This window comes from Arthrobacter sp. NPDC097144, from assembly GCF_044762205.1.
GTDB lineage: Bacteria > Actinomycetota > Actinomycetes > Actinomycetales > Micrococcaceae > Arthrobacter_B.
The window spans coordinates 56486-169598 of record NZ_JBIWDW010000007.1 but is presented as its reverse complement, the minus strand read 5'-3'; the positions used below and the strand labels follow the sequence as shown (position 1 = coordinate 169598).

The 113113-nt window shown below is 66.0% G+C and carries 107 protein-coding genes, 1 pseudogene and 1 riboswitch (2 of these 109 cut by a window edge); of the genes and pseudogenes, 41 read left to right on the top strand and 67 right to left on the bottom strand.

Features of this window, described 5'->3' with window-relative positions:
• The 5 genes from ACIQXM_RS16120 to pdhA form a co-directional block, all read right to left on the bottom strand.
• Nucleotides 1–102, bottom strand: the start of a protein-coding gene (locus tag ACIQXM_RS16120) for an MFS transporter (RefSeq protein ID WP_400933274.1). The gene continues 1209 nt to the left of window position 1, outside the view; only the first 102 of its 1311 coding nucleotides appear in the window; it begins with the start codon at nt 100–102; the stop codon falls past the left edge of the window.
• A gap of 17 nt (nt 103–119) precedes the next feature.
• Entirely contained in the window at nt 120–971 is an 852-nt protein-coding gene (locus ACIQXM_RS16115; RefSeq protein WP_400933272.1) for an MBL fold metallo-hydrolase, read from the bottom strand.
• A gap of 160 nt (nt 972–1131) precedes the next feature.
• Complete coding sequence (locus ACIQXM_RS16110) at nt 1132–2589, bottom strand: dihydrolipoamide acetyltransferase family protein (RefSeq protein WP_400933270.1); 1458 nt, start codon at nt 2587–2589, stop codon at nt 1132–1134.
• Nucleotides 2586–3671 carry an alpha-ketoacid dehydrogenase subunit beta gene (locus tag ACIQXM_RS16105; protein ID WP_400933268.1) on the bottom strand — a complete coding sequence of 362 codons (1086 nt, stop codon included), beginning with the start codon at nt 3669–3671 and terminating at the stop codon, nt 2586–2588. Before ACIQXM_RS16105 ends, ACIQXM_RS16110 begins: the two co-directional genes overlap by 4 nt.
• Nucleotides 3672–3684: 13 nt before the next feature.
• On the bottom strand, nt 3685–4848 hold the full coding sequence (pdhA, locus tag ACIQXM_RS16100) for a pyruvate dehydrogenase (acetyl-transferring) E1 component subunit alpha (protein WP_400933267.1): 1164 nt from the start codon (nt 4846–4848) through the stop codon (nt 3685–3687).
• A 183-nt stretch (nt 4849–5031) separates the two neighbouring features.
• Between pdhA and ACIQXM_RS16095 the strand changes: the two genes are divergently transcribed.
• The gene (locus ACIQXM_RS16095) at nt 5032–5496 is read left to right on the top strand and encodes an Lrp/AsnC family transcriptional regulator (protein ID WP_400933265.1); all 465 of its coding nucleotides are present in this window, start codon (nt 5032–5034) and stop codon (nt 5494–5496) included.
• 98 nt (nt 5497–5594) lie between these two features.
• Here ACIQXM_RS16095 and ACIQXM_RS16090 read toward each other — a convergent pair whose 3' ends face one another.
• The 11 genes from ACIQXM_RS16090 to paaA form a co-directional block, all read right to left on the bottom strand.
• Complete coding sequence (locus tag ACIQXM_RS16090; protein ID WP_400933263.1) at nt 5595–5846, bottom strand: DUF6480 family protein; 252 nt, start codon at nt 5844–5846, stop codon at nt 5595–5597.
• A 129-nt stretch (nt 5847–5975) separates the two neighbouring features.
• Nucleotides 5976–7301 (bottom strand): Dyp-type peroxidase, encoded by a 1326-nt coding sequence (locus ACIQXM_RS16085; protein ID WP_400933261.1) that lies wholly within the window; start codon nt 7299–7301, stop codon nt 5976–5978.
• The gene (locus tag ACIQXM_RS16080; protein ID WP_400933259.1) at nt 7298–7897 is read right to left on the bottom strand and encodes a copper chaperone PCu(A)C; all 600 of its coding nucleotides are present in this window, start codon (nt 7895–7897) and stop codon (nt 7298–7300) included. The genes ACIQXM_RS16085 and ACIQXM_RS16080 overlap by 4 nt, the downstream gene beginning before the upstream one ends.
• A 118-nt stretch (nt 7898–8015) precedes the next feature.
• Nucleotides 8016–8690, bottom strand: coding sequence for a copper resistance protein CopC (locus tag ACIQXM_RS16075; RefSeq protein WP_400933257.1), 675 nt, complete (start codon nt 8688–8690; stop codon nt 8016–8018).
• 70 nt (nt 8691–8760) lie between these two features.
• Entirely contained in the window at nt 8761–9426 is a 666-nt protein-coding gene (locus ACIQXM_RS16070) for a hypothetical protein (protein WP_400933255.1), read from the bottom strand.
• Nucleotides 9427–9750: 324 nt separating this feature from the next.
• On the bottom strand, nt 9751–10518 hold the full coding sequence (locus ACIQXM_RS16065; protein ID WP_400933253.1) for an enoyl-CoA hydratase/isomerase family protein: 768 nt from the start codon (nt 10516–10518) through the stop codon (nt 9751–9753).
• A gap of 22 nt (nt 10519–10540) precedes the next feature.
• The gene (gene paaE, locus ACIQXM_RS16060) at nt 10541–11740 is read right to left on the bottom strand and encodes a 1,2-phenylacetyl-CoA epoxidase subunit PaaE (protein WP_400933251.1); all 1200 of its coding nucleotides are present in this window, start codon (nt 11738–11740) and stop codon (nt 10541–10543) included.
• A 3-nt stretch (nt 11741–11743) separates the two neighbouring features.
• Nucleotides 11744–12280, bottom strand: a complete 537-nt coding sequence (gene paaD / locus ACIQXM_RS16055; RefSeq protein ID WP_400933249.1) for a 1,2-phenylacetyl-CoA epoxidase subunit PaaD — start codon at nt 12278–12280, stop codon at nt 11744–11746.
• Nucleotides 12281–12286: 6 nt separating this feature from the next.
• Entirely contained in the window at nt 12287–13111 is an 825-nt protein-coding gene (gene paaC, locus ACIQXM_RS16050; protein ID WP_400933247.1) for a 1,2-phenylacetyl-CoA epoxidase subunit PaaC, read from the bottom strand.
• The gene (paaB, locus tag ACIQXM_RS16045) at nt 13108–13485 is read right to left on the bottom strand and encodes a 1,2-phenylacetyl-CoA epoxidase subunit PaaB (protein WP_400933245.1); all 378 of its coding nucleotides are present in this window, start codon (nt 13483–13485) and stop codon (nt 13108–13110) included. Before paaB ends, paaC begins: the two co-directional genes overlap by 4 nt.
• 3 nt (nt 13486–13488) lie before the next feature.
• On the bottom strand, nt 13489–14478 hold the full coding sequence (gene paaA / locus ACIQXM_RS16040) for a 1,2-phenylacetyl-CoA epoxidase subunit PaaA (RefSeq protein WP_400933243.1): 990 nt from the start codon (nt 14476–14478) through the stop codon (nt 13489–13491).
• A 154-nt stretch (nt 14479–14632) separates the two neighbouring features.
• Here paaA and ACIQXM_RS16035 point away from each other — a divergent pair, with 154 nt between their 5' ends.
• The 3 genes from ACIQXM_RS16035 (at nt 14633) to ACIQXM_RS16025 (ending at nt 17912) form a co-directional block, all read left to right on the top strand.
• A complete protein-coding gene (locus tag ACIQXM_RS16035; protein ID WP_400933241.1) occupies nt 14633–15010 on the top strand; it encodes a PadR family transcriptional regulator in 378 nt (125 codons plus the stop codon).
• Nucleotides 14970–15587: a hypothetical protein gene (locus ACIQXM_RS16030; protein ID WP_400933239.1), complete on the top strand. Its 618-nt coding sequence runs from the start codon at nt 14970–14972 to the stop codon at nt 15585–15587. Before ACIQXM_RS16035 ends, ACIQXM_RS16030 begins: the two co-directional genes overlap by 41 nt.
• A gap of 150 nt (nt 15588–15737) precedes the next feature.
• The gene (locus ACIQXM_RS16025) at nt 15738–17912 is read left to right on the top strand and encodes a S9 family peptidase (RefSeq protein ID WP_400933237.1); all 2175 of its coding nucleotides are present in this window, start codon (nt 15738–15740) and stop codon (nt 17910–17912) included.
• Here ACIQXM_RS16025 and ACIQXM_RS16020 read toward each other — a convergent pair.
• Nucleotides 17909–18838, bottom strand: coding sequence for a DedA family protein (locus tag ACIQXM_RS16020; RefSeq protein WP_400933235.1), 930 nt, complete (start codon nt 18836–18838; stop codon nt 17909–17911). The genes ACIQXM_RS16025 and ACIQXM_RS16020 overlap by 4 nt on opposite strands.
• Before the next feature lie 211 nt (nt 18839–19049).
• Between ACIQXM_RS16020 and ACIQXM_RS16015 the strand changes: the two genes are divergently transcribed.
• The 3 genes from ACIQXM_RS16015 to ACIQXM_RS16005 are packed head-to-tail and all read left to right on the top strand — an operon-like array spanning nt 19050 to nt 21611.
• Nucleotides 19050–19529: a hotdog fold thioesterase gene (locus tag ACIQXM_RS16015; RefSeq protein ID WP_400933233.1), complete on the top strand. Its 480-nt coding sequence runs from the start codon at nt 19050–19052 to the stop codon at nt 19527–19529.
• A gap of 41 nt (nt 19530–19570) precedes the next feature.
• A complete protein-coding gene (gene paaK / locus ACIQXM_RS16010; RefSeq protein WP_400933231.1) occupies nt 19571–20923 on the top strand; it encodes a phenylacetate--CoA ligase PaaK in 1353 nt (450 codons plus the stop codon).
• A 58-nt stretch (nt 20924–20981) separates the two neighbouring features.
• A complete protein-coding gene (locus ACIQXM_RS16005) occupies nt 20982–21611 on the top strand; it encodes a TetR/AcrR family transcriptional regulator (RefSeq protein ID WP_400933229.1) in 630 nt (209 codons plus the stop codon).
• A 26-nt stretch (nt 21612–21637) separates the two neighbouring features.
• Here the strand turns inward: ACIQXM_RS16005 and ACIQXM_RS16000 are convergent, their stop codons facing one another.
• The 3 genes from ACIQXM_RS16000 to paaZ form a co-directional block, all read right to left on the bottom strand.
• Complete coding sequence (locus ACIQXM_RS16000) at nt 21638–22207, bottom strand: TetR/AcrR family transcriptional regulator (RefSeq protein WP_400933227.1); 570 nt, start codon at nt 22205–22207, stop codon at nt 21638–21640.
• Nucleotides 22194–23720, bottom strand: coding sequence for an MFS transporter (locus tag ACIQXM_RS15995; protein WP_400933225.1), 1527 nt, complete (start codon nt 23718–23720; stop codon nt 22194–22196). The genes ACIQXM_RS16000 and ACIQXM_RS15995 overlap by 14 nt, the downstream gene beginning before the upstream one ends.
• A gap of 120 nt (nt 23721–23840) precedes the next feature.
• Nucleotides 23841–25925 (bottom strand): phenylacetic acid degradation bifunctional protein PaaZ, encoded by a 2085-nt coding sequence (paaZ, locus tag ACIQXM_RS15990; RefSeq protein ID WP_400933223.1) that lies wholly within the window; start codon nt 25923–25925, stop codon nt 23841–23843.
• A gap of 289 nt (nt 25926–26214) precedes the next feature.
• Here paaZ and ACIQXM_RS15985 point away from each other — a divergent pair, with 289 nt between their 5' ends.
• Nucleotides 26215–27297: an SGNH/GDSL hydrolase family protein gene (locus ACIQXM_RS15985; RefSeq protein WP_400933221.1), complete on the top strand. Its 1083-nt coding sequence runs from the start codon at nt 26215–26217 to the stop codon at nt 27295–27297.
• A gap of 38 nt (nt 27298–27335) precedes the next feature.
• Here the strand turns inward: ACIQXM_RS15985 and ACIQXM_RS15980 are convergent, their stop codons facing one another.
• Nucleotides 27336–28415, bottom strand: coding sequence for an ATP-dependent DNA ligase (locus tag ACIQXM_RS15980; RefSeq protein WP_400933219.1), 1080 nt, complete (start codon nt 28413–28415; stop codon nt 27336–27338).
• Between the two features lie 21 nt (nt 28416–28436).
• Entirely contained in the window at nt 28437–28988 is a 552-nt protein-coding gene (locus tag ACIQXM_RS15975; protein WP_400933217.1) for an RBBP9/YdeN family alpha/beta hydrolase, read from the bottom strand.
• A 78-nt stretch (nt 28989–29066) separates the two neighbouring features.
• Here ACIQXM_RS15975 and ACIQXM_RS15970 point away from each other — a divergent pair, with 78 nt between their 5' ends.
• Together ACIQXM_RS15970 and ACIQXM_RS15965 are read left to right on the top strand one after the other, a co-directional pair.
• Entirely contained in the window at nt 29067–30086 is a 1020-nt protein-coding gene (locus tag ACIQXM_RS15970) for an LLM class flavin-dependent oxidoreductase (protein WP_400933215.1), read from the top strand.
• A 57-nt stretch (nt 30087–30143) separates the two neighbouring features.
• Nucleotides 30144–30283: riboswitch (SAM riboswitch) on the top strand.
• Between the two features lie 15 nt (nt 30284–30298).
• Nucleotides 30299–30685: a hypothetical protein gene (locus ACIQXM_RS15965; protein WP_400933213.1), complete on the top strand. Its 387-nt coding sequence runs from the start codon at nt 30299–30301 to the stop codon at nt 30683–30685.
• On the opposite strand, the gene ACIQXM_RS15960 is transcribed toward ACIQXM_RS15965, so the two are convergent.
• Genes ACIQXM_RS15960 through ACIQXM_RS15945 form a run of 4 tightly spaced genes read right to left on the bottom strand, consistent with a single transcriptional unit; the run spans nt 30639 to nt 34189 of the window.
• Nucleotides 30639–31364, bottom strand: coding sequence for a tyrosine-protein phosphatase (locus tag ACIQXM_RS15960; protein ID WP_400933211.1), 726 nt, complete (start codon nt 31362–31364; stop codon nt 30639–30641). The two genes, ACIQXM_RS15965 and ACIQXM_RS15960, sit on opposite strands and share 47 nt — an antisense overlap.
• A 9-nt stretch (nt 31365–31373) precedes the next feature.
• The gene (locus ACIQXM_RS15955) at nt 31374–32222 is read right to left on the bottom strand and encodes a 3-hydroxyacyl-CoA dehydrogenase family protein (protein ID WP_400933209.1); all 849 of its coding nucleotides are present in this window, start codon (nt 32220–32222) and stop codon (nt 31374–31376) included.
• Entirely contained in the window at nt 32222–32977 is a 756-nt protein-coding gene (locus tag ACIQXM_RS15950) for an enoyl-CoA hydratase/isomerase family protein (RefSeq protein ID WP_400933207.1), read from the bottom strand. Before ACIQXM_RS15950 ends, ACIQXM_RS15955 begins: the two co-directional genes overlap by 1 nt.
• Entirely contained in the window at nt 32978–34189 is a 1212-nt protein-coding gene (locus tag ACIQXM_RS15945; RefSeq protein WP_400933205.1) for a thiolase family protein, read from the bottom strand.
• A 192-nt stretch (nt 34190–34381) separates the two neighbouring features.
• Between ACIQXM_RS15945 and ACIQXM_RS15940 the strand changes: the two genes are divergently transcribed.
• Complete coding sequence (locus ACIQXM_RS15940) at nt 34382–34819, top strand: VOC family protein (RefSeq protein ID WP_400933203.1); 438 nt, start codon at nt 34382–34384, stop codon at nt 34817–34819.
• 28 nt (nt 34820–34847) lie between these two features.
• Here the strand turns inward: ACIQXM_RS15940 and ACIQXM_RS15935 are convergent, their stop codons facing one another.
• The 5 genes from ACIQXM_RS15935 to ACIQXM_RS15915 are packed head-to-tail and all read right to left on the bottom strand — an operon-like array spanning nt 34848 to nt 38598.
• Nucleotides 34848–35561, bottom strand: a complete 714-nt coding sequence (locus ACIQXM_RS15935; protein WP_400933201.1) for a lysostaphin resistance A-like protein — start codon at nt 35559–35561, stop codon at nt 34848–34850.
• A 17-nt stretch (nt 35562–35578) separates the two neighbouring features.
• On the bottom strand, nt 35579–36454 hold the full coding sequence (locus ACIQXM_RS15930; protein ID WP_400933199.1) for an NAD(P)H-hydrate dehydratase: 876 nt from the start codon (nt 36452–36454) through the stop codon (nt 35579–35581).
• Nucleotides 36438–37166 (bottom strand): histidine phosphatase family protein, encoded by a 729-nt coding sequence (locus ACIQXM_RS15925; RefSeq protein ID WP_400933197.1) that lies wholly within the window; start codon nt 37164–37166, stop codon nt 36438–36440. The genes ACIQXM_RS15930 and ACIQXM_RS15925 overlap by 17 nt, the downstream gene beginning before the upstream one ends.
• Nucleotides 37167–37207: 41 nt before the next feature.
• Nucleotides 37208–37984 carry a hypothetical protein gene (locus tag ACIQXM_RS15920; protein WP_400933196.1) on the bottom strand — a complete coding sequence of 259 codons (777 nt, stop codon included), beginning with the start codon at nt 37982–37984 and terminating at the stop codon, nt 37208–37210.
• Complete coding sequence (locus ACIQXM_RS15915; protein ID WP_400933195.1) at nt 37981–38598, bottom strand: hypothetical protein; 618 nt, start codon at nt 38596–38598, stop codon at nt 37981–37983. Before ACIQXM_RS15915 ends, ACIQXM_RS15920 begins: the two co-directional genes overlap by 4 nt.
• A gap of 833 nt (nt 38599–39431) precedes the next feature.
• Here ACIQXM_RS15915 and ACIQXM_RS15910 point away from each other — a divergent pair.
• Nucleotides 39432–40004, top strand: a complete 573-nt coding sequence (locus tag ACIQXM_RS15910) for a hypothetical protein (protein ID WP_400933194.1) — start codon at nt 39432–39434, stop codon at nt 40002–40004.
• A 19-nt stretch (nt 40005–40023) separates the two neighbouring features.
• Here the strand turns inward: ACIQXM_RS15910 and ACIQXM_RS15905 are convergent, their stop codons facing one another.
• From ACIQXM_RS15905 to ACIQXM_RS15885, 5 genes are read right to left on the bottom strand one after another with little or no spacing between them, the layout of a single operon-like run.
• Nucleotides 40024–41256 (bottom strand): MFS transporter, encoded by a 1233-nt coding sequence (locus tag ACIQXM_RS15905; RefSeq protein ID WP_400933193.1) that lies wholly within the window; start codon nt 41254–41256, stop codon nt 40024–40026.
• Nucleotides 41257–41292: 36 nt separating this feature from the next.
• Nucleotides 41293–42102: a respiratory nitrate reductase subunit gamma gene (gene narI, locus ACIQXM_RS15900; protein WP_400933192.1), complete on the bottom strand. Its 810-nt coding sequence runs from the start codon at nt 42100–42102 to the stop codon at nt 41293–41295.
• Nucleotides 42099–42797, bottom strand: a complete 699-nt coding sequence (gene narJ, locus ACIQXM_RS15895) for a nitrate reductase molybdenum cofactor assembly chaperone (RefSeq protein WP_400933191.1) — start codon at nt 42795–42797, stop codon at nt 42099–42101. Before narJ ends, narI begins: the two co-directional genes overlap by 4 nt.
• A complete protein-coding gene (gene narH, locus ACIQXM_RS15890) occupies nt 42794–44569 on the bottom strand; it encodes a nitrate reductase subunit beta (RefSeq protein WP_400933190.1) in 1776 nt (591 codons plus the stop codon). The genes narJ and narH overlap by 4 nt, the downstream gene beginning before the upstream one ends.
• Nucleotides 44569–48288, bottom strand: coding sequence for a nitrate reductase subunit alpha (locus ACIQXM_RS15885; RefSeq protein WP_400933189.1), 3720 nt, complete (start codon nt 48286–48288; stop codon nt 44569–44571). The genes narH and ACIQXM_RS15885 overlap by 1 nt, the downstream gene beginning before the upstream one ends.
• A 163-nt stretch (nt 48289–48451) precedes the next feature.
• On the opposite strand from ACIQXM_RS15885, the gene ACIQXM_RS15880 reads away from it, so the two are divergent.
• From ACIQXM_RS15880 to ACIQXM_RS15870, 3 genes are all read left to right on the top strand, one after another.
• Nucleotides 48452–49405 carry a 1,4-dihydroxy-2-naphthoyl-CoA synthase gene (locus tag ACIQXM_RS15880; protein WP_400933188.1) on the top strand — a complete coding sequence of 318 codons (954 nt, stop codon included), beginning with the start codon at nt 48452–48454 and terminating at the stop codon, nt 49403–49405.
• Between the two features lie 10 nt (nt 49406–49415).
• Nucleotides 49416–50558 carry an AMP-binding protein gene (locus ACIQXM_RS15875; protein ID WP_400933186.1) on the top strand — a complete coding sequence of 381 codons (1143 nt, stop codon included), beginning with the start codon at nt 49416–49418 and terminating at the stop codon, nt 50556–50558.
• A gap of 72 nt (nt 50559–50630) precedes the next feature.
• Nucleotides 50631–51515: a 1,4-dihydroxy-2-naphthoate polyprenyltransferase gene (locus ACIQXM_RS15870; RefSeq protein ID WP_400933184.1), complete on the top strand. Its 885-nt coding sequence runs from the start codon at nt 50631–50633 to the stop codon at nt 51513–51515.
• Here the strand turns inward: ACIQXM_RS15870 and ACIQXM_RS15865 are convergent.
• Entirely contained in the window at nt 51512–51829 is a 318-nt protein-coding gene (locus ACIQXM_RS15865; RefSeq protein ID WP_400933182.1) for a DUF4229 domain-containing protein, read from the bottom strand. The genes ACIQXM_RS15870 and ACIQXM_RS15865 overlap by 4 nt on opposite strands.
• Nucleotides 51830–51962: 133 nt before the next feature.
• Here ACIQXM_RS15865 and ACIQXM_RS15860 point away from each other — a divergent pair, with 133 nt between their 5' ends.
• Nucleotides 51963–52331, top strand: coding sequence for a PLD nuclease N-terminal domain-containing protein (locus ACIQXM_RS15860; protein ID WP_400933180.1), 369 nt, complete (start codon nt 51963–51965; stop codon nt 52329–52331).
• A 500-nt stretch (nt 52332–52831) separates the two neighbouring features.
• Here ACIQXM_RS15860 and ccsB read toward each other — a convergent pair whose 3' ends face one another.
• The 5 genes from ccsB to ACIQXM_RS15835 all read right to left on the bottom strand — a co-directional run bounded on the left by ccsB (nt 52832) and on the right by ACIQXM_RS15835 (nt 57965).
• Nucleotides 52832–53917, bottom strand: a complete 1086-nt coding sequence (gene ccsB / locus ACIQXM_RS15855; protein WP_400933179.1) for a c-type cytochrome biogenesis protein CcsB — start codon at nt 53915–53917, stop codon at nt 52832–52834.
• Nucleotides 53917–55614 (bottom strand): cytochrome c biogenesis protein ResB, encoded by a 1698-nt coding sequence (locus ACIQXM_RS15850; protein WP_400933314.1) that lies wholly within the window; start codon nt 55612–55614, stop codon nt 53917–53919. Before ACIQXM_RS15850 ends, ccsB begins: the two co-directional genes overlap by 1 nt.
• Nucleotides 55615–55804: 190 nt before the next feature.
• The gene (locus ACIQXM_RS15845) at nt 55805–56605 is read right to left on the bottom strand and encodes a cytochrome c biogenesis CcdA family protein (protein WP_400933177.1); all 801 of its coding nucleotides are present in this window, start codon (nt 56603–56605) and stop codon (nt 55805–55807) included.
• A gap of 5 nt (nt 56606–56610) precedes the next feature.
• Nucleotides 56611–57246 (bottom strand): redoxin domain-containing protein, encoded by a 636-nt coding sequence (locus tag ACIQXM_RS15840; protein ID WP_400933175.1) that lies wholly within the window; start codon nt 57244–57246, stop codon nt 56611–56613.
• Nucleotides 57247–57302: 56 nt separating this feature from the next.
• The gene (locus ACIQXM_RS15835) at nt 57303–57965 is read right to left on the bottom strand and encodes a histidine phosphatase family protein (protein WP_400933173.1); all 663 of its coding nucleotides are present in this window, start codon (nt 57963–57965) and stop codon (nt 57303–57305) included.
• A gap of 144 nt (nt 57966–58109) precedes the next feature.
• On the opposite strand from ACIQXM_RS15835, the gene ACIQXM_RS15830 reads away from it, so the two are divergent.
• From ACIQXM_RS15830 to ACIQXM_RS15820, 3 genes are all read left to right on the top strand, one after another.
• A complete protein-coding gene (locus tag ACIQXM_RS15830; RefSeq protein ID WP_400933312.1) occupies nt 58110–58652 on the top strand; it encodes a YceI family protein in 543 nt (180 codons plus the stop codon).
• Between the two features lie 160 nt (nt 58653–58812).
• On the top strand, nt 58813–59568 hold the full coding sequence (locus tag ACIQXM_RS15825; protein WP_400933171.1) for a hypothetical protein: 756 nt from the start codon (nt 58813–58815) through the stop codon (nt 59566–59568).
• A gap of 207 nt (nt 59569–59775) precedes the next feature.
• Entirely contained in the window at nt 59776–60546 is a 771-nt protein-coding gene (locus ACIQXM_RS15820) for a hypothetical protein (RefSeq protein WP_400933169.1), read from the top strand.
• 41 nt (nt 60547–60587) lie between these two features.
• Here the strand turns inward: ACIQXM_RS15820 and ACIQXM_RS15815 are convergent, their stop codons facing one another.
• Both ACIQXM_RS15815 and ACIQXM_RS15810 read right to left on the bottom strand, forming a co-directional pair.
• Entirely contained in the window at nt 60588–61298 is a 711-nt protein-coding gene (locus tag ACIQXM_RS15815) for a redox-sensing transcriptional repressor Rex (RefSeq protein ID WP_400933167.1), read from the bottom strand.
• Between the two features lie 102 nt (nt 61299–61400).
• Nucleotides 61401–61655: a glutaredoxin family protein gene (locus ACIQXM_RS15810; RefSeq protein WP_400933166.1), complete on the bottom strand. Its 255-nt coding sequence runs from the start codon at nt 61653–61655 to the stop codon at nt 61401–61403.
• Nucleotides 61656–61742: 87 nt separating this feature from the next.
• On the opposite strand from ACIQXM_RS15810, the gene ACIQXM_RS15805 reads away from it, so the two are divergent.
• A complete protein-coding gene (locus ACIQXM_RS15805) occupies nt 61743–62555 on the top strand; it encodes an HAD family hydrolase (RefSeq protein ID WP_400933164.1) in 813 nt (270 codons plus the stop codon).
• 82 nt (nt 62556–62637) lie between these two features.
• On the opposite strand, the gene ACIQXM_RS15800 is transcribed toward ACIQXM_RS15805, so the two are convergent.
• The 5 genes from ACIQXM_RS15800 to ACIQXM_RS15780 all read right to left on the bottom strand — a co-directional run bounded on the left by ACIQXM_RS15800 (nt 62638) and on the right by ACIQXM_RS15780 (nt 66517).
• Nucleotides 62638–62736: a 30S ribosomal protein bS22 gene (locus ACIQXM_RS15800; protein ID WP_003792170.1), complete on the bottom strand. Its 99-nt coding sequence runs from the start codon at nt 62734–62736 to the stop codon at nt 62638–62640.
• A gap of 147 nt (nt 62737–62883) precedes the next feature.
• The gene (locus tag ACIQXM_RS15795) at nt 62884–63096 is read right to left on the bottom strand and encodes a helix-turn-helix domain-containing protein (RefSeq protein ID WP_400933161.1); all 213 of its coding nucleotides are present in this window, start codon (nt 63094–63096) and stop codon (nt 62884–62886) included.
• A 173-nt stretch (nt 63097–63269) separates the two neighbouring features.
• Nucleotides 63270–64610 (bottom strand): NADP-specific glutamate dehydrogenase, encoded by a 1341-nt coding sequence (gene gdhA, locus ACIQXM_RS15790; protein ID WP_400933159.1) that lies wholly within the window; start codon nt 64608–64610, stop codon nt 63270–63272.
• An 84-nt stretch (nt 64611–64694) separates the two neighbouring features.
• Nucleotides 64695–65279, bottom strand: coding sequence for an ArsR/SmtB family transcription factor (locus tag ACIQXM_RS15785; protein ID WP_400933157.1), 585 nt, complete (start codon nt 65277–65279; stop codon nt 64695–64697).
• Between the two features lie 89 nt (nt 65280–65368).
• Entirely contained in the window at nt 65369–66517 is a 1149-nt protein-coding gene (locus tag ACIQXM_RS15780) for an acetoin utilization protein AcuC (RefSeq protein ID WP_400933310.1), read from the bottom strand.
• A gap of 228 nt (nt 66518–66745) precedes the next feature.
• Between ACIQXM_RS15780 and ACIQXM_RS15775 the strand changes: the two genes are divergently transcribed.
• The 3 genes and pseudogenes from ACIQXM_RS15775 to ACIQXM_RS15765 form a co-directional block, all read left to right on the top strand.
• Entirely contained in the window at nt 66746–68155 is a 1410-nt protein-coding gene (locus ACIQXM_RS15775) for a TrkH family potassium uptake protein (RefSeq protein ID WP_400933155.1), read from the top strand.
• Nucleotides 68148–68816 carry a potassium channel family protein gene (locus tag ACIQXM_RS15770; protein ID WP_400933154.1) on the top strand — a complete coding sequence of 223 codons (669 nt, stop codon included), beginning with the start codon at nt 68148–68150 and terminating at the stop codon, nt 68814–68816. The genes ACIQXM_RS15775 and ACIQXM_RS15770 overlap by 8 nt, the downstream gene beginning before the upstream one ends.
• Nucleotides 68817–69123: 307 nt before the next feature.
• A pseudogene (locus tag ACIQXM_RS15765) lies at nt 69124–69192 on the top strand (TrkA family potassium uptake protein); the annotation flags it as partial.
• A gap of 341 nt (nt 69193–69533) precedes the next feature.
• Here the strand turns inward: ACIQXM_RS15765 and proC are convergent.
• The 6 genes from proC to ACIQXM_RS15735 all read right to left on the bottom strand — a co-directional run bounded on the left by proC (nt 69534) and on the right by ACIQXM_RS15735 (nt 78937).
• Entirely contained in the window at nt 69534–70382 is an 849-nt protein-coding gene (gene proC, locus ACIQXM_RS15760) for a pyrroline-5-carboxylate reductase (protein WP_400933152.1), read from the bottom strand.
• Between the two features lie 35 nt (nt 70383–70417).
• The gene (locus ACIQXM_RS15755; protein WP_400933150.1) at nt 70418–71248 is read right to left on the bottom strand and encodes a sugar phosphate isomerase/epimerase family protein; all 831 of its coding nucleotides are present in this window, start codon (nt 71246–71248) and stop codon (nt 70418–70420) included.
• Nucleotides 71249–71251: 3 nt separating this feature from the next.
• Nucleotides 71252–72352, bottom strand: a complete 1101-nt coding sequence (locus ACIQXM_RS15750; RefSeq protein ID WP_400933148.1) for a Ppx/GppA family phosphatase — start codon at nt 72350–72352, stop codon at nt 71252–71254.
• A gap of 89 nt (nt 72353–72441) precedes the next feature.
• Complete coding sequence (gene topA, locus ACIQXM_RS15745) at nt 72442–75177, bottom strand: type I DNA topoisomerase (RefSeq protein ID WP_400933147.1); 2736 nt, start codon at nt 75175–75177, stop codon at nt 72442–72444.
• Between the two features lie 174 nt (nt 75178–75351).
• Nucleotides 75352–77109: a methyltransferase gene (locus ACIQXM_RS15740; protein ID WP_400933145.1), complete on the bottom strand. Its 1758-nt coding sequence runs from the start codon at nt 77107–77109 to the stop codon at nt 75352–75354.
• A 37-nt stretch (nt 77110–77146) separates the two neighbouring features.
• Nucleotides 77147–78937 (bottom strand): FAD-binding protein, encoded by a 1791-nt coding sequence (locus ACIQXM_RS15735; RefSeq protein ID WP_400933143.1) that lies wholly within the window; start codon nt 78935–78937, stop codon nt 77147–77149.
• Nucleotides 78938–79178: 241 nt separating this feature from the next.
• Here ACIQXM_RS15735 and ACIQXM_RS15730 point away from each other — a divergent pair, with 241 nt between their 5' ends.
• From ACIQXM_RS15730 to ACIQXM_RS15685, 10 genes are all read left to right on the top strand, one after another.
• A complete protein-coding gene (locus ACIQXM_RS15730; protein WP_400933141.1) occupies nt 79179–81383 on the top strand; it encodes an acyl-CoA dehydrogenase in 2205 nt (734 codons plus the stop codon).
• 78 nt (nt 81384–81461) lie between these two features.
• Nucleotides 81462–83615: an acetate--CoA ligase family protein gene (locus ACIQXM_RS15725; protein WP_400933139.1), complete on the top strand. Its 2154-nt coding sequence runs from the start codon at nt 81462–81464 to the stop codon at nt 83613–83615.
• Between the two features lie 80 nt (nt 83616–83695).
• The gene (locus ACIQXM_RS15720; protein ID WP_400933137.1) at nt 83696–84307 is read left to right on the top strand and encodes a TetR/AcrR family transcriptional regulator; all 612 of its coding nucleotides are present in this window, start codon (nt 83696–83698) and stop codon (nt 84305–84307) included.
• A gap of 25 nt (nt 84308–84332) precedes the next feature.
• Nucleotides 84333–85154: a VOC family protein gene (locus ACIQXM_RS15715; protein WP_400933135.1), complete on the top strand. Its 822-nt coding sequence runs from the start codon at nt 84333–84335 to the stop codon at nt 85152–85154.
• An 81-nt stretch (nt 85155–85235) separates the two neighbouring features.
• On the top strand, nt 85236–86441 hold the full coding sequence (locus ACIQXM_RS15710) for a thiolase family protein (RefSeq protein ID WP_400933134.1): 1206 nt from the start codon (nt 85236–85238) through the stop codon (nt 86439–86441).
• Nucleotides 86442–86451: 10 nt separating this feature from the next.
• Complete coding sequence (locus ACIQXM_RS15705; RefSeq protein ID WP_400933132.1) at nt 86452–86883, top strand: Zn-ribbon domain-containing OB-fold protein; 432 nt, start codon at nt 86452–86454, stop codon at nt 86881–86883.
• A 1-nt stretch (nt 86884) separates the two neighbouring features.
• Complete coding sequence (locus ACIQXM_RS15700) at nt 86885–88351, top strand: aldehyde dehydrogenase family protein (protein ID WP_400933130.1); 1467 nt, start codon at nt 86885–86887, stop codon at nt 88349–88351.
• Between the two features lie 141 nt (nt 88352–88492).
• The gene (locus ACIQXM_RS15695; protein WP_400933129.1) at nt 88493–89977 is read left to right on the top strand and encodes an MFS transporter; all 1485 of its coding nucleotides are present in this window, start codon (nt 88493–88495) and stop codon (nt 89975–89977) included.
• 96 nt (nt 89978–90073) lie between these two features.
• On the top strand, nt 90074–91558 hold the full coding sequence (locus ACIQXM_RS15690; RefSeq protein WP_400933127.1) for an MFS transporter: 1485 nt from the start codon (nt 90074–90076) through the stop codon (nt 91556–91558).
• A gap of 64 nt (nt 91559–91622) precedes the next feature.
• A complete protein-coding gene (locus ACIQXM_RS15685) occupies nt 91623–92540 on the top strand; it encodes a MaoC/PaaZ C-terminal domain-containing protein (RefSeq protein WP_400933125.1) in 918 nt (305 codons plus the stop codon).
• A gap of 75 nt (nt 92541–92615) precedes the next feature.
• Here ACIQXM_RS15685 and ACIQXM_RS15680 read toward each other — a convergent pair whose 3' ends face one another.
• Entirely contained in the window at nt 92616–93509 is an 894-nt protein-coding gene (locus tag ACIQXM_RS15680; protein WP_400933123.1) for a rhodanese-related sulfurtransferase, read from the bottom strand.
• 82 nt (nt 93510–93591) lie between these two features.
• On the opposite strand from ACIQXM_RS15680, the gene ACIQXM_RS15675 reads away from it, so the two are divergent.
• Nucleotides 93592–94242, top strand: coding sequence for a GNAT family N-acetyltransferase (locus tag ACIQXM_RS15675; protein WP_400933121.1), 651 nt, complete (start codon nt 93592–93594; stop codon nt 94240–94242).
• 106 nt (nt 94243–94348) lie between these two features.
• Nucleotides 94349–96733: a DEAD/DEAH box helicase gene (locus tag ACIQXM_RS15670; RefSeq protein WP_400933119.1), complete on the top strand. Its 2385-nt coding sequence runs from the start codon at nt 94349–94351 to the stop codon at nt 96731–96733.
• Nucleotides 96734–96776: 43 nt separating this feature from the next.
• Here the strand turns inward: ACIQXM_RS15670 and ACIQXM_RS15665 are convergent, their stop codons facing one another.
• From ACIQXM_RS15665 to ssd, 7 genes are all read right to left on the bottom strand, one after another.
• On the bottom strand, nt 96777–97160 hold the full coding sequence (locus ACIQXM_RS15665) for an Rv3654c family TadE-like protein (RefSeq protein WP_400933117.1): 384 nt from the start codon (nt 97158–97160) through the stop codon (nt 96777–96779).
• A 36-nt stretch (nt 97161–97196) separates the two neighbouring features.
• Nucleotides 97197–97526: a TadE family type IV pilus minor pilin gene (locus ACIQXM_RS15660; protein WP_400933115.1), complete on the bottom strand. Its 330-nt coding sequence runs from the start codon at nt 97524–97526 to the stop codon at nt 97197–97199.
• Between the two features lie 41 nt (nt 97527–97567).
• Nucleotides 97568–97900 carry a DUF4244 domain-containing protein gene (locus tag ACIQXM_RS15655; protein WP_400933113.1) on the bottom strand — a complete coding sequence of 111 codons (333 nt, stop codon included), beginning with the start codon at nt 97898–97900 and terminating at the stop codon, nt 97568–97570.
• A 147-nt stretch (nt 97901–98047) separates the two neighbouring features.
• A complete protein-coding gene (locus tag ACIQXM_RS15650) occupies nt 98048–98677 on the bottom strand; it encodes a type II secretion system F family protein (RefSeq protein ID WP_400933111.1) in 630 nt (209 codons plus the stop codon).
• Entirely contained in the window at nt 98677–99477 is an 801-nt protein-coding gene (locus tag ACIQXM_RS15645) for a type II secretion system F family protein (protein ID WP_400933109.1), read from the bottom strand. Before ACIQXM_RS15645 ends, ACIQXM_RS15650 begins: the two co-directional genes overlap by 1 nt.
• A complete protein-coding gene (locus tag ACIQXM_RS15640) occupies nt 99474–100694 on the bottom strand; it encodes a TadA family conjugal transfer-associated ATPase (RefSeq protein ID WP_400933308.1) in 1221 nt (406 codons plus the stop codon). Before ACIQXM_RS15640 ends, ACIQXM_RS15645 begins: the two co-directional genes overlap by 4 nt.
• A 74-nt stretch (nt 100695–100768) precedes the next feature.
• Nucleotides 100769–101875 (bottom strand): septum site-determining protein Ssd, encoded by a 1107-nt coding sequence (gene ssd / locus ACIQXM_RS15635; protein WP_400933107.1) that lies wholly within the window; start codon nt 101873–101875, stop codon nt 100769–100771.
• A gap of 331 nt (nt 101876–102206) precedes the next feature.
• Here ssd and ACIQXM_RS15630 point away from each other — a divergent pair, with 331 nt between their 5' ends.
• Nucleotides 102207–103922, top strand: a complete 1716-nt coding sequence (locus ACIQXM_RS15630) for a bifunctional 3'-5' exonuclease/DNA polymerase (protein ID WP_400933106.1) — start codon at nt 102207–102209, stop codon at nt 103920–103922.
• Here the strand turns inward: ACIQXM_RS15630 and ACIQXM_RS15625 are convergent.
• Entirely contained in the window at nt 103904–104839 is a 936-nt protein-coding gene (locus tag ACIQXM_RS15625; protein ID WP_400933104.1) for a lysostaphin resistance A-like protein, read from the bottom strand. The genes ACIQXM_RS15630 and ACIQXM_RS15625 overlap by 19 nt on opposite strands.
• 130 nt (nt 104840–104969) lie before the next feature.
• Between ACIQXM_RS15625 and ACIQXM_RS15620 the strand changes: the two genes are divergently transcribed.
• The 4 genes from ACIQXM_RS15620 to ACIQXM_RS15605 all read left to right on the top strand — a co-directional run bounded on the left by ACIQXM_RS15620 (nt 104970) and on the right by ACIQXM_RS15605 (nt 108027).
• The gene (locus tag ACIQXM_RS15620; protein ID WP_400933102.1) at nt 104970–106136 is read left to right on the top strand and encodes a sensor histidine kinase; all 1167 of its coding nucleotides are present in this window, start codon (nt 104970–104972) and stop codon (nt 106134–106136) included.
• Between the two features lie 41 nt (nt 106137–106177).
• Nucleotides 106178–106849, top strand: coding sequence for a response regulator (locus ACIQXM_RS15615; RefSeq protein ID WP_400933100.1), 672 nt, complete (start codon nt 106178–106180; stop codon nt 106847–106849).
• Nucleotides 106842–107396, top strand: coding sequence for an AAA family ATPase (locus ACIQXM_RS15610; protein ID WP_400933099.1), 555 nt, complete (start codon nt 106842–106844; stop codon nt 107394–107396). Before ACIQXM_RS15615 ends, ACIQXM_RS15610 begins: the two co-directional genes overlap by 8 nt.
• Nucleotides 107397–107502: 106 nt before the next feature.
• Nucleotides 107503–108027, top strand: a complete 525-nt coding sequence (locus tag ACIQXM_RS15605) for a hypothetical protein (protein ID WP_400933097.1) — start codon at nt 107503–107505, stop codon at nt 108025–108027.
• Nucleotides 108028–108059: 32 nt separating this feature from the next.
• Here ACIQXM_RS15605 and ACIQXM_RS15600 read toward each other — a convergent pair whose 3' ends face one another.
• The 3 genes from ACIQXM_RS15600 to ACIQXM_RS15590 all read right to left on the bottom strand — a co-directional run bounded on the left by ACIQXM_RS15600 (nt 108060) and on the right by ACIQXM_RS15590 (nt 111029).
• Nucleotides 108060–108743, bottom strand: a complete 684-nt coding sequence (locus ACIQXM_RS15600) for an NUDIX hydrolase (RefSeq protein WP_400933095.1) — start codon at nt 108741–108743, stop codon at nt 108060–108062.
• Entirely contained in the window at nt 108740–109537 is a 798-nt protein-coding gene (gene nth, locus ACIQXM_RS15595) for an endonuclease III (RefSeq protein ID WP_400933093.1), read from the bottom strand. The genes ACIQXM_RS15600 and nth overlap by 4 nt, the downstream gene beginning before the upstream one ends.
• A 61-nt stretch (nt 109538–109598) precedes the next feature.
• Entirely contained in the window at nt 109599–111029 is a 1431-nt protein-coding gene (locus tag ACIQXM_RS15590) for a hypothetical protein (RefSeq protein WP_400933092.1), read from the bottom strand.
• Nucleotides 111030–111345: 316 nt separating this feature from the next.
• Here ACIQXM_RS15590 and acs point away from each other — a divergent pair, with 316 nt between their 5' ends.
• On the top strand, nt 111346–113113 hold the 5' portion of the coding sequence (gene acs / locus ACIQXM_RS15585; RefSeq protein ID WP_400933091.1) for an acetate--CoA ligase. 221 nt of this gene lie beyond the right edge of the window; 1768 of the gene's 1989 nt are visible here — the first part of the coding sequence; the start codon lies at nt 111346–111348; the stop codon falls past the right edge of the window.

Sequence of the window (113113 nt, the reverse complement as noted above, 5' to 3'; positions counted from 1 at the left end):
GGCAATCACCGGCAGGATGGCGCCGGTGGCCAGGCCGTACAGGAGTGTGGGCCCGAATGCCGGCAGTGCTATGGATTTGAGGCTGAAGGAATCGGCAGGCACCGGTTCAGGCTACCGCTTTACTGCTTGAGCCATTTCCAGCGGGCGAGCGTCCGCAGCCGCATCAACAGCGCGCGGGACTGCTCCGGGCCGTACGGCAGGATGGGAATGGCCTTGGTCATGTCCACGGAAGCCTGGTCCATGGCGCTGCGGGTGACGGCGACGGCGGTGCGCATCTTGTTCATCTGCGTGGTCACAAAATCAACGGTCACGGGTTCACCGTGCCCGGGCACGAACACGGTGTACAGGTCCTCCAAGGCAGTCATTTTCCCCAGCGTGCGGATCCAGTCCTTGGGGAAGGAATCCTCAAAGGACGGATCAGCTCCCTGTTCCACGAGGTCTCCGGTGAACAGCACGTCCCCGGCACCAACGAGCAGGTCATGGTCCGTGTGGCCGCGGCCCAGGTGGAAAAGCGTCACGGAGATGCCGCCGAGATCCAGGTCCACCGGAGCGCCTTCCACCAGGCGGGTGGGGGCCAGAATGTGAGTGTGCGTTCCCTCACCGGCGGCCATCTCCGCTTCCACGCCGGCGACGGCGGGGCGCTGGGATTCGCCGTGCTCCCGGATCGCCTCGGCGCAGCGGCTCGTGGCCCAGATGTCCTGCACACCGTTGGCGGCCAGCACGGCGTTGCCGAAGAAATGATCAAAGTGCGCATGGGTGTTCACGGCGATCAGCGGCAGGTCCGTGCGTTCCCGCACCGCAGCGAGGATGGCGCCGCCCTGCCGGGGACCGGCACCGGTGTCAATGATCAGCGCCTGCTCGTCACCGATGACGAGGCCGGTGTTCATGCCAAAGCCGGGATTGGCCAGCACCAGCACCCGCGGAGCCACCTCCTGCCACTGCGCGGTTGCCTGCCGGGATACGTCCGTCATTGGTCCGTCCTTTGTGGGTCCGTGAACTGGCCGGAGCGTTGGGTGCACCGGTGGGAGCCGCTGGCTCCACTTGCTGGTTCCACGGTATCGCGGCCGCGGCGGCCGGACCACGACGGCCCGCAATTGTTGCGGGACGCCGTGCTCCGGCCGGGCTGCGCCGTCAGAGGTCAGCGAGGACGCTGCCCGGGTTCTCGATGGCATCGGCCACGTAGCGCAGGAACCCGCCGGCTGTCCCGCCGTCGCAGATCCGGTGGTCGAAGACCAGGGTCAGTTCGGTCATTTTCCGCACCATAAGGGCGCCGTCCACCACCCAGGGCTTGTCGATGATCCGGCCGATCCCGAGGATGGCGGATTCCGGATAGTTGATGATGGCGGCGCTGCCGTCCACTCCGAACACCCCGTAGTTGTTCAGGGTGAAGGTACCCGAGGTCAGCTCCGCCGGGGTGGCTTTGCCGTCCCGGGCGGACGCGGTGAGCCGGCGGATCTCCGTGTCCAGCTGGCGCGCGTTCATGGTGTCCGCCCTGCGGACGGAGGGAACCACCAGCCCGCGGTCGGTCTGGGCCGCGAAGCCCAGGTTGACTCCCTCATACGCGGTGATGCTTGCACCGCCGGCCGTGTTTCCGGCGGCGGGATCGAAGCGGGCATTGAGCTCGGGGAACTTCGCCAGCCCGGCCAGCACAAAACGGGCCAGGAAGGCCATCAGGCCCGGCGTGCTCTCCGGGTGCCGGCGTTTGAGGTCTGCGCGCAGCTCCAGCAAAGAGGTGGCATCCACATCCACCCACACCGTGGCCTCGGGGATGTTGGCGCGGCTGGCGGCAAGGTTCGCGGCGACGGTTTTGCGCAGTCCCTTCACCGGTGTCCGGGAAGCGACCATCAAGCCGGTGCGCGGATCCTCGGCAACGGCGCTGTCGGCCGTGACGGTTGGACTGCCGGGACCGTTACCGGCCAGGGCACCTTCCACGTCGCTGCGCAGGATCAGGCCGTTGGCACCGGAGCCCTGCAGGTCGGCCAGCCGGATCCCGCTCTCGCGGGCTAACTTGCGGACCAGCGGCGAGATGCACCGCGGCGCCTCGGCCGGGAGGTCCGGCACTATTGCGAGAGCCGGTGCCGGGGAGGCAGCTGAAACCGAACCCGGAGCAGCAACCGCCACCGGAGCCGCGGCTGTTCCAGCCGCTGCATTGCGCGGGCGGCGGCTCCGGCGGGCCACTGCATGGCCTCCGGGGGTGCCGTAACCGATCAGCACATTGCCGGAACCGGCCTTCTCTTCCTGCCGGTATGCTTCCCCGTCGGGGTCACTGGCACCAGGTGCAGCAGGTGCAGCCGGACCTTCATCCGGAACTTCGGGAGCAACCGGCGGCGGCGCCTGGTCAGCGGCGCCGGAGGGCGAGACGCTGATCAGGGGACGGCCGACGTCGAGCGTCTGCCCCGCCTCTCCGTGCAGCTGCGCCACGGTGCCGGCAAAAGGTGAGGGAACTTCCACCAGCGACTTGGCAGTTTCCACCTCGGCCACCGGCTGGTCCACGCGGATCTCATCGCCCACGGCCACGAGCCATGTAACCAGCTCGGCTTCGGTCAGGCCTTCGCCGAGATCCGGCAGCAGGAAGGTGCGCAGGCTCATCGGTCCTCCCACTGCAGTTCGTCAACGGTGTCCAGGATCCGGTCCACACTGGGCAGGAACCAGTGCTCCAGCTTGGGGGCCGGGTACGGAATATCAAATCCGGTCACGCGCAGCACCGGCGCCGCCAGGGAATGGAAGCAGCGTTCCTGCACGCGGGCCACGATTTCCGAGGCCACGGAAGCGAATCCGGGGGCTTCGGAGATGACCACGGCGCGCCCGGTGCGGCGGACCGATGCGGTGACGGTTTCATCGTCGAACGGCACGATGGAGCGCAGGTCGATCACTTCCAGCGACCGGCCCTCCGCCGCGGCGGCTTCCGCGGCTGCCAGGGCGGTGGACACCGAGGGCCCGTAGGCAATCAGCGTGACGTCAGTGCCGGAGCGGGCCACAGCGGCGGTGCCGATGCCGCCGGGACGCTGCCCGCCGTCGTCGTGCGCCGCAACGTCCCCCGCGTCGAACCGGCTGCGCAGCGCGGCCAGGTCCACGTCCTCCTTGGTCCAGTACAGCTTTTTGGGTTCCAGGAACACCACCGGATCGTTTAGCCGGATGGCTTCGCGCAGCAGCGTGTAGGCATCGGAAACGGTGGCAGGAGCCACTACGGTCAGGCCCGGGGTGTGGGCGTAGTAGGACTCGGAGGAGTCGCAGTGGTGCTCCACTCCCCCAATACCGCCGGCGTAGGGAATGCGGATCACCATCGGCAGGCGGACCCGGCCGCGGGTGCGGTTGGCCGTTTTGGCCACGTGGCTGACCACCTGCTCAAAAGCCGGAAAGGCAAAGGCGTCGAACTGCATTTCCACCACGGGCCGCAGCCCGTTCATGGCCATGCCTACGGCCATGCCCATGATGCCGGATTCGGCCAGCGGGGTGTCGAAGCAGCGGTCCGCACCGAAGCGGGCGGTCAGCCCGTCCGTGATGCGGAAAACGCCGCCGAGCGGGCCCACGTCCTCGCCGAACATGACGACGGCGGAGTCGGCAGCCATTTCATCGGCCAGTGCCGTGTTCAGGGCTTTGGCGAACGTGAGCGATTCCGGCGCAGCAGCCTGTGGCGCGGCCGGTGCTTCAAGAGTTTCAGTGACGGTCATGAATGGCTGCCTTTCAGGCCTGGCGCGAGAGTTCGTCGCGCAGCAGGTTTGCCTGCTCCGTGAGCTGCGGGGTGCGGCGGGTGTAGACGTGGGCGAACAGTTCCTGCGAATCCGGTTCCACCTCGGCGTTCAGTCCGTCGCGGATGGCGGAGGCAACAGCCTCGGCGTCGGCTGCGAAGCCGGCTTCGGCGTCGTCGTCGAGCAGGTTCAGGCCGCGCAGATAGGTGCTCAGGCGGGTGATCGGATCCCGCGGCACCCACGCCTGAACGGCTTCCTGCGTGCGGTAGCGGGTGGCGTCGTCGGCGTTGGTATGCGCCTGCATGCGGTAGGTGTGTGCCTCGACCAGGGACGGTCCGGACCCCTCGCGCGCCCGGTCCACGGCAGCGCCGAGGACGGAGAGCAGGGCGGCCAGGTCATTGCCGTCCACCCGCTCGCCGGGCATGCCGTAACCGATGGCCTTATGCGCGAGCGACGGTGCGACGGACTGGTTCTTCAGCGGCACGGAGATGGCGTACTCGTTGTTCTGCACAAAGAAGACCACCGGAACGTGGAACACGGCGGCAAAGTTCAACGCTTCGTGGAAGTCCCCTTCACTGGTGGCTCCGTCGCCGCACATGGCCAGGACAACGGTGTCCTCGCCCTTGAGCTTGGCGGCATGGGCCACGCCGACGGCGTGCAGCAGCTGCGTTGCCAGAGGCGTGGCCTGCGGGGCGGTGTTGTGTTCATAGGGGTCATAGCCGGAATGCCAGTCGCCGCGCAGCAGCGTCAGGACCTGCAGCGGCTCCACGCCGCGGGCGATCACGGACACTGTGTCCCGGTAGGTGGGGAAGAGCCAGTCCTGCGCCCCGAGGACGACGGCGGCTGCCACCTGGCAGGCCTCCTGGCCGTGAGAGGACGGATAAACGGCCAGCCGGCCCTGCCGGACGAGGGCATTAGCCTGGTCATTGATGCGGCGGCCGAGCATCAGCTGGGCGTAGGCACTGAGCAGGGATTCGCCGTCGGGCAGCGGATAGCGGTCATCGTGGCGGTGGACGCCGTCCGGGTCCACCAGCTGCACGGGAGATTCCGAGGGCAGCAGGTCCGAATGGGTCCCGGTGCCGGCACTGCCGGTGCGCGGTGCGTTCCGGCGGCGGTCTTCCATGGCGCCGGGGGGCGGATTGCCCGTGGAAATAGTCATTTTGCCTCCGTCAGCCGCACTTCCACCAGCGTCTTCGCCGTGGATGTTCTGTTATCCCAGTATGCTGATGGCCCTTATTCGTATCCACATGAGACCAAAAACGTGGATGATTGCTGCCCTAGGGGCTAGGCTTATGGACGAAATGTAGCGTGTGAGCTGGATTACCCGAAGGACGTAGACACTATGGCACGGGACACAACGGAACAGGCTGCTCCGCGGCTGGATGATATTGACCGCGCCATCCTGGCCGAGCTCACCGCAAACGGAAGGGCCTCGGTGACAGCCGTGGCGGAGGCCGTCCACATCTCCCGCGCCCACGCCTACTCCCGCATCGCGAAGCTGACGGAAACCGGCGTGCTGAGCCGGTTCACCGCCGTCGTCGATCCGGTGAAGGCGGGCCTGCGCTCCTCCGCCTACGTGACGCTGAAGGTGCGCCAGCATTCCTGGCGGGAGCTGCGCGAACAGCTCCGAGCCATACCCGAAATCCACCACATTGCCCTGGTGGGAGGCTCCTTCGACGTCATTCTTTTGGTGCGGGCGGAGGACAACGTCCATCTGCGCCAGGTCATCTTCGACCAGCTGCAGTCCATGCCCGGGATCCTGGACACCCAGACGTTCCTGGTGTTCGAGGATTTGGACGCGACATAGGCCCCCGGTCTGATTGCCTGCGGGTTCAGCCCACCTGAGACACAGCAGCGGCCCGCCGCCGGAAAGTCCGGTGACGGGCCGCAGGTATGCGCAGGGGATTATTCGTCGTGCCCCTGATCAGTGCTCATCTGATCTTCGGCGGGAGGGGTTTCCCCCGGGGGAACACCGCCGCCGGGCTCCAGCCCGGTGACGTTCCCGGCGGCCGGGTCCGGGTTGGCGTGCACGGCCTTGGCCGTGCTCGGCTCATGGTTTCCGGTGCCTTCCTGCGTGCCGTCCTGCAGCTTCCTGCCGGCATCCTTGGGCTTGTCGGGGTTGGCCGGATCATTGTTCGGATCGTAGCTGTCCGTCATCTGTGCCTCCATCTCTCCGTCATTGCCTGTGCCTCCGAAGTGTTCCGGAAAACATCAGCATGCTGATCATCAAGTTCCAACTTAGCCTCCTCCGCGTCCATGAGACAACCTGTCCGGACCGGCCGATCCTCAGCCGAAGAGCACCTCCCCCACAAATCCGCCCTCCTCAGCACCCGGTGGCACGGCAAACACGGCGGAGCCCACCGGCGTAGTCCATTCGTTCAGGATGTCCAGCTGGTCCAGGCGCTGTTGGATCGGCACAAACTGCCGGTCGACGTCGGCCTGGTAGGACACGAAGATCTGTCCGGAGTTGGACACCCCGCCGGAAGAGCTTCCCGCGGCGGGCGGATCGTCGTAGTTGTACGGACGGCGGAAAATCCGCTGCCGCTCATCATCGGGCCGGGCACGGCGGAGGTGGGAAGACTGGGCAATCACCGGGAATCCGAGGCTGGTGCGGGCTGCAAAGTCGGGCTCATCGTGCTCCGCGGTTCCGGTCAGCGGAGCACCGGTAGCCAGTGTGCGCCCCACCGATTCCTCACGGCCCCGGCGGTCCAGCTCATCCCAGGTGTCAAGATCCATGGCGATGCGCCGTACGACCATGGACGTCCCGTTCTCCAGCCACGGCGCAATCTCCGGGCTGCCCCAGACCACCCGTTCAAGCTCCCCGGCCTTCCGGGGGTTGCCGGTGCCGGGGTTGCCGGTGCCGTCCAGCTGCCCAAACAGGTTGCGCGGCGTGGCGCCGGCCTCCTTTGTGCCTGCGGCGTGCAGGAAACCGGACTGGACCCAGCGCACCGCAGCGAAGGCACGGGCATCCTTGAGCAGCATCCGCCGCGCGTGCGCCAGCGTCAGCGGGTCATCCGCGCACAGCTGCAGCAGCAGATCCCCGCCGGAAAAAGCCGGCTGCAGGCGGTCGATCCCAAAGTCGGGCAGCGGACGCAGCCAGGCCGGCGCCGCATCAGGGTTGGCCAGCGCCACCAGCGCCGGGCCGAAGCCGAACGTCACGGTCAGCCGGGCAGGGTTCACTGCCAGTTCAGGTTCGGTGTCCGCCAGTGCCGCACGCCCGGAAGCGAGGGCCGCGGCGTCGTCGGACAGCAGGCGCAGCAGCGCCGCCAAGCGCTGCCGGGTCAGGTTCGGCACCAGGTCCAGGGCCAGGAAAACTGCGTGGGCCTGTGCCGGAGTCTCGATGCCCGCCTGCCGCGCTCCGTAAAAGGGCACGACGGCGCTTCCGAGTCCGACTGCCGCAGCTTCCGCCTGATCCGCAGATGCCTCCGTACCGGAACCGGAACCGCCCGCAGCGCCAAGGCCGGCGGCGGCCAGCGCGCCGAGTCCCGCCGCAGCTCCGCCGAACAACAGGTGGCGGCGGTTTACCCCGCGGCGGGCATCGGCGGTTCCAGCGCTGTACGGGCTCATGTCCCGGCTGCGGTCCCCGGCGTCCGGGGCCCGGTCCTCACTCATTTTCCGTGGTAGCTCTCGTTGGCGCCGGAGAAGTCTTTGGCAGTGGCAGTGAAGTCAACGGTAGTTCCGTCGGCAAGTTCCAGGGTGAAGGAAACCTCGTCACCGGGCAGGACCGGGCCGGTGAGCCCCATCAGCATCAGGTGGTTTGCGCCCGGCTCCAGCAGGAATTCGCCGCCGGCCGGCACAGTGAACCCGTCAGTGGTTTCAGCCATGGCAAACTGCCCGTCGGCGCCCGCTGCTGTTTCGTGCAGTTCAACGGACGCTGCTGCCGGCGAAGAAGCACCGATGACCTGGATGTCCTCCGCGCCGTTGTTGGCGAGGACGCCAAAGGCGCCGGTCATCCCGGTCTCAGCAGCTTTGATCCAGGGCTCCTTGATGGTCAGCGGGGATTCCGCTGCCGGAGCATCCTGGGCGGCGGTTCCGCCTGCTGGGGCCGACGGAGGCTGCGTCGACTCTGCAGATGACCCGCCGGAGCAGCCGCCGAGCAGCAGCGCCCCGACGGCGGCAACACAGAGGAGGCCCAAGGCTTTGGGGCGCTTGGAAGCGGTGATGGATTCCGTGGCTGCGGAAGAGGCAGGGGAGTTGAAGAAGGGCATGGTGAAGCTCCTGAAGGGCATGGGCGCGCGCCGGCTCGCTCCGGAGCCGGGCAGGGTGATGCGCCGTGAAGTGTGGGGTGAAAGAAGCCGGACCGTTAGCCCGGACCGGTGCGTCCGGTTATTCGGTGCGGCTGCGCTTGCGGCGTGAGAGAACCGCGTACACCGCGTAGACGGCCAGACCCGCTGCACCGGCGATGACGATGGTAAACCACGGAGCGTTCCCGCCGTCGTCGGACGTCTCGCTGCTCTTGGGGTTCTCTGCGCTGTCCGTGCTTTCCACAGGTGAGTCCTCGGCGTCGTTCTCAGCCGGAGCGGCAGTGGAAGCCGAGCCGGCTACGGCGTTGGCACCCACCAGGTATTCGAACTGGCCCGTGATCGGGTGTCCGTCGGAAGAGACGGCACGCCAGCGTACCGAGTACTCACCCTCAGGCATGTCGGCAGGCAGCGGCTGCACCAGGTTGGTCCGGGTCAGCACCGGGGCGGCTTCCGCCCAGTTACGGCCGTCGGCGTCGAGCACAATGATCTGGTTGCCCAGGTCCATCAGGGCGCTGCTGAAGACCAGTTCCAGCTCGGAAGGTGAGGTTTCAAAACGTTCACCGGCGGCCGGGGTGCTGCTCACCAGTTCGTCATGGGCCAGGGCTGCCGGCGCGGTGGAAAGTGCTGCCGCGAGCCCGGCAAGCATCAAGGCGCCGAGAAGAAGGATCCGGACGGCCAGCGGCTGCCGGGCAGGGGTGCGGGAGGGGTGGCCGGAGGGAATCCGGCGGGAAAGGATGGAGAAGGAGAGCTGAGGCATGGCTGCTTTCTGCGCCGGCTCGTTACCGGCGGCTGCTGGAAGAAAAAGGCTCCGCCCGGAAGGGGAGGGCCTAGAAGGACACAGCAGCAGCCGGCGGGCCCCGGTGTCTCATCACCAGCAGCGGAACACCGAGGTTCGGCAGCGGTTCAGCAGGAATCAGAGTGGAAAGCTTGGGGATCCGCGGGCCCAGCGGCAGCGGAAGGATGAGCGGAAGGATGGCGGTGATGGTCAGCCGCATGGCGGCCAGGATCCGCAGCAGGGCGGCCTCTCCGTTGCGCAGAAGCACCACGGTTACCGCGGCAGCCAGCAGGTGTCCGAGCCACATCGCCGCCGAGGCGTGCCCGGCCGTCCCCATGGTGAGGGCCGTCCCGGCGCCGGTGTCAGCGAACTGCGCGGCCAGCGCCGCCGGATCCGCATGGCCTGCATGGCCTGCGTGTGCCGCACCGGCCAAGCCTGCGGAAGTCCCGGCAGTTCCGGAGACCGTTCCCGCCCCGCCGGCGGTAAAGAGCAGGTGGAAAATCCCCTGGCTGGCCAGCACTGCTCCGGCAATCCTTGGCACAGACAGGGATTTGCCGGCCAGGGCACAGGAGACCATGGCGGACAGCGCGAGGCAGAACAGCACAATGGAAGGATGGGGAATGGCACCGCCGGCGAGAACGTGGGAGGCTGCGGCAACGGCCGTGGCCGACAAAGCTGCGGCCCAGCCGCGCACCATGCGTGCGGCGCGCGTGCTCATGTTCCCTCCCGGAGACGGTTCGGACCGGGTGGGCGGGTGCACCGTCCGGCTGCTGATATTGTCCCCGGATTTCTACAGGTTGTCGAATACGCTGCGGTGCGTTCTGGCGGATTCTCCGCGCAGATGACGGGCCCAAAACCCGCTTCCCAAAATCCTTCGGGCAGGTCACGGGCCCAAAACCCGCATTTGAGCTCTTTTAGGGCCGTCTTCTGCACGAGAGATAATCCGCAGTCCCGTTATCTGCACGAAGGACCGCAGCGGGGTGAAGAGGCTTGCGGCCCGAGGGGGCCAGCTGAGACCACCGGGCCATTGCCCCGGCAGCCGCTACCCCTGAAAGACCGGCTTGCGCTTGTCGATGAACGCCGAGAATCCTTCGGCGTAGTCCTTGGTCCGGCAGAGGTCGCCCTGAGCGGTGTTCTCAGCCTCCATCGCGGTCCACAGCCCCACCCGGGAATCCCGGATCTGCGCCACCAGGGACTTCGACGCCCGGAATGCTCCGGTTGCGCCGCTGGCCACCCGTTCCACGATCTCGCGGGTGCGCTCCTGCAGTTCATCGGCCGGGAACGAACGGCTGAACAAGCCGGCCGCCACGGCTTCGGCACCACTCATCAGATCCGCCGTATAGATAAGGTCCAGCGTCCGGTGGGCGCCAAGGCGTTCGGTGAACAGCCAGTGTCCGCCGGAATCCAGGGTTGCGCCCAGGTTCGCGAACGGTGAGCCGATTTTGGCGTTGTCTGCCACGTACACGACGTCGGTCGCCACGAGCAGTCCGAGTCCAACGCCGAGGCATGCGCCCTGCGCCGCGGCGAAGGTCGGAGCGGGAAACGCCGCCATCTTCTTCAGCAGCGGAGTCACCAGGTCGCCCAGGTAGGCGTAGGCGTCGTCGTTGGCGGGGTCGACGGCGGAGATGTCCCGTCCGGCGCAGAACGCACGGCCTTCACCTTTCAGCAGCAGGGCCCGCACCCCGGCGGCGGCGGCGTCGTCGTACGCCTGTGAAAGCTCCGCCAGCGCCTCCTCGTCCAGGGCGTTGAGCTTCTTTGGCGCATTCAGCACAATTTCGGCGATGCCGTTGTCGACGCTCAGTTCAATCAAGGGGTGCTCCGTTCCTTCAGGACTAGGCGTCGTAGTCGACGGTGACGCCGGCACTGGTGGGCCGGGACTGGCAGGTGAGGATGTAACCCTTTTCCAGCTCGTCCGGTTCCAGGGCGTAGTTCTCTTCCATCTCCACCGTGCCGGTAACCAGCTTGGCCCGGCAGGTGCCGCAGACGCCGCCGGCGCAGGCGAACGGAACATCCGGACGGACGCGCAGCGCGGCGTTGAGGATGGTTTCACGGGCGTGGGTGGGGCTGGCCACCTTGCCCTGCAGCCCGTCCAGCCGGAACGTGATGTCGTAGGTCTCACCCCCGGTGTCCGCGGCCACCGGGCGGCCTGCCTGCCCCTCGGGACGGTTGGGCTGGCCGGTGGTGAAGAGCTCGAAGCGGATCTTTTCGGCCTCGACCCCGCGGTCCGCGAGCGTGTCCCGGCACATCTGCACCAGTTCGAAGGGGCCGCAGAGGAACCATTCGTCCACGTTGCGGGTGGGCAGCACGGAGTCGATCAGGGCAGACAGCTTCTCGGCGTCAATCCGGCCGGTCAGCAAAGGCGAGATCCGCTGTTCGCGGGACAGTACGTGGTGCAGGGCGAACCGGGCCGGATACCGGTCCTTCAGGTCCGCCAGCTCTTCCAGGAACATGACGTCCATGGCGGCCTTGTTCGCGTAGACCAGGTCAAACCGCACGGTCTCCGAGGCAGCCAGCACCGTCCGGGCGATGGAAATTACCGGAGTAATCCCGGAGCCTGCGGCCACGGCCACGAAAACGTCCTCGCTGCCCAGATCGATGTCCTCGGGGTGGTTCAGCCCGTTCATCGGATGCTTGGAGATGAAGCCGCCGGAAGGGCTCATCACGTCCAGCACGTCGCCGGCCTTCAGGAACTCGTTGGCCCAACTCGAGAACAGCCCGCCCAGGTCACGCTTGATCGCCACCCGGATCTCACCGGGCCGCGGCTCGGCACAGATGGAGTAGCTGCGGCGGACCTCGGAGCCCTCCAGCGTGGTGCGCAGGGCAACGTACTGGCCGGGCAGGTAGTCAAAGGAGCCTTCGAGCAACTCCGGCACCGCGAAGGTGACCTCAATGGCGTCTTCGGTCAGGCGCCGGACTTCCGCGACGGTCAGGGGATGGAACGCGGTGCGGCGGTTCGGCGCGGCCGACGGCGACGCGGCGGCAGGCGCTGCGCCCGGCTCAACGGCCGTTTCAGCGGGAACGGATGTAGTCATGGGTTAGAGCACCTTGAAGTAGTCGAAGGGTTCGCTGCAGTCCTGGCAGACATAGAGCGCCTTGCAGGAGGTGGAGCCAAAACGGGTCAGTTCGCGGGTGTTGAGGGAGGCACACTGCGGGCACTTCACGCTCAGGCCGAGCCGGACGGGGCCGGCGGTTGCCTTGCCGGTGGGCGGGGCGATGCCGTAGCTGTTGAGCTTGGCCTTCCCTGCCTCGCTCATCCAATCCGTGGTCCAGGCCGGGGCGAGCACCAGGTCCACGCGGACACGGTCATAGCCGGCAGCGTTTAGCGCCGCAGTCACGTCCTGGCGGATGGCGTCCATGGCCGGGCAGCCGGAGTAGGTGGGCGTGATGGTGACGGTAACGGCGCCGGGGGCGGTGGGCTCAACCGCGCGCAGCACCCCCAGATCCTCGATCGTCAGCACCGGAATCTCCGGGTCACAGACCGTGGCGGCAATGTCCCAGGCACGGGCCGCCACCGGCTCGGAGGGACGGAGCGTTTCGGTGCCGGCTGTTACGGCGTCCTCAGTCTCAGTCATGACCGCTTACCAGCTGGCGCCGGGATGCTCCCGGGCCAGGACCTGCATCTCGGCCAGCAGATAGCCCAGATGTTCACTGTGCTTTCCGCGGCGTCCACCGCCGGGAGCGGCCGGAACCTGCGGAACCTCGAGCTCGGCTTCGCTGAGAACGGCACCGACACCGGCGTCGAAGCCGGCACGGAGCGAAGACGGCAGCACTGCCGCTCCGGTTCCGGCCAGGGAAACAACCAGATCGTCGTCCTCGAACAGTTCGCCGACGTACGGCCACGTCAGTTCCAGCGCGCGCGTGATGCGGCGCCGGGATTCCTCGGTGCCGCCGGCCAGGCGCAGGATCCACTGGGCGCTGTGGTCGCGGTGGTAGTCGACCTCCTTGACGGCCTTGGCGGCAACCGCTGCCAGGGTCGGATCGTTGGAGGACATCAGCGCGGAGTAAAGCTCATAGAGGTAGAAGGACGCCGCCAGCTGGCGGGCAATGGTCCGGCCGAAGTCTCCGTTGGGCTGTTCAAACAGGTGTGCGGAGCGGAATTCGCCCTCGCGGCGCCAGTAGGCCAGGTCATCTTCGGTGCGATCGGAAGCGGACCCCGCGTAGGTCAGGAAGGACCGGGCGTGTCCAAGCAGGTCCAGCCCGATGTTGCCCAGGGCCACGTCCTCTTCCAGTTCGGGGGCGCGGGAAATCCACCAGCCCAGCCGCTGGGCCAGGATCAGGGAATCATCGCCAAGGCGCAGGGCGTATTCGGCGACGTCGGCGGGCGCCTTGACGCCTGATGCGGAGATATCCTCCGGGCGCAGGGCGTTGCCGGGGGTGATGCGGGTGGCGCTGTCCGAGCTCACAGGTGCTTCACTCCTTCGGACTTGGTGTAGTAGGTGGCGTGCCGGTAGTCCTTGCCCTGCGGGGATTCAAAGAACTGCCCCTTGGAATCGGGGTCGGAGGCGATAATGGCCGACGCCGGCACCACCCAGAGCGAGACACCCTCGTTGCGGCGGGTGTAGAGGTCGCGGGCGTTGCGGACGGCCATGTCCGCGTCCGGCGCGTGCAGCGAACCGGCATGGACGTGGGACAAGCCGCGGGAGGAGCGGACAAACACCTCCCACAGCGGCCAGGCCGTGCTCAGCGCGGCAGCCTCAGCAGCTGTCCCCGGCTCAGCGGAAGTCTTTGTACCCACCGGCTTGGCGCCGTCGTCGCCCGTTGTGGAACCGGAAACCATAACTCAAGCCACCTTCATCTTTTGTGCCTGTTTTGCCGCGTATGCGGCTGCTGCCTCGCGCACCCAGGCGCCGTCTTCATGTGCCTCGCGGCGGCGGGCCAGCCGCTGCGCGTTGCAGGGCCCCCTGCCGGCGAGGACTTCCTTGAACTCGTTCCAGTCCAGCGGCGCGTGCTCCCACTGCAAGGTGTCCTCGTTGTAGCGGATGGAGTCATCCGGCAGGGTCAGGCCCAGCACCTTGACCTGTTCCACGATCATGCCCACGAACCGCGAGCGCAGTTCATCGTTGGAGAAGCGCTTGATGTTCCAGGCCATGGACTGCTTGGAATTGGGCGAATCATCATCAGGCGGGCCGAACATCATCAGCGACGGGGCGTACCAGCGGTTGATGGCGTCCTGCGCCATGTCCCGCTGCGCCTGCGTGCCGTTGGCCAGTTCCAGGAGGATCTCGAATCCCTGCCGCTGGTGGAAGGACTCTTCCTTGCACACGCGCACCATCGCCCGGCCGTAGGGACCGTAGGACGCACGGCAGAGGGGCACCTGGTTGCAGATCGCGGCGCCGTCCACCAGCCAGCCGATCGCCCCCATGTCTGCCCAGCTCAGAGTGGGGTAGTTGAAAATGCTCGAGTACCGGGCCTTGCCGGCAATCAGGTCCTCCGTCATCTTTTCGCGCGGAGTTCCCAGCGTTTCCGCTGCGGAGTACAGATAGAGGCCGTGCCCCGCCTCATCCTGCACCTTGGCCATGAGGATGGCCTTGCGCTTGAGCGAGGGCGCGCGGGTAATCCAGTTGGCCTCGGGCTGCATGCCGATGATCTCGGAATGCGCGTGCTGGGAGATCTGCCGGACCAGGGTCTTGCGGTAGGCCTCGGGCATCCAGTCCCGCGGTTCAATCCTCGAATCCTCAGCCAGCAGCTGCTCAAAGTATGCCTCTGGTCCGGAGTCCTGGACGGTTCCCCCGGCCTGCGTGCCGGGGAAAGCATCGGTATGCAACGACATTTTTGCCACCTCACTGTGCGGAAGGAGTCGGCTGCCTGGGGTGCAGGAATAATTACCGACCGTTCGGTCAGAATATAGGCGTGACGGAGGGCACGTCAAGACGGCACTCGGCCGCTACATAGACAGGCTTACTAGTTCGTGAAAATATCTCAGCGTGCAGAATTTTTCCTGGCCCAGCGACTGGATGCGGGCGGCACTCAGCCTGTGTGTGCTGAAAGCGCTCGACGGCGGCGCCACCTATGGTTACGCGATCGCCTCCCGGCTCGAGCAGCAGGGCTTTGGTGAAGTTCGGGGCGGAACCCTGTATCCGCTGCTGACCCGCCTCGAGTCCGCCGGTTGGGTCACCGTCTCCTGGCAGGCCGGCGACGGCGGTCCCGGGCGGAAGTATTTCTCCCTCACCACGGCAGGGCGGCGGGAACTGGCCGGGCAAAGCGACCTGTGGACACGGTTCGCCGGCACGGTGGGGAGCTTCCTGGACAATGAAGGACACCATGAACACATCTCCAGGAGAAGCCTCCATGACAGCCCGTGACGCCCGGGATACTGCCGCTGAGGTCCCCGGCGCTCCGCCCGGCTCCGCTCCGAAGTCCGACCCGTCCCGCCGCAGGGTCTCCAGGGCGGCGCTGGCCGCGCTGCTGGTTCCCACCTGCCTGGGCCTCCTCGGGTTCTTCGCGGTGGCCGCGGCCGTCAGCTCCACTGAATCCCGGGTTCAGGTGACCCTGCCGGGCTTTTTGCTGGTTGCTGCCGGGCTTGCCCTTGCTGCCTGCGCTCCCCTGCTGCGGCGCCTGGCGACCCGGACAACGCTCCGGCAGTGCATCCTCGGAGCCGGAGCAGTGCTTCTGGCCCTCGCGGGGTCAGCGGTACTGGCCGGAGACCTGGTGCTTTTCAGCCTCCCGGCAGTGCCGACCGCCCTGATCGGCGGGCTGGTCCTGCTGTCCACCTCGCTCTGGGGACAGTTCCGCAAGGGCGCTGCCGCAGATCCCATCCTGGATCCGCCCGCCCGGCGGGCGGAGCAGCCCTTCGGGACCACCCTGCTCACGGTGCTTGGCAACTGGCTGCTGTTTTTGGCCGCTGCCGCGCTGACAGCGGGGCTGCTGCTGCAGGTCTGATCACACGCGCCCGGTCCCGCCGCGCGCCCCGACGGAGCGCCGGCCGCAGACGCCAGGGCAGCAGCACGCGCGGTGCAGGTCCAGGTAAGCCCCGAGCATAAACACTGTGGGGTTCTTCGCCCGTCCGGACGGTGTCGATATATTCGGGATATGACTACTTCTGCCACCCCTCCCGTTGCCAAAAAGGTTCCCATCGAACGCGTCCACCACGGAGATACCTTCGTTGACGACTATGAATGGCTGCGGGAGAAGGAAAACCCCGACGTCGTGGCCCACCTCAAGGCGGAAAACGCCTACATGGAAGAGGTCACCGCCCACCAGGAAAAGCTGCGGCAGGAAATCTTCGACGAGATCAAGAACCGCACCGAGGAAACCGATCTGTCGGTCCCCGCCCGCAAGAAGGGCTGGTGGTACTACTCCCGCACCGAAGAGGGCCAGCAGTATGCCATCCACTGCCGCACCGCGGCACAGGACACCGGGGACCTGGACGCTGACTGGACTCCGCCCGTCGTGACACCCGGCGTTCCGGTTCCGGGCGAGCAGATCCTGATTGACGGCAACGCCGAAGCCGAAGGCAAGCCGTTCTTTTCCCTGGGCGGCCTGGCAGTGACTGAGGACGGCAACCTGCTGGCCTACTCCGAGGACAACGCGGGCGACGAGCGCTTCACGCTGCGGATCAAGGACCTGCGCACCGGTGAGCTGCTGCCGGACACCGTGGAGAATGTTTTCTACTCCCTGGCCTTCTCCCCCGACGGCACCCGCGTCTTCTACACCGTCGTGGACGACTCCTGGCGCCCCTACCAGATCAAGGCACACACCCTCGGGACACCGGTGGAGGACGACGCCGTCATTTACCAGGAGGACGACGTTGCCATGTGGACCGGCTTTGACCTCTCCGCGGACCGCAGGCAGCTGCTGATCGGCATCAGCAACTCTGAATATTCCGAGTACCGGGTGCTGGACTTCGAGGATCCCGCCGGTGAGGTGCGCACGCTGATTCCGCGCAGCGAGCGCATCCTCTACGAGGCCGAGCCCGTCACCATCGCCGGCGAGCGCCACTACCTGATCACGCACAATAAGGACGCGCTGAACTCCATGCTCTCGCTCGTGGCGGAGACGGAGTTTGCGCTGCCGCTAGCCGAGCAGCACTGGAACACCGTGGTGGCGCACGACGACGCCGTCCGCGTCAACGGTGCGGCTGTCACCAAAACGCACATCATCGTGTCGGTCCGCAAGGACACCACCGAGCGCGTGCAGGTCCTGCCCCTGGAGGGCCTGGGCACGGAAGTGCAGGGCGATCCCGGGGAACCGGCCTTCGACGAGGAGCTGTACACGGCCAACCTCGCCAACGCCGAATATGATTCCCCGATCATCCGGCTCAGCTACACCTCCTATCTGACGCCCCCGCGCGTCTATGACTATGTGCTGGCCACCGGTGAACTGGAGCTGCGCAAAGAAACCCCGGTCAAGGGCGGCTACAACCCGGCCGAGTACGTGGCGGAGCGGGCGTGGGCTCCGGCAGCCGACGGTGCGCGGATTCCGCTGTCCGTGCTGCGCCGGGCGGAGGTCAAGCAGGACGGCACCAATCCGGCCCTGGTCTACGCGTACGGCAGCTATGAAATCAGCATGGACCCGGCCTTCAGCGTGGCCCGGCTGTCCCTGCTGGACCGCGGCGTCATCTTCGTCGTCGCGCACATCCGCGGCGGCGGCGAAATGGGACGCACCTGGTATGACCAGGGCAAGAAACTGAACAAGAAGAACACCTTCACCGACTTCGTGGCTGCCACGGACTACATGGCGTCCTCCGGCTGGGTGGATCCGTCCCGGATTGCGGCCATGGGCGGTTCTGCCGGCGGACTGCTGATGGGTGCCGTGGCCAACCTGGCTCCGGAGAAGTACAAGGCGATCGTGGCGCAGGTGCCGTTCGTGGACGCTCTAACCAGCATCCTGGATCCGGAACTGCCGCTTTCGGCGCTGGAGTGGGAGGAATGGGGCAACCCCATCACCGATCCCGAGGTGTACCGGTACATGAAGGAATACTCCCCGTACGAAAACATCCGGGCCGTGGACTATCCGCGCATTGCCGCCGTCACGTCCTTCAATGACACCCGGGTGCTGTATGTGGAGCCGGCCAAATGGGTGGCAAAACTGCGCGAAGTCACCACCGGATCCGAGCCGATCGTGATGAAGATCGAGATGGACGGCGGCCACGGCGGCGCTTCCGGCCGGTACGAGGCATGGAAGGACCGGGCCTGGGACTACGCCTTTGTGCTGGATGCGCTGGGCGCCGAAGAGCCGATCGCCCCGGAGACCGGAAGCAACTAGCGGCCGGCCTGCTCGGCAGCCGTACGGCCGCTTCCCCGCTTCGGGGGAGCGGCCCGGCGGGCAAACGCGCCCCGGGCCGCAGGAGGATCAGTTTCTTCTCCTGCGGCGGCGGTTGGCGGCTTCTCCGCAGCAGTGGGTTCATCCACCGGATTCGGAGGCACTGTGCCGGCCTCCGCGGCCTGCCCCGCAGTACCGGAGCTCCCCCGGCTCCCGGCTCCGCCGTCGCCGTTGTTCGCGAGGTTGCTCCCGGCGCCGGCAGCCGCCGCGGGGCCTGCAGTCCGCGGTCCGCCCTTGGCCGCCGCGCCGGCCCTGCGCCGCTGGCGCAGCAGACCCAGCCCAACGGGCACCACGGTCAGCAGGACCACCCCCAGGACCAGCAGATCCAGATGGTCGCGGATGAACGGGAAGCGGTTGCCCAGCACATAGCCGAGCACGGTGATCCCCACCCCCCACAGCAAAGCGCCGAAGGCGTCAAACGCTATGTAGACGCGGTAGGGCATCCGTCCTATGCCGGCCACCACCGGAGTGAAGGTGCGCACCACCCCCACAAACCTGGCCAGCGTCACTGCCTTGCCGCCGTGCCGGGCAAAGAACTGCTCGGCACGGATGACGTTCTCCTGCCGGAACACCCGTGAATTGGGGCGGGAGAAAACCGCCGGACCGGCTTTGCGCCCAATCCAGTAACCCAGCTGGTCGCCCATAAAGGCAGCCAGGGAAATCAACAGCCCGAGCACCCAGATGTTCACATGGACGGTGCCGGTAGCCACCAGCAGCCCGGCAGTGAACAGCAGGGAATCACCGGGAAGGAAAAACCCCACCAGCAAGCCGGTCTCGGCAAAAACAATGGCGCACACCACCAGCACCACCCAGGGCCCCAATGCCGGATCCGCCAGGAAAACCTGCGGATCCAGCCAGTCAGGAAGCACTGGGATCCCGGAGTACCAGAGCCGTTGTCCAGAAATCGGCCGCAGCCTCACACTCATCCACCTCCTCAAAGTACGCCACTGCGGGGCGCGGTGTCCTCCCGCCGGATAAACCGGCCCGGGCGGATGTGACACACAACTCCTCCCTGCTTGACAGCGCCGCCCCTCGCAGGATTACCTAATGAACATTCGGTAACTAAAACGAGAGGGCCCCATGGCTGACACCGGTGTCACCGCCCCAACGCAGGAAAACGGCGTGATCCATCCGATTCTGAAAGATGATTCCGTTGCCCAATGGCTCGGAATCGCGGTGGAGCATCTCGCTCCCGGGGAAGCCCGCTGCAGCATGGTGCTGCGCCCCGACATGCTCAACGGCTTCAGCATGGCCCACGGCGGCATGGTCTTCGCGTTTGCGGACACAGCCTTCGCCCTGGCCTGCAACCCCTCCACGGCAGAGCTCGCAGAGGCGGAGCTGATCACCGTTGCATCCGGCGCGGACATCACCTTCATCTCCTCCGCGCTGCCCGGCGAAACACTGCGGGCCGTGGCCGCGTACCGTGCCTCCTCCGGCCGAAGCGGCGTATACGACGTCGAAGTCACCGCCTGCGCCCCCGGCGGCGGCAGCCGGGTAGTGGCTGAGTTCCGCGGCCGTTCACGTTCCATTCCCAATCCCGCCCGCCGTCCCCGCAGCTGATCCGCTTCACCACTGAGACGCTCCAACGCAAAGGCCCCCCCATGATTTCCTCCCCGTCACTCCTGAAGTCCACAGCAGCAGATCCCGCCAGCCTTGATCCCGAAGAGCGGATGAGCCGCGACCAGATCGAGGCCCTGCAGCTGACCAGGCTGCAGCACACGGTCAAGTACGCGTACGAGCGCGTCCCGCTGTACACGCAGAAGTTCGACGACGCCGGGGTCCACCCCGAGGACCTCCGGGAACTGGCGGACCTCGCCAAGTTCCCGTACACCACCAAGGAAGACCTGCGCCAAACCTATCCGTTCGGTATGTTTGCCGTCCCGCAGGAGCAGGTGGCACGGATCCATGCCTCCTCCGGAACCACCGGCCGGCCCACCGTCGTCGGCTACACCGCAGGCGACCTGGACCGCTGGAGCACGCTGGTGGCACGGTCACTGCGTGCCTCCGGAGTCAAGCCGGGCTACAAGGTCCACAATGCCTACGGCTACGGCCTGTTCACCGGAGGCCTGGGCGCCCACGCCGGCGCCGAGAAACTCGGCTGCACCGTCATTCCGATGTCCGGGGGACAGACCGAACGGCAGATCCAGCTGATCACCGACTTCCAGCCGGACACCATCCTGTGCACCCCCACCTATCTGCTCACCATTGCCGATGCCATGCGCGCTGCCGGCATCGATCCGCGCTCCACTTCGCTGAAGAATGCCGTCCTGGGAGCCGAGCCGTGGACCGAGGAAATGCGTCACGAGCTGGAGCTGTCCATGGGCCTGGACGCCTGCGACATCTACGGCCTCTCCGAAGTGATGGGGCCGGGCGTGGCCGGGGAATGTGTGGAGTCCAAGGACGGCACGCACATCTGGGAGGACCACTTCCGCCCGGAAATCATCGACCCCTTCGATGACGCCAAAGTGCTCGGCGACGGCGAACACGGCGAGCTTGTCTTCACCTCGCTGACCAAGGAGGCCCTGCCGATCATCCGGTACCGGACCCACGACCTCACCCGGCTGCTGCCCGGCACCGCACGCCCGGGCATGCGGCGGATGGGCCGGATCACCGGACGCAGCGATGACATGATCATCCTGCGCGGCGTGAACCTGTTCCCCAGCCAGATCGAGGAAATTGCCCTGCGCATCCCCGCCCTGAGCCCGCACTTCCAGCTGGAAATCACCCGGCCGGACCGGATGGACGAGCTCACAGTCAAGATCGAGCGCCGGGAAGACTCCTCCGCTGACGACTGCCGATCGGCCGCCGCGGAACTGAAGGCACAGATCAAGATCCATGTGGGCTCTTCCTGCATTGTCCAGGTGGCCGAGCCGGGTACGCTGGCCCGTTCCAGCGGAAAGCTCCGCCGCATTTATGACCTGCGGTCAAAAGAGTCCGGCCTGCTGCCCGGCTAATCCCGGCCGGCCCGCGGCGGAGACAAACCTGCCGAACGTTCATGAGAAAATGGGGCCCATGCCTTCCACATCATCCGCCGCCGCCGGGGCGGCATCCGCTGCCGTCCGGCGGGGCCGCCCCGGGTATGACCAGCAGTCAGTCCTCGCCATTGCCGTGGACGTGTTCAACAAGCACGGCTACGAAGCCACCTCGATGGGCATCCTGGCCGAGAACCTGGGCATCACCAAGTCCGCGATCTACCATCACGTTCCCTCCAAGGGGGACCTGCTGCGGCTGGCACTGGACAACGCACTTGACGGCCTGGAGGCGGTGCTCGACGACGCCCGCGCCTCCAGCGGCGCCGCTGACGCCAAGCTGGAGTTCGTGCTGCGCGGAACCATCCAGGTCCTGACCGAGCGCCTGCCATTCGTGACGCTGCTGCTGAGGCTGCGGGGCAACACGGAGATTGAGCGGGACGCCCTGGCCCGGCGACGGGAGTTCGACCACCGGGTGGCCACTCTGGTGGATGCTGCCCGCAGCGAAGGAACCCTCCGCAGCGACATTGATCCGCGCACCACCACGCGCCTGCTCTTCGGCACGATCAACTCCATTGTGGAGTGGTACAAGCCCGGCGGTCCCATTTCCCCGGAGCAGCTGGCCGATGATGTCATTTCCATCATGTTCGACGGGCTGCACGCGCGGTCCTGAGGCCGTCTACAGCCCGTCGGCCCGCGTCATGCGGGCTCAGCCAGCTCCAGCAGCCTCGCCCGCGACGTCCGAAGTTCCGACGCGGTGAGGTAGGGGGTCCCGACGGACCCGGCGAGCCCCTCGGCGGCGAAGCGGACCGCCAGGGAGGTGGCCGGATCCAGCCCATCGGCGGCGAATGCCTCCCGCCACCTCTGTGCGTCCGCGCGAAGGACGCCCTGGATAGCCGGTTCGGCGCTGCCGATGATCAGCAGCAGGGATGTGGGGGCAAAGAGCCGGCGCACCGTGGGATTCTCCGCATCGGTCAGCGCCCGGACATAGCCGCGCAGCAGTTTCCCGGGCCGGTTCTCGCTCAGGTCAACATGGGAATGCACAGCGTCCCAAAGCTTTTCAGACGCATCCGCCAGAATTGCTTCCTCCAATGCGTTCCGGCTGGCGAAGTGATGAGTCAGCGCGCCTTTGGATACCCCTGCTGCCGCTGCAATATCTGCCAAGCTGACACCTCCGCCCTGTACATAAAGGGTCTGGGACGCCGCCTCAATGATCGCTTTGCGGGTTCTCTCCTTGTCCCGTCCGGCGACTGCCTCAGTGGATGGCATGGTCATCTTCTTTCGTGGTCTCTGATGGAATGAGCCGAGCAGCAAGGATCGCGGCAACAACCAGGAGCACGGCAGCAATAAATGAGGTTACCTGCATGCCGTAGGTGAAGGCATGCTGCGCTGTGGTCAGCAACTCCTCGCTGCGGCCGCCCAGATGGCCTGCAGCGCTGGCGAGGGAGTCCTGCACAGCTGCCGCAGTTTGCGGCGGGGTGCCGGCCGGAATCTCCAGCTGCGACCGGTACAGTGCCGTCTGCAGGGACCCAAGGACGGCGATGCCCAGCGCAATGCCGAGCTCATAGGCGGTCTCAGAGATTGATGCCGCAGCCCCGGCCCGCTCGGGCGGCGCCGCAGCCACCACGGCATCGGTGGACAGGGTCATGGCGAGCCCCGTGCCCAGGCCAATCACCGCAAGTGAAAGACCGATGCCAAGGTAACCGGGCAGGCCCTCCGTCACGCCAAGCGCGGCCAGCCCCAGGGCTCCGACCAACAGTCCGGAGGCGATGGCACGTCCGCGCCCCAGCTTCGAGAGCGCCAAACCAACAACGGCGACGACGGCGATGGAAGCAACGGTCGCCGGCATCTCCGCCATGCCTGCCCAGAAGGGCGAGTATCCACGGACCAGCTGCAGATACTGGGAGAAGAAGAACAGCACGCCCAGAAACGCGAAAATGGACAGTGTGTTGGCCGCGACCGCACCGCTGAACGCCGGGATGCGGAACAGGCTGATATCCACCATCGGGGTACGGAGACCGCGCTGCCGCCGCACGAACAACCAGCCGGCGGCCAGGCCGATCAGCACGCCAGCGAGGACAGGCCAGCCCGCTCCGGAGCTGACAGCCTGCTTGATCGCGTAGACCAGCGGAACGATCGCCAGCACCGACAGCACGGCGGACCAAAGATCGATCTTTCCGGCGTCCGGATTCCGCGACTCGGGCAGGAGCCAGAAACCAAGCACTGCGATCAGCGCAATCACGGGAACGTTGATGAGGAAAACTGAACCCCACCAGAAAAACTCCAGGAGGGCACCGCCCACCAGCGGTCCGACGGCGCCGCCGGCCATCGCCCCGGCTGACCAGATGGCAACCGCCCGCGTGCGCTGGACCGGGTCGTGAAACAGGTTGCGGATGATGGAAAGCGTTGACGGCATTACCGTTGCACCGGCGATGCCCAGCAGGGCACGGCTGGCAATGAGAACCTCCGCGGACGGGGCGAAGGCAGCCATGACGGAGGCAACTCCAAAGGCAAGGCTGCCGATGATGAGCAGCCTTTTTCGCCCGATGCGGTCGGCAAGGTTGCCCATCGTTACCAGCAGCCCGGCCAGCACAAACGAATAGATGTCGCCAATCCAGAGAATTTGCGTTGCGCTTGGTGCCAGATCCGCCGTCAGTGCTGGGACCGCCATGTACAGAACGGTCCCGTCGATGGCAAGCAGGGTGACGGCAAGGATAGGGACAATGAGGGCAACCCATTCCCTGCGCCCAGCCCGCGGCGGTACCGTCGGCATCGTGTTCATGCACCAAGGCTAACAAACCAAATGGTTTGCTAACAAGTACGTTTGGTTTGCAAAGAGCCGGCGGGTGTTGCTGGACGGCAACACCCGCCCCGGCGGGCCGGGTTCAGCCGGCTTGGCGGACTACTTCTCCACGAGGGTCAGGACATCATAGGTGGCCACGACGTCGTCGTTCTGGTTGGTCAGCAGCGCATCCCAGGCCACCTCGCCGTATTCATCGGTTTCGCGCGGGGTGATTTTCTTGGCGGTCAGCGTGACCCGGATTGAATCCCCGGCGGCGACCGGAGTAATAAAGCGCAGGTTTTCCAGACCGTAGTTCGCCAGCACCGGCCCCGGCTCCGGGTCCACGAACAGGCCCGCTGCCCAGGACAGCAGCAGGTACCCGTGGGCCACGATGCCCGGGAAAAACGGATTGGCCTCGGCCGCTTCGGCATTGGTGTGCGCGTAGAAGGTGTCCCCGGTGCTGTTCGCAAACGCGGTGATGTCCTCGAGCGTGACCTCCCGCAGGTCCGAACGGACCGAATCCCCGACCCGCAGTTCGGAGAGGTCCTTGCGGAACGGATGAGCTCCGTCGAAGTTGCGGTCCGCCCCGGTGTGCCAGAGGCCGGTGAGGGCAGTGAGCATGTTCGGTGAGCCCTGCACGGCAGTGCGCTGCATGTGGTGCAGCACCGAGCGGATGCCGCCGAGTTCCTCACCCCCGCCGGCCCGGCCGGGACCGCCGTGGATAAGGTGCGGCACCGGCGAGCCGTGGCCGGTGGAGGTGCGGGCGTCTTCACGGTTCAGGATCAGCACCCGGCCGTGGTGGGCGGCGATGCCGAGGGTCAGCTCCCGGGCGGTGTCCGGATCGTTGGTGCACACGGTGGCCACCAGCGAGCCGCTGCCCAGGGCGGCCAGCCGCACGGCGTCCGCCGCGTCGTCGTACCCGATCACTGAGGCCACCGGGCCAAAGGCTTCCACTGAGTGCAGTGCTTCGGCGTTGGCATCGGCCCAGGTGAGCAGGATCGGGGCCAGGAACGCGCCCTCGGCCGCAACACCGCGGGTACCGTCCGCGAGGAGAACCTCCGGAGTATCCAGCGAGCCGTAGGCCAGGGCGGCACCGCCGTCGAGCAGTGTCTGCACGGAGGACCGCACGCCGTCGAGCTGCTCAGTGGAAGCCAGCGCGCCCATGGTCGCACCATCGGCCCGCGGGTCACCCAGGACCACCCGCTCATCAATGCGCGACGCGGCGGCGGCAATGACGTCGTCCACCAAACCGGCGGGAACAATGGCACGGCGGATGCTGGTGCATTTCTGGCCCGCCTTGACGGTGATTTCAGTGACCAGTGACTTGATGAACGCGTCAAATTCCGGGGTTCCGGGCACTGCGTCCGGTCCGAGGATGGCGGCATTCAGCGAATCGGTTTCATTGGTAAAGCGGACGCCGCCCTCGGTGACGTTGGGATGGGCCTTCAGCAGCTTGGCGGTGGAGGCGGAACCGGTGAAGGACACGTAGTCGCGGTAGTCCAGGTGATCGAGCAGGTCCCGCGCGGAGCCGGAGATCAGCTGCAGCGAGCCGGCGGGCAGGATGCCTGATTCGATAATCAGCTTTACTGCCTCAGCGGCCAGATAGCCCGTGGGTGTGGCCGGCTTCACGATGCTGGGCAGACCGGCCAGGAACGCCGGGGCGAGCTTTTCCAGCATGCCCCAGACCGGGAAGTTGAAGGCGTTGATCTGCGCTGCCACCCCCGCAAGCGAGGTGTAGATGTGCTCCCCCAGGAAGGATCCGTCACGCGAGAGCGGTTCCGCGGGGCCGTCCACCAGCACGGTCGAGTTGGGCAGTTCGCGCCGGCCTTTGGAACCGAAGGTGAACAGCACGCCGATTCCGCCGTCGATGTCCACCAGCGAGTCCTTGCGGGTGGCGCCGGTGCGGGCGGACACCTCATAGAGTCCGTCCCGGCGCGCGTTGAGGTAGGCGGCCAGCTCTTTGAGCTTGAGTGCCCGCTGGTGGAAAGTGAGTTCCTGCAGCCCCTTCCGGCCCGTGGTGCGCGCGTGTTCGACGGCGGCCGCCAGATCCAGCCCGGCCGTGCTGACCAGCGCCAGGGCTTCGCCGGTGCTGGCATCGCGGACTTCCGCAGGTTCCGCGGCGGTGAGATCCGAGCGGTCCGGCGTCCACCAGGAGTCCCGGATGTAGCTGGGAACAATGCGGACGTCTATGGCAGTGGAGGTCATCGTTGACTGGCCCTTTCAAAACGGTGCTTGCGGCCGGCGGACCGGCCCCGGGCGGTACAGCATCCAGCGGAGCGGCGCACTGCAGGATAACTGACCGGACGTTCAGTAATGAGATTTAGCGTACAGGAGGATGCTGCGCATCACACTATGATGGCGGCGGCAATCCGGAGCACCGGCCACGGAGCACCGGATATCTACCCGTTCCCGGCGGGTTGCCCCGCCCGCGGTGTCCGCGGGGAGAGTCCGGGACTACCTTGGAGCGCACACCCGCATCCTCAGAAGGAGCATCATGAACGAGTTCGAATCCCCGGCTGCAGAGTCACTGCCCCGGTCCCCCGGCGAATCAGGTGACACTCGTCAGCCCGCCCGGCGGCGCCGGGCCATGCTGGTGGGCGCACTGCTGCTGGGCCTCAGCGGAGCCTTGTCCGGCGTCGCGGCCGGCCCGGCTGCGGCTGCAGACGCTGCGGCCGGTTCCGGCCAGACATCCTCGCCGGGCCCCGGGCAGCAGGCGCGGCCCGACGGCGGCGGGCGCGGCCACGGTTATGGGCACGGACACGGGAACGGTCCCGGCCGGGGCCACGGCAGGGACAAAACGGTTGATTATGTGGCTTTTGGGGACTCCTATGCTTCAGGATTCGGCGGCGGACCGTTGCTGGACGCCTGCCGCCGCACGGCCGAGGGTTATCCGACCCTGCTGGACGCCCTTCCGCGCGTTGAGCTGGACAGTGACCAGTCCTGCGCCGGAGCCACGGCACTGACCACTGACCCGGCGCCGCCCGCCGGCCCGGTGGACCTGCCCGAGCAGATCACCGCCGCCATCTCGGCAGACCTGTTGAACCGGCAGACAGATTTGGTCACCGTCACCATCGGCGGCAACGACATTCGGTTCACTGATGTCATCGCCGCCTGCGCCGGCCCCGCGATCCCGGACACCTGCGCCCCCGCACTGGCGGCAGCGCAGGCCTTCGCGGAAACCGCCGTCGTTCCCCAACTGCAGGCCAGCTTTGCGCAGATCCGCGACGCGGCACCGCGGGCCGAGCTGGTGGTGGCCGGTTACCCCCATCTGTTTGAGGGCAGCACGCCCGGAATCCTGAGCGTCGAGGCACAGAACCTGTTCAATGCCGGCACCGATGCGCTGAACGCCGTCGTGGCCGGGCAGGTGGGCGACGGCACGTTCGTGGACGTGACTGCGGCCTTCGCCGGCCACGGCATCGGGTCCGCGGACCCCTGGATCCTGGACATCACTGATCCTTTTGCCCTGCATCCCACGGCCACCGGCTACAGCGAGGGCTACTTCGCGGCCATCACCTCAGCCGTCGATGTGGAGCGGCTGGGCCATCCGGGCCGGGGCCACTGCCGCGGACGCGGCTAGGCGAACGGCTGGCCGCACGGCCGGGGCGGCGCGGCCGGCTACGTCCCGGCCGGCGCGGTCAGCACTTCCGCGAGATCGAATTTTGCCGGCTCCTCCAGCTGCTCATAGGTGCAGGATTCCGGGCTCCGGTCCGGGCGCCAGCGCAGGAACTGGGCGGTGTGGCGGAACCGCTCGCCCTCCATGTGGTCATACTTAACCTCCACCACCCGCTCAGGCCGCAGCGGAACAAAGGACAGGTCCTTGTTCCCGCTCCAGCGGCTGCCCTCTGAGTTGCGGGGCGTGCGGGTTCCGGCGTCCTGCTTGTCCGCCGTCCAGGGGTGTTCCGCCGAATCGGATATCAGCGGCTGCAGTTCCGAGAACAGTTCCCGGCGCCGGGCCATGGTGAACGCGCCGGCCACTCCCACATTGGTGAGGACGCCGTCGTCGTTGTAAATGCCCAGCAGCAGGGAGCCGACGGCGTCCGGCCCTGATTTGTGCACCCGGTAGCCGGCCAGCACACAGTCAGCGGTGCGCTCGTGCTTGTACTTGGCCATGGTGCGTTTGCCGGGCTGGTAGGAACCAGCGAGCGGCTTGGCCACGATCCCGTCCAGTCCGGCGCCCTCGAATTCCCCGAACCAGCGCTGCGCGGTGCCGGGGTCGGTGGTGCGGGACGTCAGGTAGACCGGGGCGGCGGCACCAGCCAGCGCTGTCTCCAGTGCGCTGCGGCGCTCGGCATACGGCCGCTCCAGATAGCTGGTGTCATCCAGCGCCAGCAGGTCAAAAGCTGCGAGGGCAGCCGGAGTCTGCTCAGCCAAAAGCACCACACGGCTGGCGGCGGGGTGGATCCGCTGCTGCAGGGCTTCAAAGTCCAGCCGCTTTCCGGAGGCGCTGATCAGGATAATTTCACCGTCCACCACGCAGCGCTGCGGCAGGTTTGCCTTGAGTGCCTCCACCAGTTCCGGAAAGTACCTGGTCATCGGTTTTTCATTGCGGCTGCCGATCTCCAGTTCGTCGCCGTCGCGGAAAATAATGGAGCGGAAACCGTCCCACTTCGGCTCATAGGAATATTCCCCCTCGGGCAGCGCAGAAACGGCTTTGGCCAGCATCGGGGCCACGGGCGGCATTACCGGTAGTTTCATGGGCCCATTCTTACCCGACTTTTAGGCGAGGGGAATGGAAACGCCCAGCCCGGCAGCGAAGGCGGTCAGCAGGTCCCGGCCCTGCTGCCAGTTCCCGATGCCGCTTTCATCGTTGATGTGGGTGAGCGGTCCGGCATCGATCACCGGAATGTTCCAGGCCCGGGCCAGCAGCCGCGCGCCGGGCAGTGTGCAGTAGGGATCGTTCTCGCTGGCGATCAGCAGCCCGGGCACCGGCAGCGGGTCCAGCCTCGGATCGCGGAACGAGCCTGCGGTGTCGGGGAACGCGGGCTCGGCGGGATCAGGCGGCGCTACCAGCAGCACGCCGCGGGCGCCTCGTGGATTGCGCAGCAGCCACTCCGCGGAGGCCAGGCAGCCCAGGCTGTGAGCCACCAGAATGGTGTCACCGTTCCGGGACCCGGCGGCAGCATCCAGCGCGTCCAGCCAGTTCTCCAAATTCGGATCATCCCATGACGACGGGGCAATCCTGGACATGTCCTGCGCGTCGGCCTGCCACCGGCTTTGCCAGTGCTCGTCATTGGAACCGCCAATGCCGGGGACGATGGTCAGGTGCATGCTGTCTGCCTTTCCGTTGAAGGCCGCCGCCGGGCGGAAGCCGGGAATATCTCCTCGGAAACCGGTGCTGTTCCTGACATGAAGAAAATCGGTTTCCTGTCCTTTGGACACTACCGCGATGTGCAGGGTTCCTTTGTCCGTACCGCCCGGGACGCCCTGCTGCAGACCGTCGATCTGGCCGTTGTCGCCGAGGAGCTGGGCATAGACGGCGCGTTCCTGCGCGTTCATCACTTCGCCCCGCAGTTCGCCGCACCGTTCCCCCTGCTTTCCGCCATGGCAGCGCGCACGAGCCGGATTGAACTGGGTACGGCAGTCATTGACATGCGCTATGAAAATCCGCTGTACCTCGCGGAAGAAGCCGCGGCAACGGACCTGATCAGCGGCGGCAGGCTGCAGCTGGGCCTGAGCCGGGGTTCACCCGAGCCCGCCCTTCGCGGCTACGAGGCCTTCGGCTATGTTCCCGATCCGGGCAGCACCGACGCGGACGAGGCCCGCAAGCACACCCTGGTGTTCCGGGCTGCGATTGCCGGCGCAGGTCTCGCTGCGGCCGACCCCGTCATGACCGGCAGCTCCGGAGCACTCGCGGTTGAACCGCAGTCGCCGGGGCTCAGCGAGCGAATCTGGTGGGGGTCCGGAACACGGGCCACCGCCAAGTGGACCGGCGAGCAGGGCATGAACCTGATGAGCTCCACGCTCCTAACGGAGGACACCGGAGTTCCCTTTGACCAGCTCCAGGCCGAGCAGATTGAGGTGTTCCGCAAGGCGCGGGCCGACGCCGGCCACGAAGGCACCGGGCTGGTCTCGGTCAGCCGGAGCGTCATTCCGCTGGTGACCGAGACCGACCACCGGTACTTCGGGCTCCGGGCCCAGACGGACTCCCGTGACCAGGTGGGCCGGCTGGACGGCGGACTTGCCCGGTTCGGCAAGAGCTACATCGGTGAACCGGATGTGATCGCGGCGCAGCTCGCTGCCGATGCCGCAGTACAGGCCGCAGACACCGTGCTGATTACGGTGCCGAACCAGCTTGGCGTGGACTACAACGTGCAGCTGCTGGAGAGCCTGGTGCAGCACGTGGCACCGGCAGCGGGCTGGCGATGACATCTGCCGTCAGATGACGGTACCGGCTGTCACCGGCATGCGCTAAGGTGGTGACAGCTTCACGAGAGGCGGCCAACGCACCCGGAGGAATCCGGATCCGTAAAAGCTCCGACTGGCCTCACACCAACCCCATTGTTCGGCGGGTGGTTCGGATGACGAAGCGGCCTGACGCCACCCGGCGCAGGCAAGGACAACCTGTAAAGGAACACACTGTGAGCGCTTCCGGTGATACTCGCTGCGTCAGCTTCTGGCCCGGCCACAACATCCATCAGATCCATGGCAAACGGCTCGCGGGCTTCGACGACTGGGTGGATGCCCAAGCCTATGTAGACGTTGAACTCGGCGTGATCCAGCTGGTCGTGGACGGCCGGCAGCAGCTGATGTGGTTCCACGACCTGCCGACGCTGGCTCTGGCCCTGGAGGGCTCGGGCGGGGCCGCACAGTGGTGCGCGCAGTATTCTTCGCTCCTGGTTCCCGGCGGTTTCGACGGTCCGGCCCGGCGCTCTTTTTTCTACTTGGCCGCGCCGGAGAAGCTCCGGCCGTGTAACGGGATCAGCCCAGCAGCCGGGACCGAAGCCGCTTCATCACAGCAGGGCTGACCCCGGCGGCGCGCAGATACTGCTCCGCGTCCAGTCCTTCCAGGGCGCGGAGCAGTTCGCGGCGGCCGTCTGCCACCCGCGCGTCTTCCTGCTCCGGCGTCAGCGGTTTTTCGCGCGGGTGCACCTGAGTGGAGTGGAAAGCGTTGATGCCGCGGACGGCCTGTTCATAGTCGTCGGCGATCGCTTCCGGCGACGCTCCGGCCAGCTGCAGGAGGAGCGCGGCGATGAGCCCGGTGCGGTCCCGCCCGGCCGAGCAGTGGATGACCACGCCGCCGTCGTCGGCTTCCGCAATGGACCGGACGACCGCCGCGATCTTCTCCGGCCAGCGGCGCAGGTTTTCCCGGTAGTAGCGCGGGGAGTCCATGTAGGGACCGGTCAGCGCCGTGAATTCGGGGTCGTTCGCCTCCTGGGTGGGCCGGGTCAGGAACGTGATTCCTGCGGCAGCCTCCGCAGCCGGCAGCGGATCGGTGTCCCTGCGGCCCTGTTCCTCCGTGTTGCGGAGGTCGACGACGGTGCGGACTCCGGCGGCGCGTGCCTGTTCCCAGCCGCGCGCGGTGAGCCATTCGGACCGCCCCATGCGGAAGATCCGGCCCGGGAGGACGGCGCCGCCGGCGACCGGGATCCCGCCCAGGTCCCGTGCGTTGGCGGCGCCCTCCCAGTCCACGTCGCGGCTGCTCATGACAGCTGTCTAGGACCAGTCAAAGAAGCCCTTGCCGGACTTGCGGCCGAGCTCCCCGAGGGCCACTTTGTCACGGAGGATCTGCGGCGGTTCGAACCGCGGGCCTAGCGTGGACGCCAAGTACTCGGCGATGCCCAGGCGCACATCCAGGCCCACGATGTCGGTGGTGCGCAGCGGTCCGGTGGGGTGCTTGTAGCCCAGCACCATGGCGGCGTCGATGTCTTCGGCGGACGCCACGCCCTCTTCGACCATGCGCATGGCTTCCAGGGCAATCGCCACGCCCAGCCGCGAGCTGGCAAAGCCCGGGGCATCGTTGACGGTGACGGGCGTCTTTCCCAGGTCCCGCGCCCAGGAGACGGCGGCTTCGGCGAGCTCTTCGGAGGTCTGCTTGCCCAGCACCACTTCGATCAGGGCGGAGGCCGGCACCGGGTTGAAGAAGTGCAGGCCGCAGAAACGTTCCGGGCGCTGCAGCTTTTGTGCCAGCTCAGTCACGGAGAGCGAGGACGTGTTGGAGGCCAGCCAGGCCTGCGGATCCAGCTGTTCCTCGACCGCGGCCAGGGCAGCGGCCTTAAGGCCAAAGTCCTCCGGCACCGCTTCCACCACCAGCCCGGCCGCAGCAAAAGCAGCGTAGTCGGTGGACACGGACAACCGCCCGGTCAGGTCGGCCAGGCTTTCGGAAACGGTGGCGCGCTCAACACTTTTCGCCAGTGCGGACGCCACGCGGTCGTAGGCTGCGGAGGCGGCGTCGTCGTCGCGCTCCACGACGACGACGGCGGCTCCCGCAGTGCAGAAGGCGTGCGCGATGCCCGCCCCCATCCGTCCGCCGCCGAGCACTCCTACTGTGGAGGGAACTGCCATTACTTTTTCTTCCTCTCAAGGAACGCTGACATGCGGTCAAACTTGGCCTGCGATTCAAACAGAATCCCCTGCGCCAAATTGTCGATGGCGGGGTGGGCGTCGGCCGGGGCCGCGAACACGGTTTTGGTGAGCCGGACGGCCAGCGGATCCTGGCGGGCAATCCGGTCCGCCAGCGCTTGCGCTGCGGCCGGCAGGTCTTCCGGCTCGGCGAGCTCGGTGACAAGGTGTGCGGCCAGCGCTTCCTCGGCGTTCAGCACCCGTCCGGCCAGCAGGATCTCCTTGGCCAGCGGTTCGCCCACCAGTTCCTTCAGCCGCCAGCCGGCACCGGCAGCTGCCAGGATCCCCAGCGAGGTTTCCGGGTTGCCGATCTTGACGCGGGGTGTGCCAATCCGGAAGTCCGCGGCGAAGGCCAGCTCCGCCCCGCCGCCCAGGGCATATCCGTCCACCGCGGCGATGACCGGCATCGGCAGTTTGGCGATCCGGGCAAACACGGTGGAGTTGATGCCGCGGAGGGCGTCGTCGCGGCGGCGCTCGCGCAGCTGGGCAATGTCCGCACCGGAGGCGAACACCCCGCCGCTGCCGGTGAGGATGAGGATTCGGGGGTTCTCTTCGAGATCGGCGCAGAGCAGGTGCAGCTCATCAACCATGGCGGCGTCAATGGCGTTGCGGACCTCCGGGCGGTTCAGGACCGCGGTGACGCGGCCTTCGCCCTCGGTGACCTGCAAGGTGGTGAAGGACGAGTAGTCAGCGCCCACTTAGACAGCCTCGACCAGCATGGCGGTGCCCTGGCCAACACCGACGCACATGGTGGCAATCCCCCGTGTTGCGCCCTCGCGCTCCATCCGGTTCAGCAGCGTGATGGCAATCCGGGATCCGGAGGAACCCAGCGGGTGCCCCAGTGCAATGGCGCCGCCGTCGTTGTTCACAATGTCCTCATTCACGCCCAGCCGGCGGATGCACGCCAGCGACTGAGTGGCAAAGGCTTCATTCAGTTCAAAGGCGCCGACATCGGACAGCTTGACGCCGCTGCGGGCGAGGACCTTTTGGGTGGCGGGAACGGGGCCGATGCCCATGATTTCCGGCGGCACTCCGGCGGACGCACCGTCGACAATCCGTGCCCGGGCAGTGAGTCCGTATTCGCGGATGGCCCGCTCGGAGGCGACGATGATGGCGGAGGCGCCGTCGTTCAGGGAGCTGGCGTTGCCGGCAGTGACGATGCCGCCGGGCTTGACCACGGGGCGCAGCTTGCCCAGGACCTCGGCGGTGGTGCCCTCGCGCGGACCTTCATCGGTATCTACCACGGTGTCGCCCTTGCGGCCCGGGACCGTTACCGGAACGATTTCGGCCTTGAAATGTCCGGCAGCAATGGCGGCCAGTGCTTTTTCATGGGAGCGCACGGCGAAAGCATCGGCGTCCTCGCGGGTGATGCCGTCCACCGCCGCCAGTTCCTCGGCGGTTTCCGGCATGGAATAGGTCATCTTGCCGTCCCGGGCGAGGTCCCCGGTGGCGAAGCGCTCGTTCACGAAACGCCAGCCGATGGAAGTGTCAAAGGTTTCTCCGGGCTTGGCAAAGGCCTTGGTGGGCTTTTCAGTCACCCAGGGCGCACGGCTCATGGATTCAGTGCCGCCGGCAATGACAATATCCGCTGCTCCCGCCTTGATCATGTGCGAGGCCATGATGATGGCCGACAGCCCCGAAGCGCACAGCCGGTTCACAGTAATGCCGGGAACGTCGCTGGGGAAACCTGCCAGCAGGGCGGCCATCCGCGCCACGTTGCGGTTTTCCTCACCGGCACCGTTGGCGTTGCCGAGGATGACTTCGTCGACGACGGCGGGGTCCAGTCCCTCGCGCGCCACCAGTTCCTGCAGCGTCAGTGCCGCCAGGTCATCGGGGCGCACGCTGGACAGGGCTCCCCCGTACCTGCCCACCGGGGTCCGAACTCCGCCCACCAGAAATGCTTCCGCCATGACTGCTCCCACCGTCTGCGTGTTGCCGGCCGACGCCGGCGGACACCAATTACTGACCATTCGTTCTGTAAAGAATTGCACGGCGGAGGAACGCGGTCAATGTGGGCAGGCCAGCATGACGGACAGCTTCTGCGGACAGGACTTGTCCACAAGCCCGCAGCGAGCGGAGTAACGGCTGGTTAGGCTCGCCGCATGACATCAACTATCCAGATCTGCATTGACTGCGAAAACGCCCATGATCAGGCCGATTGGTGGGCGGAAACCCTGGGCTGGGTGCTGGAACCCACTGACCAGGAGTTCATCGAGTCACTGCTGCAGCAGGGATTCGCCGGTCCGGAGCAGCTGATTGAACACAACGGACAGCGGGTATGGAAGGATGGCGCCGCGATCTGCCGGCCGGGTGAGGAAGCGGCACCGGGCCGTCTGCGGATATTGTTCCAGCCGGTTCCGGAGCCGAAGACGGTGAAGGACCGCATCCATTTGGACGTTCGCCTGGATGGCCGGAGCATGGACGAGGCCCGTTCGGAGCTTGAAGCCAGGGGCGCAGTGTTTCTCTACGCGGCAAGCCAGGGCCCGTCCACCTGGTACACAATGGCTGATCCCGAGGGCAACGAATTCTGCATCGCTTAGGTATCGGGCGGCTTACGCCATGTGCCGCTTATTGCAGCAGCTCGGCCGGAATCGCGTAGGTCAGCAGGACGGCCAGCAGGTTCTTGGCGGCGTGCACGGCATAGGAGAGCATGAAGTTGCTGCCCGCCCAGACAAAGACGCCCACCAGCACGGCTCCCATCACCAGGTACGGCAGCAGTACGGCCAGTGCCGGCGCTTCCTTTCCCGCAACGTGGATGCCCGCGAACAGCACCACCGAAATGACGCAGCAGACCCAGATGTTCAGGTACCTGCTCAGCTTGCCGATCAGCAGATGGCGAAAAATGTATTCCTCCACGAACGGGGCGATCAGCACCAGGAGGGGAATGATCAGCAGCGGAGGAAGGGATACCACCAATCCTTGGACCGCTTCCTGGTTCACCGCCGTTTCCGGAGGCCCGGTGAGGGCCGCAGCCACGGCGGTGAGCAGGAGCATGGCAAAGACGCTGGCGGGAATCACCGCCAGCGTCAGCCAGGGACGCGCGGCAAGGAGCCGGGCCTCCCGGACGGCAAACCGCCATGAGGCCCAGAGTGCCAGCGCCCCGGCCGAGAGATAGAACACCAGATTCACCACATAGCCCGCCAGCACCGGATCCGGTATCAGCCGGGTCAGTCCGGGAATACCGAGTCCCGGTGCAAAACTGAAAATCCCAACAAACAGCACATAGAAACCGGCCGCAATAACGTCGCGGCGGGTAAACGCGCCGGACAGGGAGGCCGGCACGCGGGGGTCCGCCACGGCTAAACGGTCAGTTCCGCCATGACGCGCGGCATGGCTTCCAGGAGTTCTCCGGCCAGGAAGCTCATGGGACCCTGGGCCGCCGAGAGGCGGTCGCCTGCCGTGGAGTGCAGATAGGTTCCCCAGCAGGCGGCCTGTTCGGGGCTGGCTTTTCGGGCGAGGAAACCGGCGATGGCACCGGCCAGGACATCTCCGCTGCCGGAAGTACCCAGGCCGGAGTTACCGGCGGGCACCTCCCAGCGGCGGCCGTCCGGAGCCGTAATGAGCCCCTGGGCCGCCACGACTGCCTGATACTTGGCCGCAATGTCGAGGGCGGCCTGTTCCACGTCAAGGTCTGCCTCCGGATCGAGTTCAAGGAGCCGGGCCGCTTCCTTCTTGTTCGGAGTCAGCACCAGGCGCCCGGCCCAAGACTTGTAGGCCTCCGGATACTGGTGCAGTACACCGAGGGCGTAGGCGTCCAGGACTATCGAGGTGCTGTCTTTCAGCAGCGGAGCAATCCCCTGAAGCAGCTCACCGGTGGAATCGGCGTCATCCAAACCTGGGCCCACCACCACCACGTCGGAAGTTTCCAGGTCGGCTTGCATGGCCTTCGCTGCCCGGGAGCCGGAAATCACGCCGTCGTCTTCAGGCAGCGGGGCGCATCCTGACTCCGGAACAGCCACAGCCACGGCCACGGCCACGGATTCCGTGACGGCTAGGGTCAGCCGGCCGGCTCCTACCCGCAGGGCAGCGCGGCCGGTGAGCATGGCGGCCCCGGGGGAACGGCGCGCGCCCCCCACCACCAGGACATTGCCGCGGTCTGACTTGCCGCTGGCCTCACGGTTGACCTGCCACCCCTTGAGGAGCGCCGGGGTTACGGGTTCAGCGGGGGTGGACATTGTTTTCATCTCCTGCATGCTCGGTGACCGGGGCACCGCCGGTTTCCAGATGGTCCACGGCGTTGAAGTCCGCCAGATCCCAGCGGCCTTTGCCTTCCGGACGCACCAGACGGGTAAGGGAAGCATTGCGGACACTGGTACTGGAGGCAATATCCAGCAGTTCGGCCTCGGTCAAACCTTCACAGATGTACCGGATCAGAAGGATCACCGCGTCGTGGCAAACGACGGCCACACGCCGGCCGTCCTCTTCGTCATCCAGGTCCCGCAGCACCGAACGCAGCCGCAGGGCGACGTCGGCCCACGACTCCCCGCCCGGCGGCCGGTAGGAAAACTTGCCCAGCCAGCTGCGCCGCTGCGCTTCCTCGGGAAAGCGTGCCTGGACCCCCGCGGAGGTGAGCAAGTCCAGGATGCCCAGCTCCCGGTCGCGCAGCCGTTCGTCAAGGCGGGGGTTCTCCAGCCCGGCGAGTTCAGCAGTTTGCCGGGCCCGCAGGTACGGCGAGCACCAGACGGCTTCGGGGCGTTCGTCTTCCGGCAGGGCGGCAAGCCAGCTGCCAAGGGCTTTCCCCTGGTCCCGGCCGGCGTCGCTGAGCGGAACGTCCGCGTCCCGCACGCCAACCTCGATGACTTCCGCGCCGGAGCGCTGTGCTGCTGTGGCAGCGACGTTGCCGGCGCTTTCGCCGTGACGGATGAGGACCAGTTCAATTGCACCCATGCCCCGACTCTACTCCGCGTCCGGAAGGCAGCCCCGCTTCTTCAGACCCGGTCCTTTCGGACGGTCCCGGAGGAAGTACTGCTTTTCGCGTCCGCGGAAGTGCTGTCCTTGCCGCCGGCGGCCGGTGTCCGCCGCTTCACCCGTTTTCCGGTGCCCGGCGTGCTGGAGGTGGACGTGATGTCCTGCCAGAAGTTGCTCCAGAACGCCTCCTGCTTTTTGAAGGTCTTGGGAACGGGCCCGCGCTCACCGCCGGGGCTGCCGGTCTCGGGAGGGCCTGAAGGATTGCCTGCTTCCTCGGCCTGGACCGCCGCCAGCGCGGCGGCTACCGGAGCGTTAAAGGCGAGGTCGCGCATGATCACATCAAATTCCGCCAAGCCGAAGTCCCCGAACTGGCTCCGTGCCGTGACGGTGTACCCGAACCTCATCCCCCGCAGCCGGGCGGGTTTACTGAGGGTGAGGGCAAGCCGTGCGCCGCTGCCCAGATTGGCCGACAGGTTCCCGGTCCGCAACAGTTCCCGGAAGTCCCGGACCCGGATAACCGGGGACAGGGGAAAGAACTTGCGGAGCTTTGGAGCGAAAGCCGCTGCGTCTCTTTTGGCAGCGACTCCGCTGATCACCAGTCGGGTTACTTCCCGCAGGAACAGCAGGCCGGCCAGCCACAGCCACGCATCCCACTGGAGAAGGGACAAGGCACCGTCGGGAAACGGCTCCCAAATGTTGCACGCCACAAGGGCGGCCAGAGCCGCCGCCCGGCGGAACAGCCGGATCCGGCTGTAGGTGCGCGTGTTGGTGACAAAGGAGAAGGTAGATGTTTTCACTTCAGTTCGTCCCGCCGCAGCTCCGCCAGGGCCTCCGCCTCGTAGGTGAGCCGGGTGGCATCACGCACTCTGCCCTCCAAGTCCCAGGTTACGGCGGCAGGGATCGGAGACAGTCCGGCAGGAGCAAGGTCGGGAACCTGTTGGTCCAGCGTCTGAAGCCGCTCCCGGTAGCCGCGTTTGAGGTCCCGGAGGCGGGCCTCGTTCTCCTTTTCAAGCCGGACCTGTTCAAGCCCGGCCAGAGCTTCAGTCAGCCGGGCCGCCGCGGCATCGATCTTGGCCACTATTCCAGCCGCACCGCGGTGGCGTTCCTTGACGGCGGCGCGCGCCTCGGCCACCTCCGTCCGGGCTTTCTCGACGTCCGCGAGCAGCGCCGCCGCGGTCCCCGCCAGTTCTGCGGCGGGTTCTGAATCCTGCGGCTGCGCCTGCACCTCGGCGAGCAGATGGTCCCGGCGGCGTTCAAAACGGGCCGCCAGGTCCGCGAGATATTCCAGATGCTTGTCCAGGAATTTTACTTGGCCTGTCAATTCCCGGCGGGCTTGCGCGGCCGGGATCCGTGCCCGCTCCAAGCGCCGCATGGCGGCCTCAGCACCGATAACGTCAGACCGATTCCCCACAGCGCTCCCCCTGAATTAACCTGTTGTCCACGACAATACCAAGGCTCCGGCGGCTGGCCTGACGGACAACGCAGGGCATGTTTTGCGAAGAATGCTGAGTATCCACAACAAAAATACACCGGGTAGTTTTGTCGAAACCTTGATTCCGGCTCCCCTATTGTGTTTAGGGTCTGGGATGGACCTCATCAGAAAAAGCACCCGGAAGGAATTCAGTACGGCCGGCTATTTCCCGAGGAGCGCAAAACCCCGCAGAAGCCAGGCCGTGCATCTCTTCCTTGCCTGCTCCCTTACCGCTGCCCTCGCGTCCTGCTCGGCCGGCTCGGCTGGCTCCGCGGACGAGCCGCAACCTTCAACCCCTGCACCCTCCGCCCAGCAGGCAAGTCCTGCTGCCTCCCCTGATGCGGACATGGCTGCACTGCAAGACCCGCTCGCGGACAAACCCTTGGGGACCGCTCCGGCACGGACGGTAATTTCCAAGAAGGGCACGGGGAGCGGGACTTACCAGGTAAAAGGCGGGCTGGCACCCGGACAAACGGTATTGGTGACCGTCTCCTGCCGGCCCGGTTCCCGTGCCGCAGTGACGGCCACGGCCACGCCACTGATTGATTCGAATTTTCCCTGCAGCAATATATCGGAGGCCTCATATACCAGCGCCCCGGTCCCCGAGTCCCTGCCGGAATTCGCAGTCACCGTAACCACCGACGAGGAAACCCCCTATTGGCTTGGCATTAGGGTTGCCGATGCCCAATAAGGCGGACTTCACTCCGTTGCCTAAAACAGCCAATTAGCCAAACCCCTTGAATCAGGCGCCGCGGATGTGCTTAGGGTTATCAATGGAAAATACACTTTGGAACCGCTCAACGGACATTTCCAAGACTTCCAGAAAGCCTGTGATCCTGCTGGCTTGTTCCGCGGCGGTCCTCTTGGCATCCTGTTCCGCCGGGCCGGCGGACGGCACTGCCGCAGGGAGTTCAGCCAGCCCGGAACCGTCCGCTTCTTCGGCCGTTCCGTCACCCACTGCCGAAAGCGAGCCGCTGTATGAGCCCTTGTCAGCGGAATCAAGGTCGTATCCGCCGGAAGAGCTGGTGCTCTCCGAAAAAGGAACAGGTACCGGCAGCTACGTCATTGAGGGCGGATTGAAGGAGGGCCAATATCTCACCGTTGCGCTGAATGCCACGTGCACACCGGGTGAAAAGGTTGCCCTGAGGACGGAACCCGCCATCGGCGGCATCGGCAACCATCTTTGCGAAGACTTGCCTTTCGTGATGTACAACCGCGCCTCGGAGGTGGCAGTTCCGGATTTGGAAGTCGCGGTCGAGACTTCGGCCGGCGGCACCTTCTGGGTTCAGGCGCGGGTTTCCGATGATGCAACTGTCGTTGAGACAAAGGCGGGCACCGGCCAGTAGCTCTCCCGGGGAAAGCAGCTTATGTGCGGGTGCGTTGGTCCACTTTGCCGCCGTTGCGCACTGTGAACGTCAGCAGGAAGGCGACGGCGGCGAAGGCCGCCAACAGCATCAGCCCCACAAAGTAGCTGCGGTTGGCTGGATCATAGGTGGCTCCCATGACCAGGGGCGGGAAATAGCCGCCCAGTCCCCCGGCGGCCGCGATGATCCCGCCCACGGTGCCCACGTCCTGTGCCGGAGCTGCGCGGCCCACCCAGGCAAACACGCCGCCGGTGCCCAGTCCCAGGAACAGGGCCATCAAAATGAACGCCGTGCCGTACACGCGTTCCTCTTCCGGCCGCAGCGCCACGACGACGGCGAGGACCACGGTTCCGGCCAGCGAGGTCAGCGTGACCAGCTTGGGGCCCACCTTGTCCGCAATCGTGCCGCCGATCGGACGGGCGATCACGGCAGCCACAGCAAATCCGGCAGTGCGTGTCCCTGCCGCGGTGGCGTCGTAGTCGTAAACGTTGCCCAGATAGGTGGGCAGGTAGTTGGAGAACGCCACGAACGCGCCGAACACCACTCCGTACAGGAAGCACAGCTGCCAGGTCACGCGCAGGGTGAAGGCATGGGTGATCTTCGGCAGCACCGGTTCAGTGGGGGCAGACCAGGCCGGTGACTCGCGCAGGATCAGCCAGCTCAGCACCGCCATGACCGCCACGACGACGGCGATGGTGATGTGGGTGCCCATGTAGCCGACGGCGGTGACCAGCCGCGGGGTGAAGAAGGCCGAGACGGCCGTGCCCACCATGCCGGCCCCGAAGACGCCGGTGGCGAATCCCTTCCGGTTGCGCTCGTACCAGGCCGAACAGAACGGAATGCCGATCGCGAACACCGTGCCGGCAATGCCCAGGAAGAACGCAATCACCACCAGGAACGGGAAGTTCCCCATTTGTCCCACTATCCCGGTGAGCAGCACCAGGGGCGCGGTGATACCCAGGATGACGGTGAACATGATCCGACCGCCGTACCGGTCCGTCATGGCGCCCACGGGGATGCGCGCCACGGACCCCACCAGGATGGGCATGGCCACCAGAATGGAGGTCTGGCCGGCTCCCAAATCCATGTCCGCGGCGTACCGGCTGGACAGCGGACCAATAATCGTCCAGGCCCAGAAGCCCACCGTGGACGCCACCGTGGCAACAATGAGGTTCCTCAGCTGCCCGGATTTCAGGTTCACGGCCGGCGCCGGGGACTGCGCTGAAGCTGGCATGGCAAACTCCTCTCGCTCCGGGCTGGTGCCGGGATGTCAGTCGCGGGGTACTCCCGGGCGGTTGCGGTCCGGGGTGCCCACCGGAGCCCAGCCCCGCCGCGGAGCGGCAGCTCCGGGAACGGGGCGCCGGCCGCGGGAGCGGTACACGATGTACGGGCGGAACAGGTACTGCACCGGAGCGGTAAAGGCATGGACCAGCCGGGTGAACGGCCAGAGGGCAAACAGCGCCAGCCCCCACAGGGTGTGGATCTTGAAGGAGAGGGACGCCCCGGTCATCGCAGTGATATCGGGCTGGAAGATGAAGATGGAGCGGAACCACGGGGCCACCGTGTCCCGGTAGTTCACAATGCCGGCGTCGAAAACGGAAAAGACGGTGGTGGCCAGGCCGGCAAGGATGGCGGCAAGCAGGAAGATGTACATCACCTTGTCATTGCGGGTGGTGGCCATGAAGACCGGACCGGTGGTCCGCCGCCGATAGATCAGCAGTACGATCCCCACCAGGGTGGCGAACCCGGCAACGGATCCCACGCTCAGGGCAAAGAAGTGGTACCGGTCCTCATTGACCCCGATGGCGTCCATCCAGTTCTTCGGGATCACGAGCCCCACGAAGTGGCCCACGATCACCGCGAGGATGCCAAAGTGGAACAGCGGAGAAGCCACCCGCAGCAGCCGGGATTCGTACAGCTGGGAGGAACGGGTGGTCCACCCGAACTGGTCATACCGGTAGCGCCAGATTGAGCCCAGAATCAGCACGGCCAGCACCACATAGGGCAGCACGCCCCAGAGCATCACATCCCCCAGACCCACCTGTACATCGGCGGGCGGGGGTACGTCCGCAAGTATCATGGCGCGTTCCTTTCATGCACCGGCAACAGCCGGGAGCTGTACGGTTCCAGCCCCACGGTTTCCGTGGGCGGACCGTAGCCGGCGGTCTGCATCACCGTTTGCCGGTCCTCGGGAGAGACTCCGGGCAGGGTCGAGCACACCAGCGCCAGGGCACCGGCATAGGCCAGGGCGTCATCGCGCAGCGCGAGCCGGAGCAGTTCCAGCGAGGGCCGGTAGCGCTGCAGCAGTTCATAGCCGTCAGCGGGGGAAACCTTGGCGGCAAATTCCAGTACAAGAGGCAGGTAGTCCGGCAGCTCGCTGCCCTCCGGCAGCGCTCCGTGCGCCCGGTAAACCTCCTTGAAGGCTGCCAGCGCCTCGCCCCTGCGCCGGGTATCGCCGTCTGTCCAGTAGGTCAGGTGCAGGCTGTGCCGCTTGGACAGGTCAAATTCCTGCACGTACTCGGCCTGCACCTGAGGCAGGTGTTCGGTGGTCAGCCAGGAAAACAGTTCCTCGACCGGCCCCGCATCGGCGCCGGCCTCGCCGAGCGCCGCCCGCATGGACGGCACCAGGTCCACCAGTTCCTGGTCCGGATATTCCAGCAGCAGGCCGCACACCTGCCGGACAACGGCGCTGCGCCGGGGGTTGCTGTCCTTGTACGGTTCCGGCTCGACGGTTCCCTTGCCGGGCTTGCCGAGCAGTTTCTCCAGCAGGCTCACCGGTCGCCTCCCTGCTGGTCAGGCCCGTCGCCCTCGGCTTGGTCGTAGCCTGCACCGATGCCGCCGTCGTTGTCCCCGGCGGACGGCGTGCCGCCTGTGGTTCCGGGCGTCCCGCGGTTGCCGTCAGCCGGGAACAGCCCCTTGGGCGCACCGCGCCCGTCCCAGTTCAACAGATTGACCCGGCCGCCCAGATCGCCGTTGCCCGTAGGGTCATCCCCGCGCTGGCGGGCCTGCAGGGCGGCGAAGTTCTCCACCGCCACCGGCATCGGCTTACCTGAGGCCTCGCCGAAGACCCCGGTCTGTCCCATGCCCGGTCCGCCCTCGACATCCAGCGAACAGCCGATCTCCTCCAGGTTGTGGGCATCCTCCAGATGGGCGCTGGGGATGACGTACCGTTCCTCGTACTTGGCGATGGCCATCAGGCGATACATAGCCACGATCTGTTCCCCGGTCATTCCGACGTCGGCGGCAATCTGCTCATCGGGAGCGTCGCCAAGGGTGATGTTCCGCATGTAGGCACGCATGGCGGCGAGCTTTCGGAGCACGCCGGTCACCAGGTCAGTGTCTCCGGCGGTGAACAGTTCGGCCAGGTACTCCACGGGAATCCGCAGCGCATCGATGGCGCCGAAGAGATTGTCCGCGCTCTCGCCGTCGTGCCCCTGTTCCTTCAGCACATCCACGATCGGGGACAGCGGCGGTACGTACCAGACCATCGGCATGGTCCGGTATTCGGGGTGCAGGGGCAGCGCCACCCGGAAGACCTTGGCCATGGCGTAGACCGGCGAGCGCCGGGCGGCCTCCAGCCAGTCCTCGGGGATGCCTTCGGCCCGCGCTGCGGCAATCACTTCCGGGTCATTGGGATCCATCATCAGATCCAGCTGGGCCTCGTAGAGGTCCTTTTCATCCGGAACCGAGGCCGCCGCGGTAACCCGGTCGGCGTCGTACAGGAAAATGCCGATGTAGCGCAGCCGGCCCACGCAGGTTTCGGCACAGACGGTGGGCAGGCCCACTTCGATGCGCGGGTAGCAGAAGGTGCATTTTTCCGCCTTGCCGGAGCGGTGGTTGAAGTACATCTTCTTGTAGGGGCAGCCGGTGATGCACTGCCGCCAGCCGCGGCAGCGGTCCTGGTCCACCAGGACAATCCCGTCCTCCTCACGCTTGTAGATGGCGCCGGAGGGACAGGAGGCCATGCAGGAGGGGTTGAGGCAGTGCTCGCAGATCCGAGGCAGATAGAACATGAAGGTGGAGTCGAATTCCAGCTTCACCTTCTCCTCCGCCTCACGGCGCATCTTTTCCAGCACCGGATCGCTGAGCTCGGTGCGTGCCGAGCCGCCCAGGTCGTCATCCCAGTTGGCGGACCACTCAATCTTCATGTCCTCCCCGGTGATCAGCGACTTCGGCTTCGCCACCGGAAAGTCGTTGCCGGCCGGAGCGTTGATGAGGTTCTCATAGTCGTAGGTCCACGGCTCGTAGTAGTCGTCCAGCTCCGGCTGCACCGGGCTGGCGAAGATCCCGAACAGCTTGGCCAGCCGGCCGCCGGCCTTCAGCTTCAGCTTGCCGCGGCTGTTCAGTTCCCAGCCGCCCTTCCACTTCTCCTGGTCCTCGTAGCGGCGCGGATAACCCTGCCCGGGCCGCGTTTCCACATTGTTGAACCAGACGTATTCGGTTCCCGCCCGGTTGGTCCAGGCCTGTTTGCAGGTGACGGAGCAGGTGTGGCAGCCAATGCACTTGTCCAGTGCCATCACCATTGCTGTTTGGGCCATGATTCGCATCAGTACGCCACCTCCTGGGAACGCTTGCGGACAACGGAGACAATGTCGCGCTGGTTGCCGGTGGGCCCAAGGTAGTTGAAGGCCCAGGACAGCTGCGCGTAGCCGCCGATCATGTGCGTGGGTTTGACCAGGATCCGGGTCACCGAGTTGTGGATGCCGCCGCGCCGGCCGGTCGCTTCGGACTTGGGCACGTCGATGATGCGCTCCTGGGCGTGGTGGACGTAAATGACCCCTGCCGGCATCCGGCTGGAGACAATGGCCCGGCCCACCAGGACCCCGTTGTTGGAAATGCACTCCACCCAGTCATTGTCATTAACTTCAATCAGTTCAGCGTCCTGCGTACTCATCCAGACCGCTGTTCCGCCGCGGGAGAGCGAGAGCATCAGCAGGTTGTCCTGGTATTCGGAGTGGATGGACCATTTGTTGTGCGGGGTCAGGTATCGCACCGCCACGGACAGGTCGCCCCGGGTCCCCAGCTGCGGTTCTCCGAAGAGCCGGTGCATGTCCAGCGGCGGCCGGTAGATCGGCAGCGCCTCGCCCATGTCCTGCATCCAGTCGTGGTCCAGGAAGAAGTGCATCCGGCCGGTGAGGGTGTGGAAGGGCTTGAGCCGCTCAATGTTGATGGTGAAGGGAGCGTAGCGCCTCCCGCCGGTTTCGGATCCCGACCATTCCGGGGAGGTGATGACCGGGGTGGGCCGGTCCTGGGTGTCCCGGAAAGTGATTTTCCGGTCCTCGGCGCCCTCGGCCAGGTCGGCCAGCGGAGTTCCGGTCCGCTTTTCCAAGGTCCGGAAACCCTGCACCGCCAGTTCCCCGTTGGTGGTTCCGGAGAGCCGCAGGATGGCCTCGGCCATCCGCGCGTCGGTGTCCACTGCCGGGCGCCCTGCCGCGGCGCCCCGGTCATACACCCCGTGCATCCGGGCCAGCTCCTGCACCGGCTTGGTGACGTCATACTTCACGAATTTGGTGATCAGGCCCAGCTTGTCCGCCAGCGGCCCAATAGCCACGAACTTCTGCGCAATGGCCGTGTAGTCCCGCTCCACCACTTTGAGGTCGGGCAGGTTCTTGCCCGGGATCGCCGGGATGTCGGTGCCCTTCCAGTCCGGGGCGTGGCCGCCGGGCTGGGCAATTTCACCCGGAGTGTCATGTGTCAGGGCCGTGGCCACCAGGTCCTTCCGGACCCCCAGGTGGGTCACGGACTGGCGGGAGACTTCCTCGGCCAGCAGCCGGAACAGATCGTAGTCCGTCTTTGCTTCCCACGGCGGCGCGATGGCGGGCGTGAACGCATGCACATACGGGTGCATGTCCGTGGAGGAGAGATCGTATTTCTCATACCAGGTGGCGGCCGGGAACACGACGTCCGAGAGCAGGGTGGAACTGGTCATCCGGAAGTCGGCCGAGACCAGCAGGTCCAGTTTTCCCTGCGGTGCTTTTTCGTGCCAGACGACGTCGGCGGGCCGGGACTCGTTGTGGTCCTCCCCCATCACGTTGTTCAGCGTGCCCAGCAGGTGCTTCTGGAAGTATTCCTCGCCCTTGGCGGAGGATCCCAGCAGGTTTGAACGCCACAGGACCAGCGTCCGCGGCCAGTTCTCCGGTGCATCCACATCTTCTACGGCAAACCGCAGCCGTCCGTCCTTGAGCCGCCGGGCCACCCAGCCGGCCTCGTTGTCGGCCTCGCCGCGGGCCACGCCGGCCGCCGCCTCATCGGCCACGTCCAGCGAATTCTTTTTGTCGAACTGGGGATAGAACGGCATCCAGCCCATCCGGGTGGACTTCGCGATGACGTCGGCGGTGTGCATGCCGCGCAGGTGTCCCTGTGCCAGCGGCGACTGCATCGAATCGGACGAGTAGCCGTCGGAGCGGAACTGGTCGGTGTGCATGTACCAAAAGGCCGTGCCGATCATGAACCGCGGGGGCCGGTTCCAGTCTCCGGCCGAAGCCATTGCAGCCCAGCCGGTAATCGGACGGCATTTTTCCTGGCCCACGTAGTGTGCCCAGCCGCCGCCGTTGCGGCCCTCGCAGCCCGTGAGCATGAGCATCGCCAGGATCGCCCGGTAGGTCACGTCCCCGTGGTACCACTGGCAGATCCCGGCACCGAGGATGATCATGGACCGGCCCTTTGACTTCTCCGCGTTGGCCGAGAACTCCCGGGCGGTGCGGATCACCGCTTCAGGGGACACATTGGTCACTTCCTCCTGCCAGGCAGGAGTGTAGGGGGTTTCTGCGTCGTCATATCCGGCGGCCCACTCCCCCGGCAGTCCGTCCCGGCCCACCCCGTACTGGGCGAGCATCAGATCAAAGACCGTAGTCACTGTGCGTCCCGCCACCGTGGTGACCGGCACGCCGCGGCGCAGCACGGACCCCACGCCGCTGGGATCGGTGAAGGCCGGAAGGTCCACCCTGCTGGTTTCCCCCTGCCAGGAGGAAGCATCAGCGATGGACAGTGCCGGAACCACGCCCTGCAGGTCCAGGTTCCATTTCCCGGCGTCGGCGTCGTTGTAGCGGAAGCCCACTGAGCCGTTGGGCACAACGGGGGTACCGGCGTCGCGGTCCAGCAGCACCGTCTTGAAGGCGGCATCTGCGGCTCCGGACTCACGCCCGCCGAGGTCCGCGGCGGTGAGGAACTTGCCCGGGACCACCGTTCCATCGGTGCGGGTGTCCACCGAGACCAGGAACGGGAGGTCGGTGAACTGGCGGACATAATCTTCGAAGAACGGAACCCTGCGGTCCACGAAGTTTTCCTTGAGGATCACGTGCCCCATGGCCATGGCGAGCGCGCCGTCTGATCCGGCCTGGGCAGGGAGCCACTCGTCCGCAAACTTGGTGTTGTCCGCGTAATCGGGGCTGACCGAAACCACCTTGGTCCCGCGGTAGCGCCCCTCCACCATCCAGTGCGCGTCCGGGGTACGGGTGACCGGGATATTCGAGCCCCACATCATGAGGTAGGTGGCGTCCCACCAGTCCCCGGACTCCGGCACGTCCGTCTGGTCGCCGAAAACCTGGGGGCTCGCCACGGGCAGGTCCGCGTACCAGTCGTAGAAGCTGTTCATCACCCCGCCGATGAGGTTGATGAACCGCGCACCGGCAGCGTGGGACACCATGGACATGGCCGGGATCGGCGAGAACCCGGTGCAGCGGTCCGGACCGTAATTCTTGATGGTGGAGACATGGGCGGCTGCCGTCATTTCCAGCGCTTCGGCCCAGCTGGAGCGGACCAGCCCGCCCTTGCCCCGGGCCTGCTGATAGGTGCGGCGGCCCTCGGGGTCCCCGACCACCTTTTCCCAGGCCAGCACGGGATCGCCGGTGTCCTTCTTCGCTGCCCGGTACATCTCCAGGAGCACGCCGCGGATATACGGATAGCGCACGCGGGTGGGTGAATAGGTGTACCAGGAGAATGCGGCACCGCGCGGGCAGCCGCGCGGCTCATACTCCGGCCGGTCAGGGCCCACCGTCGGATAGTCGGTTTCCTGGGCCTCCCAGGTGATGATCCCGTCCTTGACGTAGACCTTCCAGGAGCAGGAACCGGTGCAGTTCACCCCGTGGGTGGACCGGACCACTTTGTCGTGGCTCCAGCGGTTGCGGTAGAACGAATCGCCCTTCCGCCCGCCTTCCCGGAAGACGGCGCGGCCGTCTTCGGTCTCATCCCAGCGGGTGAAAAACCTGCCGAGTTTGAGCATTGCGTCTGTTGCCGGGCCATCGATCCCCGGAGCGGTGCCAGCCATGATTTCACGCTAGGCCCAGAGCCGGTATTCCCGACAGCCCTCAGCGCCAAATAGCCTCGGCGGGCAGCAGACCGGGCACCGCAGCAAAGCTGCGCACCTGCCTTCGCCGGTTCCGTGCGGGCCCCGCGGACCCGGTTTGGGCCGTAACGATAAACTCAGAAGTGTGAGCACAGAACTTCCAGAACAGGTGTCCGATATTTTCGACCCGCAGCAGTGGCGTCTCGTCTCCGGGTTCGAGGACCTGCAGGACATGACCTACCACCGCCAGGTGGAGCGCGCGGCCGACGGCGGCATCATCCGGGACCTGCCGACGGTGCGTATTGCCTTCAACCGGCCTGAGGTACGCAATGCCTTCCGTCCGGGCACCGTGGACGAGCTGTACCGGGCCATGGACCACGCCAGGATGACCCCCGACGTCGCCACCGTCCTGCTCACCGGAAACGGACCCTCCCCCAAAGACGGCGGGCATTCCTTCTGTTCCGGCGGCGACCAGCGGATCCGCGGCCGTGACGGCTACCGGTACGCCGAGGGGGAAACCCGGGAAACCATTGACCCGGCCCGCGCCGGCCGGCTGCACATCCTGGAAGTCCAGCGGCTGATGCGCACCATGCCCAAGGTGGTCATCGCCGTCGTTAACGGCTGGGCCGCCGGCGGCGGGCACAGCCTGCACGTGGTTTCGGACCTCACCATCGCCTCGCGCCAGCACGGCAAGTTCAAGCAGACCGACGCCACCGTGGGCAGCTTCGACGCCGGGTACGGCTCCGCACTGCTGGCCCGCCAGATCGGCCAGAAGAAGGCGAGGGAAATCTTCTTCCTGGCCCGCGAATACTCGGCCGAAGACATGGTGGCCATGGGGGCAGTGAACGAAGCGGTGGACCACGAGAACCTGGAAAAGGTGGCGCTGGAATACGCCGCGGACATTGCCCGGCAGTCCCCGCAGGCCATCCGGATGCTGAAGTTCGCGTTCAACCTGGCCGACGACGGCCTGGCCGGACAGCAGGTCTTCGCCGGAGAGGCCACCCGCCTGGCCTACATGACGGACGAAGCAGTGGAGGGCAAGGAAGCCTTCCTCGAGAAACGGGACCCCGACTGGTCCTCCTTCCCCTACTACTTCTAGGCCGCCGATCATGGAATTGCTGACCGTCCACACTCCCGCCGGGTTCAAAGCCGAGACGCTGCTGGCTCCGCTGGCCGCCGCCCTCGCCGGCGAAGGCCCCGCAGTTGCCCCGCATGCGGACCCGCTGCAGACGTTTACCGGTGAGCTGCCCAATGATGACATTGCCCTGGTGATCAGCACCTCCGGGTCCACCGGCACGCCCAAGCAGACGATGCTCAGCACGGATGCGCTCGCCGCGTCCTCCATGGCCACGGCCATGGCACTGCACGCGGACGGCCAGTGGCTGATGGCCCTGCCGGCACACTACATTGCCGGGGTACAGGTCCTGATCCGGTCGCTGTACGCCGGCACCCAGCCCGTGTTCATGGACACCTCCGGGTCTTTCAGCGCCGCCCGCTTCACGCAGGCCGCAGCTGAGATGACGGACCGCAACCGGTTCACCTCCCTGGTGCCCACCCAGCTGCACCGGCTGCTCACAAACCCCGAACCGGAGACCCTGCGCGTGCTGCGCCGCTTCAACGCGATCCTGCTGGGCGGAGCACCCGCCGGCGCCGGCCTGCTGGCCAATGCGGCCGCACTGGGCCTGAATATTGTCACCACGTACGGCATGAGCGAGACCTGCGGCGGCTGCGTGTACGACGGCGTTCCGCTGCCGGGCGTGGACGTCACCGTGGAATCGGGCGTCCTGTGGATCGCCGGGGATGTCCTTGCCGAGGGCTACATGGGCCGGCCGGAACTGACCGCCCAGCGCTTCCGTTTCAACTCCGGAAAACGCTGGTACCGGACCGACGATGCCGGCAGCGTGCAGGACGGGCGGGTCAGTGTCTCCGGACGGCTGGACGACGTTATTGTCAGCGGCGGCATCAAGATTTCCGCTGCTGCCGTGGCAGCCGCGATCGAGCAGCTGCCCGAAGTTTCCGAAGCTGTGGTCCTGGGCCTGGACAGCCCGGAGTGGGGCAGCCTGGTGGGCGCCGCCGTCGTCGGCTCCATTGACCCTGAAAAGGTCAAGGACGCGGTCCGCGCAGCGCTGGGAAAGCCGGCCGTCCCCAAGGTGGTCCTGCTGCTGGAAGCCCTGCCGCTGCTGCCCAACGGCAAAACGGACCGGATGGGGATCCGGCAGCTGCTGGCCGCCGCCGGGCACACGCACCCCTGAATGCACCGCGGCACCTTCGCACCGCGGATCACATCATCCAAGAACCATCACTAGAACAAGAGGACGTTGATTGTGGCTACAGCCGCGCAATGGTTAGAAGGAGCCCGCCCCCGCACCCTGCCCATGGCGGTGGCGCCGGTCATTATCGGTACGGCGGCGGCCTATGACCTGGGTTCCTTTAAACCCCTGAACGCCGTGCTTGCCGCGCTGGTGGCCGTCCTGCTGCAGGTGGGTGTGAACTACGCCAACGACTACTCGGACGGCATCAGGGGAACCGATGACAACCGGGTGGGCCCGCTGCGGCTCACCGGCTCCGGAGCCGCACCTGCCCGGCAGGTCAAGCTGGCTGCCTTTGCCTGCTTCGGCGCTGCCATGGTGGCCGGGCTGGTACTGGTTATCCTCTCCTCCGCCTGGTTCCTGATCCTGGTGGGAGTGGGCTGCGTCACCGCAGCCTGGGGATACACGGGAGGCCGCAACCCCTACGGCTACAAGGGCCTGGGCGACATTTTCGTGTTCGTGTTCTTCGGTTTGGTAGCCACCCTGGGGACCACCTACACCCAGGCCGGCGAGATCAGCGCACCCGCGGTGATCGGCGCCGTCGGTACCGGTTTGATTGCCACGGCCCTGCTCATGGCCAACAACGTCAGGGACATCCCCACCGACCGCGAAGTGGGAAAGCGGACACTGGCCGTGCGGCTCGGCGATGAAGCGGCACGCATCAGCTACGTCATGATGCTCGCCGTCGCCATTCTCCTGCCGCTGTTCCTCACGGCGGACTATCCCTGGATCCTGCTGGTACTGCTGCTGATTCCGGCGTGCCTCATGCCCAGCTGGCTGATGCTCAGGGGCAAGGAACGCCGGAGCCTGATCCCGGTGCTGAAGCAGACCGGCCTGATCAATCTGGGCTTCGCCGCGCTGTACAGCCTCGGACTGGTGCTGACCCGCCTGCTCGCCTAGGGCTGCTGCTCGTCGCGGGGACGGCGGTCGGAGTTGATCTGCACCTCGGGATTGGAGTCCAGCAGGCTGTCTTCGGCGCTGGCGTCCTCGCGTTCCACCCGGTTGGGGGTCCGCGGGGCGTCTCCATGGAAGCGCTTCTGCACGTTACGGGCAGCTGCATCACGCATATCGCGGAAGAACAGGTACGTTACGCACCAGGCGAGCACGGCACCGACAATGGCCGAGAGGACAAGGCCCAGTCCCAACCAGACGCATGCTGCAAAAAAGACGGCCACCAAACCAAGGCGGAGAGCGGTAAATTTCCAGAAAGCCACACGCTTATTCTAGTGGCTGTTCCTCCTCCGGGCGTCTGCTCGTGTTCCTTCACACCCCGTCCGACCCGCCCGGCACCAAACCCGAAGCTGCACGGGGGCCGCACTCCACTACAATTGGTGCATGCCTCGCCTCGTGCTTTTCGGTGTAATCATTGTCGCCGCCGTCATTATTTACGCCATCATCGACTGCATCATGTCGCGGGCGCAGGAGGTGCGGAGCATCTCCAAGATCGCCTGGCTCTTCACGATCGTGCTGCTTCCGGTCCTCGGCGCTCTCCTGTGGTTCCTTTTCGGACGCCCGATGAGCGGCCCGGAACCCAAGAACCGGAAGCCCCGGCATCCCACCGCACCCGATGATGATCCGGAGTTCCTCCGCAACCTGGCCATCCGCCGCCGCCAGCAGGAGAAGGAAGCTGAGCTGAAGCGCCGCGAGGCCGAGCTGCGTGAGCGCGAAAAGCAGTCCGGCAACAAGAAGAACGACGACGAGAAACCCAGCGCCTGACAGCCGCCGATCGTGAACAGCCAAACCCGTCTCCGGGATTCCGGAGGCGGGTTTTTCTGTCTGCCGCTGTGGCTGCGGCTCTCAACGGCCGTGGCTGCGGCTCCGGCCTCTCGTGCGCGGCTGCCGCTCTCCGTCCCGGCTGCGCGGCTCCGGCTCTCTCAGCGGGTATCAAACGGGCCGTGGTGGAGAGCCGAGTGTAGGGATGAGACGATTCACCGTAGTCGAGTGACGCGACGACGTCGTATTGCGCGCGGCTAAGGAGAATCAACGCGACACTCGACTGGCAAAGGGACGCGAACCCGACACTCGGTCCTGCCGCTGTACTCCTCCGCCGCCGCCACCCTCCCTCCGCCGCTTCATTCCTCCTCCGCCGCCGCCCTCCTCCGCACGGCCCGGAACCACAAAGCGCGGAACCACGAAGCCCGGCACCACAAAGCCCGCCCCCGGAGGACCGGGAGCGGGCTTCGCTGGAGCTGTGCAGCTGGGCTGCTGTGCGGGTGCTAGACGCCGGAGTAGCTGTGCAGGCCGGCGAAGAAGACGTTAACGATCGTGAAGTTAAAGACCACGCACAGGTAGCCGACGATGGACAGCCAGGCTGCACGGGTTCCGGTCCAGCCGCGGGTGGCCCGGGCGTGCAGGTAGCCGGCGTAGACCACCCAAATGACGAACGTCCAGACTTCCTTGGTGTCCCAGCCCCAGTACCGGCCCCAGGCCTGCTCGGCCCAGACTGAACCGGCCATCAGGGTGAACGTCCACAGGACGAAAGCGACGGCGTTGATGCGGTAGGCGAAGTTTTCCAGGCTCTGGGCGGACGGGACAATCCGCAGGAAGGACAGCTTGGAGGTTCCGCCGCTGCGGATCTTGGTTTCGCGGTCCGCCTGCAGCAGCTGCAGCACGGACATGGCGAACGTGAGCGTAAACAGCGCGGAGGCGATGACGGCCACTGACACGTGGATGATGAGCCAGTAGCTCTGCAGTGCGGGAATCAGGTGTGCCACCGGGGTCGGGAATCCAATGGTGGCCACCATCATCATGATCAGGACCAGCCCCAGCACAAAGGTGCCGAGGAAACGCAGGTCTCGGCGCAGCAGGACCACCAGGAAGACGACGGCGACGACGAGGGCGCCGGTGGTGCAGAACTCGTACATGTTGCCCCACGGCACCCGGTGGGCGGCCATTCCGCGGGAGATCACTGCCGCGGCGTGGATCAGGGCGCCGAGCACTGTCAGCGCCACGCCCACTCGTGCAGCGTTGCGGCGTGCTCCGACGTAGCCCATGGAGGCATCGGCAGTCTGAGCCACCGCTCCGCCGTCGGCGTTCCAGCCGCGGACGTTGCCGTCCGCCAGGTAGCTGTCATTTCCTGCACGGCTGTCGCTTCCCGCGCGGCCCGAACGGACCGATGCGCCGGCGGCAACGCCTGCGCTCACGCCGGACTTCTGCTGCGTCAGCTTGGACTCGACGGCCTGGATGGTCTTGCTGCTCTTGGCGAGGTCCCAGGCGAAGGCGAGGAAGGCCACCGTATAGGCGAACGCCGCCAGCAGCATGAACAGCTCACTGTATTCAGCGAGGGTGTAGTCGATGGGCATTACGAGTCCTTACCTGTTTCCTTCTCCGTAACGGCACTGCTGTCCGCCGCTGATGCTCCGGGCACTGCGTCCCGGTCTGTGTGCTGCTGTCCGGACACCGGAGCAGAGGCTTCCCCTGCGCCATTGTCCTCCACCGCGCTGCCGCCCGCCAACCACTGCCTCTCCAGCAGGCTGCGGACTGCTGCCGACTCGCCGGCCAAGCGCTGGTCTTCGCCGCGTGCCAGCAGTCCGTATTCGACCATGATCCGGCCGTCAGGGTGCGTGCCGGTGCGGACCCAGACGCGCCGGCGGGCCAGGAACAGTGAAGCCGCCAGCCCCGAGAGGGAAAGCACAGCAAAGACGAGGACCCAGATCTTGGCCGGATCGTAGTGGATATCCAACGCGGCATAACGCTTGATGCCGTCAAAAGTGATCGACCCCTTGCCCTCGGGCAGCTCGTAGGTCTGGTTCTCGCCGAGGACGATTCCGCCGGCGTCCAGGTTGCGGCTGTTGATCTCCGTGAGGTCTTCGGTGTCCAGGACGTAGACGTTGCTGGGCACGCCTTCGTCCAGTCCGAGGTCTCCGTAGTAGGCGTTGAGGTTCAGCTGCGGGTTGATCGGATCCGGATCGCCGGAGTAGGACACTCCCTGCTCGTCCAGCATTGCCGTGGGCAGGAAGAAGCCTACAAAGCCGAGCTGGTCGGGCTTGGCATCCGGAGCCTTGATCACCATCAGGGAGGTGTACATGCCGTCGCTGGGAACGGAAACCACCGGGCCCTGCAGCGCAATGTTGCCTTCGCCGTCGCGCACTGTAACCACCGGCGCGTACCCGTTGCCGACGAGGTAGACGCGGCTGCCGCCGATGGTCAGCGGCGAGTTCACCTTCAGCGTTTCCGTATGCTCGGCGGCATCGGGGCTCTCCTTGACCGTCATGGAAGCGGTGAAGTCCAGAGGCTGCCCGTAATGGGTGGTGGATTCCCGGTCAAACCTGGCCTCGAAGTCGTCCAGCGTCAGCGAGTAGGGAGCAAGCTGGTCCTCGCTGAAGCTGGTCCCGGGGGTGAACGAGTCGTAGCCCACCAGGGTGTTGACGAACGATTCGCCCTCCACCACCACCTTCTGGCCGGTGTAACCGAAGAGCCCGCCGACGCCGATCGAGAACAGCACGCCGATCAGGGCGGTGTGGAAGACCAGGTTTCCGACTTCCTTCGCGAAGCCGCGCTCGGCGCCCACTGAGGGACGGTCGGTGTCCAGGTCTCGGACATCCACCCGGTACCCGCGCTTGCGCAGCATCTGTGCCGCCTCCTGGACGGCGGAAGCGGCGGTCAGGCCGGATGCTGCCGGAATAGCCAGGGTGCCGTATTCCGGCAGGCGGGAAAGGCGTTTGGGGGTGCGCGGCGGCTTGGACCTCATGGCGCGGTAGTGCGCCCGGGCCCGCGGAATAACGCAGCCGATCAGGGAAATGAACAGCAGGAGGTAGATGGCCGAGAACCAGACGGAGGAGTACACGTCAAAGAGCTGCAGCCGGTCCAGCCAGGGGCCGGTGTCCGGGTTGTCCTTGAGGTACTGGGTCACGACGGCGGGGTTGGCCGGCCGCTGCGGGAACAGTGATCCCGGCACGGCAGCCACGGCAAGCAGCAGGAGCAGGAACAGCGCGGTCCGCATGCTCGTCAGCTGCGTCCAGGCCCACCGGATCATGCCCAGCGGGCCGAGGGCCGGCATCTGAACGTCGCTGTTGCGGCCCTTGCGGCCCTTCTTCCCGGGCACGCCGGAGGTACTCGCGCCGTTTTTCTCGGCTTCGGTCAAAACATCCGGTTCGCGGTTCAACTTGCTCTCATGGTTCTTTGAAGGGGTTCGTGCGGGATACAGGGTTCTGCGGGCCCCGGTTGGACAGCCGGGAACCGCCGGTGCATCAGATCGGCAGGGTCACACTATCCAACCAACCTTGGAGATTGTTGATCCAGATGTTCCAGACACCTGTGAGCATCAGGACGCCCAGGACAATCAGCATGCCGCCGCCAAAGCGCTGCAGTGCCAGGCGGTGCCGGCGGAAGATGCCCAGGGCACCCATCCCCCGGCGGAATCCCAGGGCTATCAGCAGGAATGGCAGGCCCAGTCCGAGGCAGTAGATGAAGGTCAGGAACGCGCCCTTGGCGGCAGTGGCGTCATCCCCGGAAAAGGACAAGAGCTGCACGGCGGAGAGGGTGGGGCCAAGGCAGGGCGCCCAGCCCAGTCCGAAGGTGATGCCCAGCAGGGGTGCGCCCCACAGCCCGGCCGGCGGACGGGCACTGATTTTCCGGTCCCGCTGGAACCAGCTCAGGCCGCCCATGAACACGATGCCCAGGATGATGATGGCTGCACCCAGAACCTGGGGAATCCAGGCCTGGTCGGAGCCCCGGAGCCATCCGCCCAGCTGGCCGACGCCGGCTCCGATGATGACGAAAACCACGGAGAAACCAAGGACAAAAAGTCCGATTCCGGCCAGCATCCGTCCGCGGCGCTGTTTCTGCAGGTCCACGCCGGTCAGGCCGGTGACATAGCCCAGATAACCGGGGACGAGCGGCAGGACACACGGGGAGAGGAAGGAAACGAGGCCCGCCAGGGCAGCCACGGGGATGGCCAGCAGCATGGAGCCGTTGAGGATGGTTTCGGCAAAGACGTTGGCTGAGGGAACCGCGGCGGGCAGGGCGGTGGCGAGGTGGAGGGGGTCCATGCCGGCTAGGCTGCCAGTGCGTCAGTGATAAGAGCCTTCAATGTGCCCTTGTCCGCCAAGCCCAGGATGCGGGCGGCGACGCGGCCCTCACGGTCCAGGACCAGCGTGGTGGGAACGGCCGACGGCGGGACAAACTGTGTCATGGCCAGCAGGATTCCGCCGTCCTTGTCCTGGAAGCTGGGGTAGGGAATCCCGAATGAGCGCTCAAAGGCCTCGGCCGTATTGGCTTCGTCGCGGATGTTGACGCCGTAGAAGCGGGCACCTTCGGACTCAAACTGGTCGTGCAGTTCCACCAGGTCCGGAGCTTCCTTGCGGCACGGTGCGCAGGCGGCGTACCAGAAGTTCAAAACCACCACGTCGCCTTCAAACTCGGAGGAAGAGACGGTGGTGCCGTCAAACAGGGTGCCCTCGAGCCGTACCGGTTCGCCGCGCTGATCAGCGGCATACTCGGTGACCGACCCGTCACCGGCAATGTAGTTCTTGTTGTCCCCCGCTTTGGCCTGTGCTGCCAGCGGATCCTCCACCGCGCAGCCGGCTGATGCTGCCACCAGGGATGCACTGAGAGCCAGGCCGGCGCCGAGCTTCAGGAAGGAGCGGCGGCGCAAGGCTTCCGGCTGGGGGGTGCTTTGAGGATTCTTCAACTATTTCCAGCTTTCATCGTGGCAGGGGGCCACTTCTACAACGCGTAGTAATTCTATTATGCTCCCGGGATATTCGCGGCACCCGGCAGAAGATCTGCAGAGGGCTCCGCGTATCGCACGCCGATCAGCGTATCCCCGTCGAAGTCCAGAGTGGTGACCGAGGTCAGCGTGCACTCGCGGTTGCGGGGATCATGCCACAGCTTCCGGCCCTCCGCGGACAGCCGCGTCACCCAAATGGGCAGCTGATGGCTGATGAGAACGGCTTCGGCGTGGTTCCCGCCCAGCTCAGTGGCGCGTATCCGTGCGTCGTTGACGGCTGCCATCACCCGTTCTGCCTGCGCTGCATAGGGTTCGCCCCAGGACGGCTTGAACGGGTTGTACATCAGCGGCCAGTACTTCGGGTTGCGCAGCCGGCTGGTGACACCCGAGAGGCCCTCGAACTTGTTCGTTGCCTCCAGGATCCGCTCATCGGTTGTGACATCAAGGCCCAGTGAGGCGGCAATGGGAGCAGCGGTCTCCTGTGCCCGGGTCAGAGGCGAGGCCACGAGGTGGACCAGGTTGGCGCCGTCGTTCTTCTGGGCTTCAAAGTATCCTGCCACGCGGCGCGCCATTTGCTGGCCCAGCTCGGACAGGTGGAACTCCGGCAGGCGACCGTAAAGGACACCGTCGGGGTTGAAGACTTCTCCATGGCGGACGAGGTGGATCGAGGCACGCGACATGTTCCTAAGTTTCGCAGAGAGAGTCCGCAGGACTAAATTCGTCACAACACTTGAAGCTTGAACTAATCCATGCAATAGTAGATGCAAATGCATGAACATGCAGCGGGGAACCTCCCCGATACCTACCAGCATCAGGAGAACACCATGATCCCCAGCGGACTCACCACCGGCACCTGGACCCTCGACGGCTCCCACAGCGAGATCGGTTTCACGGTCCGCCACGCCGGCATCAGCAAGGTGCGCGGCAACTTCGATGACGTCAACGCCGTGATGGAGATCGGCCCCTCCCTTGAGGACTCGACCATCAACGCCGTCATCAAGTCCTCTTCCTTCAACTCCAACGACGCCAACCGCGACGCCCACGTCAAGGGCGCGGACTTCTTCGACGTCGAGCAGTTCCCCGAACTGACCTTCACCGTGACCGGCATCGAAGGCTCCGGTGAAACCTACCGCGTGTCCGGCGACCTGACCATCAAGGGCACCACCCGCCCCGTAGTCCTGGACACCGAGTTCAACGGCGTGGCCGTGGATCCCTTCGGTGCCACCCGTGCAGGCTTCTCCGGTTCCACCGTCATCAGCCGCAAGGACTTCGGCCTGACCTGGAACGCCGCCCTGGAAACCGGCGGCGTCCTCGTCGGCGACAAGGTGACCATCAGCGTTGACGCCGCATTTGTGGCAGCAGCCTAGTTCCACTGCCGCCTCAGCCGCCGCACAACTGACACTCCGTCCAATCCGGGCGGGGTGTCAGTTGTTTTTGCCCCGCGATAGGCTGGAGCAATCCGATTGCGGTTCCCTGATCGGCACCCCGTAGGGAGCAGTACCTGCACCAACCAGCAAGTAGGCGGCAATGAGCACTCCTCCGAATATCCCGGACCCCCGTGACCCGAACAACCCCCAGCAGCCCGATGCCGACGAACCGAGGTACGGACAGCGGCTGCCGCAGCCGCAGCCGCCCGTGTACGGGCAGCCCGACCAGCCCTACACGCCGTACGGGCAGCCGGCCGCCGGCCCTGAGGGCAACCAGCCCACGTCCCCCTACGGACAGCCGTACGGCCAGCCCTACGGCTATCAGGCCGCCCAGCCCTCCGGATATGCCTACCCCGGACCAGGCAATCCGGTTCCCGCCAAAGGGCCGGCACCCCGTGAAGTGATGACCGGGTTCTGGCTGATCGTGGCCGCAGGGATCCTGACGTTCATCTCCACCCTCGTCTCCACGTTTTCCGCAGCGGATGACCCGCTGGCTGCGCTCACGCCGGAAGAACGGCAGATGTTCGAGGAGAACGGCGTCACTGACGAGCTGTTCCGCAGTACGTTTGTCACGGCCGGCATTATCCTTTCCGTGATTGCGCTGCTGGTCTACATTCTTCTGGCTGTGCTCATCCGCAAGGGCAAGAACTGGGCGCGGATTGTCGCTACCGTCTTTGCCGCTATTTCCGCCGTCGGCCTGCTGGCTACGCTCGTGACCGGGCTCGCGTTCTCCTCGCCCCTGAACCTGCTCTCCACCCTGGGCTCATTGGCAGGGATCGCCGGAGTCGTCATGTTGTATCTGATGCCTTCGAGGCCGTATTTCCGCAGCCAGCCGCGCTTTGGCCCCTATTACTAAATCCGCCTCCGCGGCGTTCACGGACCGGTCCCCTGGAATCCCCTGGATTCCAGAGGGCCGGTCTTTTTTCTGCCTTTGCCCTGCCCTTACCGGCCGGCACTGGTCACAGCAGGTGGCTACGGGCGTAGCGTTTGATCTCCCGCCGGGATGGACGCCCCGTTCCGGCGCTGAGAGCGTATCCCTTTTTTGGCAAAGGCGGCACCCGCGATGAGTTCACTTCCCGCTTCTCCCAATCCACAAAAATCCCGTGCGTTCACTCTTGGCCGCAGGGTCCGCAGCGCCCTGGCCGCCGGTTCCCGAGCCCCCGCCGCTATTCATGAGGACACCGCGGAGGGAACACTCGCCTCACCGGCTGCTCCCGCGGGTTCGACGGCTTCGCCGGCAGCATCGGCGACGGCGGCACCAGCGCCGGAGGCGCAAGCGCCGGCGACCATCGAGGGACGGTCAGGTCCGTCGGCGGTCCCGGCCTCCGTGACGGTCCCTGCGGCGCCTGGCTCCTCCCCTGCCCCTGCCCTGCCCGCACGGATCCCCTACAGCGAATGGAAGGGTCCGCGGCCGCTCACGGTGCGCCTGGGGTTTGCGCTGATTATGCTGGCAGGCTTCATCAGTCTCGGCGGCGGGGTGGCTGCCAGCCGCCGCCCTCTCACCGAGCTGCCGCCGGACGCCGCGCAGCTGGGGCAGCTGGGGGTCACGGCCGCCGAGTACTCCACCGCCATGCAGGCAATCACTCTGGCCACCTCCCTGGTGGTCTTTGGACTTTACGTGCTCTTCGCGTTCACGATTCGGGAGGGGCGGAACTGGGCGCGCATCGGAGCCTCGATTATTGCCGCGGCGGCACTGGTTCTGGCGCTGAGGGAGGACAGCACGCCGCAGATTGCGGCGCTGCTCCTGGCAGCCGCGGGACTGGTGCCGCTCTACGGGCGGCGGTGTTCCCGGTACTTTCGGCCGCGCCGCAGCCAGTATCTGGGCGAGTCCTGACCCAGGAAAGAACGACGGCGGCGCCGTAACTGGGACAGCTCTTACGGCGCCATCCGGGCCCGGGCCTGGGCGGCGATGTTCAACACCTGGGACCGCTGAGCGTGATAGGCCAGGATCTGGAGTTCGGTGGCCATATCCACCTTGCGCACCTGAACGTGGTCCGGAACCTGCAGCACCACGGGGGCGAAGCTCAGGATGCTGGTGATACCTGCGGCAATGACCCGGTCACACAGGTCCTGGGCCACCTCGGCGGGCACCGACAGGACCACCATGTTGGTCCGGGTCCGCACCAGCACGCTCTCCATGTCATCCACGGAACTGACCCGGAGCCAGCCGACTTCCTGCCCGATCACCAGCTGGTCGGCGTCAAAAAGGGCCACTACTTCAAAGCCGCGGGACCCGAATCCCGGGTACCCGGCCAGTGCCCTGCCCAAGTTTCCGGCACCAATGATGGCCACCCGCCAGTTGCGGGTCAGGCCCAGGGCTGCGGCAATCTGTTCGCTGAGGTAGGAGACGTCATATCCGACACCGCGTGTGCCGTAGGACCCCAGGTAGGACAGGTCCTTGCGCAGCTTGGGCGAGTTGACCCCAGCCGCTTCAGCCAGTTCATCCGACGACACACGCTCAATGCCGTCCGCCAGCAGCACGCTCAGTGCCCGCAGGTAAATCGTCAGGCGGGCGAGCGAGGCAGGTGGAATGTGCCGGTCGGATACTGCACTCGCCGGCGGGGCTGGTTCCTCCGAGATGCTCACGTGTACCTATCAATAGTTGGTGTCCACGGCTGGCGGTGACCACGGCGCTGGCTCGTTTTTCCACTCTAAGCCCGCTGCGGGGCGCGGACAAAGCGTCCCGGATCAGGCTCCCAGGAGGCGCCGGATCCTGGCCTCGTCAAGCTGCCAGAAGTCGCGCTGCACGCCGTCGATCAAGAGCACGGGAATCTCTTCGCCGAAGCGGGACGCTAGGTCGGCGTCCCCTTCGATGGACTGTTCACGCCAGCCGACACCCAGGTCAGCGCGGATCCTTTCCAGCACTGCGCGGGCTTCCACGCACAGGTGGCAGCCGGGCCGGGTGAGCAGGAGGAGGTCCGGGGCAGCGGCGGAAGATGTCATACATCTAAAGTAGCCGCTGCGTCCACCTGCTGCGGACGCCGGGCGACCCGTCGGCCACCGGAGCCAGTTTTTGCGTAGACTCGGGGTATGCCCAGAAGCAGCGCAATACGAGCCGCCGAGCCCCTGACCGAAGCGGTCAAGCCCGGCGAGGCTGCGTTCTTCGACGTGGACAATACCCTCATGCGCGGAGCAAGCCTTTTCCACGTGGGAAGGAAAATGTACCAGCGCAGGGTCTTCACCCTCCGCGAAGCGTTCGGCTTCGCCCGCAAGCAGGCGCGCTTCATGCTGCAGGGCGAGAACCTCAAGGACGTGCATTCGGTGCGCGACGCCGCCCTGACACTGGCCACCGGCCTGGCGCAGGCAGACATTCGCATCATGGGCGAAGAAGTTTATGACGAAATGATCGAATCCAAGATCTGGCCGGGCACCCGCGCCCTCACCGAGCAGCATCTGAAGTCCGGCCGTCCGGTCTGGCTGGTCACCGGAACCCCCGTCGAAGTGGCCTCAGTCATTGCAGACCGGCTGCACCTGACCGGGGCCTTGGGGACAGTCAGCGAGATTTACGACGGCCGCTATACCGGCCGGCTGGTGGGCGATTTCCTGCACGGTCCGGCCAAGGCCGAAGGCGTCCGTATCCTGGCCGAAAAAGAAGGCCTTGAACTGGAGCGCTGCTGGGCCTACAGCGATTCCTACAACGACGTCCCCCTGCTGAGCATGGTCGGCCATCCGGTGGCCATCAACCCCGATGCTCGGCTGCGCCGTCATGCCCGGGACCGCAACTGGCCCATCTACGACTTCCGGTCCGGCCGGCGCGCCGCGACCCTGGGCCTCAAGGGTGCCACGGTGGCCGGCAGCGCCTACGGGTTGTGGCGCGGGTTCTCCTGGGTCCGTTCCCGCTAAGCGTCCCGGCGGACACCGCGCCGGTTAAATAACAAACCCGCCGGCCCGGAAGGGAGGCGGGTTTGTCCAGGAAAAATCCTGCTTACTTCTTGTTGCGACGCTGGTGGCGGGTCTTGCGAAGCAGCTTACGATGCTTCTTCTTTGCCATACGCTTGCGGCGCTTCTTAATTACTGAACCCACAGAGTCCTCACAAACTTGAAATAGTCAGACGCCGGCTCCAACGCTTCGGTACCGTTGGCACCCGCGCGTCGACACCGGCAGTTGGTTGCCACGATGTAAAACGTTCTTTAACAGGGTACCGCCTCGCCGCGGTATCCAGTGACAGCGCTACGCGGTGTCCGTTCGCCGGTCCACCACGGCGTTTTTCAGCACCTGCTGCACCGCGGATTCCGGTACACGGTAGGACCGCCCGAAGCGCACGGCAGGCAAATCTCCGGAGTGCACCAGACGGTACACGGTCATCTTGGAGACCCTCATGACCTCCGCGACCTCTGAAACGGTCAGAAACCGTACATCAGAAAAATTCCCCTCGTCTGCCATATGACTTATGTTCCTTTGCTGATGTGCAACAACCGGATGCACTGCAGCGTCATCGGGGAGACGCGTGTGCCTGGCACTGGGATTGTCGTCCGGTCTTCCACTCTAGTGTCTTGGGTCACGCCAGCGGAAGTTCAGATGCCGTCAACAGGTCCCGTCAGATCGCTTCCGGCCGGCTAGATGATGCCCTGGGCGAGCATGGCGTCAGCCACCCGCACAAAGCCGTTGATGTTTGCGCCCACTACGTAGTTCCCGGGGGCGTCATATTCCTCCGCGGTGCGCGCGCAGTTGTCATGGATGTTGACCATGATCTCCGTCAGGCGCTTTTCGGTGTGCTCAAATGACCAGGAATCGCGGCTGGCGTTCTGCTGCATTTCCAGGGCCGATGTGGCCACCCCTCCCGCGTTGGCGGCCTTGCCCGGGCCAAAGAGAACCCCGGCCTCCTGGAAGATTTCGATCGCCCCGGGGGTGCAGGGCATATTCGCCCCTTCGGCCACAGCCACCACACCGGAGGCAATCAGCGCCCGGGCGTCGGCGTCGTTCAGTTCATTCTGCGTGGCACACGGCAGCGCCACCGTGGCACCGGCGTCCCAAATGGAGCCGCCGGAAACGTAGGCGGCGGAGCTGCCGCGGCGCTTGACGTAGTCCGTCATGCGTCCGCGCTCAACCTCTTTGATCTGGCGCAGCAGGGCCACGTCAATGCCCTTTTCATCCACTACGTAGCCCTGCGAGTCGGAACAGGCAATGACGCTGGCCCCCAGGAACTGCGCCTTGGCGATGGCGTTGATGGCCACGTTGCCGGAGCCGGACACAATGACCCGCTGCCCGTCCAGACTCATCTTCCGGGTCTTGAGCATTTCCTCCACGAAGAGCACCACGCCGTAGCCGGTGGCCTCGGGGCGGACCAGCGATCCGCCCCAGCTGATGCCCTTGCCGGTCAGCACTCCGGACTCGTAACGGTTGGTAATGCGCTTGTACTGGCCGAACAGGTAGCCGATCTCGCGGCCTCCCACACCAATGTCGCCGGCGGGCACGTCCGTGTATTCACCGATGTGCCGGTAGAGCTCCGTCATGAAGGACTGACAGAAGCGCATGACCTCAGCATCCGACTTGCCGCGCGGATCAAAGTCCGAACCCCCCTTGCCGCCGCCGATGGGCATCCCGGTCAGGGCGTTCTTGAAGATCTGTTCAAACCCGAGGAACTTGACGATGCCCAGATACACCGAGGGATGGAACCGCAGACCGCCCTTGAAGGGGCCGAGAGCCGAGTTGAACTCCACTCGGAAGCCGCGGTTGATCTGCACCTTTCCCTTGTCATCCACCCAGGGAACCCGGAAGATTATCTGGCGTTCCGGCTCGCAGATGCGTTCCAGAATGGCGGCGTCACGGAACTCAGGGTGCTTGCGGAGCACCGGCTCCAGGCTGTCAAAGACCTCCAGCACCGCCTGATGGAATTCAGTTTCCCCGGGATTCCGGCGAAACACTTCATCGCGCACGCTAACGAGTGATGGCTCCATGTTCAGTTGCTCCTTCGAAGTTATTCCACCTTCAAAGCTAGCGTTCGCGTGCCCGGCTTGCGATGTGTGACGGGAAAACCCGGTCTAGGAGCGGCGACGCCGAAACTTCGGGAACTGCCCCAGCAGATCGGCTGCCCGTTCCGCGGCCCGCCCAACAGTGCGTCCCAAATTGGGTGCCGACGCCGTATCCGCACCGGCGGGTGCGATCTCGGCACTGCCCGGTTCCAGTCCGGCGGCCACAACATCCGCCGCGGAGCGCGGGGCCGACGTCGTCGGCCGTGCCGTGAACAGCGGCCGGTTGGTGCGCATCCCCATTGATCCCGCACCGGTTCCCGGCGCGCCTGCACCGGCGCTTCCGGCGGCAACGGTGGCCAGGCGCTGGCCGGAAGCCGCACCCGTTTGCAGCGACGGGAGATCAAAAGCCTTCAGCCACAGCACGATTTCCTCCAGCGGAGCCGGCTGCAGCGAATAGTAGCGTTTCTGCCCTTCAGCCCGCATTGTCACCAGCCCGGCTTCACGGAGCACCTTCAGGTGCTTCGACACCGTGGGCTGGCTGACTTCCAGCTCCTCCACGAGGGTGCCTACGGATTTATCCCCGCTGCGCAGCGCCCCCAGCAGTTCCCGGCGGGTGCCTTCCGCAATGACGGCAAAAACATCATCGATGACCATGGGCACCACTTTATCCGTTCCGCAGACAAAGGCTGGCTTCGCCGCTGCCCGTTCCGCGGGGCGGGCAGCGGTGTTCCGCTGTGACCCGGTCAGTCAAACCAGGGATCCAGCCCGTACAGCGGGAAGATCTCTTTCCGGGTGGCCATCACCGTGCGGTCAATTTCGTCGTTGGGGTCGTATCCCACTTCCCAGGACCGCCACCACAATTCGACGCCGTCGCCCATCAGCGGCGGGGTGTCCTCCCCGTAGCGTTCCTTCACATAGGCCCGCCAGGGTGCCGGCACCTCGGTGTTGCAGCGGATTTTTCCGTTGGCCGCCACGGACATCAGCAGGGACCAGGAGCGCGGCACCACGGACGCCACGTTGTAGCCGCCGCCGCCGGTGGCTATCCATCGGCCGCCGCAGACGGTGGCGGCGAGATCGGCGATGGACAGAGCTGCCTGCCTTTGGGTTTCCACGCTGAGCCGCAGATTGGTGAGCGGATCATGGAGGTGGCTGTCACAGCCGTGCTGGCTCACGATCACCTCGGGAGCAAAGGCTTCGGCAAGCTGTGGAACCACCGCGTGGAAGGCACGCAGCCATCCGGCGTCGGAAGTCCGGGCCGGCAGGGCCACGTTGACTGCCGTCCCTTCGGCTCCGGGACCGCCGGTTTCATTGGCGAATCCGGTGCCTGGAAAGAGGGTGAGCCCGGTCTCGTGCAGCGAAATGGTCATGACGCGCGGATCATTCCAGAAGATGCTCTGGGTGCCGTCACCGTGGTGGGCGTCGACGTCGATATAGAGGACCTTGCCGACACCGCTGTCCAGCAGCCGCGCGATGGCGGCAGCGGCGTCGTTATAGATGCAGAAACCCGAGGCGCGGTCCGCGGCCGCGTGGTGCATGCCGCCGCCAAAGTTCACTGCATGCAGGACCTCTCCGGACAGGATGGCGTCCGCGGCGGCCAGGGAGCCGCCCACCAGCCGTGCGCTGGCGTCGTGCATTCCGGCGAACGCGGGGTTGTCCTCGGTTCCGAGCCCGAATTTCTCATTGGGGGACGTCGGGTCAGCGCTGACTGCGCGGACTCCGGCAATGTATTCGCTGCCGTGGACCGTGCCCAGTTCCTCGTCGCTGGCGACAAAAGGCTCGCCCACGGAGACTCCGGGCAGGTCAAAGATTCCCAGCTCACGCGCCAGCCTGGCAGTGAGGTCCAGGCGCAGCGGACTCATTGGATGGCCGGGACCAAAGTTGTAATCCAGCATGGACTCATGCCAGATGATGCGGGTTGGCATGATCGGGTGGCTCAAACCGCGGGTGATCATGCTGAACAGGCTACGCGATCTGCGCGATACTTGGAGGTTGAAGCTGCGGCCGCAGTGGCGGACCGGTCTCGGGGGCTCCCAGCAGTGGTGTACTACTGTTGAGCACCGCGCCGCAGAACAGCGTCTCTCTTGAACAGCGCCCCTTTGAGCCAAGGAAACAAGCACGATATGGCAACCATCCGGCAGCCCCGGCTGAAGCTGCAGCAGTTTCGACCCGCAAACGTTTTCTCCGCCGTGCGCGATTTTGTGGATGCCCTGGCAGCCGGCTCCCCTGCCCGGCTTGCCCTGATGGTGTTCGCCCTGGTGATCCTGGTTTTCACCGCCCTGCTTTCGCTGCCCGCCTCCTCCAGCACCGGCGTCGTGACGCCCCTGCACGATGCTCTTTTCACCGCGGTGTCAGCCGTTTGCGTTACCGGACTCACCGTGGTTTCCACCGCTACGCACTGGTCCGGCTTTGGCCAGGTCCTGATCCTGATTGCCATCCAGGTGGGCGGGTTGGGCATCTTGACGATGGCATCGCTGCTGGCACTGGCTGTGAACCGGCGGCTCGGTGTGCGTGGAAAGCTGATTGCGCAGGAAGGCATGAACACCGGCCGGCTCGGCGAAGTCGGTTCGCTGCTGCGCATCGTCGTCAGCACCACCGTTGCCATTGAGCTGATCCTGGCCGCGGTCATGGCGCCGCGGTTCATGATCCTGGGCGAACCCGCCGGCCAGGCGATCTGGCACGCCGTGTTCTATTCGGTGTCCGCGTTCAACAACGCCGGCTTCACCCCGCACTCGGACGGACTGGTCCCTTACGACGAGGACCTGTGGATCCTCGTCCCCCTGATGGTGGGGGTCTTCATCGGAAGTCTTGGCTTTCCGGTCATCATGGTCCTGCTGCAAAACAAGTTGAATGTCCGCGCGTGGAACCTGCATACCAAGCTCACGCTGCTGGTCACGGGCATCCTGCTCGTGGGCGGCAGCATCCTCTGGGGTGCCTTCGAGTGGTTCAACGAGCGGACCATCGGCGAGATGAACGTGGCGGACCGGATCCTGCACTCGGTGTTTGCCTCCGTTATGACCCGCTCCGGGGGTTTCAGCCTGGTCAACATGTCCGATCAGGATTCCAGTACCCTGCTGATCACCGACATGCTGATGTTTGCCGGCGGCGGCTCGGCCTCCACCGCCGGCGGCATCAAGGTGACCACGCTCGCCGTCATCTTCCTTGCGATCGTCGCGGAAGCCCGCGGTGACTCCGATGTTCGCGCCTTCGGCCGTACCATCGCCTACAGCGCCATGCGGGTCGCCATTTCCGTGGTCATCCTCGGTGCCACGCTGGTGGCCGTTTCCACCGTGGCGCTGCTGGCCATCACCAAGGAGACACTGCAACCCGTGCTGTTCGAGGTGATTTCCGCGTTTGCCACCTGTGGGCTGAGTATTGGACTTAGCGAAGCGCTGCCGCCGGAAGGCAAATACCTGCTGTCCGCGCTGATGTTCGCCGGCCGCGTGGGTACCATCACTCTGGCCGCGGCACTGGCGATCCGGCAGCGCAGCACGCTCTACCACTACCCTGAAGAAAGGCCGATCATTGGCTGACAGACCAGCTCACAATGCTCCCGTCCTGGTGATTGGGCTGGGACGCTTTGGCTCCGCCACCGCCGAACAGCTGGTCAAGCAGGGCCGGGAGGTCCTGGCCATTGAGCGTGATCCGGTTCTGGTCCAGAAGGCGTCGGGCATCCTCACCCACGTGGTGCAGGCCGACGCGACCAACATCGACGCGCTCAAGCAGCTCGGTGCGCAGGACTTTTCCTCCGCCGTCGTTGGCGTGGGAACGTCCATTGAATCCAGTGTGCTGATCACCGTTAACCTCGTGGATCTGGGCATCGAGCACCTGTGGGTCAAGGCCATCACCTCCGCCCACGGAAAGATCCTGGCCCGCATCGGTGCCAACCACGTGATCTATCCGGAGGCCGACGCCGGACGCCGCGCGGCACACCTGGTGGGCGGCCGAATGCTGGACTTCATCGAGTTTGACGACGATTTTGCCATCGTGAAGATGTATCCGCCCCGGGAGACCCAGGGCTTCACCCTCGGCGAGTCCAATGTCCGCTCCAAGTACGGCGTGACGGTAGTGGGTGTGAAGTCGCCCGGCGAGGACTTCACCTATGCCCGGGCCGACACCAAGGTGTCCTCCCGCGACATGCTCATTGTGTCCGGCCACGTGGACCTGCTTGAGCGGTTCGCCGCCCGACCGTAACTTCCGGCTGGGCCGGTTCTACGGTTCCGACGCCGGGAAGCCCGCCCACCCCCGACCTGCTCACGGGACCGCGCCTGGCCGGATCGTTTTGGCCCGGGCGTGTGTCGCCGGATCTTTGCGGCCCGGACCTTTGTACAGATAACGGGCCCTCTAGAAATCTCTCGTACAGATACGGGGCTCAAAACGTCGAAATCAGCAGGTTTGGACCCGTCATCTGTACACAGGATTTCGGGGCAGACCGAATAAGCCCGTTAGCTGTACACAGAAGCCCCGAGCAGGCCCGGGCAGATTATCCTCGCGCCCCAACGTGCCCTCCCGTGACGTTCTCATTGTGGCCGGCCACGTGGACCTGCTTGAGCGGTTCGCCGCCCGCCCGGACCTGCCCAAGGGATCGAGCCTGGCCGGATCCTTTTGTGGCCCGGATCCTTTGTACAGATAACGGGCCCTCCAAAAATCTCTCGTACAGATACCGGGCTCAAAACATCGAAATCAGCAGGTTTGGGGCCGTTATCTGTACACAAGATTTCCGGACAGGCCGAATAAGCCCGCTAGCTGCACACAGGATTTCGGGGCAGACCGAATAAGCCCGTTAGCTGTACAAAGGATTTCCGGACAGGCCGAATAAGCCCGCTAGCTGCACAAAGAATTCCCGGACAGACCATTCCCCAACCCTGGATGCCCGCCGTAGGACGCCCGCGACGGGCACCGCCGGAAAGGCTATTTCTTGGCGGAAAGTTCCGCAGTGATTTCAGCTGCGCGCTCGGCAGCGGCACGCGCCCCGCGTGCAATGACGCCGGGCAGGTCCTGGGAGTCGAAGCTCATGATGGCCGCTTCAGTGGTGCCGTTGGGGCTGGTCACTCCGCGGCGCAGCACGGTGGCATCCGCGCCGGGCTCGGCGAGCATGTAGCCGGCTCCGGCTACGGTGTCACGCGCCAGGACGGCGGAGAGCTCGGGGTCCAGACCAAGTTCCACGCCGGCGCGGGCCATCGCCTCGGCCAGGTAGAAGGCGTAGGCCGGACCCGATCCGCTCACCGCAGAGACGGCGTCCACCTGGTCCTCGGGAACCTGGACCACGCGCCCGGTGGCCGAGAGCAGCTCGGCGGCCAGCGACATCGTGGCCTCTGTGGCGCTGGTTCCGGCGGAAATGGAAACCACTCCGCGGCCCACTTTAGAAGGCGTGTTGGGCATGGACCGGATCACCGGCTGCCCCGCGGGAAGACCGGCCTCGAGCATCTCCAGCGACACCGCAGCGGCCACGCTGATCACCACGGCGCCGTGCGGCAGGGCCGGGGAAATCTCGTCCAGCAGATCGGCAACGCCCACGGGCTTGACGCCAATGATGACGACGTCGGCGTCGGCGGCGGCGGTGCGGTTAGCCTCGGCGTCGTCGCTGTTGGCCAGCACGGTAATGCCGTGGCGTTCGCGCAGCTCGGCGGCGCGCTCGGGCCGGCGCACAGTGGCGGTCACCTGCGAGGCGGGGAACCCGCCCGCGAGGATGCCGCTGAGGATGGCTTCGTTCATTGAGCCGCAGCCCAAAAAGGTCAGGTGGATTTCTTCGGTCTCCATGTCCCCGATTCTGTCACGGCCGGCGTGCCGCCCTGCTATTCGGAGACCTGGCCCAGGTTCATGCGGGCAAAGTCCAGTGTCTGCTTCAGCTGGTCCTCGCGCTCTCCGGCCCCCTTGGCCTTGCGGGTGCTCACCTCAATGGCCACAACGCCGTTGAACCCGGTTTCGCTCAGGTACTGCAGTGCTTCGGCGCAGCGCTGCGTGCCTTCGCCGGGAAGCATGTGCTCGTCCTTGCCGTTGGGCGTTCCGTCGGTGAGGTGCACGTGGTGCAGCCGCGAGCCGAGCTTGAGCAGCTCCTCATAGGAGTCCATCCCGGCGATGGCAGCATGGGAGAAGTCCCAGGTGACGTGTTCATAGGGTTCCGGAATCGGATTCCAGTGCGGCAGGTAGGCTTTGGCTTCGCGCCCGCGGACCCGCCACGGGTACATGTTCTCCACCGCAATGGTGACGCCGTACTGCTCGGCAATGTGCCGCACGCCCTCGGCGAAGTTCTCGGCATAACCGGACTGCCAGCGGAACGGAGGGTGGGCCACCACCGTGGTGGCTCCAACCTCCGCGGCCATGGCGGCGGAGAGCTCAATCTTGGTCCAGGCCTTGCCCCACACCTGCTGGGTGAGCAGCAGCGTGGGCGCGTGAATGGCCAGGATGGGCTGCTGATACTGCTCGCTCAGCGCATTCAGGGTCTGCGGATTCTGGCTGTCGCTGTTCCCGGTAACCATGACCTCCACACCGTCATAACCCAGGTCATGGGCGATGGCGAACGTGTCATGAACGCTCAGGGGATAAACGGAAGCGCTGGAGAGGGCCACCGGTATGGCCGGGGAGGTGCTCTCCTGCTCAGGTGACAGTTGGGATGAAGTGGACATCAGTCAGCTGGACTTTCCGTAGAGGAGATTGTGCCGGTCATCGAAGCCGGAGCGGCTGCCGGCGGCGCCGACGGTTTCCAGACCGTCGAATGGAACGATGCCCGTGGCGCTTTCAAGCTGCGAACCCCCGGGGATGCCGGTCAGCCCCGGGCTGTCCGGGAGAGGTCCGTCGGTCTCGAACCGGAGAGTGTCGAAACGCTGCAGGATCAGGCCCTCGCGCAGCGCCCACGGGCAGATTTCCAACTCGAAAAGGTCAAAAGCCTTCATGGCGGCATGGGCCGTCATTGCCCCGGCCAGCACCTGCGCCGCGCGGATCCGGGAAACCCCGCCCAGGTTGCTGCGGTCATCAACGGTCATGGTTTCCAGCCGCTTCATCCACAGGCGAAGGTCCTCGCGCTGCAGACGACGGCGGACATAGGGGCCCGCCGCGGACGGGGCAGCTCCGGCGATGCGTGCCAGCGACCGGAAAGTCTTGGAAGTACCGACGGCGAGGTCCGGGCGGCCCAGCGGCTCAAACTCCGCGGCGGCTTCCCGGACGGTGGAGCGGATGTACTTGCGGAGTTTCTTGATGCTCTTGGCCGTGGGCGGGTCCTCTGCCAACCAGTCCCGGGTCAGCCGGCCGGCCCCCAGCGGCAGGGACAGAGCCGTTTCAGGCAGTTCATCGGCACCCTGCGCCATCTCGAAGGATCCGCCGCCAATGTCCAGGTCCAGCAGGGTTCCGGCGCCCCACCCGTACCAGCGGCGCACGGCGAGGAATGTCAGGGATGCTTCCTCCGGGCCGCTAAGTTCGCGGAGATGAACGCCGGTTTCGGCCTCCACCCGGGCAAGCACGGCCTCGCCGTTGGATGCTTCACGGATTGCCGAGGTGCAGAAGGACAACAGGTCCTGGGCACGGTGCCGGCGGGCGAAATCCCCGGCTTCGGCCACAAAATCGATCAGCTCGCGCTGGCCCGTTTCGGTGATGGCGCCGTCGTCATCCAAATGCGCGATCAGCGACAGCGGGCGCTTGTGGGAGGCAAACGGTACCGGCCGGGCGCCCGGATGGGCGTCCACCAACAGGAGGTGGACGGTGTTGGAACCAATGTCGAGCACGCCTAATCGCATGGTTCCATTATCCCGCCCCGGGACGCAGCCGCCGTACACGGCAGCTGCGTCCCGGCAAGGGGACTTTCACGGCACGAGTCCGTGTGGCCCTACTTCTTCGCCGGTGTGCGCTTGCGCGCCGCAGGCTTGCGGGCCGCAGGCTTCTTGGCCGGACCCTTCTCTCGCTTTTCCGCCAGCAGCTCAATGGCCTGCTCGCGGGTGAGCTCCTCGATGGCCGTGGACCGGGGCACCGTGATGTTGGTGATGCCGTCGGTGATGTACGGACCGAACCGGCCGTCCTTGACCACAATGGGCTTCTCGGAGACCGGGTCGGTGCCGAACTCGGCCAGCGGAGCCGCAGCCTGCCGGCCGCCGCGCTGCTTGGGCTGGGAGTAGATTTCCAGCGCCTGTTCCAGCGTGATCGTGAAGATCTCTTCCTCGGAACCGATGGACCGCGAGTCCGTGCCCTTCTTCAGGTACGGACCAAAGCGGCCGTTCTGCACGGTGATCTCGTTGCCTTCGGCGTCGGTGCCCAGCACGCGCGGAAGCTTCATCAGCTTCAGTGCTTCCTCAAGCGTGACGGTGTCCACGCTCATGGACTTGAACAGCGACCCGGTGCGCGGCTTCTGCTTCACGGGCTTCTTCGGCGGCTTGGGCTTGCCGTTCTTGTAATACTCCACCGGCTGGTTGGCCAGTTCCTCGGCGGTGACCTCGGGGATCAGCTCAATGACGTACGGACCGTAACGGCCGTTGCGCGCCACGATGGTGCGGCCCGTTTCCGGGTCCTCGCCCAGGACGCGTTCTTCCGGTCCGGCGGACTCCATCAGCTCGATCGCCTTTTCAGCGGTCAGCTCATCCGGCGCAAGGTCCTCGGGAACGTTGGCGCGCTCCGGCTCGGTGCCTTCCGGGGCGTCGGCGGGCAGCGGACGTTCCAGGTAGGGTCCGAACTTGCCGACACGCAGCACGATGCCCGGTGCGATTTCAATCGAGTTGATGGCCTTGGCATCGATCTCGCCGAGGTCGTTCACGATCGTGTGCAGGCCGGTGTCCACGCGGTCGCCGTAATAGAACTGGTTCAGCCACTCCACGCGGCCGGCTTCGCCGCGGGCAATGCGGTCCAGGTCCTCTTCCAGTTCGGCGGTGAAGTCATAGTCCACGTAGTCCGTGAAGTGTTCTTCCAGCAGGCGGACCACGGAGAACGCGATCCAGCTGGGCACCAGCGCCTGGCCTCGGTTGGTGACGTACCCGCGGTCCATGATGGTGGAGATGGTCGCGGCATAGGTGGACGGGCGGCCGATGCCGAGTTCCTCGAGCACCTTCACCAGCGAGGCTTCGGTGTAGCGCGGCGGCGGGGAGGTTTCGTGTCCCACGGCATTCAGTTCGGCTGCCGTGAGGACGTCGTCGGCCTTCAGGACCGGCAGGCGGGCGCCGTCGGTGCCCTCGGCGTCGTCGTCGCGTGCTGCGTCGCGGCCCTCTTCGTACGCGGCCATGAAGCCGCGGAAGGTGATGACCGTACCGGAAGCGGAGAACTCGGCATCCCGGCCGTCGGAGGCCACGGCGCCGAGGCGCACGGACGCGGTGGAACCCTTGGCGTCGGCCATCTGCGAGGCGACGGTGCGCTTCCAGATCAGTTCGTAGAGCTTGAATTCGTCTCCGCGCAGCGAGGACGCCACCTGTGCCGGGGTCCGGAAGGAGTCACCGGCGGGGCGGATGGCCTCGTGGGCTTCCTGGGCATTCTTGGACTTGCCCTTATATACACGGCGGGCTTCAGGCACGTATTCGGGGCCGTACAGTTCCGAGGCCTGGCGGCGGGCGGCGTTGATCGCCTGGTCCGACAGGGCCGGCGAATCGGTACGCATATAGGTGATGTAGCCGTTTTCATACAGCCGCTGGGCCACCTGCATGGTCACCTTGGAGGAGTAGCGCAGCTTGCGGCCGGCCTCCTGCTGCAGGGTGGAGGTGGTGAACGGGGCGGCCGGACGGCGGGTGTACGGCTTGGTGTCCACGGAGCGGACAGTGAACGACGACGATTCCAGGTTCGCGGCCAGCGAGGTGGCTGCCGCTTCATCCAGGTGGGCTGCGGACTTGGCCTTAAGCTCGCCCAGGTCACTGAAGTCCTTGCCGGTGGCCACGCGGGCGCCGTCCACGGAAACCAGCTTGGCCTTGAAGGATTCAGCAGCGCCGGTGGCGAAGGTTCCCAGCAGGTCCCAGTAGGACGCGGGACGGAAGGCCATGCGCTCACGTTCGCGCTCCACGACCAGACGGGTGGCCACGGACTGCACGCGGCCGGCGGACAGGCCGCGGGCCACCTTGCGCCAGAGGACGGGGGAGATTTCGTAGCCGTAGAGGCGGTCCAGGATGCGGCGGGTTTCCTGGGCATCCACCATGGCCACGTCCACGTCGCGCATTTCCAGCAGGGCACGCTGGATGGCTTCCTTGGTAATTTCGGGGAAGGTCAGGCGGTGCACCGGGACCTTGGGCTTGAGCACCTGGAGCAGGTGCCAGGCAATGGCCTCGCCTTCACGGTCACCGTCAGTTGCGAGATAAAGTTCGTCGGCGTCCTTCAGGGCTGCCTTGAGCTCGGCAACCTTCTTCTTCTTGTCTGTGGACACCACGTAGTACGGCTCAAAGTCGTTGTCCAGATCCACCGCGAACTTGCCGACGGCTGTCTTCTTCAACTCGGCCGGCAGGTCGGAGGGCTGCGGCAGGTCCCGGATATGGCCCATCGAAGCCGTCACCTCAAAGCCCTCCCCCAAATAGCCGGCAATGGTCTTGCCTTTGGCGGGAGACTCGACAATGACTAACTTCTTCTTGCCGGTCTTCTTGTCCGTGGCCTTAACTGGCACTGTTCTCCTACGTAACGAAGGTGGTTCTCAAAGTATGGGGTTGCGGTGTCCGGGCTCTGCGCCTGGCCCGGTTCATCCTCAGACAGTATGCGGGATGCCCCAGCACTAGGGTAACTGCATTGAATGGGAGTTGCTGACGAGCCGCCCAAATTTCCGGAGGCCCGCCGGGAGGCACTAGTCAGCTGCCGGCAGCAGGAATCCGTCCAGCACCAGGTTGCGGACCTCGGCTTCCAGACCGGCGGCGAAGTCCGGATCGGCGCGGCCCAAAAGTGCCGCCAGGGCTCCAATGATCTGCCCCGCGGACAGTTCGCCGTCGCTGGCGGAGACAAACCCGGTCAGCTCGGTGCTCATCAGGTTGGTGCGCCGCAGCCCGGCACCCTGCCGCAGCAGAATGACGCCGGGATGCTCCGCTCCGGGGCGGGCGTGGCGTTCTTCCGTGACGTCGTCGGCCACTTCCAAATGCTCCTCCGTCAGCGAGGGATGCGCGGCCAGCCAGTCAAAGCGCTCGACGGCGGCGCCCAGGTGCGGTCCCACAGGCTGTTCCAGCGGGTGGGTGATTTCTTCAAAACGGCGCAGCGGAGCGGCTTCGGGGGCGGGGCGCCGGCGAAGGAACAGGGAACCGAAGCCGATGGCCGAAACGCTCCGTGAGGCGAAATCCTTCAAATAGGCGGCATAGGACGCAAGGTATTCGTCGCGGTCCCGGTTTTCGGCGGCGTCCCGCAGCCACATCTCCGCGTACTCCGCCGGTTCCAGGACCTCGCGCTGGATAACCCAGGCGTCTGTTTCCGGCGGCAGCCAGGACTCGATCCGGCGAGACCAGCGGGAGGAGTCTGCAGTGTCTGTTTCCTGCGGCTCAGTGTCGGCAAGATCACGTGCCGGAATCTCCCAGTTGCCGAGCATCTGCGCCGTTCCGCCCGGAACCAGCACGTCCTGGAGCGTCCCGACAAGCGTGGACACAATCGCATCGCCGGCCAGGCCGCCGTCGCGGTACGTGAAGCGGTCCTGCGGGCTGTCGGATGAGCTGCGCGGGGTAATAACAAAGGGAGGGTTGGACACCACCAGGTCAAACTGCTCTCCGGCCACCGGTTCCAGCAGGCTGCCCAGGCGGAGCGACACACGGTCCTGGAGATTCCGCGGATCCAGGTCCAGGGCGCCGGCATTGAGGACGAGGTTGAAGCGGGTGAAGGCGAGCGCCCGTTCGGAGATGTCGGTTGCGGTCACGTGCCGGGCATGGCGCAGGAGGTGGAAGGCCTGGATGCCGCAGCCGGTCCCGAGGTCCAGCGCCCGTTCCACCGGACGGCGGACGGTCAGCTGCGCCAGGCTCAGGGAAGCCTGGCCGATCCCCAATACATGGTCATGGCGAAGCACCCCCGGACGCTGGTGCGCGCCGAGGTCGCTGGCCACCCAGAGGTTGGTGCCGGCAGGTCCGGTGGTTTCGGAGCCTGTGGTTTCGGAGCCTGCGGGGCCGGAGCCGGTAGTTTCGGAGTCGGTAGTTTCGGAGTCGGTAGTTTCGGAGCCGGTAGCGGCGTCATCCGCAGCGACGGCGTCATCAATTTCATACGGGCGAAGGTCAACCGCAGCGCGGACGTTTCCCCCGGGCACCGTCTCCACCAGTCCCAGTTCCTGCAGCCCCCGGGTCCCGGTCCGCGGCAGAGCTGCGTCCAGCTCAGCAGCCGCGACACTTTCCCCGGCAAGCCAGAGCCGGATCAGTACGGAAACCGGGTCCGGATCTTTTGCTGCAGCCGCCGCCCGGCAGCGCAGAATGGCCGGTACCAGCTGATCCCGGCCCAGGGCGGCGGCAGCGGACTCCCCCAGGAAGTCCGCCACGCCGTCCACTGTGTAGCGGGCCGCCGCCAGATCCCAGGCAAGGCCCTCGATCAGCGGCAGGTTGGAACTCTGGGGTGCATCCGGTACTCCGGCGAAATCAGTCACTCCCCCAGTTTATGGCCGCGCCGTGCCCGCCGCCGGTTCAGGAGCCCGCCGCCGGTTCGGGCTCGCGTGCCGGTGCAGGGGCGGACTCTCCGGCGGCAGCGGGCCGGGCTGCCGCATGCCGCGCTGCCAGGTACCCGAAGACCGCCGCCGGGGCGATGGTGGCACCAGCGCCGGGATAGGTCCGCCCCATGACCGAGGCCGTGGTGTTCCCGGCCGCGTAAAGGCCTTCCATCACGGACCCGTCCTCGCGCAGCACCCGGGCATCCGGGTCCGTTACCAGGCCGCCCTTGGTGCCCAGATCTCCCGGATAGAGACGGACGGCGGTGAACGGCCCCTTTTCGAGGGCGCCCAGATTGGGGTTCGGCTTTACGCCGGGGTCACCGTAGTAGTTGTCATAAGCCGTGTTGCCCCGCCCGAAGTCCTCGTCCACGCCGGTGCGGGCAAATCCGTTAAACCGCTGCACGGTGGCCATCAGCTCTGCCGCCGGAACATCCATTTTGTCCGCCAGCTCCTCCACCGTGTCCGCCTGGACCAGCAGCCCTTCGGCAACCCACTTCTTCTTGCCGACCATGATGGCGGAGAACAGGTAGCGCCGCCGGTGCCGGGCCTCCATGACCAGCCAGGAGGGGTTGGCTGGCACCGTCTTATTGCGCTCGAGCATGTGGTGCCCAAAATCGACATAGGACTCGGACTCATTCAGGTACCGCTGGCCGGAGGCATCCACCACAAGGGAGTGCGGCATGGAGCGTTCGGCCAGCGAGAAGGCGACGCCTCCGCCCGGAGCCACCGTGGACGGCCCCCACCATGCGTCGTCCATGAGAGCCAGGGCTCCGCCGCGCTGGGCCACCAGATCAATGACATCGCCCCGGTCCCCCTCAGGCGCGGAGGAGTATTCCTGCTCCAGCCCGTGGTATTTTTTCCGCCATTGCGCGTTGCGGGCGAATCCGCCGGCCCCCAGCATCACGCCCTTGCGGGTCCGGATGCGCACGCTGCGCCCGCGGCGGGTGACAACGGCACCCACCACGGCGCCGTCGTCGTCCTGGATCAGGTCGGTCAGCGGCGAGGACAGCCACACCGGGGTCTGTTGCTGGCGCACAATGTGCATCAACGAACAGGACAGGGCACCGCCCAGCCCGTACAGCCGCTTGCCGCGGGCCAGCCCGCCCAGGGTGCGGAAAACAAACCGCGCACCGCGGATGAAACCGCTGGGGGTGGACCAGGCACGGGAAAGCTCCCAGACATCGTCAGTCATCAGCGGCACCGGAATCCCTGACTTGGCGGCGCGGGACTGCTTGAACCAGGCTCCGAGGACTTTGGTGTCAAACGGCCGGACCTCAAGTGACCGGCCAATCATGCCGCCGGGCTTGTCCGGGTAATAGTCCGGATAGTCCTTGGAGCGCATCCACTGCACTCCGAGCGAGGACAGCATGCTCACGACACCGGGGACGGCATTGAGGAACGCCAGCTTGCGCTCGCGGGAGGAGACCGGGCCGACGTCGGCGATCACCGTCTCCATATACGTCAGCGCTTTTTCGGTGCTGTCGGGAACACCTGCAGCGGCCATCAGCGGGTTGTTTGGCATCCACAGTCCGCCGCCGGATACGGAAGTGGTGCCGCCCCACACCTCGGTGCTCTCCACCACCAGCACATCCAGCTCCTCCTCGGCCGCGGTAACAGCGGCCGTAAGAGCAGCGGCGCCGGTGCCCACCACCAGGACGTCGACAATCCGGTCCCAGTCCCCGTGTCTGCCGGAACCGGTGTTTTCATTCGGCGTTGGTTTCCCGCCGCTGCCGGAAAGATCAGTGTTTCCGGAGTGCTCCTGCGTCATGGTCTGCTCCCCTGTATGGGTCCGTTGTGCCGGACGGCGTTGTCCGGGGTGCCGCGAATGCTACAGGGCGGCGGGCGGGACGGCACAAGAGTTTTCAGACAGGGGGAAACCGGAGAAAAATGTTGCCTGCATCACATTTGTGAATTAGAGTCCAGTTTCAGTTCATGATCGATAAACCCCGCGCTGCGCCTTCCGGCACATTCCGCCCTCCGCCGCGTTCCTATGACATTGGAGTCATTAAATGGCACTGGCCCTCACCGAAGAGCACGCGGATCTGTGTGCGGTCGCTGCAGATTTCGCTTCCCGATTCGCCGATATCCGGGAAACACGCGAAATCCTTCCGGCGTACGGAGCAGGTGAGCGGCCTTCCTTCTGGGATGAGCTGGTAGCCAACGGGCTGCATGCACTGCATATCGGTGAAGAGCACGGCGGCCAGGGCGGAACCGTCGCGGACACCGTCATTGTGGTGGAGGAGTTTGCCCGGCGGCTGGTTCCCGGTTCCTTTGCCGCCACGGTTTTCGCCAGCGCGGCCGTGGCCGCAGCGGACAACTGCAAAGCCAATACCCGCGGCCTGGCCGCTTTCGCCGAGGGCGCCCGGGGCGCCGTCGCGCTGGCCGAGGGGATCAGCGGCACGGCCAGTGCCGGCGGCTGGATTCTCCAGGGCAGCGCCCGGGTGCTCTCCCTTCTCTCCGCGGACCTCCTCGTCATCGGCTTCTCCGCCGAAGGAATAGTCCGCTTCGCCCTGGTCGATGCCGGCGCCCCCGGAATCACCAGCACTGCCGCACCATGCACCGACCTCACCCGCGATGCCGGAACCCTTGACCTGTCCGGCGTCGTCGTCGGGCCGGAAGCAATGCTGGAAAGTTTGAACGCCACTTGGGTGGACACCCTGCAGTCCTGCCTGCTGGCCGCGGAAGCTGCAGGCATTACCCGCTGGGCGGTGGAAGCCTCCACGGAATACGCCAAGCTGCGCGAACAGTTCGGCGCCCCGATCGGTTCCTTCCAGGCCATCAAGCACAAATGCGCCAACCTGCTCATCACGGCGGAACTCGCTGCTGCGGCAGCCTGGTCCGCCGTCGTATCCCTCGACCAGGATGAGGACCAGCAGAGACTCGCGGCCGGAGCCGCCCTGCAGGCTGCCGTGTTCCCCTCGGTGGAGGCGGTCACCGAAGCGGTGACCGTCTTCGGAGGCATTGGCTTCACCTGGGAACATGATGCCCACCTCTACTGGCGGCGGGCCATGACGCTTGCCGCGCAGGTGCCGTCCCGGGGCGGCCGCGCCGTGGCACTGGGCAGGACCGCTATGAGCCTGGACCGCCGCATCGATATCGAACTGCCGGATGAAGACCCGGCCTTCCGCGCCCGCATCGGCCAGTTGCTTGACCGCGCGCAGGCACTGACGAATGAGCACGACGGCGGCCGCTGGTACTCGCGCGGATCGCGGCGGACCTTCCTGGCTGAAGAGGGGCTGGCCGCTCCGCACTGGCCCGCGCCCTATGGCCTGGGCGCCACAGCCGCCCAGCAGGTGGTCATCTCCCAGGAATACGCCCGCCGCGGGATGACGCAGCCGTCGTCCGTCATCGGTGAATGGGCCATGCCCACCATCCTGGCCTACGGCAGCGAGGACATTAAGGAACAGTTCGCTCTGCCGACGCTGCGCGGGGAACTGATCTGGTGCCAGCTCTTCTCCGAACCGGGGGCAGGTTCCGACCTTGCCGGCCTGGCCACCCGGGCCGTGAAGGTGGACGGCGGATGGGAACTGCGGGGGCAGAAAGTCTGGACTTCCGGCGCCCATGAAGCCGACTGGGGCATTTGCCTGGCCCGTACCGATGCCGAGGTGCCCAAGCACAAGGGCCTCAGCTACTTCCTGATAGACATGCGCAGTCCCGGCGTGGACGTGCGCCCCCTGAGGCAGTCCACCGGTGACGCCGAGTTCAATGAGGTTTTCCTGGATTCGGTCTTTGTCCCCGATGCCTATCTGCTGGGAGAACCCGGCCAGGGCTGGCGCATCACTGCCATGACCCTCCAGAACGAACGGACCCAGATCTCCTCCGGTGTTTCGGTGGGCACGGAGGAGGCCCTGCGTTCCCTGATCAGCGAGGGCAGCTGCGTCGGCAGCGAAGAGGAGGCCTTCATCTCCCTTGGACGGATCGCGGCCGTCAGCTCCGCCATCGGGGCGCTGAACCTGCGCGAGACGCTGCGCCAGGTCAACGGCATGGCACCCGGAGCCGGATCCTCGCTGGCCAAGGTGGCGCATGCCCGGCTAACCCGCGAGGCCGCTTCCTCCGTGCTGGCCCTGGCCGGGCCGGGAGCACTCTTTGCGCAGGCCCCGGGCGACGCAGTGACCGGCCAGCTTGCCGTTCCGCAGGTCCTGATCGGCGGCGGAACCGTGGAAATCCAGCTCAATGTCATTGCCGAACGCATCCTCGGCCTCCCCCGCGGCTGACCGCCCGGGAGAACCACCCGCAGCACCCGCAGTGCAGTTATCCCGACCGCTGATTTTCACCGAGAGGAACCGTTTCGCATGACAACGTTGACGAGCGAGACCGACAGCCCGCAGATCCTGGACCCGGCACGCCTGCGCGAGCTTCTGGAACCCGGATCCATAGTGATCATCGGGGCGAATACCCGGTCCACCTGGTCCCACTTCACCTACACCAACCTTGTGTCCGGAGGATTCGACGGAGACCTTTACCTGGTCAACCGCCGCGGTGAAGAGTGCCACGGCCAGCCCACCTTCGCCTCGATCGCGGACCTTCCGGTTGCCCCTGATTTGGCGATTGTCCTCACCGGGACGGACTCGCTGGCAACCATCCTTGAAGAAGCCCGGGTCAAGGGCATCCGGAACCTGATCCTCCTGGCCGCCGGACTGGGCGAGGCAGGTGCCGAGGGTGCCGCCCTGCAGGCGAGTCTGGTGCAGCGTGCCCGTGCGGCGGACCAGCTGATCCTGGGACCGAACAACCTCGGTTTCCTCAATACCCACTCCAAGGTGGCGGCCTTCAGCCACATGACGCAGATGCCCCTGATCAGCGGCGGCGTGGGAATCGCCACCCAGTCCGGCGCCCTCGCCATCTACCTGCTGCCGTACATGGCTTCCCGCGGAGTGGGCTGTTCCACTGCCGTGACAGTGGGCAACGAGGCAATGATCTCCGCCATTGATGTGATGAGCCTGCTTGTCGATGACCCGAACACCACGGTCATCGCCGCCTATCTGGAACAGATCTCCGACCCGGCGCAGTTCCTGGACGTGGCCGGCCGCGCACGGGCAGCGGGCAAGCCCATCGTGGTCTTCAAGGCCGGCCGCAGCGAGGCGTCCGCTCGGGTGGCTGCCGCCCATACCGGTTCGCTGGTGGGCGATGACACCGTCATAGACGCCGCCTGCCGCCAGTACGGCGTTATCCGGGTGGAGAGCATCGAAGACCTGGTGGCGACCGCGGGCCTCATCGAGGCGTACGGTGCCCTGCCGGGACCGCGCATGGGCGTGGTCACCGGTTCCGGTGCCATGTGCGCACTGGTGGCGGACAAGGCCGACGCCGCCGGACTGGATTTGCCCGCGCCGCACCCGGCCACCGTGCAGGGACTGCACGACGCAGGGCTTCCAGCCTTTTCCACCGTGAACAATCCGATGGATACCACCGGCTACGTGTCGGTTGACCCGACCATCCTTACCAAAGCCGCCCAGTGCTTCATCGACGACCCGAATTACGACTTCGTGGTGGTCAACGGATCCTGGCCGGCGAGCCAGGCCGTAGCGGACATGAGCCGGACCACGCAGGATGAAATGCTCCGCCAGCTCACGTCCTCGCCCAAACCGGTTATCGCGATGAGTTTCCTGCCTACCGAAGTCACCGAGTTCGGGCGGACCTTTGCCGCTGAGCACGGCTTCCCGCACGCCTCGGATTCCTTTGACCGCGGCATCCCCGCGGCCGCCCGCAGCGCCTGGTGGGGACGCCGCGCCGCTGAACTGGCGGCCGACGGCGAAACACCCGCAGCTGCACCCATCACCAAGCCTGTTGGCGCCGAAACGTGGACGGAAGTGCAGAGCGGTGCGTTCCTGCGCAGCCACGGCGTGCCGTACGTTCCGGCCACGGTGGCCTTATCCGCTGAAGAAGCCGTAGCCGCTGCCAAGGATCTGGGCTATCCCGTGGTCCTGAAGGTTGCATCGGAAGATATTGCCCACAAGACCGAGGTGGGCGGCGTCCGTTTGATGCTTTCTGACGGCGCCGCAGTCGCCGAAGCCTACCGGGGTATCCGCGCCTCGGTGGCCGCGCTGGCACCAGAGGCCCGGATCCAGGGCATTGCCGTGTCCCCCATGCGCCCGGCCGGCACCGAAATGCTGGTGGGCGTGGTCCGGGACCCCCGCTGGGGGCTGGTCCTCGCCGTCGGGTTCGGCGGCGTCATGGTGGAACTGCTCAAGGACTCCGCCGTCCGCCTGCTGCCCGTGGGGCCGGCGGAAATCCGCCGCATGCTCGAATCCCTCCAGGGCATCGATCTGCTGACCGGCTTCCGCGGCAGCGAGGCCACCGACCTGGACGAACTGGCCGAAGCCATCTTCAAGATTTCCCAGGTTGCCGTGGGGCTCGGGGATGAGCTTGAAGAGCTGGAGATCAATCCGCTCCGGGTTTCCGGAAACCAGATCGAAGCGCTGGATGCGCTGATCCGCTGGAAGGACCGGTAGATCGGTGAGCCACAGCCCAGGGTTCCGGGAGGCGGTGATAACGTTGCAAATCCCGCGTCTGATCAGCCAGGAGGCACGTAATGGTTCGGCAGTTCACACGCGAGACTACCGACCTGCCCGCCTATCAGGTGGAACGCCGTCAGCGCATCCTGGACGCAGCCAAAAGCCTGCTTCGCACTACCGACTACGAGTCCATTCAGATCCGCGATGTGGCCTCCGAGGCGAACGTGGCCCTTGGCACCCTGTATCGGTACTTCTCTTCGAAGGAGCATCTGTACGCGAACGTGGTCTACGACTGGGGCGTGCCGTTCAATTCGGCGGATCAGGGATGGCCGGCAAGCCTGGGCACCACCGAACGGGTGGCCCATCGGCTGCGGCAGGCGGTGGCAGCCTTCTCCCGGCGGCCAAACTTCTATCAGACGATCCTCGTGCTTCGCACCTCTTCCGACCCGGAAGTGCGCGATCTGATGCAGCAGCTGGTCCTGGTCCTCGAGGAACCCTTCCGCAGCGACTTCTCCACCCTGTCTCCGGACGAGGCTGCGGACATCACCGCCATGGTGTGGGCCGTCCTCATGGATCTGGTGGGACGCCTGCTGACGGACTACTACACACTGGCCGAGGCCAACCGGGTCTTGGGCCGGTTTGTGGAAATGATCGGGCTGCGGCTGGAGCAGGTCGAACCGCGCCGCTGACCGCAAGCCTGCGCGGGGCGTTCATATGAGCGCCCATGAACTGGACCACGTTGCCTTTGCCGTTCCCGCCTGGGGCCCCGCCGGCGAGGTGCTGCACCGGGAGCTCGGTGCGCGTTTCGTCACCGGGTTCAGCCTTCCGGCCTTCAACCCGTGCCAGCTTGCCCTCGCGGAGGACATGAGGCTGGAGCTGCTGGAACCGGGCAGCTCCCCCGCGTCCTTTATCGACCGCTTCCTGGCCGGCAACGGCGGGAACGCAGCGCCGCACCACATCACCTTCAAGGTGCAGGACATCCGCGCAGCGATCGCCCTGGCACAGGACACAGGGATTGACCCCATCCTGGTGAACACCGAGCAGCCGCTGTGGCGGGAAGCCTTCCTGCATCCCAAAGACACCGGGCTCGGATTCCTGGTGCAGATCGTCCAGACCCTTGAAGCGCCGGAGGACATCACCGAGGGCAACGAATTCACTGCGGGCTGCCCGTGGGAAGAACACCCCGCACCGCAGGCCCGGCTGCCCGTCGTCTTCGGACAGGTTCCCGATCTGCGGCAGGCCGAACACGTGCTCGCGGGTGTCCTGGGTGCAGCGGTTCATCCCCTGCCGGTGACCGACGGCGGCGCCCCGGCCCGGGTGTTCCGGTGGCCCCGGGGTGCCGACCTGATCCTGCAGGAAGCCGCCGATCCGGCCGTGCCCTCGGGCCTGCAGTCCCTGGGATTCGCCGCGGAAGGTGAAATCCGGGCGGAACCGGGCCACCCGGCGCTGCTGGACCTGCTTGCCGGCGGGTCCTTCCATCCCGAACTGGGGATCCGGTTGTCATCCCTGTGCCTCGCTGCTACCCACCCCCGCTAACCGGACCGGCCGCGCCTGGCTGCCGTCCGGCGTCGTGCACCAACACCAGACTTTTACCCCGCTACAAAGGAGAACGATCGTATGGGACTTCGTGGAGAAGCCGCTATCCTCGGCTATTTCGAATTGCCGCCCGAACGCAAACTGACCCGTGACAAGACCTTCAACCTGGAGCAGTGGGCCCGCCTGTCCAAAGCCGCGCTGGACGACGCCGGCCTGGACGCCGCCGACGTCAACGGCATCGTGACTCCGATGATCGGGGAAGCGGACATGTTCGTGCCCTCCACCATCACCGAATACCTGGGCATCAACGCGAACTTCGCCGAGATCGTGGACCTCGGCGGCGCAGGTTCCGCGGCCGGAGTGTGGCGGGCAGCTGCCGCAGTGGAACTGGGGCTGTGCGACGCCGTGCTGGTCACCTTTCCGGGCACCCACGACGTGCCGACGGACCCCCGCCGCCCCTTCGTGATGGACGACAAGATGTACTTCGGTGCCTCGTCCAACGCCTACGGCTCACCGCAGGCTGAATTCGAAATCCCCTACGGCAATCTGGGACAAAACGGCCCCTACGGCCAGATCGCCAAGCGTTACGGCCACGAATTCGGCTACGACGAGCGTGCCATGGCGAAGATCGCGGTGGACCAGCGCACCAACGCCTGCGCCACCCCGGGAGCCGTGTTCCACGGCAAGCCCATCACCATTGAGGACGTGCTGGCCTCGCCCATGGTGGCCGATCCGCTGCACATGCTGGAGATCGTGATGCCCTGCCAGGGCGGCGCCGCGGTGATCATCGGCAACCGGGACCTGGCAGCCAAATCCAAGAACCGTCCGGTGTGGATCAAGGGCTTCGGCGAGCGGGTCCCCTATAAGACCCCCACCTACGCAGCGGACCTGATGTACTCCCCCATGATCCACGCCGCGGACCAGGCCTTCGGCATGGCCGGCATCAGCCGCTCCGAGGTGGACATGGTCTCCATCTACGACTGCTATTCGATCACCGTGCTGATGAGCCTGGAGGACGCGGGTTTCGCCGAAAAGGGCAAGGGCATGCAGTTCGTGAACGACCATGACCTGACCTTCCGCGGAGACTTCCCCATGAACACAGCCGGCGGTCAGCTTTCCTTCGGCCAGGCGGGCATCGCCGGCGGCATGCACCACGTGATCGACGGCGTGCGCCAGATCATGGGGCGCGCCGGCGAGGCGCAGGTGGCGGACTGCAACCGGGCTTTCGTCACCGGCAACGGCGGCATCATGAGCGAACAAACGGCACTGATTCTCGAAGGCAACTAGGAGCATCCCCATGAGCACCGCATACACCCCGCCGGTCCTGCAGCGTCCAATGCCGGTTCCCACACCGCTGACCAAACCCTTCTGGGACGCGCTGGCCGAACACCGGGTCCGCATCCAATTTTCGCCTTCCCTCGGCGAGTACATCTTCTACCCCCGCCCGCTGGCTCCCGGCACCCTCGCCGATGACCTGGAGTGGCGCGAGATTTCCGGAGCCGGAACTCTCTATACCTACACCGTCTCCACCCGCCCCGTGGCACCGCACTTTGCCAACGAAGGACCGCTGGTGCTCGCCGTCGTGCAGTGGGACGAAGGCCCCAAATTCTCCACCGAACTGGTCAACGTGGCCCACGAGGACATTCAGGTGGGCATGCGGGTAAAGCCCGTTTTCTGCGATTACCCGGAAGCGGGAATCACCATGCTGCGCTATGAACCGGAGAGCTGAAATGACCACCACCACTGATTTTGTCCTCCCCCCTGTCACCCTGCGCATCGGCGGCGAGACCCGCAGCACCGGCGGCGGCGTCCACTCGCACGTGGATCCGGCCACCGGCCGGGCCAACGCCTCCATTCCGTTGGCGAGCGCGGCCGACGTCGACGACGCCGTGCAGGCCGCTCACGCGGCCTTCGCCGTCTGGCGGGCCACTCCGGCAGGAACCCGGGCCAAGGCCCTGCTCAAGCTGGCGCAGCTGGTGGAGGAGCACACCGAGGATTTTGTGGAGCTGGCCATCGCGGACAACGGGATTGCCCGTTCCAATGCCTACCCCACGGTGAGCGCGGCCGTGGAGTGGATCCGGTATTACGGCGGCTGGGCGGACAAGCTCCCGCTGGGCCGGATTACTTCGGTGGCCGGTGCGGGAGGCTCCTTCGGGCACACGCTGCGCCAGCCCTACGGCGTGATCGGCGCCATCATCACCTGGAACGCGCCGCTGATGTCCCTGTCCATGAAGGTTCCCGCAGCCCTGGCCGCGGGAAACACCGTGGTGGTCAAGCCCAGCGAGCTGACCCCGTTCAGTGCCATGCTCTTCGCCGACCTGATCACCGAGGCCGGGATCCCCGCCGGGGTGTTCAACGTGGTTCCGGGCGGCGCCGAAGCAGGGGCCGCCCTGGTGGACCACAAACTGGTCAAGAAAGTCACGTTCACCGGCGGCCCCGAGACGGCACGCAAAATCACCGCAGCCTGTGCACAGACCTTCAAGCCGGTGGTACTGGAACTGGGCGGCAAATCCGCCAACCTTATCTTCGCCGACGCGGACCTGGAGGCAGCGGCCATGCACTCAACGTTCATGGCTTTCGGCATCATGAGCGGCCAGGCCTGCGCACTGCCCACCCGGCTGCTGGTGCAGGACTCCGTCTATGACTCCTTCGTCGCCACGGTCGGCGCCATTGCTTCCTCGTTCAAGACCGGAAATCCCCAGGAACCGGACACCATCTGCGGCCCGGTCATCAACGAGGCCGCCATTGACCGGATTCATGCGATGGTCACCCGTGCCCGCGGCGACGGCGCCCGCCTGATCACCGGCGGCCAGCGGCTTGCCGGCGAACTGGCCGACGGGTTCTATTACCCGCCAACGGTCCTGGCCGACGTGGATCCCGCCAGCGAACTGGCGCAGAAAGAAGTCTTCGGGCCGGTGCTGGCCATCACCCGCTTCAGCGACGAAGCGGAGGCCATCGCCCTTGCCAACGGCACCGAATACGGGCTCTCCGGATATGTCTGGACCTCAGATGCACGCCGCGCCGTGCGCGTGACGGAGGCCCTGGAAACGGGCGAAGTGACCATCAACGGCGCCCCCAGCGCCGTGGCTGAACGCCCCTTTGGGGGCATCGGGCACTCCGGCAACGGCAACGAAGGCGGACTGGAGGGACTCGAAGAGTTCTTCTGGACCAAATCAGTGGCTTACGGGAACGGCTAACACCCGCCCCTGCGGCCCGGCACCAAAGTCGAACTACTGAATACCGAACACCTTTCCAAAAGATTGTCTGCTCTACCGCCGCCGGATACTTCCATCCGCGGAGGCCAACGCATTCTTTTCACCCCGAAAGGCAGGACACCGATGTCCTCCACCACACGGGCGCTCAAGCGCCCCGGCTTCGTGCCGGTAGTCACAGTCCTGGTTCTGGCTGAGATCATTTCGGCCTTCGAACTGTCCATGATGTACGTCATGCTCCCGACCCTGATCAAGGATTTCCAGGTAGACGCCAACACCGTCGCCTGGGTAGTCACCGCTTATCTGCTGGTCTCGGCCTCTGCCGCAGTGCTGGGTGGCCGCTTCGGCGACATGTACGGCCGGCGGAAGGTCATGATCATCGTCCTGGCCATCGCCGCGGTCGGTTCGCTCATTTCCCTGCTGGGCGGCTCCCTCGGCATGATCATCTTCGGCCGGGCCATTCAGGGTGTTGCCGGCGCCGTCCTGGGCCTGGCCTTCGGCCTGGCGCGCGAGCACCTGGAGGAAAAACGCGTTCCGGTCGGCATTTCAATGGTCGGCGCCTCGGCCCTCATCGCCGGGGCCGCCGGGTCCATGATTGCCGGGTTCATGATCGATCTCTTCTCCTGGCACGGCATCTTCGTCTTCGCTGCCGTCCTCGCAGTCATCGCAGCTGTGGCCATCCGTGTGGTCATCCCCCGTGACACCAACGCGGCCGCCACGGACAAGCCTGATTACGTTGGTGCCATCCTTCTGCCCATCGCGGTCAGCGCCCTGCTGCTGGGGCTCTCCAACAGTTCAAAGACCGGCTTCCTGTCGGTGGAGTTCCTCGGCTTGTTCGGTCTGGGCCTCGCTGCTGCTGCGGTGTGGGCGTGGTGGGAGCTGAGGGTTGAAGCTCCGATCGTGAACCTGCGGATGTTCAAGAACAAGCAGATTGCCCTGGCCATGACCGCCACGGTGTTCGCCGCCGTCGGCCCCTTGGGCGGCGTGTCAGTTCCCTCGCAAATGATCATGCAGTCCCCCGAGTCGCTGGGTTACGGACTGGGCTTCACGCCCACCGAATCGGGCGTCATCATCTGCCTTACTGCACTTGTTGGCTTTGCTCTCTCACCGGTGGGCGGGAAGCTGGCCTTCCGGTACGGGGCACGGATTGTGTTTATCGCAGGGCTCGTGCTCATGGCCCTGGTCCTTCCCCTTATCCTGCTCACCTACGGAAACGTGGCGATGTACGTAGTGGCGATGACTTTGAACGGGGTCGGCATTTCCCTCACCTACGGTGCGCTGCCGAACCTGCTCGTTGAGGTGGTCCCGGAAACCCACACCTCGGAAACAGCAGGAACCAACACCATGATCCGCAACGTCGGCCAGTCCGCCGCGATCGCCATCGGTGCCTTGATCCTCGCCAGGAACACGGACCCGGCAACCCAGGCCATTTCGCAGCAGGGCATCAGCGCCGCCCTGCTCCTGGTCCTGGCCTTTGCCGTGCTGTCAGTCATTATGGGCCTGATGCTGAGCCGCAATCCCAAGCCCTGGGTGCCCGAGACGGTTGGCGAGCGCGACATTCGCCGCGGAACGGCCACCGACCCGGAAGACATCGTTTCCGCCACCGCGTAGGCGGCGTCCGGCGAAAGTCGCCGCCGGCATGCACCGCGTCCCGTGCGGGGTGCATGCCGGCCCATTATTTCCCTCAACCCGAAAGGCTGGACGCAGATGTCCTCCCCCGCACGGACGCTCAAGCGCCCCGGCTTCGCGCCGGTCATCATGGTTCTGGTCCTGGCCGAGATTGTCTCGGCCTTTGAACTGTCCATGATGTACGTAACGCTGCCCACCCTGATTCGGGACTTCCAGGTCGACGCCAACACCGTCGCCTGGGTGGTCACCGCCTACCTGCTGGTCTCTGCCTCCGCAGGGGTCCTGGGCGGGCGCTTCGGCGACCTGTACGGCCGCCGCAAGGTTCTGATCATCGTTCTGGTGGTCGCCGGAATCGGCTCGCTCGTGTCCCTGATCGGCGGTTCGCTGGGCATGATCATCCTGGGCCGCGCCATCCAAGGCGTCACCGGCGCCGTATTGGGGCTCGCCTTTGGCCTGGCCCGCGAGCATTTGGAGGAAAAGCGGGTTCCGGTGGGGATTTCCATGGTGGGCGCCTCCGCACTCATCGCCGGTGCCGGCGGAGCCCTGATTGCCGGCTTCATGATTGATGCCTTCTCCTGGCACGGGATCTTCGTGTTCGCAGCCGTCCTGTCCGTCCTGGCCGCAGCCGGCATCAGCATGGTGATTCCCCGTGACACAGCGGTGCCCACCCGGGAACGCCCGGACTATCTGGGCGCCGTCCTGCTTCCTGTCGCCGTGAGCGCCATTCTGCTGGGGTTCTCCGGTGCCTCCAAAACCGGCTTCGCCTCCACCTCCTTCATTGCCCTGATCAGCGTTGGCGTTGCCGCCGCCGCTGTGTGGGCCTGGTGGGAGCTGCGGGTGGAATCGCCGATCGTGAACCTGCGGATGTTCAAGAACCGCCAGGTGGCCCTGGTCATGACCGCCACGGTGCTTGCCGCCGTCGGGCCCCTGGGTGGAGGCAACGTTCCCGCGCAAATGATCATGCAGGCCCCCGCCTCGCTGGGCTACGGACTGGGGTTCTCCCCGACCGGAGCAGGCGTCCTGATCAGCTCCACCCTGCTGGTGGGTTATTTGTTCTCACCCCTGGGCGGCAAACTCGCCTTCCGCTACGGCGCCCGCATCGTCTTCATCGCCGGCCTCGCACTAGTGGCCCTGGTGATCCCGATGATTCTGCTGACCTACGGAAGCACAGAACTGTTCTTCATCGCCATGGTCCTGAACAGCACCGGCATTTCGCTGGCCTACGGCGCGCTGCCGAACCTGCTGATTGAAGTGGTGCCCCCAACCCACACCTCCGAAACCGCAGGCACCAACACCATGATCCGCAACGTGGGCCAGTCCGCCGCCGTCGCCATCGGCGCCTATATCCTGGCCAGCCACACGGACCCGGCCACCGCCGCCGTTGCCCGGGAGGGCATCAGTGCCGCCTTCATTTTTGTGTTTGTTTTTGCTGCACTGTCCGTCGCGGCGGCGCTGATGCTGCGCCGGTCTCCCGCACAATGGGTTCCGGAGACAGCCGGTGAACGCGACATCCGCCGCGGCACCGTGCGCAGCGCTGAAGAATCATTGTCCTCGCCGCTCTGACCGCAGGCGGTGAAGGATCCGGGCCGGAACCCGCACAACCCGAGAACTTTTGAAAGGCAACACCATGACCATCCATATTTCCAACATCGGAAAAGTTTCCGAGGGCGCCCCCGTCTCCTGGGAGTCCAAGGACGCACTCCTCTATGCACTCAGCGTGGGCGCGGGAGCCCTGGACCAAACAGCCAACCTCTCCTTCACCACGGAAAACTCCCGCGGCGTCAAGCAAAGTGTGCTCCCGACTTTCGCGGTCCTCCTGGGCAATTCCTCCCTGCCCATGGACCAGCTCGGAGACTTCAAGCTCTCCCAAATCCTGCACGGCGGACAGACCGTGACCGTCCACCGCTCCCTGGAACCGTCCGGGACCCTGATTCCGGTCAGCTCCATGAGCGCGGCTTATGACAAGGGCAAGAACGCCGTCATCGAGGTCACCACTCATCTGCTTGACCCCGAAACCCGCGAAACAGCAGCCACCTCGGTGACGTCCATGATCATTCGCGGCGAGGGCGGTTTCGGTTCGGAGCCGGCGCCGCGGGACGGATGGGAGCTGCCCGGGCGCCCCGCCGACTTCATCAGGACGCAAAAGACCTCCCTGGACCAGGCCCTGCTGTACCGGCTCAACGGGGACCGTAATCCGCTGCATTCGGATCCGGCCATGGCTGCCCTGATCGGCTTTGAGAAACCGATCCTGCACGGACTGTGCACCATGGGGATTGCCGGACGCACCGTGCTGGAAGCGGTGTCCGGTTCGGATGCGGACGTCTTCGGATCCCTTCATGTCCGCTTTGCCTCGCCGGTGATCCCGGGCGATGAGCTGACCACAAGCATCTGGACGACGGAGTCCGGCGCCCTGTTTCAGGTGCGGGTGGGAGACACCGTGGTCCTGGACAGGGGAACGTATCTCCGCCGTGACGTGCTGGGCACGGCGGAAGTCAGCGCGGACAACGCGGCGGAGGGCCTGCATGCCGAGGCGGCGCGGGCCTAGCGACCCGTCAACGCTTCTCCTGGCCGGGGCGCTGCCGGAGCGGGCGGTGCCCCGCGCCCCATGTTTCAGGCGCCCCTATTCCTGGCAGCCGTCGGGGCAGCGCAGGGTGGACGGGTCCGAGGCGCAGTCCGCGCAGTACAGAGTGAGCTTGCGGCAGGAGGGGTTGGAGCAGTTCTCGAACTTGCTGGTGGGTGCCTGGCAACGCACGCACTGTCCGATCGTGACGGCGTCGGGCGTGAATTCCGTGTGCATCCGTTTATCGAACACGTACAGGGAGCCTTCCCAAAGACCCTTGTCCCCGTAGGTTTCGCCATAGCGGACAATCCCGCCCTGCATCTGGTAGACCTCTTTGAATCCGCGGTTGACCATCAGCGAGGACAGCACCTCGCACCGGATGCCGCCGGTGCAGTAGGTGACCACGGGCTTGTCCTTGAGGTCGTCATACTTGCCCGAATCCAGTTCGGCAATGAAGTCGTGCGTGGTCTCAACATCGGGAACCACGGCACCCTTGAACTTGCCGATCTGGGCCTCAAAGGCGTTCCGCCCGTCAAAGAAGACCACTTCCTCGCCGCTGGCCTTCTTCTCTTCCACGAGCTCGTGCAGCTGCTCGGGCCGCAGATGCGTGCCGCCGCCCACCACGCCGTTCTCGTCCACCAACAGTTCGCCGGGGGCGCCGAAGCTGACAATTTCCCTGCGCACCTTGATGCTCAGCCGGGGAAAGTCATCGGCTGAGCCCTCGGAGTATTTGATGTCCATCTTCTTGAACGCCGGATACTCGCGGGTCGCCTTCACATACGCCTTCACGGCGTCAAGCTCACCGCCCACGGTTCCGTTGATGCCGTCGGGAGAGATGAGGATCCGCCCGCGCAGTCCCAGCTTCTCGCAGAGGGCGCGCTGCCACAGGCGCACAGCCTCCGGATCGGGAAGGGGCGTAAAGGCGTAATACAGAGCAATTCGGTTCAAAGCCACTCATCAAGGGTAGACCGAGGCGGGAGCTGCAATTTCATCAGCATGCATACCCTTCACCTGCCCGCGCCGTTAGTGTTCATTCATGAGAGTGCTGAACGACGATTTGTTGGAAACCTGGGTCACCGGATGGGCGCGTTCCCGGGGCTACCAAACCCGCAAGGAGGGCCGTTTCCCTGCGGCCTTCCTGCATGACAAGACGAACGACTGGGAGTACTTTGCGCTCGAGCCTTCCAACGACGAGTTTGCGGCGCTTGCCTCTTCAGCGCGGAAGAGCCCGGGCCGCCTCTTCACCATCGTCACCGGACGGATGAATGAATTCGACGGGGCGGCCCATGTCTACGGCCTGAACCTCCGGTCCGTGGATGAGGTGTTCATGACTCTGGACATGAGCGGCCAGGACATCGAAGATCCGCTCCCGCTGGACGGGTTCGAGGCTGAAACAGTCCGCAGCGGGGAAGTGGGAACTGTCACTGTGACTTTTAACGGCGAGCCCGCGGCGCGCGGCAGCGTGGCCATGGTCGAGGGATACGCGGTGTATGACCGGATTGTCACCGAACCGGATTTCCGCCGCCGCGGGCTGGGCAGTTATGTGATGCGCGCGCTGACGGCGGTGGCATTGGAGCACGACGTCGACGCCGGGCTGCTGGTGGCCACCGTGGACGGGCTGGGCCTGTACAGCTACCTCGGCTGGGAAAACCTGGCCAGCGTGGTGATGTTTGAACCGCGGCTCTGAACCGGCATGTTTGGCCTGCCGGGACGCGGGCAGCGCGGGTTCAGCCTGAAGCTGAGCGGCCGCGTCCGGCTGCAGCCTCCCGGGCATCCGGTGGGAGAATTGCACAGTGGCCCTACATGATTCCCTGATTCCCCTGCTCGGCTCCGGTGCCGACCCGGAACAGCTGGTGCATGTCCACGAAATCCCTGCCCGCCAGGCCGTGCCGGTGCCCTGGCCGGACTGGGCACATCCCGACGTCGTTGGGGCCTATGCCAAGGTGGGTGTCTCCGAACCGTGGCGCCATCAGATCGAGGCAGCAGAAGCTGCCCACTCCGGGCAGCACACGATTATTTCCACCGGCACCGCGTCCGGTAAATCCCTGGCGTATCTGCTGCCGGTGCTGGATGAAATCCACCGCACGGCACTGGATGACCGGGTCACACTCGAGCCGACCGGTTCGGTGGCCCTGTATCTGGCACCGACCAAGGCTCTCGCGGCCGATCAGCTTTCCGCTGTGAACGCCCTGCAGCTTCCCACCGTGCGTGCTGAAACATACGACGGCGACACGGACACCGGTGCCCGGCGCTGGATCCGGGACCACGCCAACCTGGTGCTGGCCAACCCCGATATGCTGCATTTTGGCGTGTTGCCCAACCATGCCTGGTGGGCGCGGTTCTTCCGCCGGCTCAAGTACGTCATCATCGACGAGGCCCACAGCTACCGCGGTGTCTTCGGCTCGAATGTTGCCAACCTCATGCGCAGGCTGCGCCGGATCTGCCGCTATTACGGCGCCGACCCGGTGTTCATCGGTGCCTCCGCCACCTCCGCGGACCCGGCCTCCTCGTTCGGCCGGTTGATCGGCGCCGAAGTCACCGCCGTCACCCGCGATGCCTCCCCGCACGGTGCCACCACCGTGGCACTCTGGGAGCCGCAGCTCACCGAGCTCAAGGGCGAGAACGGAGTACGCTCCCGCCGGACGGTCATTGCCGAAACCTCCGACCTGCTGGCGAATCTGGTGGCTGCCCAGGTCCGGACCATCGCCTTCATCAAGTCCCGCCGCGGCGCCGAAACCATCGCCACCATCACCCGGCGGCTCCTGGACGAGGTGCACCCCTCGCTGCCGGACCGGGTGGCCGCGTACCGGTCCGGGTATCTGCCCGAGGAGCGGCGCGAGCTGGAACGGCGGCTGCGCAGCGGCGAACTGCTGGGCATTTCCAGCACCTCCGCCCTGGAGCTGGGTATTGATATATCCGGGCTCGACGCCGTGCTGGTAGCCGGCTGGCCCGGCACCCGGGCTTCCCTGTTCCAGCAAATTGGCCGTGCCGGCCGCTCCGGTCAGGACGCACTGGCGGCGTTTGTGGCCAGCGATGATCCGCTGGACACCTACCTGGTGCACCATCCGGAGGCGATCTTCGACATCTCAGTGGAAGCCACGGTCTTCGACCCCTCCAATCCATATGTGCTGGGCCCGCACCTCTGCGCTGCAGCCGCTGAAATCCCGCTGACTCCCGATGAACGGGAACTGTTCGGTCCCACCGCTGCGGGACTGCTGGATCAGCTGGTGGACCAGGGATACCTGCGCCGGCGGCCCTCGGGCTGGTTCTGGACGCACTCTGAAAGCGCCGCCTCGATGGTGAATCTGCGGGCAGACGGCGGCGGGCCCATCAACATCGTGGAGTCGGACACCGGCATGCTGCTGGGCACCATGGACTCGCCGCAGAGCCAGTATCAGGCCCATACGGGCGCGGTCTACGTGCATCAGGGGCAAACCTTCCTCGTGGACGAACTCAACGAAGCCGACCACTGCGCCATGGTCACCCGAGGCAACCCCGAGTTCTACACCCAGGCCCGGGACGTCACCCAGGTCCAGGTGATCGAAACGGAACGGACCTCGCACTGGGGTCAAATTCAGGTCTGTTTCGGCACCGTCAAGGTCACCACCCAGGTTGTCTCCTTCCAGCGAAAGGCCCTGATTTCCAATGAGATCCTGGGCGAAGAGCCGCTGGAGCTGGACGCCAAGGAACTGTTCACCAAAGCGGTGTGGTTTGTCATTGACGAGCACCTGCTCACCGGTGCGGGCCTGATCCCGGCTGACTTCCCCGGCGCCCTGCACGCAGCCGAGCATGCGTCCATCGGAATGCTGCCGCTGATCGCGACCTCCGACCGCTGGGACATCGGCGGTGTTTCCACCGCGCTGCACGCCGACACCGAGAAGCCCACCATCTTTGTGTACGACGGCCATCCCGGCGGCGCCGGCTTCGCGGAACGGGCCTACGAAGCAGCTGAACTGTGGCTGACCGCCACCCGGGATGCCATCAGGTCCTGCGAGTGCGAGCGCGGCTGCCCCTCCTGCGTGCAGTCACCCAAGTGCGGAAACAAGAACAATCCGCTGTCCAAATCCGGTGCGGTGACCCTGCTGCAGGTGTTGCTGGACAACGCCCGCAGCAAGGAAACCGTGCCCGGCCGGCAGCTGGATCCTGCTGCTTCTTCCGCTGGCCCGCATACTGACTGAATCCGGCCCCGGAACACCGTCTATGACGCCAGGCCACGGCGGGTCACGGCGGTGGACCTGCCCTTGCGTGGCCGGCGGCAAAACCCATCAGCAGGGGAACCGGCACCTGGGTTTCCACCTGCACGCTCTTCTCACCGGCGGCCACCGTGCAGCCGGACAGCACGGCCCCGTTGCGTCCGGCGACCTCCCCGGCCACCAGGCACGGGTCTCCAATCCGGAGTTCCCGCACGGCGTCTGCGGCCGCCAGCGCCGCCAGATCAGCGGCGGTCGCAGCCCGGCTGGCTGCCACCGAGCTCTGCAGCAACAGCAAGACCGTGCCGCAGAGGATCAGCAGCAGCAAACCTGTCCCCAGCATCAGGACGGTGCCCGCACCCTGCTCGGAGTCACCTCCTTTCCCGGTTAGGGCCTTGCCCTTCTCCTTCCCCATGGCAGCTTCCCTCCTGCTGGTTATTCTGCTGGACGTCTATGTGCCCGGTGGCAGAGACTCCGGAAGTGCCGAAGCTGCTGCGGTCAGCTCAAGCGGCAGCCGGTCCAGCAGCGGCGCCGAGACGGAAGAACTTACTTCCACCCGGGCCCATTCGCCGTCGGCCGCAACCGTTACCCGCGCTCCGTCCCCCGCGATTCGATGGGCCGCTGCTTCCGCTTCGACAGTGCTGCCGCGCATGACTTCACGGGCCGCAGCACGTGCTGCCTCCTCGACGCGGAGCTGGGTTGCCCCCGCCGCGACGCCGGTCAGTACTGCGGCCAGCAGCAACGCCACCGCGGGCAGGCCGACCGCCAATTCGGCGGTCACCGCACCACGTTCAGAAGGAGCCGGATCCGTCCGCATCGCCGTTACCCCAACGTCAGGGCGCTGCGGATCAGTCCCATCAACAGGGAACGCACCTCCCCGCTGCCCAGGACGGCAACCAGCAGGGCTGCAAAGGCAACTGCCGCCAAGGTGGCAATGGCATATTCTGCCGTGGCCATTCCCGCTTCAGGGTGACAGAAGCTCATCCGGCGGCGGGCGGTGCTGACAGGCGTGCCCGGAGGGGCGTTCTCGGCTGTCCGCGGGTAGAGGACAGTCACGCTGCCCTTTCCCCTGCCGTCGCCGTCCTCTGCGGGAACACAGGTTCCCTGCAGCCCTTCGGTCTGAACGGCTCTGGCGGATCTGATTAAACCTGGCATGGTTCCTCCTGCTGTGACGAGTATTCCTAACTGCACCGCTCTTGAAGCGGTGATTTGATTCTTCAGCGGCCCCTGCACCGGCAACAGCGACTTTCCAGCGGTTCCGGATAACGCTCTGCGTGAAGTCGGCTGTGGAGGAGGAGCGGGTCACGGAAGAGCAGGCAGGAGGGACAGCAGCAGGGGCACCACCGTCAACACCACGAAAGCGGGCAGCGCGCAGAGCCCCAGGGGGACCACGAGCCGCACCCCCAGAGCTGCCGCCCGGCGTTCCGCTTCCCGGGAGCGCCGCCGGCGAATTTGGGCAGCCTCCGCCAACAGGACCGCGGCTGACGGTGCCCCCGTGGTGGCAACGAATTTCAGGGCATCACGCAGATCGGCTGCCGGAGTTGTCACAGCACCCGGATTCGGTGCCGCCAGGTCCCAGGCCGCCGCCCAGGGAGCACCGAGTTCCAAAGCGGCCTGCACCCGCCGCAGACATGCCGATGTGCCCGGGTCGACCACATCCGAAAGAATGCCCAGCGCTTGGAGCAGGGGTTGGCCTGCCTCCAGCATGGCTGCCGTCAGATCCAGCATTAGGGCAGGGTCCGCGATGCCCGGAGCGGCCCCGGCAGGGTCCGCAAGGCCCGCGCGCCGAAGGCGGCTTGTCCCCGGCGCGGGCCGGACGCCGGAGCCGGCGAATTTATCGGACAGAAGATTCCGCCGCGCGGCATTCGTTTCTGTCCCCCACAGCAGACTGAAGGCTGCGGCCAGCAGGACGGCTGCCAAAGCCCCTGCCATCAACTGCCGGCTGCCTGACGCACCAGGGTACGTGACCAGAATCTGCCGATCAGCGACAAAGCAACACCGGCCGCTCCTGCCACCCACCCCCAGGGGCTGCCCAGCAGCACTCCCAGAGGGTCCCCGCCCAACACGTATCCAAGGCCCAGCCCGCCCGCCGGCAGCCAGGTCAGCAGCCTGACCGTTGCCTGCGGCCCGGCCATCGCCGTCTCGCGGGCAGCTTCACTGTCCAAGCCGCTTTCGAGCTGCGCTGCGTACCTGCCGAGCACCCCTGCCAAAGCCGCGCCGCTGCGCTCCGACACTGCCACACAGGCCGCTAACTCCACCCACAGGGCCGCCAGGGGATCGGTGCGTCCTGATCCTTTTCTGCCGGTTCTTCGAGCCGGATCCAGGCGGCTTCGTTGACCGTCCCGGGCCGCAGCCTGAAATACCGGTGCCGGACTCAGCCCCAGCGAAGCAGCCTGCGCCGCAGCGTCCAAAACCGGCAGCAGCCGTTGTGCCAACGAACCGTCAGGCTGCGGACCGCTGATGGTTTGCAGGGCGGCCGCGTCTGCCCACAGCACGTGCGGCGCCCGACCGGCGGCCAGCAGTCCGGTGAGCTGATGGATCAGCAGCGGCAGATCCTGCAGGGCCGGATCGGAGCGGCGCCTGCGGAACCGACGTTGCAGTGACCGCCCGGGCACCGCATCGACCGGCCACCGGGGGAAGGGCCGCATGGAGAGTTGGACCGGCACACGGGAATCCGGCAGCAGCAGCGCCGCTCCCGCCCCCAGCAGGATAGCCACCCAAAATCCGGTCATGAAGCGTGGTTTTCCAGCACTGCGGCAGGATCCGCGGTCTGCCAAGGTGTGCCCGGGGGAACAGATACTGGCGCGGGCTGGCCCTGGCGGCCGAGGCGTTCCTGCAGCGCCGCCCATCCCCGGGCATGGCGGCCGGGAGCGTCCGGGGGCAACAGGGGCAACAGCGCCGGCACAGCCAGCAGACGGCCTTCCGCGTCGGCGGTAACGGCGGCAATTTCTGCAATCCGGCGGCCGGAGTCCCCGCGGGTAAGGTGTATCACCACATCCAGTGCGCTTGCCGCCTGCAGGTTGACCGTGGTGCTGCTCATCCCGGCGAGGGCGCCGAGGGCTGCCAGCCGGGCAGGAACGCTGGCGGCGGAGTTGGCGTGGATGGTGCCGCCGGCGCCGTCGTGGCCGGTGTTCATGGCGGCCAGCAGTTCCCGGACCTCGGCGCCGCGGCATTCCCCCACAATCAGGCGGTCCGGCCGCATTCGCAGCGCCTGCCGGACCAGCTCGGCCTGGTCCACTGAGCCGGCTCCTTCCACGTTTCCGTGCCTGCTCTGTAAACCCACAACGTGGGGGTGGCGCGGATCCAGTTCGGCAGCATCTTCAACGAGCACCAGCCTCTCGTGCGGCAGGCTAAGGGACAGAAGAGTGGACAGCAGGGTGGTCTTTCCGGTGCCGGTGGCTCCGCTGATCAGGAAATTCAGGCGCGACGCGATGATCCGGCGCAGCACTGCAGCGGCCTCCGGGTCCACGGCCCCGCTGGCCTGGAGTTCCTCCAGCGTGAAGGTCACGGTCCGCCGGATCCGGATGGAGAGCAGCGTGTAACCGGTGGAAACCGGGCGAAGCACAGCATGGACCCGGTACCCGCGCAGCTGCACATCCACGCAGGGGTTGGAGTCATCCAGCCGCCGCCCGCCCGCGGCAATCAGCCGGGCGGCCAGGGACTGGACCTCGGAATCGGAGCCGAACCGCAGGCCGGTCAATTCCAGACCATGTCCGCTGTCCACCCACACCCGGTCCGGGCCGTTCACCAGGATGTCGCTGATGCCGGGCAGCTCCGCGAGTTCCTGCAGCGGCCCCAATCCCTGCAGTTCTGCCTGCACCCGGTCCACGGCGCGCAGGGCACCCTCGGCGCCCAGCAGCCGCCCGCTCGAGTGCACGGCTGCCGCCAGCCGCGCAGGGGTCACTGGTTCGGCGTCGTCGAGCATTCTCCGGCGGACCTCCCGAACCATCGGCGCATCGCCCGCACGGGGAGGTTCTTGGTCACCGGACACCGCGTGTGAGGCGCGGCGGCCCCGCTGCCCGCTCATGACCTGGCCTCGGCGGCTGCCGCAGCGGGCCCGGCCAGCTCAGGGGCCAGGCGTCCCACCAATTGGCCGGTGACCCTGCGGATGTTCCGGCGGCGGCCACGTTCCAGCAGTAACCCGCGGGCTTCGGCATGCTCGAGATTCCGGGCATGGGGCAGATACCCGGCCAGCGGCAACCCAGCGGAGTCTGCGGCTCGGGCGTCATCCAGACCGTCACCGAGCGGGCCACGGATCACGGCTGCCTTCGGGACACCGGTTCCAAGGCTCCGGTGCAGGGACCTGGCCGCCAGAACGGGCCGCAACCGCCCAAGGACTACTACCAGCAGCGCGTCGCAGGAGAGCAGCAGCTGGCCGGAACGGGTGGATGCACAGTCCACTATGGTCAGGGTGAAGGCGGCCCGCGCCGCGTCCATGACCGCCCGGCTGCTCTCCGGATTGGGATCAACGGAGGGCTCTTCGGAGTATCCTGTTTCGGCGCTGTCTGCCGGTTCCGCAACACCGGACAGCAGAGCGAAGCCGGAGACATGGGGAAGGGCAGACACGAACTGCACGGGATTCAGGGCGCCGCGCACATCCGCCAGATCCGGCCAGCGCACACCGGGAACTTCGCTGCTTCCCAGGCTGGTGTCCAGCCCTCCTCCACAGGGGTCGCCGTCCACCAAAAGCGTGGACATCCCCTGTTCCGCAGCTTCGTGTGCCAGCCAGCAGGACAGCGTGGAAGCCCCCGCCCCGCCGCTGCCGCCAATCACGCCCAGTACAAAACCCGAAGCGTGGCTGCGGCGGCGGCTCAAAAACTCGGCCAGCCACGCGGACGCATCCGGAAGCACAGCAACCCGGGCCGCTTCCAGCCGGGCAGCATCCTGCCACAGGCCGGCTTCTTGCCCGGTGCCCACCAGAATGGTCTCACTGCCCCGGGGATCCAACCGGCTGTGCTGCCGGCGGCCGGGCAGCCCTGATGCCGCCAGATCGCTGCCCAGCAGCAGCACCTCAGGATTCCGGGTGAGGGCTGCGGCAGCTGTCGGCAGCACTTCGAGGGTGATGCCAGCCGCCGCCGCGATCCGCGCCACTTCATCGCGCAGCCGCTGCGATCCGGTGGCCAGGATCACCGCCGTTGAAGCATCCGAGGCTAGGGCCGCGGCATGAGCGGGAGCCGAACGGCTTTGGGAATGGAGCCGGAACCGTGAGGGTGCCCGAGGACCATCTCCAAGCATTTGTGCGGCCCGCTTCGCCGGTGCCGCCCTGCGGTGTTGAGTCGCCGGTATCCACAGCTGTTGATCGCTCATGGTGCCAGCGTGACGTGGTCCCGGCAAGGAAAGGCAGGTGCCATCCCTTCTGGGGACAAGGCGGAGCTCCCCTCGTGCTGTGGAGGAGGAGCTGGCTGTGGTGGCCGGCCACGCTGCCGAACCATGCACATTGCCAAGCAGGGACAATGGAACCATGTACGTTCTCCTCACCCTTGCCGGGCCGGGCGACGCCGCCGGGTCCCTGCTGCTGCAGGAAACGGACGACGCCGGGCAGCCCACCGCGCCTCCCGCCGTCGTCGCCCCCTCCTCGCTGGCCGCCGCAGTGCGCAGTTACGAGGACCGCCCGCAGACCGTCCGCTGGGTTTTCGGCAGCACCCGGGAGATTTACCCCCTGCTGCTCGAGGCCGGCGTCACGGTGGAACGCAGCCATGATCTGGCCCTGGTCCGCGGCATCCTGCGTTTTTCCGAAGCCGTTCCGGCGTCCCCTTATCTAGAGAAACTGCGCGCCGAGACGCCGGGCGAGGACGCAGATCTGCTCCCCCGCCAGCTGCTGCCGGTGCAGCCGGCGCCGAACCAAAGCTCACTGTTTGAGGAGCTCGAAGGATTCGATACCCTGACCGGCACGCGCGGCCCCTCGCTGGACGACCAGCTGGGCGAGCTGCAGGACCAGCTCGCTGCCGCGGCCGGCTCCTCCGCCCCGCGGCGGCTGGCACTGCTGCTGGCCGCGGAATCCGCCGGCGGACTGATTGCCGTGGAAATGGAACACGCCGGCCTGCCCTGGCGGCGGGACATCCACGAAGCCATGCTGGAATCCGAACTGGGACCGCGCCCGCCGGAGGGAGCGCGCCCGGTGCGGCTGGAACAATTGGCCGCGGAGCTGCGGGAGAAACTGGGCAACCCCGGGTTCAATCCCGACTCGCCGCAGGAACTGCTGCGCGCCCTGCACCGGGCCGGCATTGAAGTGAAAACCACCCGCTCCTGGGAGCTGCAGCAGCACGATCATCCCGCCGTCGCGCCGCTGCTGGAATATAAGCGGCTGTCCCGGCTGCTGACCGCCAACGGCTGGACCTGGCTGGATGCATGGGTGGACGGCGGCCGGTTCCGCCCCGAGTACGTAGTGGGCGGGGTTGTCTCCGGCCGCTGGGCCTCCCGCGGCGGCGGCGCCCTGCAGATCCCCAAATTTGTGCGCGACGCCGTGCGCCCGGATCCGGGGCACCGGCTCATTGTCGCCGATGCCGCGCAGCTGGAGCCGCGGGTCCTCGCCGCCCTGGGCCAGGACAACGCCCTCGCCTCTGCTGCCCGCGGCAAGGACCTGTACCAGGGCATCGCCGACCAGAACTTCAACGGTGACCGGGCACTGGCCAAGATGGCGATGCTCGGCGCCATGTACGGGGCCACCTCGGGCGAAGCCGGACGGCTGATGCCCGCCCTGACCCGGTCCTACCCAAAGGCCATTGCCGTGGTGGAGCGCGGCGCCCGGGCCGGCGAGTCCGGCAAACCGGTCAGCAGCCATCTGGGCCGCAGCTCCCCTCCGGTCTCCGAACGCTGGCTGCGCGCCCAGCAAAGCACCTCTGCGGAAGAACAGCGCCGTGCAGACTCACTGGCCCGCTCGCAGGGTCGGTTCACCCGCAACTTCGTCGTGCAGTCCACGGCAGCGGAATGGGCCCTGTGCTGGCTGGCAGAAATACGACGGCGGCTGCGGGCGGCGTCGTCTGCCGCACCGGCCGGGCAGCTGGTGTTTTTCCTGCACGACGAAGTGATGCTCCATGTGCCGGCAGAGCGGACCGAGGAAGTCAGCGCCCTGGTCACCGAGGCCGCTGCCGCCGCCACCGGCCTGTTGTTTGGCCGGATTCCGCTGGAGTTCCCGGTGGTGACCGTCACCGTGGATTCCTACGCCGAAGCCAAGTAACCCTCCGGCTGCCGCGGGGGCGCCGACGCAGGTGCCGGGAACCAGCGGACCACTAGCAGGCAGTAGACCAGCGTAAAAGCCAGCGAAAACGGCAGGGCGGACCACGCCAGGTCAGTGGCGTTCACATCGCTGAACCCGGCTGCACCCAGGCCGAACGCTCCCACATTGTTGACGATGTGCAGGGCGATGGCGGCTTCCAGCCCTCCGGTGCGCCAGGTAATCCAGCCAGCCGCAGCGGCAAAGACTGCAATATCAATCTGCCCGGCCAGTCCGTAGCCGTGGCCGGCGACGAACAGCGGAACCGGCAGCAGGATGGCAAAGGCCGGATGCCGCAGCCAGGATCCGATGCCCTGCATCAGCAGGCCCCGGAACATGTACTCCTCAGCGGCTGCCTGCACCGGAACGAAGGCCAGGACCACGAGCAACAGCAGCCACACGTTGCCGGAACCGCCGCCGTCCGGCGTTTCTCGCATGGTGTCCGGCACCAGCAGGCTCAGGGCATTCGCGGACACGAACAAACCGGCAGCCAGGGCCAGCGGCTTGGGAAAACTGCGCCAGCGCAGCCGGCCGGTCACCGAGGACAGCGTGCCCGCCGAACGCCCGGCTCCCCAGCGCACGCCCAGCACCGCCGCGGGCCAGAGCAGGCCGACTGTTCCGAGCAGGAAGGCGAGCTGCCCCGGGTCGCCGAGGTCTGATTCCGCAGACAACGCCCGCTCAACCGTCGCGGAAGCACCCGGCACAAAAATCCCCGCCGCCGCCGTTACCCCTATTGCCAGCATCATCAGGACAAAAAAGAGGACGACAGTGACCAGCAGCGTGGTCAGCGGGTGCCACCAGCGGTAACCGGGCAGGGAACGCGGGAGGCGGTGGAAAGCAAAGACGGGAGCGGGGGCAGGATGCTCAGCGGAGAAAGTCATGCTTGAAGCCTCCCCGCTCAGGGTTCCCTTCCGCTTCAGCCGTTCGGCTCCTGTTCCAGCCACTCGGCGAAAAGGACTTCATGCTTTTGGCTAATTGTGGTCCGGCACACGCCTCACTAGGATTCATGGAATGCCGCTCCCGACTCAACGCCCCAGCGCCTGGAAGACGGCAGGCATCTGCGCAGCCGCCGCGGTTGCCGGGGTCCTGGTTTTCCTCGTCGTCCAAGGCTCAACGCTGCCGGCCGACGACGTCGATCCGCTGCCCTTTATGGGACTGATGTTCCTGGACTTCTTCCTGGGCCTCTCCGCCGTCGGGCTCCTTCCGCTGGCCCTGCGCCGGGCACCGGTGGGCGCTGGACTGGCCATCATTGCCCTGAGCGGCCTTTCAACCCTGGCCTTCCCCGCGGCCTGCCTGTGCATTATCCACATCGCGGCCCTGCGGCGACCCCGCCTCCTGGCCGCCACTGCGCTTGTCTATGGTGCGGCAGTGTCAGTTGACCTCGCCGTCAACCCGGTTGACGCTGCCGGAGACTACGGGTGGGTTCTCCTGGTCGCGCTGGGCATGCTGGCCGTCCTGGTACTGATCGGGCTGAACCGCGGCGCCAAAAAGGCATTGATCGTCTCCCTCCGGCAGGAAGCGGACAGCGCCCGCCGGGAACAGGATGCTCGGGCAGATCAGGCACGGCTGGCCGAGCGGACCCGAATCGCCCGGGAAATGCACGACACCTTGGCGCACCGTTTGAGCCTGATCAGCATGCACGCCGGTGCCCTGGAGTACCGCACTGACCTGGATCCGGAGACCATCCGGTCCACGGCAGGAACCCTGCGTGTGACCGCACACAAGGCCGCGTCGGAACTGCGCACCGTATTAGCCGTCCTGCGTGAAGAAACCGCAGATACCGCGCCCCAGCCAACCATCTCTTCCATTCCGGCACTCGTGGAATCAGCACGGGCGGCGGGCACTGACATCACGCTGAATATCGAACCGGCTCTCCTGGCCGCCGACGGTAACTTTCCTGCGGATGCCACCTCCCGCCACCTGTACCGCGTGGCGCAGGAGGGCATCACCAACGCCCAAAAGCATGCTCCCGGCCATCCTGTGTCGGTCTCCCTCACCGGTGCGCCCGGGAAGGGCATCACCGTGACGGTCAGCAACCCGGTTTCCGGGTCCAGGCCTGCTGCGCCGGACGGACTGGGCCTGATTGGATTGGCTGAGCGTGCCCGGCTCTCGGGCGGCTCCTTCGAATCGGGCGCCAAGCGCGGGATCTATACCACCGCTGTGCAGGTCCCCTGGTGAGCGCTGCGTCAGTGAGCGCGGCCTCAATAAAGGTGCTGATCGTGGACGATGAACCCCTCATCCGCGCAGGGCTGCGGCTCATCCTCGAGGGGGCGCCGGACATTGCCATCACCGGGGAAGCAGACGACGGCGAGACCGCCGTTCTGCTCGCCGCCCGGTTAACCCCCGACGTCGTCCTCATGGATATCCGGATGCCCCGCCTCAGCGGCATCGCCGCTACGGAACGCATCACTGCGGCTCCGGCGCCGCCCCGGGTGGTTGTCCTCACCTCCTTCGACACCGATGACTTCATCCTCTCCGCGCTGCGTTCCGGTGCGAGCGGATTCCTGCTCAAAGACACGCCACCCGCGGACATGATCTCTGCCGTCCGTGCCGCCGCTTCGGACAACCTGCGATTCTCCCCCGGCGTGCTCAAACGCATCGTCGCGGCCGCGGCTGCCTCGACAGTCGAATCACCGGAGCCGGCGGAACCGCACAACCCGCTGGCGGCGCTCAGCGAGCGTGAATGTGTCATTGCCCGCGCCGTCGCCCGCGGACTGACCAACACGGAGATCAGCGCCGAGCTCTACGTCAGCGTTGCCACGGTCAAAACCCACATCGCCAACGCCTTCACGAAGCTGAACGTCACCAACCGTGTCCAGCTGGCCGTGACCGTCCTCTCCTCACCGCCGCCGGCGCCGTCCAGAGTCAGCGGAAGGGCCGGCCGTGCCTGACTTCATTCTGCTGAACGGACCGCCCGGCATCGGAAAATCAACGCTGGCCCGGCTGTTCGCCGATCGCCATCCCGGCACATTAAACCTGGACGTTGATCAAGTTCGCTGCCTGATAGGTGGATGGCAGCAGGATTTCCAGACAGCTGGAGAACTGGTCCGGCCCCTCGTGAGGAGTATGGCAGCGGCCCATCTGTCAGCGGGGCACTGCGTCATCATGCCCCAGTTTCTCGATGCGGCTGGGGAGGTCGCGGACCTGCAGGCGGTCGCGGAGGCATCAGGCAGCACTTTCCGCGAGGTGGTTCTCCTGGACAGCAAGGAACGTTCCCTTGGCCGCTTTGCCGGCCGCGGCACCGGGAACGATGATCCGTGGCATGACACAGTCCGGAACATAGTGGATCAGGGCGGAGGCACCCTATTGCTGGAGTTCCTGTATGACAATTTGGTGGACGGCCTGGCTGAACGGCCGGAGGCAACGGTCATCCGCAGTACGGGCGGAGCCGTTGAGGCGACCTACTCCGCACTGCTGGACGCGCTCTCACCCGAATAGGCCCGTCGGGCCAAGTGCTCTGGCTGGCCAGCGGAGGAAAATATCCCCCGGCGGGGCGCCTGCTTAGTATTGCCCTATGAAGGAATGGGGGAGAACGCATCCATATTTGGCCCTGACCGCCGGGTACCTGCTGTTTTTTATTGTCTATGCAGGTCTGTGGGGCGCTTTTAGGGCAGGGGATCTGGAGGACGCTGTTTTCAATGCTGCCATGTGGACGCTGGCGTACTGGCTCCTTGCTTTCTTTGAGACAAGGCGGAGACGGAGGACCAAGGCCCGTCTCGATGAACGTGGCCAAACCATGGCCTACATCCGATACCCGGACGCACGTGCCGGTTCACTGAGCAGCATATGGAACCAGGGGATAGCAACGCCCGGTGCCGGGTCCATCCACTTCCAGCCGGCCGTGTACGACACCTTGGAACCATCGGGGCGGGCCATAAACATGAAGGTTTACGATGTCCTGCCCCAACGCCGAAAACTGACAGGCAAGGACAGGAAGTACATCCAGGCCCCGGGGATCCAGGCCCTGACGCTGGTGACGGATGGAGGCAAGGTGGAAATTGCCGCCTCCCCGGAATCATTGGACAAGCTGAGCGAGGTTCCAGGGCGTCGGGGCGCAGCCGCCGACTGAGGTTCCTGAACCCGCGCCTAATCCAAGCGACCTTACAGAGCCGGAACGATCTCCCGGCTTTCATCCCAGGGCAGGGTCCAGCCGAGTTCTTCCAGCACCCCGTTGAGGATGATTCCGGTGAAGCCCCACACCAGGACGCCGTTCACGAGGAACGCAGGTGAGCGGTGCTTTTGCCGGCCGTTTCCCAGCACCGCAGTGCGCCGGTTCTCCGGGTTCAGCAGGTCCGCAACCGGCACCCGGAACACGGACGCGGACTCGCCGTAATCCACCACGTCCACGGGCGTGGGCCGGTCCCACCACCCCAGCACCGGAGTTACCAGAAAGTTGCTGATCGGCAGTCCCGCTTCCGGCAGGGTTCCCAGGACGACGACGCCGGACGGGTCCAGCCCCGTCTCCTCGCGGGCTTCGCGCAGTGCGGCGGCCACCGGCCCGGAGTCCCCGGCATCAACGGATCCGCCCGGAAAGGCCACCTGCCCGGGATGATCGTTCAAGGTTGCTGCCCGCTCCACGAGCAGCACATCCAGCTCTTCCGGAACTCCGGCGGAGCGAAAATCAGCGGGCTTGTCATCCAGGTTGCCGAAAAGGATCAGCACGGCGGCGCGCCGGGCCGTGGCTGGATCCACGCTGCGCCGCAGCAGCTCCAGGTTGGCATCAAAACTGGTAGTGCGCGCGGAGGCCGACGCCCCCAGCTCGCGCAGGTCAGCGTAGGCGCTCATGCTTCGAGCCCGTAGCCGGCCGCACGCAGCTGGGCTCGGGTTTCCGCAGCCATCATCCTGGCATGCAGCTCCTCGCGGCCGGGAGCCAGCTCATACTTCAACAGTTTCTTCGCCTTCACGGGATCCGTTTCACCCTCACCGTAAGAGGGGCACAGCGCCGCAACGGCGCAGGCTCCGCAGGCGGGGTTCTTGGCGTGGCAAACCCGGCGCCCGTGGAAAACCACCCGGTTGGACAGCGGGGTCCAGTCCTTGGGCTCAAACAACTCGGCCACATCTTCTTCGACCTTCACCGGGTCCTTGGCGGTGGTCCAGCCGAACCGGCGCGAAAGCCGGCCAAAGTGCGTGTCCACCGTGATGCCCGGAATGCCGAAGGCATTGCCGAGCACCACGTTCGCCGTCTTTCGCCCCACTCCCGGCAGGGTGACGAGCTCTTCCAGCTTGTCCGGCACCTCGCCGTCGTACTCATCAACCAGCCGCGTGGACAGGGCCTTGATACTGGCGGCTTTGGCACGGAAGAACCCGGTGGGCCGGATCAGTTCCTGCAGTTCCAGCTCATCCGCCTCGGACAGGGCCTTGGCGTCCGGATAACGGGCAAAAAGCGCGGGAGTGACCGCATTGACCCGGATATCGGTGGTTTGGGCGGACAGGACGGTAGCCACCAGCAGCTCAAAAGCGTTGGTGAAATCCAGTTCCGCCACGGCGTAGGGATACAGTTCCCCCAGCATCCGGTTGATCTTCCGGGCCCTGCGTTTCAGTGCCAGCAGGGAGGAGTCGCTCCCGGTTGCCTTTGCCACGTCGTTGATGTCCTTCTGTATTGCCGGTTACGCCGGTTCGGCTGGAGCGGGCGGTTCCGGACTACTCGCCGGAATCTTCACCCACACGCTCAATGTTGCTCAGGTCCCGCAGCACGCCAATGCGGCCGGTGCGCTTGTCCTGCACCAGGAACTCTGTGCCGCGGTCTTCCAGACCCAGCTCCCAGTCCCCCGGGTGGAACATGAACAGCGGCAGGCCGGTGCGCTCGTCCACGATCTGGCGCGGAGTGCCCACGGCAAACCAGAACGCTTCAACCACGTTCTCGGACTCTTCACGGGTGGCGCTGATGGATTCGGTGGCAGGAGACGACACCTGGGCCGACGACTTGGCAGCGGGCTCGGCATCGGCCGACTTTGCCTGCACCACCGGATTGACCGTGGTGGCCGCGACGGCGTTGTCACTGCTGGAGGCAGCAGGGGCCTGAGATGCTGCAGGAGCCTGGGAGGCGGCCGGAGTCTTGGCAGCTCCGGATTCCGGGCGGGCAGATTCCGTCCGGGCAGATTCCGTCCGGGCAGATTCCGTCCGGGCAGATTCAACGGCGGAAGAGCCGGGGGCAGGTACGGGGTTGGCCGTTGCAGGCGCGTTCTTGGCCGCGGCTCCCTTGTTGGCGGATTCCTTGTCGGCGGATTCCTTGTCGGCGGGCGCAGCGGGTTCAGCAGCAACGGGTTCGACGACGGCGGGTGCGGCAACGGTTTCGGCCGCAGGTACGCCGTTGACTGCCGGCTCGCCGGCGTCGGGGGTAACGCCGTCGTCGGCCTTGCGGCCGAACAGTCCGGTCGGGGCCAGCTTGCCCATTCCCTTGCCCATCCCGGCGAAGCGTGACTCGGCGGGCTTGGCACCGTTCACGGCGCTCTCGCCGGTTTCGGAGGAATCGGCAGCAGCTGCGGGACGCTCCGCCGCGGGCCGGGCGGGGCGCCGGGTCAGACGGACTGCCTCGCGGGCCATCACGTGGGCAGGCGTTTCCGGGCGTTCAGCGAACTCGCGGGAGAAGGGCGGGATGTGCGGAGCGAGCGTGGTGGCAGCCACCAGCCCGAGGGAACCGATCAGGGTCAGCAGGGCGCCGATGGTGAACTCGTTGACCAGCTGCAGGAAGAAGAAGGCAAGCGCGAGAAGTCCCACCACGGAACCGAACTGATCGACAGAGAGCGAGCCAACACGGTATTTCAGTTCGGGGGCCAGCCGGCGGGCAGCAAAGAGCCCGGCAACAACCAGCGGCAGGATGATGCCGATGGCCAGGAAGAACAGCGGAGTTGCCGGTGCCCACAGATTAACTTCAAGCCCGAAGGCAAGGCTCCACGGCAGGAGGGAGCCGATCAGCATGAGGAGGACCGAACCGCCAACCACGGTGTCGCGCAGGCCAAACGGACCCAGAACCGCAGTCCGGGCTTTGTCCTGGCCGGCGGAATGGCTCTCGGCTGGCGCCGGAGTCTCCGCCGCCGTTCGGGCGTCGTTCTCAACGGGGGGCTGATTCATTCTGTTCTCCATTCGCGGCCGCCGCCTGCGGGCCCGCAGACAGCTGCGGGTTAGGGCAAAGGACTGGCCGCATGCACGGTTCAAAAGTGGTTGCTTTCCCTGCACAGCCTAGTCAACACCCGGACGTCAGACTAGCCGAACTGCCGCAGGCCCACCGGCCGTGATTGACCGCTCACCGCACGGTTGCCCCCGCTGCCGGGCGCAAATGTGACGGGTAACACGCAGGAGGGCGATCAGCGCTAGGGTTGTTCCAACGCTACGGCAGCCCTCCGATCCGGGCTGGACCGTGGGCAAGCAGCTAGCGAAAGGGTTCACGATGTCTGAACAGTCCCCCGTCAAACAGCATGGCGACGCATTGGAGAACCTGCTCCATGAGCACCGGAGTTTTCCGCCCAGCGCTGACTTTGCGGCCCATGCGGTGGCTCAGCCCTCGCTGTATGACGAGGCTGCGGCGCAGGGACCGGAGTTCTGGGCCAACCAGGCACGCAGCCTGCTGACCTGGGACGAGGACTTCACTCAAACTCTTGACTGGTCGGACGCACCCTTCGCCAAGTGGTTTGTCGGCGGAAAGCTCAATGCCGCGTACAACGCGCTGGACCGGCATGTGGAGGCCGGACGCGGCGACCGGGTGGCCATTTACTTCGAGGGCGAGCCGGGTGACACCCGCACCTATACCTACGCCCAGCTCACTGAAGAGGTCAAAAAGGCAGCCAACGCCTTCGAATCCCTGGGTGTAAGCAAGGGAGACCGGGTGGCCGTGTACCTGCCGATGATTCCCGAGGCAGTGATCACCATGCTTGCCTGCGCCCGGATCGGCGCCGTCCACTCGGTGGTCTTTGGCGGCTTCTCCGCCGACGCGCTGCGCAGCCGGATTGACGACGCCGAAGCCAAACTGGTGGTGACCGCCGACGGTTCCTACCGGCGCGGCAAGCCCACCGCCCTGAAACCGGCGGTGGACGAGTCCCTGGTGAAGGAAGGCCACACGGTCAGCAGCGTCCTGGTGGTCCGCCGCAACGGCGAACCGGTGCAGTGGACCGAGGGCCGGGACATCTGGTGGGAGGACGCCGTGGGAAACGCGAGCGCCGAGCACACTCCTGTGGCCCACGATTCCGAGCACCCGCTGTTCATCCTGTACACCTCCGGCACCACGGGCAAACCCAAGGGGATCCTGCACACCACCGGCGGATACCTGGCACAGACCGCCTTTACGCACCGCAACACCTTCGACCTTCGGCCGGAAAGCGACGTGTACTGGTGCACCGCTGACATTGGCTGGGTCACCGGGCACAGCTATGTGACCTATGCTCCGCTGGTCAACGGCGCCACCCAGCTCATCTACGAGGGCACCCCGGACACCCCCCACCAGGGCCGCTGGTGGGAACTGGTCGAAAAGTACAAGGTATCCATTCTGTACACGGCCCCCACCGCCATCCGCACCTGCATGAAGTGGGGCCGGGACATTCCCGGGAAGTTCAACCTGGACTCCATCCGTGTCCTGGGCTCCGTGGGTGAACCCATCAACCCCGAGGCCTGGATGTGGTACCGCACCGTCATTGGCGCCAACGGCGGCAAGAAGGAAAACCCGGCACCCATCGTGGACACCTGGTGGCAGACGGAGACCGGTGCGCACATGATCGCTCCGATGCCCGGGGTCACGGCGACGAAGCCCGGGTCCGCCCAGGTTGCCGTACCCGGAATCTCCATTGACGTGGTGGATGAAATGGGCGAATCGGTGCCCAACGGATCCGGCGGTTTCCTGGTGGTCAAGGAACCCTGGCCGGCCATGCTGCGCGGAATCTGGGGCGACCCGGAACGGTTCAAGCAGACGTACTGGTCCCGGTTCGACAACATGTACTTTGCCGGCGACGGCGCCAAGAAAGACGAAGACGGCGATATCTGGCTCCTGGGCCGCGTGGACGACGTGATGAACGTATCCGGGCACCGGCTGTCCACCACGGAGATCGAGTCGGCGCTGGTCAGCCACCCGTCGGTGGCGGAGGCCGCCGTCGTGGGGGCGCGGGACGAAACCACGGGTGAAGCCGTGGTGGCGTTCGTGATCCTGCGCGGCAGCGCCAAGGACGACG

Coding starts and splice junctions, on each gene's coding strand:
- ACIQXM_RS15695 (WP_400933129.1), top strand. CDS start 88,493: ATGTCCTCCACCACACGGGCGCTCAAGCGCCCCGGCTTCGTGCCGGTA.
- ACIQXM_RS15590 (WP_400933092.1), bottom strand. CDS start 111,029: ATGAATCAGCCCCCCGTTGAGAACGACGCCCGAACGGCGGCGGAGACT.
- paaD (WP_400933249.1), bottom strand. CDS start 12,280: ATGACTGAGACTGAGGACGCCGTAACAGCCGGCACCGAAACGCTCCGT.
- paaZ (WP_400933223.1), bottom strand. CDS start 25,925: ATGACCTCCACTGCCATAGACGTCCGCATTGTTCCCAGCTACATCCGG.
- paaA (WP_400933243.1), bottom strand. CDS start 14,478: ATGTCGTTGCATACCGATGCTTTCCCCGGCACGCAGGCCGGGGGAACC.
- ACIQXM_RS15995 (WP_400933225.1), bottom strand. CDS start 23,720: ATGAACACGATGCCGACGGTACCGCCGCGGGCTGGGCGCAGGGAATGG.
- ACIQXM_RS15945 (WP_400933205.1), bottom strand. CDS start 34,189: ATGGCGGAAGCATTTCTGGTGGGCGGAGTTCGGACCCCGGTGGGCAGG.
- ACIQXM_RS15730 (WP_400933141.1), top strand. CDS start 79,179: ATGGCACTGGCCCTCACCGAAGAGCACGCGGATCTGTGTGCGGTCGCT.
- ACIQXM_RS15985 (WP_400933221.1), top strand. CDS start 26,215: ATGAACGAGTTCGAATCCCCGGCTGCAGAGTCACTGCCCCGGTCCCCC.
- ACIQXM_RS15820 (WP_400933169.1), top strand. CDS start 59,776: ATGAGTTCACTTCCCGCTTCTCCCAATCCACAAAAATCCCGTGCGTTC.
- ACIQXM_RS15795 (WP_400933161.1), bottom strand. CDS start 63,096: ATGGCAGACGAGGGGAATTTTTCTGATGTACGGTTTCTGACCGTTTCA.
- ACIQXM_RS15775 (WP_400933155.1), top strand. CDS start 66,746: ATGGCAACCATCCGGCAGCCCCGGCTGAAGCTGCAGCAGTTTCGACCC.
- ACIQXM_RS15650 (WP_400933111.1), bottom strand. CDS start 98,677: ATGGCAGGGGCTTTGGCAGCCGTCCTGCTGGCCGCAGCCTTCAGTCTG.
- ACIQXM_RS15930 (WP_400933199.1), bottom strand. CDS start 36,454: ATGTCCACCCCCGCTGAACCCGTAACCCCGGCGCTCCTCAAGGGGTGG.
- ACIQXM_RS16005 (WP_400933229.1), top strand. CDS start 20,982: ATGCCTTCCACATCATCCGCCGCCGCCGGGGCGGCATCCGCTGCCGTC.
- ACIQXM_RS15805 (WP_400933164.1), top strand. CDS start 61,743: ATGCCCAGAAGCAGCGCAATACGAGCCGCCGAGCCCCTGACCGAAGCG.
- ACIQXM_RS15960 (WP_400933211.1), bottom strand. CDS start 31,364: ATGAGCAGCCGCGACGTGGACTGGGAGGGCGCCGCCAACGCACGGGAC.
- paaE (WP_400933251.1), bottom strand. CDS start 11,740: ATGACTACATCCGTTCCCGCTGAAACGGCCGTTGAGCCGGGCGCAGCG.
- ACIQXM_RS15910 (WP_400933194.1), top strand. CDS start 39,432: ATGGAAAATACACTTTGGAACCGCTCAACGGACATTTCCAAGACTTCC.
- paaB (WP_400933245.1), bottom strand. CDS start 13,485: ATGGTTTCCGGTTCCACAACGGGCGACGACGGCGCCAAGCCGGTGGGT.
- ACIQXM_RS16080 (WP_400933259.1), bottom strand. CDS start 7,897: ATGCCCTTCTTCAACTCCCCTGCCTCTTCCGCAGCCACGGAATCCATC.
- ACIQXM_RS16095 (WP_400933265.1), top strand. CDS start 5,032: ATGGCACGGGACACAACGGAACAGGCTGCTCCGCGGCTGGATGATATT.
- ACIQXM_RS15885 (WP_400933189.1), bottom strand. CDS start 48,288: ATGGCTGGCACCGCTCCGGGGATCGATGGCCCGGCAACAGACGCAATG.
- narH (WP_400933190.1), bottom strand. CDS start 44,569: ATGCGAATCATGGCCCAAACAGCAATGGTGATGGCACTGGACAAGTGC.
- ACIQXM_RS16110 (WP_400933270.1), bottom strand. CDS start 2,589: ATGAGCCTGCGCACCTTCCTGCTGCCGGATCTCGGCGAAGGCCTGACC.
- ACIQXM_RS15720 (WP_400933137.1), top strand. CDS start 83,696: ATGGTTCGGCAGTTCACACGCGAGACTACCGACCTGCCCGCCTATCAG.
- ACIQXM_RS15955 (WP_400933209.1), bottom strand. CDS start 32,222: ATGGCAGTTCCCTCCACAGTAGGAGTGCTCGGCGGCGGACGGATGGGG.
- pdhA (WP_400933267.1), bottom strand. CDS start 4,848: ATGACTATTTCCACGGGCAATCCGCCCCCCGGCGCCATGGAAGACCGC.
- ACIQXM_RS15845 (WP_400933177.1), bottom strand. CDS start 56,605: ATGGACCCCCTCCACCTCGCCACCGCCCTGCCCGCCGCGGTTCCCTCA.
- gdhA (WP_400933159.1), bottom strand. CDS start 64,610: ATGGAGCCATCACTCGTTAGCGTGCGCGATGAAGTGTTTCGCCGGAAT.
- ACIQXM_RS15810 (WP_400933166.1), bottom strand. CDS start 61,655: ATGACATCTTCCGCCGCTGCCCCGGACCTCCTCCTGCTCACCCGGCCC.
- ACIQXM_RS15675 (WP_400933121.1), top strand. CDS start 93,592: ATGAGAGTGCTGAACGACGATTTGTTGGAAACCTGGGTCACCGGATGG.
- ACIQXM_RS15830 (WP_400933312.1), top strand. CDS start 58,110: ATGATCCCCAGCGGACTCACCACCGGCACCTGGACCCTCGACGGCTCC.
- ACIQXM_RS15780 (WP_400933310.1), bottom strand. CDS start 66,517: ATGCTGGATTACAACTTTGGTCCCGGCCATCCAATGAGTCCGCTGCGC.
- ACIQXM_RS15685 (WP_400933125.1), top strand. CDS start 91,623: ATGACCATCCATATTTCCAACATCGGAAAAGTTTCCGAGGGCGCCCCC.
- ACIQXM_RS16070 (WP_400933255.1), bottom strand. CDS start 9,426: ATGAGCACGCGCGCCGCACGCATGGTGCGCGGCTGGGCCGCAGCTTTG.
- ACIQXM_RS15690 (WP_400933127.1), top strand. CDS start 90,074: ATGTCCTCCCCCGCACGGACGCTCAAGCGCCCCGGCTTCGCGCCGGTC.
- ACIQXM_RS15850 (WP_400933314.1), bottom strand. CDS start 55,614: ATGCCGGCCCTCGGCCCGCTGGGCATGATCCGGTGGGCCTGGACGCAG.
- ACIQXM_RS15905 (WP_400933193.1), bottom strand. CDS start 41,256: ATGCCAGCTTCAGCGCAGTCCCCGGCGCCGGCCGTGAACCTGAAATCC.
- ACIQXM_RS16000 (WP_400933227.1), bottom strand. CDS start 22,207: ATGCCATCCACTGAGGCAGTCGCCGGACGGGACAAGGAGAGAACCCGC.
- ACIQXM_RS15640 (WP_400933308.1), bottom strand. CDS start 100,694: ATGGTTCGGGAGGTCCGCCGGAGAATGCTCGACGACGCCGAACCAGTG.
- ACIQXM_RS15630 (WP_400933106.1), top strand. CDS start 102,207: ATGTACGTTCTCCTCACCCTTGCCGGGCCGGGCGACGCCGCCGGGTCC.
- ACIQXM_RS16025 (WP_400933237.1), top strand. CDS start 15,738: ATGACTACTTCTGCCACCCCTCCCGTTGCCAAAAAGGTTCCCATCGAA.
- ACIQXM_RS15975 (WP_400933217.1), bottom strand. CDS start 28,988: ATGCACCTGACCATCGTCCCCGGCATTGGCGGTTCCAATGACGAGCAC.
- ACIQXM_RS15750 (WP_400933148.1), bottom strand. CDS start 72,352: ATGCGATTAGGCGTGCTCGACATTGGTTCCAACACCGTCCACCTCCTG.
- ACIQXM_RS15980 (WP_400933219.1), bottom strand. CDS start 28,415: ATGAAACTACCGGTAATGCCGCCCGTGGCCCCGATGCTGGCCAAAGCC.
- ACIQXM_RS16090 (WP_400933263.1), bottom strand. CDS start 5,846: ATGACGGACAGCTACGATCCGAACAATGATCCGGCCAACCCCGACAAG.
- ACIQXM_RS15970 (WP_400933215.1), top strand. CDS start 29,067: ATGAAGAAAATCGGTTTCCTGTCCTTTGGACACTACCGCGATGTGCAG.
- ACIQXM_RS15925 (WP_400933197.1), bottom strand. CDS start 37,166: ATGGGTGCAATTGAACTGGTCCTCATCCGTCACGGCGAAAGCGCCGGC.
- ACIQXM_RS16085 (WP_400933261.1), bottom strand. CDS start 7,301: ATGAGTGAGGACCGGGCCCCGGACGCCGGGGACCGCAGCCGGGACATG.
- narI (WP_400933192.1), bottom strand. CDS start 42,102: ATGATACTTGCGGACGTACCCCCGCCCGCCGATGTACAGGTGGGTCTG.
- ACIQXM_RS16115 (WP_400933272.1), bottom strand. CDS start 971: ATGACGGACGTATCCCGGCAGGCAACCGCGCAGTGGCAGGAGGTGGCT.
- ACIQXM_RS15655 (WP_400933113.1), bottom strand. CDS start 97,900: ATGCCAGGTTTAATCAGATCCGCCAGAGCCGTTCAGACCGAAGGGCTG.
- ccsB (WP_400933179.1), bottom strand. CDS start 53,917: ATGCCCATCGACTACACCCTCGCTGAATACAGTGAGCTGTTCATGCTG.
- ACIQXM_RS16030 (WP_400933239.1), top strand. CDS start 14,970: ATGAACACATCTCCAGGAGAAGCCTCCATGACAGCCCGTGACGCCCGG.
- ACIQXM_RS15665 (WP_400933117.1), bottom strand. CDS start 97,160: ATGGGGAAGGAGAAGGGCAAGGCCCTAACCGGGAAAGGAGGTGACTCC.
- ACIQXM_RS16075 (WP_400933257.1), bottom strand. CDS start 8,690: ATGCCTCAGCTCTCCTTCTCCATCCTTTCCCGCCGGATTCCCTCCGGC.
- ACIQXM_RS15700 (WP_400933130.1), top strand. CDS start 86,885: ATGACCACCACCACTGATTTTGTCCTCCCCCCTGTCACCCTGCGCATC.
- proC (WP_400933152.1), bottom strand. CDS start 70,382: ATGGAGACCGAAGAAATCCACCTGACCTTTTTGGGCTGCGGCTCAATG.
- ACIQXM_RS15825 (WP_400933171.1), top strand. CDS start 58,813: ATGAGCACTCCTCCGAATATCCCGGACCCCCGTGACCCGAACAACCCC.
- ACIQXM_RS15620 (WP_400933102.1), top strand. CDS start 104,970: ATGCCGCTCCCGACTCAACGCCCCAGCGCCTGGAAGACGGCAGGCATC.
- ACIQXM_RS15875 (WP_400933186.1), top strand. CDS start 49,416: ATGGAATTGCTGACCGTCCACACTCCCGCCGGGTTCAAAGCCGAGACG.
- ACIQXM_RS16105 (WP_400933268.1), bottom strand. CDS start 3,671: ATGACCGTCACTGAAACTCTTGAAGCACCGGCCGCGCCACAGGCTGCT.
- ACIQXM_RS15755 (WP_400933150.1), bottom strand. CDS start 71,248: ATGTCCACTTCATCCCAACTGTCACCTGAGCAGGAGAGCACCTCCCCG.
- ACIQXM_RS15715 (WP_400933135.1), top strand. CDS start 84,333: ATGAGCGCCCATGAACTGGACCACGTTGCCTTTGCCGTTCCCGCCTGG.
- ACIQXM_RS16015 (WP_400933233.1), top strand. CDS start 19,050: ATGGCTGACACCGGTGTCACCGCCCCAACGCAGGAAAACGGCGTGATC.
- ACIQXM_RS15710 (WP_400933134.1), top strand. CDS start 85,236: ATGGGACTTCGTGGAGAAGCCGCTATCCTCGGCTATTTCGAATTGCCG.
- ACIQXM_RS15600 (WP_400933095.1), bottom strand. CDS start 108,743: ATGAGCGCCTACGCTGACCTGCGCGAGCTGGGGGCGTCGGCCTCCGCG.
- ACIQXM_RS15735 (WP_400933143.1), bottom strand. CDS start 78,937: ATGACGCAGGAGCACTCCGGAAACACTGATCTTTCCGGCAGCGGCGGG.
- paaK (WP_400933231.1), top strand. CDS start 19,571: ATGATTTCCTCCCCGTCACTCCTGAAGTCCACAGCAGCAGATCCCGCC.
- ACIQXM_RS15940 (WP_400933203.1), top strand. CDS start 34,382: ATGACATCAACTATCCAGATCTGCATTGACTGCGAAAACGCCCATGAT.
- ACIQXM_RS15625 (WP_400933104.1), bottom strand. CDS start 104,839: ATGACTTTCTCCGCTGAGCATCCTGCCCCCGCTCCCGTCTTTGCTTTC.
- ACIQXM_RS15835 (WP_400933173.1), bottom strand. CDS start 57,965: ATGTCGCGTGCCTCGATCCACCTCGTCCGCCATGGAGAAGTCTTCAAC.
- ACIQXM_RS15705 (WP_400933132.1), top strand. CDS start 86,452: ATGAGCACCGCATACACCCCGCCGGTCCTGCAGCGTCCAATGCCGGTT.
- ACIQXM_RS15645 (WP_400933109.1), bottom strand. CDS start 99,477: ATGACCGGATTTTGGGTGGCTATCCTGCTGGGGGCGGGAGCGGCGCTG.
- ACIQXM_RS15785 (WP_400933157.1), bottom strand. CDS start 65,279: ATGGTCATCGATGATGTTTTTGCCGTCATTGCGGAAGGCACCCGCCGG.
- ACIQXM_RS15725 (WP_400933139.1), top strand. CDS start 81,462: ATGACAACGTTGACGAGCGAGACCGACAGCCCGCAGATCCTGGACCCG.